Source organism: Streptomyces sp. NPDC107500 (assembly GCF_055582785.1).
In genome coordinates this window covers 57,672-172,577 of record NZ_JBVJPF010000009.1, presented here as the reverse complement: position 1 = coordinate 172,577, position 114,906 = coordinate 57,672, and the positions used below count along the sequence as shown (strand labels likewise).

Here is a 114,906-nt window from a genome sequence, read left to right as displayed (position 1 = left end):
GGCGGGCTGCGGGAGTTCGCGGCCGACTTCCGGGCCGCGGCGCGCCGCGGGTGGCTCGTGGGCGCCGGCGGGTGGGCCGCCCTGGCGGTGGTGTGGGTGGACGTGCGAGCGGTCCGGGACGGACTGCCGGGCGGCGCCTTCGTGGGCGCCCTCGGGGTCATGGCCCTCATCGGCGCGGCCGTCGCGGGACTGCGCGCGGCGGCGGCCTGGCACCCGGGTGCCTCTTGGCGTTCGCTGCTCGCCGCTGCCGCCCGGCGCACCGTGCTCGACCCCGCCGGTTCCTTCCTCCTCGTGGGCGGACTGGCCCTCGTGGTCTGCTCCGCCTGGTTCAGCGCACCGCTGGGGGTCGTCGTCCTGGGTGCGGTGACGGCGGCTGCCGTCGCCGTGGAGAAGCGCCACCGGCGCCGCTGACGGGCCCGTTCCGACTGCGGTGCCCGCGCGTAGCTCTGTCTGTCATGCGCATGCCAGTCACGGGGTCGCAGGAGCCCTGCCGCAAGAGACCTGTCACCAGAGCCATGTCACAAGAGCCCTGTCACGAGAAAGGAAGGCCATGTCCCGCATCCCCCGCAGGTCCCTCCTCAAGGCGGCCGCCGTCGCCGGCGCCGCCGCCCAGTTCAGCTGGGCGCTGGGCACGAAGAACGCGCAGGCCGCGGTGGCCGACGACAGCCCCGTCACGCTGACCTGGCTGGAGGACGGTGGCCTCGGCGCCGCCCCCGGCTCCACCGTCGGCGTCCCCTGGCCCCGGGGCACCTTCCGGGCGGACCAGTCCTTCGCGGTCACGGACGCGGACGGCAAGGACGTACCCGTACAGTCCTGGCCGCTCGCCCAGTGGCCGGACGGCTCCCTGAAGTGGACCGCGCACGCCGTCGGTTCGGGCACCGGCAGACTCACCCTGGCCGCCGGTACGCCCGCGGCACCCACCCGGAAGATCACCGTCGACCGGCGCGGCTCCACCATCGACATATCGACCGGCGTCATCACCGCGCGGATCGGCACCTCGGGGTCGACGCTCGTCAAGTCGGTGGTCCGCGGCTCCACCGAGATCGCCAGGAACGGCCGCCTCGTCGTGCTGCGCCGGCCCGAGATCGAGGACGACGAGCAGGGCACGGTCAGGTCCGAACGCTTCGACGGCGCGATCCACGAGGTGAAGGTGGAACAGGACGGCCCCGTCCGCGCCGTGGTCCGCGTCGACGGCGAGCACCGCAAGGGACGCCGCGGCCTGCTGCCCTTCTCCGTCCGCCTCTACTTCTACGCGGGCGCCGACTCCTTCCGCATGGTGCACACCATCACGTTCGACGGGAAGCAGGAGCCCGGGAAGGCGAACGGCGACTTCGTCCGGGGCCTCGGCGTCCGCTTCACCGTCCCGATGCGCGACGAGTCCTACGACCGCCACATCCGCCTCGGCGGCGAGGGCACCGGCCTGCTGCGCGAGGCCGTCAAGGGCATCACCGGACTGCGCCGCGACCCCGGGGCGGCCGTACAGGCGGCGCAGTTCGCCGGTGAGAAGCTGCCCGACCCCGCCACCTGGGACCAGCGCGTCACCACCCGGCTCCAGTACATCCCCGAGTGGGGCGACCACACCCTCTCCCAGCTCTCCGCCGACGGCTTCACCGTCCGCAAGCGCACCGGGAAGGGCCACGGCTGGATCGGCGCCGGAGGCGGACGGCGCGCCTCCGGCTTCGGCTATGTCGGCGGCGTGAGCGGCGGCCTCTCCTTCGGCCTGCGCGACTTCTGGGAGAAGCACCCCGCCCAGCTCGACATCCGCGACGCCCGGACCGACGCGGCCGAGGTCACCCTCTGGCTCTGGTCACCCGAGGCCCAGCCCATGGACCTGCGCTTCTACCACGACGGCATGGGCCAGGACAGCTACGCCGAACAGCTCGAAGGGCTCAACATCACCTACGAGGACTACGAACCCGGCTTCGGTACCCCGTACGGCATCGCCCGCACCAGCGAGCTGATGTTCTGGGCCAACGCCGCCACCCCGAGCGCGGACACCCTCGCCGGACAGGTCCGGGCCGTGCGGACTCCGCCGCAGCTCGCCGCCCCGCCCGCACAGCTCATCAGGTCCAGGGTCTTCGGTCCCGGCCTCTACTCCGAACCCGACCGCTCCACGCCCGCCAAGGCCGGGATCGAGGACCACCTCGACTTCCTCTTCGCCTACTACAAGGACCAGGTGGAGCAGCGCCGCTGGTACGGCTTCTGGGACTACGGCGACGTCATGCACTCCTACGACACCGCCCGCCACCAGTGGCGCTACGACGTGGGCGGCTACGCCTGGGACAACTCCGAACTCTCCCCGGACCTATGGCTCTGGTACGCCTACCTCCGCTCCGGCCGGGCCGACATCTTCCGCTTCGCCGAGGCCATGACCCGGCACACCGGCGAGGTCGACGTCTACCACCTGGGCGAATGGGCCGGCCTCGGCACCCGGCACGGCGTCCAGCACTACGCGGACAGCGCCAAGCAGCAACGCATCGCGAACACCACCTACCGCCGCTTCTACTACTTCCTCACCGCCGACGAACGCGTCGGCGACCTCATGCACGCCAACGTGGACTCCGACGAGACCTTCCTCGCCCTCGACCCGCTGCGAAAGATCCGCACCGAGCCGTACACACCCGACCGGCACGCCCTGTCGATCGGCTTCGGCACCGACTGGAGCGGCCTGGCGTCGGCCTGGCTGACCGAGTGGGAACGCAGGGGACCCAAGTGGGAGAAGGCCCGGGACCGCGTCCTGTCCACCATGGAGACCATCGCCGCCCAGCCCAACGGCTTCGTCCAGGGCAGCGGCCTGTACGACCTGGACACCGGGAGGTTCGCCGTCGCCGACACGCCGAAGGTCGAGGTCTCCCACCTGTCGGCCGTCTTCGGCCTGGGCGAAATCTGCGCGGAGCTGATCGACCTCGTCGACATGCCCGCGTTCCACGAGGCGTACTACGACTACTGCCGTTACTTCAACGCCTCCAAGGCCGAACAAGCGGCCCGGTACGGCAAGGACTTCGGCAGCCTCATCCTCTTCCAGGGCCACTCGCGCCTCGACGCCTACGCGGCCGTGCGGACCGGCGACGAGAAGCTCGCCACGCGCGCGTGGGCCAAGTTCTACGACTCCGACGGCTACAAGGAGTCGGCGCCCTGGACGACGGAGAAGCTGACCGGCCCCGTCACCCTGGTGCCGGGCAGCGAGGCCAGCTGGGTGTCCACCAACGACACCGCCCTCTACGGCCTCGCCGCCATCGAGAACCTGGCGCTCATCGGCGACAGGATGCCCTAGACGGCACGTGACGCGGGCGGGTACGGGCACACTCCACAGGTGGACTGGAACCAGTACCGATTCCGCAGCCTGTGGGCCCTGCCCGCGCCCGCCCCGGACGTCTACCGCGCGCTGGAACGGATCGAGGACTACCCCCGCTGGTGGCCGCAGGTGCGCGAGGTCACCCGGCTCGACGACACCAGCGGACTCCTCCGCTTCCGCTCCCTGCTCCCGTACGACCTCACCGCGACCCTGTACGAGGGCCACCGCGACCCGGCGGCCGGGGTCCTGGAGGTCGCGATGCGCGGCGACATGGAGGGGTGGGCGCGCTGGACGGTCACCCCGCGCGGCTCCGGCACCCTCGCCCGCTACGACCAGGAGGTCGAAGTGCACAAGCCGCTGCTGCGCCGGCTCGCCGTGCCGGGAAGGCCGCTGTTCCGGGCCAACCACCGGCTGATGATGCGGGCGGGGCGGCGCGGCCTCGCCGCCTACCTGGAAGCCGGTCGGCAAGCGGTTTGATGGAAGCGCGCCGGGCCCTGTATTGTTCGGTGCGTTCCCGGGCGATTAGCTCAGTGGGAGAGCGCTTCGTTCACACCGAAGAGGTCACTGGTTCGAACCCAGTATCGCCCACCCGGGAAGAGCCGGTCCGTCACCCGACGGACCGGCTTCTTCGTGTGCCGACGCGCGCGTCCGGGCTCACGCCGCCGCGGGCAGGTCCGGCCGCAGTGGCCAGGCCGGGTCCACCGGCTCCTCGCTGCCGTTGAGCGCGAACCACGCCTGAAGTCCCCGCGCCTGCCCCGCGTGCCACACCGCCTGGAGCGTGTGCAGCTCGGCGGGGGACAGGCGCTCCAGCCGGCCCGGGAAGCGCCGCCCCACCGCCCGCACCACCTCCAGCGAGGCCTGCGCGTCGGCCGCCGCGTCGTGCGCCTCCGCCAGCTCGACGCCGTAGTGCGCGCACAGGTCGGTGAGGGTGCGGCGGCCCTTGCGGTACCGGTCCAGGTGCTTGTCGAGCACCCTCGGGTCCAGCACGTGCAGCGACGTCCGCTCCAGCCAGCGGCCCAGGGACGAGGCGCGGTGGCGGCGCAACTCGCGGTCCAGCAGCGTGAGATCGAACGGCGCGTTCATCACCACCAGCGGACGCCCGGCGCGGGCCTGCTCGGCCAGCGCCTCCGCCATCTCGTACATCACCGGCGCCGGCCAGCGGCCGTGGCGCTGCAGATGCTCGTCGGTCAGCCCGTGCACCGCCGTCGCCGACTCCGGCACCGGCACGCCCGGGTTCACCAGCCACCGGGTGACGCGCGGCCGGAGCCCGGGCGCGTCCTGGACGACGAGCGCCGCCGACACTATCCGGTCGGTCTCGACGTCCACACCCGTCGTCTCCGTGTCGAAGGCGGCCAGCGGCCCCTCGAACCAGCTCGCCATAGGGCACTCAACTCCTCGTCCACACACACCGGCTGACGCGCCGTCCTCTGTCCCGGTTCGGTGATACCCGGGCTGTTTGCGACGTACGCCGGAAGGACACAACAGGATTACGGGTCCTCGCAGTTCAGCGGCCCGCGACACGGACACACCAGTTCTGGAAGGCTGTTGGTCATGGCCATCGCGCAGCCCGAACGGGGCGGGCTGCTGCCGGAGCGCACCGCGCCCACCCGCGGCTCCCTCGCCACCACCGCCTGCATGGAGACCCTGCAGGTCGGCTACCTCCACGCGGTCGCCGCCGCCGCGGGCTGCTCGCTCTCGCAGCCCTTCCCGGACAACGGCATCGACTGGCACGTCAGCCACAGCGCCCCCGGGCACACGGTCGACGACGAGGTCACCATCAAGGTGCAGCTCAAGGCGACGTACCAGATTCCGCCGCAGCCGCCCGGCCGCTTCTTCTCCTTCACGCTGGACAACGACCACCTGGCGAAGCTCGCCCGCACCCCGGTCTCCGTGCACAAGATCCTGGTCGTGATGATCGTCCCCCGGTCCAGGGACCAGTGGCTGCGGGCCGGCCACGACCGGCTCGACCTCAGGCACTGCTGCTACTGGACCAACCTCGCCGGACACCCGGTCACCGGCCGGCGGCGCACCACCGTGCGGATACCGACCGCGCGGGTCTTCGACGACCGGGCGCTGTGCGAGATCATGACGCGGGTCGGTACGGGAGGGAAACCATGACGCACCGCCCGACCGGCGAACCCTTGCGCGCCGTACGGCCGCACCCCGCCGGCGACGACACCGACTGGGACGGCGGCCGCCCGCCGGAGTCCGCCGCCGTCGACCCGGCCGTCCTGACCGCGCTGCTCCACCGGCACGGCTGGCAGCGGCGCGGCGGCGCCCCCGGCCGCTACGGCCGCTGGACACCACCCGGCCCGGCGGCCGGAGCCACCAGCCTGCTGGTGCCCGTCAGCCGCGCCTTCCCCGACAGCGAGGACCTGCTGGGCGAGGCGCTGCTCGCCCTGTCCCGCAGCGCCACCCCCGCCGCCCGCGAGATCCTCGTCTCACTCGCCGTCCCCAGCGACGAGATCCGCTGGGCACGCGACGTGCCGACCGGACCCGGCGACACCGCCTCCTGGACCGCCGAGGAACAGCTGCGCGCCGCCGCCCGCCGGATGCTGCTCGCCGGAGCGCTCGCCACACGCGCGCGTGCGGGCTACTTCGGCGCCCGGCACCGGCGCACCGCCGCCACCGCCCTGGAGAACGTGCTGGTCGGCACGGCCCCGGGCGGTCGCCGACTCACCGCGTTCGTGCCCGTCACCACCGGCCGCCCGCTCGCCGTAACCCTCCACCAGGCCCTGTACGCCGCGCGTGAGGCCGTCGACTACCGGCGGGCCACCGGCGGCATGGAAGCCTTCGACGCCGCCGTCGGGGCCGGCGTCAGCCACGAGCTGACCGAGGCGCTGGTCGCCCTGGTCCGTGGCACCCAGGGAGCCAGGATCGCCGTCGACTGGGCGCCCGCCGCGGGCGTCCCCGAGGGCTGCGGCGCCCTCGCCGAACCCGTCGAGTTCTCGCCCGGCGACCTGCCCGCCCTGCGCGAGGCCGCCGCCCGCTACCTGCGCGCGGAGCCCTCCGTGCCGGTGCGGATCACCGGCACCGTCGTCCGCATGCGCCGTTCCGGACCGCGCGGCACGGGCACCGTACGGCTGCGGGTGCTGGCCGGCGCCGAGGTGCCGCACGTGCGGATCACCCTGGACGAGGACGCCTACCGGATCGCGGGCCACGCCCACCTCGTCGGACTGCCGGTGCGGGTGCTGGGGCGGCTGGAGAGCCGGGGCGGCTTCCGCCGGCTCACCGGGGCCTGCGAGATCGCCCCGGTGCAGGTCGACGACGCGGAGCGGGACCGGCTGCTCAAGGCGGTCCAGGAACACGTGGAGGTGGCGGCCTTCTTCGAGGAGACCTGCGGCGGTGACGGCGAGGAAGGGGGCGAGGCCGCAGAGGACTACGACGCGGGGTGAGGGCCGCCTGCCGGGAATGATTTCGCGGTGCACGGGTCCGGGTCGGTACGATCGCCCTCATGCGTGCGCTCCGGTATGGCGCCGCGGCCCCACTTCAGTCAGGAGAGACCGGTGTCAGACGTCCGTGTGATCATCCAACGCGATTCCGAGCGGGAAGAACGCGTGGTGACGACGGGCACTACGGCCGCCGAGCTCTTCGCCGGCGAGCGCTCGATCGTCGCGGCGCGGGTGGCCGGTGAGCTCAAGGACCTCGCCTACGAGGTCGGCGACGGCGAGACCGTCGAGGGCGTCGAGATCTCCTCCGAGGACGGCCTGAACATCCTGCGCCACTCCGCCGCGCACGTCATGGCGCAAGCCGTGCAGGAGCTGTTCCCCGAGGCCAAGCTGGGCATCGGCCCGCCGGTCAAGGACGGCTTCTACTACGACTTCGACGTCGAGAAGCCCTTCCACCCCGATGACCTCAAGGCCATCGAGAAGAAGATGCAGGAGATCCAGAAGCGCGGCCAGCGCTTCTCGCGCCGCGTGGTGAGCGACGACGAGGCCCGCGAGGAGCTCGCCGACGAGCCGTACAAGCTGGAGCTGATCGGCCTCAAGGGCTCCGCGTCGCACGACGACGGCGCGGACGTCGAGGTCGGCGCCGGCGAGCTGACGATCTACGACAACCTGGACGCCAAGACCGGCGAGCTGTGCTGGAAGGACCTCTGCCGAGGCCCCCACCTGCCCACCACCCGCAACATCCCGGCGTTCAAGCTGATGCGCAACGCCGCCGCCTACTGGCGCGGCAGCGAGAAGAACCCGATGCTCCAGCGCATCTACGGCACCGCCTGGCCGACCAAGGACGAGCTGAAGGCGCACCTGGAGTTCCTCGCCGAGGCCGAGAAGCGCGACCACCGCAAGCTCGGCAGCGAGCTGGACCTCTTCTCCATCCCGGAGCAGATCGGCTCCGGCCTCGCCGTCTTCCACCCCAAGGGCGGCATCATCCGCCGGGTCATGGAGGACTACTCGCGCCGCCGCCACGAGGAGGAGGGCTACGAGTTCGTCTACACCCCGCACGCGACCAAGGGGAAGCTCTTCGAGACCTCGGGCCACCTGGACTGGTACGCCGACGGCATGTACCCGCCCATGCAGCTCGACGAGGGCGTGGACTACTACCTCAAGCCCATGAACTGCCCGATGCACAACCTGATCTTCGACGCGCGCGGGCGCTCCTACCGTGAGCTGCCGCTGCGCCTGTTCGAGTTCGGCACCGTGTACCGGTACGAGAAGTCGGGCGTCGTGCACGGCCTGACCCGGGCCCGCGGCTTCACCCAGGACGACGCGCACATCTACTGCACGCGTGAGCAGATGTCGGAGGAGCTCGACAAGACGCTCACCTTCGTGCTCGGCCTGCTGCGCGACTACGGCCTGACCGACTTCTACCTGGAGCTGTCCACCAAGGACCCGGAGAAGTTCGTCGGCTCCGACGAGGCGTGGGAAGAGGCCACCGAGACGCTGCGGCAGGTCGCCGAGAAGCAGGGGCTGCCCCTGGTCCCGGACCCGGGTGGCGCCGCCTTCTACGGACCGAAGATCTCCGTGCAGACCAAGGACGCCATCGGCCGCACCTGGCAGATGTCGACCATCCAGCTCGACTTCAACCTGCCGGAGCGCTTCGACCTGGAGTACACGGCCGCGGACGGCACCAAGACCCGTCCGGTCATGATCCACCGCGCGCTGTTCGGCTCGATCGAGCGGTTCTTCGCGGTGCTCCTGGAGCACTACGCGGGCGCCTTCCCGGCGTGGCTCGCCCCGGTCCAGGCGGTCGGCATCCCGATCGGCGACGCGCACGTCGAGCACCTGGAGAAGTTCGCCGCGGCGGCCCGCAGGCAGGGCCTGCGCGTCGAGGTCGACACCTCCTCCGACCGGATGCAGAAGAAGATCCGCAACGCCCAGAAGCAGAAGGTGCCCTTCATGGTCATCGCGGGCGACGAGGACATGGCGAACGACGCGGTCTCCTTCCGCTACCGCGACGGCTCCCAGGAGAACGGCATCCCCGTCGACGAGGCCATCGCGAAGATCGCGAAGGTGGTCGAGGAGCGGGTGCAGGTCTGATCGCGGGCTTGCTGGGCCAGGCCCCCGGGATCTCCCGGGGGCCTTTCCCTGCCGCCGTACACGACGCCATATGCTGCACGCATGACGAGTGAGCCGGAGCAGCAGCTGGGAGTGGGGACGCAGGACGCGTTCCAGCGTCTGTGGACGCCCCACCGGATGGCCTACATCCAGGGCGAGAACAAGCCGAGCGGCCCGGGCGCCCACGACGGCTGCCCCTTCTGCTCGATCCCGGCCAAATCCGACGAGGACGGGCTGGTCGTCCGCCGCGGTGAGCACGTGTACGCGGTGCTCAACCTGTACCCGTACAACGGCGGTCATCTGATGACCGTGCCCTACCGCCACGTCGCCGACTACACGGACCTGACCGACGTGGAGACCGCGGAACTCGCCGCGCTGACCAAGCAGGCGATGACGGCGCTGCGCACCGCGTCCGGCGCCCACGGCTTCAACATCGGCATGAACCAGGGCACGGTGGCCGGCGCGGGCATCGCCGCCCACCTCCACCAGCACATCGTGCCCCGCTGGGGCGGCGACACCAACTTCATGCCGGTGGTCGGCCACACGAAGGTGCTGCCGCAGTTGCTGGGAGACACCCGCAAGATGCTGGCGGAGGCCTGGCCCTCCGCCTAGCACCCGCCGACGGCACCTACGCGTTGTAGAGGTCGGCCTTCCCGGGCGTCGCGTCCTGCACGGCCGTGCTCAGGAACGCCGACCGCATGCCGAACTTCTCCGTGTCCACGCCGTTCTCCTCCAGCACCTTGATCGACGCCGCGTGCACCACCCGCAGCACCGGCGCCGCCGCGCGCAGCGCGTCGTCGGCCATGAAGCGGTGCCGCCACGGCTGGTCCGCCCACGCGTGCCGCAGCCCGAACGGCTCCGGCAGCCCGATCGTGCCGCCGAGCCAGTTCAGCAGCGGCGGATACCAGGTCAGCGGTGCGCGGACGGCGAGGCGGACCACCTCGCCCGCGGTGACCAGCGGGAGCATCACCTTGCGCGTCTCCCACGGCTTGAACGACTTGGCGACCTCCTTCGAGGGCGCCTCGGGCTTGCTGGTGAACAGCGGGTTCACCGGGCCGAGCGCATGGCCGGTGACCTCGATGCGCAGCGTCTCGTGCAGCACGGTCACCGTGATCAGCATGGTGATGACCAACTGGCCGTCCCACAGCGTCCACTGCACACCCAGGTAGTGCCGGTCTCCGGCACCGAACTGCTGCTTGTTGCAGATCTCCTGTATCGCGTGCGTCTTGACCTGGTACGCCTCGACGTCCGTGCCCTCCGGACGGGACACCGCCTTCGCGTTCTCCCCGATCGGCGTGACCACCCAGTGCCGTATGGACGGCTTGGTGAAACCGCCGGTGTTCAGCGGACCGCGTTCCAGCATGCGCAGCTGGTCGTGGATGGACTTCACGACGTCCCAGCTGCGGAAGGGGTGGATCTCGCGCGCCGGGTCGGCCGGTGCCAGGTCCTCGGCGAGGTGCCAGCCACCCCAGCGCGTGCCCATGCCGAGTATGCCCTTGGGACCGGCGTAGAAGACGGAGTTGGACTGCTGCTCGGCGCCGAGCTTGGCCAGGGACTGGCGCAGCTGTTCGGCAGAGGTCTCGTTCGGGTTGCTGGGGACCGCCTCGGGCACCTTGGCGCCGACGCCGCTACCCGACAGGAGGCTGTCCCAGCGCTCGCGGAGGTCCCTCGCGGTGCCCTCGCAGATCCGCTTCGCCCAGAACCAGCCCACGACCGGCAGGACCACCGCCGCGCGTGCGTACCAGGCCCAGAAACCGGTGAAGGGCATCTTCAACAGGAACAGCACGGCCAGCGCGGCGATCGCGAGCAGCACCGCGGTGCCCAGCGCACCGGCCTGCTTGTTCTCCGACTTGGCGACGGTGGTGCGGATCTGGAAGCCCAGCAGCCAGATCAGCATCCCGGGCAGGAAGAGCACACCGCACAGCAGGATGACCATGGAGAGCCGGGCGTCGCGTGCCCTGCGGATGCCGTTGGCCGCCAGGCAGTGCTCGACGACCACCTGCGGCTCCGCCCCGAAGGACTGGATGAGCGGCTTGCGGCCGCTGCCCAGCATGCGGTCGGCCACCGCGCGGGAGAAGGCCTCGCCGAGGTTGGGCCGGAAGATCGTGGCCCAGGACCGGCCCGCGTTGAGGGTCGTCTGGTGCCACTCGTTGTCGGCCTTCTTGATGTCCGCCAACTCGCTGTCCCGGTAGGCGGCCGACGCCAGCGCGAAGGTGGCCGTCTGGCCACCGTCGTCCGTGCGCGGCACCTGCGGTCCGAAGAAGTCCGCGTAACCGCCGTCAACGGCCATTCCCGCCCCCGATCGCCACCACTGTCGCTCCTGCGGCCTTCCCGACTTCCGTGCCCCGCACACCTGTTGATCTGGTCATCAGCGTATCCGCAGCCGGCGGCACGCGTCACCGGACGCCGGAAGGCGCCCCCACGCGCGCGGGTCGGGCCGCCGGGCGCGCCGTCGCGCGCGGGGTGGAGCGCCGCCGGCGCGGGCGTTCCCGCGCCGGGCGGCCGGGCGCCGCTACGACGCCGCGCGCACCTCCTCGGGCAGGCGGTCGGCGACCTGCTGCGGCATCGGTTCGTGGCGCGCGTAGCGGCGGTCGAAGCGCGCGGTGCCGTGCGAGAGGGAGCGCAGGTCGACCGCGTAGCGGCCGATCTCGATCTCGGGCACCTCGGCCCGGATCAGGGTCCGGCCCCCGCTCGTCTGCTCGGTGCCGAGCACCTTGCCGCGCCGCCCCGACAGGTCGCTCATCACCGCGCCCACGTAGTCGTCGCCGACCAGGACGCTCACCTCGGCCACCGGCTCCAGCAGATGGATCCGGGCCTGCGCCGCGGCCTCCCGCAGCGCCAGCGCGCCGGCCGTCTGGAAGGCGGCGTCGGAGGAGTCCACCGAGTGCGCCTTGCCGTCCAGCAGCGTGACCCGCACGTCGATCAGCGGATGGCCCGCCGCGACGCCCTTGGCGGCCTGCGCGCGCACGCCCTTCTCGACGGACGGGATGAACTGCCGGGGCACGGCGCCGCCGACCACCTTGTCCACGAACTCGACGCCCGAGCCGTTCGGCAGGGGCTCCACCTCGATCTCGCAGATGGCGTACTGCCCGTGCCCGCCGGACTGCTTCACGTGCCGCCCGCGCCCGCCCGCACGGTCCCCGAACGTCTCCCGCAGGGACACCCGGTGGGGTACGACGTCCACCTGGACGCCGTAGCGGCTGCGCAGCCGCTCCAGGGCCACGTCGGCGTGCGCCTCGCCCAGGCACCACAGGACCACCTGGTGCGTGTCCTGGTTGTGCTCCAGGCGCATCGTCGGGTCCTCGGCGACCAGCCGCGCCAGCCCCTGGGACAGCTTGTCCTCGTCGGGCTTGCTGTGCGCCTGGATGGCGAGCGGCAGCAGCGGATCGGGCATCTCCCAGGGAGCCATCAGCAGCGGGTCCTCCTTGGCCGAGAGCGTGTCCCCGGTCTCCGCGCGGCTCAGCTTGGCCACGCACGCCAGGTCGCCCGCGATCACGTGCGAGACCGGCCGCTGCTGCTTGCCGAACGGCGTCGACAGGGCGCCGATCCGCTCGTCGACGTCGTGGTCCTCGTGGCCGCGGTCGGCCAGCCCGTGCCCGGAGACGTGCACCGTCTGGTCGGCGCGCAGGGTGCCGGAGAACACCCGGACCATCGAGATCCGGCCGACGTACGGGTCGGACGAGGTCTTGACGACCTCCGCGACCAGCGACTCCCCGGGATCGCACATCCGCAGCTCGCGCCCGGCGCCCTCGGGTGTGGTCACCCGGGGTGCCGCCCGCTCCAGCGGCGTCGGAAAGCCACGGGTGACCAGGTCCAGCAGCTCGACCGTGCCCAGTCCCTGCCGGGCGCCCTCCGCCGCGGGAGCCGCGGCCAGCACCGGGAAGAACACGCCGCGCGCGACGGCCCGCTCCAGGTCCTCGATGAGCGTCTTGACGTCGACCTGCTCACCGCCGAGATAGCGCTCCATGAGGGTCTCGTCCTCGCTCTCCGAGATGATCCCCTCGATCAGCATGGAGCGGGCCTCGTCGATCACCGGCAGCTCCGCCTCGCCCGGCTCGGACGCCACGCGCTCGCCCGACGCGTAGTCGAACAGTTTCCGCGACAGCAGGCCGATGAGCCCGGTCACGGGCGCGTGCCCGTCGGGCGCCGGGGTTCCCCGCAGCGGCAGGTACAGCGGCAGCACCGCGTCCGGATCGTCCCCGCCGAAGGCCTCCGCGCAGATCCGCGTCATCTCCTCGAAGTCCGCGCGGGCCGCCTCCAGGTGCGTGATCACGATGGCGCGCGGCATGCCGACGGCGGCGCACTCCTCCCACACCATGCGGGTCGAGCCGTCCACCCCGTCGGAGGCCGAGACGACGAAGAGGGCCGCGTCCGCCGCGCGCAGACCGGCCCTCAGCTCACCGACGAAGTCGGCGTACCCGGGAGTGTCCAAGAGATTGATCTTGATGCCGTCCCATTCGACCGGCACCAGGGAGAGCTGTACGGAGCGCTGCTGCCGGTGCTCCATCTCGTCGTAGTCCGAGACGCAGCCGCCGTCCTCCACGCGGCCCGCCCGGTTCACCGCTCCCGCGGTCAGCGCGAGAGCCTCCACCAAAGTCGTCTTGCCCGATCCGGAGTGGCCGACCAGCACCACATTCCGTACGGATGCGGGATGGTCGGCCGCCGTTGCCCTTCCGGCGGCTCCGGGATGGGTGTGGTGTGCCTTGTCGCCCATGTCCTGCCTCCCGTGCACGGTGAGGTCCCTGTGGGCGCGGACACGCGGGACCGCGTGCACTGGCGGCTCCGGCGACGCCCGCGGTCCTTCGAGCTTTCCACTCCCTTCACGCCGCGTCCATACGAAGGACCCGATCCCACCGCCCACCGGCCGCCGGGACGCGGGGTCCGGGTGCCCGGCCCCCGCCCACGCGCGCGCGTGACTACGATGGGCCAGCCGGTGGCCAGCAGGGGCCGCGGCCACACCGACCGTCGGGAAGGCCATGCTGAACAAGTACGCGCGTGCATTCTTCACGCGTGTCCTCACACCGTTCGCCGCGTTTCTCATCCGCCGGGGCGTCAGCCCGGACACGGTCACGCTCCTCGGCACCGCCGGTGTGGTCGCCGGTGCGCTGGTCTTCTACCCCATGGGTGAGTTCTTCTGGGGCACGGTGGTGATCACGCTCTTCGTCTTCTCGGACCTCGTCGACGGCAACATGGCCCGCCAGCTCGGCCGCTCCAGCCGCTGGGGCGCGTTCCTGGACTCCACCCTGGACCGGGTCGCCGACGGCGCGATCTTCGGCGGGTTCGCCCTCTGGTACGCGGGCGCCGGCGACGACAACATCCTGTGTGCGGTGTCGATCTTCTGCCTGGCCAGCGGCCAGGTGGTGTCCTACACCAAGGCGCGCGGCGAGTCGATCGGCCTGCCGGTCGCCGTCAACGGCCTGGTCGAGCGGGCCGAGCGGCTCGTCGTCTCCCTGGTCGCGGCCGGATTCGCGGGCCTGCACAAGTTCGGTGTCCCGGGCATCCAGTACCTCCTGCCGATCGCCCTGTGGATCGTCGCCGTCGGCAGCCTCGTCACGCTCGTCCAGCGGGTCGTCACGGTCCGCCGGGAGGCCGCCGAGGCCGACGCCGCCGCGCAGGAGAGCCAGGGCACCGAGGCGGCCAAGTGAGCGCACGCGACCGGCTGACCGACGCCCTGTACGGCGCCGGCTGGAGCACCGTCAAGAAGCTGCCCGAACCGGCCGCCGTACGGCTCGGGCGCACCGTCGCGGACCTGGCCTGGAAGCAGCGCGGCGCGGGCGTGCGGCGCCTGGAGGGCAACTACGCGCGCGTGGTGCCGGGCGCGAGCCCGGAACGCCTGGCCGCCCTCTCGCGCGCGGGCATGCGCTCGTACCTGCGCTACTGGATGGAGTCCTTCCGGCTACCGGCATGGAGCCGCGAACGGATCGAGACCGGCTTCACCCCCGAGGACCTGCACCACCTCACCGACGGCATGGACGCCGGACAGGGCGTGATACTCGCCCTGCCGCACCTGGCCAACTGGGACCTCGCGGGCGCCTGGGTCACCACGAAACTGGGCATCCCCTTCACCACGGTCGCCGAGCGGCTCAAGCCGGAGACCCTGTACGACCGGTTCGTCGCCTACCGCGAGTCCCTCGGCATGGAGGTGCTCCCGCACAGCGGCGGCACGGCGTTCGGCACCCTGGCCAGGCGGCTGCGCGACGGCGGCCTGGTCTGCCTGGTCGCCGACCGCGACCTGTCCGCCTCCGGCGTGGAGGTCGACTTCTTCGGCGAGACGGCCCGCATGCCGGCCGGACCCGCCCTGCTCGCCCAGCAGACCGGCGCGCGGCTGCTGCCGGTGACCCTCTGGTACGACGACTCACCGGTCATGCGCGGCCGGGTGCACCCGCCGGTCGCGGTCCCGGAGTCAGGCACCCGGGCCGAGAAGACGTCTGCCATGACACAGGCGCTGGCCGACGCCTTCGCCACGGGGATCGCCGACCACCCGGAGGACTGGCACATGCTTCAGCGCCTGTGGCTGAAGGACCTCGATCCCGCCAAGGCGCCCGCGGCGGCCGACAGACGGGGCGACTCGTGAGGATCGGCATCGTCTGCCCGTACTCCTGGGACGTGCCCGGCGGCGTCCAGTTCCACATCCGGGACCTCGCCGAGTACTTCGTCCGCCTGGGCCACGAGGTGTCCGTCCTCGCCCCCGCGGACGACGACACGCCCCTGCCCCCGTACGTCGTCTCCGCCGGGCGCGCCGTGCCGGTGCCGTACAACGGCTCGGTGGCCCGGCTGAACTTCGGCTTCCTCTCGGCCGCCCGGGTGCGGCGCTGGCTGCACGACGGCGCCTTCGACGTCATCCACATCCACGAACCGACCTCGCCCTCGCTGGGCCTGCTCACCTGCTGGGCGGCGCAGGGCCCGATCGTGGCCACCTTCCACACGTCCAACCCGCGCTCCCGCGCGATGATCGCCGCGTACTCCATCCTCCAGGCCGCCCTGGAGAAGATCAGCGCCCGGATCGCGGTGAGCGAGTACGCCCGCCGCACCCTCGTCGAGCACCTCGGCGGGGACGCGGTCGTCATCCCCAACGGCGTCGACGTCGACTTCTTCGCCCGCGCCGAGCCCAAGTCCGAGTGGCAGGGGGAGACGATCGGCTTCATGGGGCGCATCGACGAACCCCGCAAGGGGCTGCCGGTGCTGATGCGGGCCCTGCCGAAGATCCTCGCCGCCCGTCCGCAGACCCGGCTGCTGGTCGCCGGGCGCGGCGACGAGGAGGAGGCCGTCGAGAGCCTGCCGAAGGAACTGCGCTCCCGGGTGGAGTTCCTCGGCATGGTCAGCGACGAGGACAAGGCCCGCTTCCTGCGCAGCGTCGACCTGTACGTGGCGCCCAACACCGGCGGCGAGAGCTTCGGCATCATCCTCGTCGAGGCCATGTCGGCCGGCGCCCCCGTCCTCGCCTCCGACCTGGACGCCTTCGCCCAGGTCCTCGACCGGGGAGCCGCGGGCGAGCTGTTCCCCAACGAGGACGCCGACGCGCTGGCCGACGCCGCGGTGCGGCTGCTCGCCGACCCGGAGCGCCGCGCCGAGCTGCGGGAGCGGGGCAGCGCCCACGTACGGCGCTTCGACTGGTCCACGGTCGGCGCGGACATCCTCTCCGTCTACGAGACGGTGACGGCGGGCGCCGCGGCCGTGGCGGCCGACGACCGGGCGACCGGGCTCAGGGCGCGCTTCGGGCTGGCCCGGGACTGACCGGCCGGCCTCACAGATAGGGTTGCGGCCCGTGACCGCAACCCTGATCTGGATCCTGGTCGTCCTCGTCGCCGTCGGCCTCTATCTCAGCTGGACGGCCGGACGGCTGGACCGGCTGCACGCCCGGATCGACGCCGCCCGCGCCGCCCTCGACGCGCAGTTGCTGCGCAGAGCCTCCGTCGCCCAGGAACTCGCCACCTCGGGCGTGCTCGACCCGGCCGCCTCCATGGTGCTGTACGAGGCCACCCACGCCGCCCGGCAGGCCGAGGAGGAGCTGCGGGAGGTGGCCGAGAGCGAGCTGAGCCAGGCCCTGCGGGCCGTCTTCGCCGATCCGCCGCAGGTCGACGCGTTGCGCGAGGCACCCGGGGGAGAGGAGGCGGCCCACGAGCTGGCCGAGGCCGTACGGCGGGTACCGATGGCGCGGCGCTTCCACAACGACGCGGTGGGCGCGGCCCGCCGGCTGCGTGAGCACCGCAAGGTCCGCTGGTTCCGCCTCGCGGGCCACGCCCCCTTCCCGCTCGCCTTCGAGATGGACGACGAGCCGCCGGCGGCCCTGGTGGACCGGGCCGCCTGAGCCGTCGCCGCCGGCCCGCCTCCGTGGCCGCCCGTGTCAAAACGATCCACCGGCTTCCCATTGGCCCTTGCTGTGGCCTGGCCCCCTCGCGTTTCCTCGTTGCTGCACAAACCCCCTTCCCCTCAGCGAGGTACCCGTGTCCAGCACGCTCTCCGAAAACCAGGCCCCCGAGACCGGCACCGCGCGCGTGAAGCGCGGCATGGCCGAGCAGCTCAAGGGCGGCGTGATCATGGACGTCGTCACGCCGGAGCAGGCGAAGATCGCCGAGGACGCGGGCGCCGTCGCGGTCATGGCCCTGGAGCGGGTCCCGGCCGACATCCGCAAGGACGGCGGCGTGGCCCGGATGTCCGACCCGGACATGATCGAGGGCATCATCGGCGCGGTCTCCATCCCCGTGATGGCGAAGTCCCGCATCGGCCACTTCGTCGAGGCCCAGGTCCTCCAGTCCCTCGGCGTCGACTACATCGACGAGTCCGAGGTCCTCACCCCGGCCGACGAGGTCAACCACAGCGACAAGTTCGCCTTCACCACCCCGTTCGTCTGCGGCGCCACCAACCTCGGCGAGGCCCTGCGCCGCATCGCCGAGGGCGCCGCGATGATCCGCTCCAAGGGCGAGGCCGGCACCGGCAACGTCGTCGAGGCCGTCCGCCACCTGCGCCAGATCAAGAACGAGATCGCCCGTCTGCGCGGCTTCGACAACAACGAGCTGTACGCCGCCGCCAAGGACCTGCGCGCCCCGTACGAGCTGGTCAAGGAGGTCTCCGAGCTGGGCCGCCTCCCCGTGGTGCTCTTCTCCGCGGGCGGCGTCGCCACCCCGGCCGACGCCGCGCTGATGCGCCAGCTCGGCGCCGAGGGCGTCTTCGTCGGCTCCGGCATCTTCAAGTCCGGCGACCCGGCCAAGCGCGCCGCCGCCATCGTGAAGGCGACCACCTTCTACGACGACCCGAAGATCATCGCGGACGCGTCCCGCAACCTCGGCGAGGCCATGGTCGGCATCAACTGCGACACCCTCCCCGAGACCGAGCGCTACGCCAACCGCGGCTGGTAAGGCACCCGATCACATGAACGACACCCCCGTCATCGGCGTCCTGGCCCTCCAGGGCGACGTACGGGAGCACCTCGTGGCCCTGGCCGCGGCCGACGCCGTGGCCAGGCCGGTCAGACGCCCCGAGGAGCTCGCCGAGGTGGACGGCCTGGTCATCCCGGGCGGCGAGTCCACCACCATCTCGAAGCTGGCCGTCCTCTTCGGAGTGATGGAGCCCCTCCGCGCGCGCGTGCGGGACGGTCTGCCCGTCTACGGCACCTGCGCCGGAATGATCATGCTGGCCGACAAGATCCTCGACCCGCGCTCCGGGCAGGAGACGGTCGGCGGCATCGACATGATCGTGCGCCGCAACGCCTTCGGCCGCCAGAACGAGTCCTTCGAGGCGGCCGTCGACCTCAAGGGCGTCCCGGGCGACCCCGTGGAGGGCGTCTTCATCCGCGCCCCCTGGGTGGAGTCCGTCGGCGCCACGGCCGAGGTGCTCGCCGAGCACGAGGGCCACATCGTCGCCGTCCGCCAGGGCAACGCGCTGGCGACGTCCTTCCACCCGGAGCTGACCGGCGACCACCGTGTGCACCGCCTCTTCGCCGACATGGTGCGCGCAAACCGGGAGGCGGAGTCCTTGTAGGATTCCCCGGGTACCTCCCAGGCTCCTCAAGCGCTGGGGGAGTTCGTACAAAGACGGGTTACGCGAAGGAGACAGGCAGATGTCCGGCCACTCTAAATGGGCTACGACGAAGCACAAGAAGGCCGTGATCGACGCCAAGCGCGGCAAGCTCTTCGCGAAGCTCATCAAGAACATCGAGGTCGCGGCCCGCATGGGCGGCGTCGACATCGAGGGCAACCCGACCCTGTACGACGCCATCCAGAAGGCGAAGAAGCAGTCGGTGCCCAACAAGAACATCGACTCCGCGGTCAAGCGCGGCGGCGGCCTGGAGGCCGGCGGCGCCGACTACGAGACGATCATGTACGAGGGCTACGGGCCGAACGGCGTCGCGGTGCTCATCGAGTGCCTCACCGACAACCGCAACCGCGCCGCCTCCGACGTCCGCGTCGCCATGACCCGCAACGGCGGCTCCATGGCCGACCCGGGCTCCGTGTCGTACCTGTTCAACCGCAAGGGCGTCGTGATCGTCCCCAAGGGCGAACTGGCTGAGGACGACGTCCTCGCCGCCGTCCTGGAGGCGGGCGCCGAGGAGGTCAACGACCTCGGCGAGTCCTTCGAGGTGCTCAGCGAGGCCACCGACCTGGTCGCGGTCCGCACCGCCCTCCAGGACGCCGGCATCGACTACGAGTCCGCCGACGCCAACTTCGTCCCCACCATGCAGGTGGAGCTGGACGAGGACGGCGCCCGGAAGATCTTCCGGCTCATCGACGCCCTGGAGGACAGCGACGACGTGCAGAACGTCTTCGCCAACTTCGACGTGAGCGACGAGGTCATGGAGAAGGTCGACGCGTAACGCGCCCCAGCTCAGCGGGCCGACGGGGACACACCCCGTCGGCCCGTCGCTTTGTCGGTGGCACCCGATAGCCTGCACAAACAGGTGATCGAGGAGAGGGGGGCGGGCATGCGCGTCCTGGGGGTGGACCCGGGGCTGACCCGCTGCGGGGTCGGCGTCGTGGAGGGAGTCGCGGGCCGGCCGCTCACCATGATCGGCGTCGGCGTCGTCCGCACCCGCGCGGACGACGAGCTGGGCCACCGGCTGGTCGCCGTCGAGCAGGGCATCGAGCAGTGGCTGGACGAGCACCGGCCGGACCGCGTCGCCGTGGAGCGCGTCTTCAGCCAGCACAACGTACGCACCGTCATGGGCACCGCCCAGGCCAGCGCCGTCGCGATCCTCTGCGCCTCCCGCCGCGGCATCCCCGTCGCCCTGCACACCCCCAGCGAGGTCAAGGCCGCCGTCACCGGCAGCGGCCGGGCGGACAAGGCACAGGTCGGCGCCATGGTCACCCGGCTGCTACGGCTCTCCGCGCCCCCGAAGCCCGCCGACGCCGCCGACGCCCTCGCGCTCGCCATCTGCCACATCTGGCGCGCCCCCGCGCAGAACCGGCTCCAGCAGGCCGTCGCCCTGCACACCTCCCGGGGCCCGGCCGGCCCCCGGAGCCCGCACACCCCTCACCCGTCGAAAGGCACCACGGCATGATCGCCTTCGTCAGCGGCACCGTCGCCGCCCTCGCCCCGGACGCCGCGGTGGTGGAGGTCGGCGGCGTCGGCATGGCCGTCCAGTGCACGCCGAACACCCTCTCCACCCTCCGTCTCGGCAAGCCCGCCAAACTCGCCACCTCCCTCGTCGTCCGCGAGGACTCGCTCACGCTGTACGGCTTCGCCGACGACGACGAGCGCCAGGTCTTCGAGCTGCTCCAGACGGCCAGCGGCGTCGGCCCCCGCCTGGCCCAGGCGATGCTCGCCGTGCACAGCCCCGACGCCCTGCGCAGAGCCGTCTCCACCGGCGACGAGAAGGCGCTCACCGCCGTCCCCGGCATCGGCAAGAAGGGCGCGCAGAAGCTGCTCCTGGAGCTGAGGGACCGACTCGGCGAGCCCGTCGGCGCCCCCGCCGTCGGCGCCCCGGTCACCACCGGCTGGCGCGACCAGCTGCACGCCGCCCTGATCGGGCTCGGCTACGCGACCCGCGAGGCCGACGAGGCCGTGTCCGCCGTGGCCCCGCAGGCCGAGGCCGCCGGGGGCACGCCCCAGGTGGGGCAACTGCTGAAGGCGGCCCTCCAGACCCTGAACCGCGCCCGCTGAACCGCCACCACCGACCCCCGAGGCACACCACATGAACTGGGACGACCCGACCGACCCGTCCGACGCCCCCGAAGGACTCGTCGGCTCCGCCGAGGAGCGGCTGGTGGGCTCCGTCGCCGACGGCGAGGACCAGGCGGTGGAGGCCGCCCTGCGCCCCAAGGACCTGGGCGAGTTCATCGGCCAGGAGAAGGTCCGCGTCCAGCTCGACCTCGTGCTGCGGGCCGCACGCGCGCGCGGCGCCACCGCGGACCACGTGCTCCTCTCCGGCGCCCCCGGCCTCGGCAAGACCACCCTCTCGATGATCATCGCGGCCGAGATGGGCGCCCCCATCCGCATCACCTCCGGCCCCGCCATCCAGCACGCCGGCGACCTCGCCGCGATCCTCTCCTCGCTACAGGAGGGCGAGGTCCTCTTCCTCGACGAGATCCACCGCATGTCGCGGCCGGCCGAGGAGATGCTCTACATGGCGATGGAGGACTTCCGCGTCGACGTGATCGTCGGCAAGGGGCCCGGCGCCACCGCCATCCCCCTGGAGCTGCCCCCCTTCACCCTGGTCGGCGCCACCACACGCGCGGGACTGCTGCCGCCGCCACTGCGCGACCGCTTCGGCTTCACCGCCCACATGGAGTTCTACGGACCGGGCGAACTGGAACGCGTGATCCACCGCTCGGCCGGCCTGCTCGACGTGGAGATCGATCCGGCGGGCGCCGCCGAGATCGCCGGCCGCTCCCGCGGCACCCCCCGGATCGCCAACCGCCTGCTGCGCCGGGTGCGCGACTACGCGCAGGTCAGGGCCGACGGCCTGATCACCCGCGAGATCGCTTCGGCCGCCCTGGCGGTCTACGAGGTCGACGAGCGGGGCCTGGACCGGCTCGACCGCGGTGTCCTGGAGGCCCTGCTCAAGCTGTTCGGCGGCGGTCCGGTGGGCCTGTCCACGCTCGCCGTCGCCGTGGGGGAGGAGCGTGAGACAGTGGAAGAGGTCGCCGAACCCTTTCTCGTGAGGGAAGGTCTCCTCGCCCGCACCCCACGCGGGCGGGTCGCGACGCCGGCGGCCTGGGCGCATCTGGGGCTCACCCCGCCCGGTGCGCAGACCACCGGAAACGGACAACAGGACTTGTTCGGGACGTGACGTCCCCGTCACGACGAGGACATTCGCCCGAGCAGGAACCCCAGTGCCATGCTGAGCGTTGTTCCATGCGCGCGGACTCGCTTAGACTCCGCCGATGCCGCCCTTGTCGGCGGCGTACACACCCCCAACCATCAGGCCGCTCACCATCGCGGTCGTGTGAAGGAAGTACCGACCCGTGAGTCTCGTGACCCTCCTCCCGTTCATCGTGCTCATCGGGGCCATGTTCCTGATGACCCGGTCGGCGAAGAAGAAGCAGCAGCAGGCCGCCAACATGCGGAACGAGATGCAGCCCGGATCCGGTGTCCGCACCATCGGGGGCATGTACGCCACGGTCAAGGAGGTCAACGACGACACCGTCCTCCTCGACGCCGGTCCGGGTGTCGACCTGCTCTTCGCCAAGAACAGCATCGGTGCCGTCCTGACCGACGACGAGTACAACCGCATCGTCCACGGCATCGAGCACGACCTGAAGTCGGACGCCGACGTCGTCCCGGACGACGCCTCCTCCCTCACCGAGTCCGACGCCGCCAGCGACGCCGCCTCCGACGACCAGCCCGTCGACCTCGGCAAGAAGGACGCGGACGACGAGCCGGCCGGCGAGCGGACGGCCGACGCCGCGCCCGCCGAGGCGAAGGCCGACGAGCAGGCGAAGAAGTCCGACGGCGGTTCCGAGGCGAAGTAAGCCGTGCCCCGGGGTGCGAGGGGACGTCCTGGACGTCCCCTCGCACCCCGTGTGACGCGTGGCTCGCACGGATCCGGACACCATGTGATGGCCGCGGGTGACGCCTCCCCGGCGCGAAGCGGCCCGAGAGGGAGTACGCAAAGGTGGTAGCACCTAAAAAGGGAAAGAATGCGAGCGCTCCGAGTAAGCCCGGGCGCTCGCTGGCCCTGATTCTGATCGCCATCGTGGCGCTCACCGGAGGCATGTTCGCCACCGGACACACGACTCCGCGTCTCGGTATCGACCTGGCCGGCGGCACCAGCATCACACTCCGGGCGGTCCCGGAAGCGGGCCAGGAGTCCGCGATCAACAAGACCAACATGGACACCGCGGTCGACATCATGGAGCGCCGTGTCAATGGTCTGGGTGTCTCCGAGTCCGAGGTCCAGACCCAGGGTGACCGGAACATCATCGTCAACATCCCCAAGGGGACGAACTCCGAGGAAGCCCGCCAGCAGGTCGGCACCACCGCCAAGCTGTACTTCCGCCCGGTCGTAGCCACGGAGCTCTCCGGTGCCAACGCGACCGGCAGCCCGTCCCCGAGCGCCACCGGCGACCCCTCGGACAAGGCGAGCGACAAGGCCACCGACAAGGCCACCGACGGACAGGACAAGGCGACCGACGAGGGCGGCGCGAGCTCCACGCCCTCCGACTCCGCCTCCGCGAGCGCCACCGGCCAGGGCCGTGCCGCCTCCGACGCCCTGAAGGCCGACCCGAGCCCGTCCGCCAAGGCCTCCGACGGCGCCTCCCCGTCCCCGAGCGGCAGCGCCGCCGGCGACGCCAAGCTCCAGCAGCAGTACGCGGCGCTGGACTGCACGAAGGCGGCCGACCGCGCCAAGGCCGGTGACGGCTCCAAGCCCGGCGACTCGATGGTGGCCTGCGGCCAGAACTCGCAGGGCCAGTGGCAGAAGTACGTCCTCGGCCCCGCGTCGGTCGACGGCACCGACATCGACAAGTCCGAGGCCGTCCTCAACACCCAGACCGGCGCCGGCTGGACCGTGACCATGAAGTTCACGGACAAGGGCGGCAAGAAGTTCGCCGACATCACCGGCCAGCTGGCGAAGAACCAGTCCCCGCAGAACCAGTTCGCCATCGTCCTGGACAACGAGGTCGTCTCCGACCCGTACGTCAGCCAGGCGCTCACCGGCGGCAGCGCGGAGATCTCCGGCAACTTCGACCAGGACGAGGCCCAGGGCCTCGCCAACATGCTGTCCTACGGCGCCCTGCCGCTGACCTTCAAGGAGGACAGCGTCACCACCGTCACCGCCGCGCTCGGCGGTGAGCAGCTCAAGGCGGGCCTGATCGCGGGCGCCATCGGCCTCGCGCTGGTCGTCCTCTACCTGCTGGTCTACTACCGCGGGCTGTCCTTCATCGCCGTCACCTCGCTGCTGGTCTCCGCGGGTCTGACGTACGTGATCATGTCGCTGCTCGGCCCGACCATCGGCTTCGCGCTGAACCTGCCCGCCGTCTGTGGGGCCATCGTCGCCATCGGCATCACGGCGGACTCGTTCATCGTGTACTTCGAACGCGTCCGCGACGAGATCCGGGAGGGCCGCACCCTGCGTCCGGCCGTCGAGCGGGCCTGGCCGCGCGCCCGGCGCACCATCCTGGTCTCCGACTTCGTGTCGTTCCTCGCCGCCGCGGTGCTCTTCATCGTCACCGTCGGCAAGGTGCAGGGCTTCGCGTTCACGCTGGGTCTGACCACCCTGCTCGACGTGGTCGTGGTGTTCCTCTTCACCAAGCCGCTGCTCACGCTGATGGCCCGCCGCAAGTTCTTCGCGAGCGGTCACAAGTGGTCCGGCCTCGACCCGAAGAGCCTGGGCGCCAAGCCGCCGCTGCGCCGCACCCGCCGTACGTCCCGTCCCGCCGGCCCCGTCGACCCGAAGGAGGCGTGAGATGGGAAAGCTCGGCAACCTCGGCGCCCGACTGCACCACGGCGAGGTCGGCTACGACTTCGTCAAGAACCGCAAGCTCTGGTACGGCATCTCGATCCTCATCACCATCACGGCCATCGTCGGCCTGGCGGTGCGCGGCCTGCACATGGGCATCGAGTTCCAGGGCGGCGCGGTCTTCACCACCCCGAAGAACATGAGCGCCTCGGTCTCCCAGGCGGAGACCTACGCGGAGGACGCCTCCGGGCACGACGCGATCGTCCAGAAGCTGGGCGACGGCAGCCTCCGCATCCAGATCGCGGGCACCGACACCGGGGCGTCGGACCAGATCAAGCAGCAGCTCTCCAAGGACCTGGACGTCCCCGCGGAGAAGATCAACGCCGACCTGGTCGGCCCCAGCTGGGGTGACCAGATCGCGAACAAGGCCTGGCAGGGCCTCGGGATCTTCATGGTCCTGGTGGTGATCTATCTGGCGATCGCCTTCGAGTGGCGCATGGCCCTCGCCGCGTTCGTCGCACTGATCCACGACATCACCATCACCGTCGGGATCTACGCCCTCGTCGGCTTCGAGGTCACACCGGGCACGGTGATCGGTCTGCTGACCATTCTCGGTTACTCGCTCTACGACACCGTCGTCGTCTTCGACAGTCTCAAGGAACAGACGAGGGACATCACCAAGCAGACCCGCTGGACCTACGGCGAGATCGCCAACCGCTCGATCAACAGCACCCTGGTCCGCTCCATCAACACCACGGTGGTCGCGCTGCTGCCGGTGGGCGGTCTGCTGTTCATCGGCGGCGGTGTGCTCGGCGCCGGCATGCTCAACGACATCTCGCTGTCGCTGTTCGTCGGTCTCGCCGCGGGCGCCTACTCGTCGATCTTCATCGCCACGCCGCTCGTCGCCGACCTCAAGGAGGCCGAGCCGCAGATGAAGGCCCTCAAGAAGCGGGTCCTGGCCAAGCGCGCCCAGGCCGCGGCCAAGGGCGAGCCGGCGCAGTCCGAGGACGACGGGGAGTCCTACGCGGACGAGGAACCCGAAGACGCGGCCGCCGCGGTCGTGGGCCCCCGCAACCAGCCCGCCACCCGCGGCCGGGGCCGCGGCCGTCCCTCGGGGAAGCGCCGATGACCGGCACGACCGACGTCACGGAGCTGCTGCTCAGCCGCATCCGGGACGTGGCCGACTACCCGGAGCCGGGTGTGGTGTTCAAGGACATCACCCCACTCCTGGCCGACCCCGCGGCCTTCACGGCCCTGACCGACGCGCTCGCCGAGGTCGCCCGGGAGACCGGCGCCACCAAGGTCGTCGGCCTGGAGGCCCGGGGCTTCATCCTGGGCGCCCCGGTGGCCCTGCGGGCGGGCCTCGGCTTCATCCCCGTACGCAAGGCGGGCAAGCTCCCCGGAGCCACCCTCGGCCAGGCGTACGACCTGGAGTACGGCTCCGCCGAGATCGAGGTGCACGCCGAGGACCTGGACGCGGGCGACCGCGTGCTGGTCGTCGACGACGTCCTCGCCACCGGCGGCACCGCCGAGGCCTCCCTGGAGCTGATCCGCCGGGCCGGCGCCCAGGTCGCCGGCCTCGCCGTCCTGATGGAGCTGGGCTTTCTCGGCGGCCGGGCCCGCCTGGAGGCGGCCCTGGCGGGGGCGCCGCTGAAGGCGCTGCTCACCGTCTGACCGCGCACACCGCGCACCTGAGGCGGGCCCGGAGGAATCCGGTGCCCGCCTCAGGCGTTTCCCGAGTTGACGGCCCTCACATTGGCCTGAAGGCGATCCCCGGGGGCAGGATCGCTACCATGGGATCTCCGGAGCCTGACCGGGGGACCCGGATCGCGCACGAGGAGTCCTCTTGCCAGACGAGGCCCAGCCACTGACCGCCGCAAAGCCCGAGTCCGCCTCGGCGTCCGCGGCGAAGCCCGCGCCCAGCGCGCCCCAGGCGAAGAACGACACGCGTGGGCCGATCAGGCACGCCTCGTCCGGGCCGGTCGACAAGCCCGCCGAGCAGCAGCCGCACCCCAAGCCGCTGCCGCCCGAGCGCCCGCAGAACGCGCCGGTGGTACGCGCCCCCGCGGGCCAGCCCGCCCGCTCCGGCTCCTCCAACCGCGTCCGCGCCCGCCTGGCCCGGCTCGGCGTCCAGCGCGCCAACCCGTACAACCCGGTCCTGGAGCCCCTGCTGCGGATAGTGCGCGGCAACGACCCCAAGATCGAGACGGCCACCCTGCGCCAGATCGAGCGGGCCTACCAGGTCGCCGAACGCTGGCACCGGGGGCAGAAGCGCAAGAGCGGCGACCCGTACATCACGCACCCGCTCGCCGTCACCACCATCCTCGCCGAGCTGGGCATGGACCCGGCCACGCTGATGGCCGGGCTGCTGCACGACACCGTCGAGGACACCGAGTACGGCCTGGAGGACCTGCGCCGCGACTTCGGCGACGTGGTCACCCTGCTCGTCGACGGCGTCACCAAGCTGGACAAGGTCAAGTTCGGCGAGGCCGCCCAGGCCGAGACCGTGCGCAAGATGGTCGTCGCCATGGCCAAGGACCCGCGCGTCCTGGTCATCAAGCTCGCCGACCGCCTGCACAACATGCGCACCATGCGCTACCTCAAGCGCGAGAAGCAGGAGAAGAAGGCGCGCGAGACCCTGGAGATCTACGCGCCGCTCGCCCACCGGCTGGGCATGAACACCATCAAGTGGGAGCTGGAGGACCTCGCCTTCGCGATCCTCTACCCCAAGATGTACGACGAGATCGTCCGCCTGGTCGCCGAGCGCGCCCCCAAGCGCGACGAGTACCTCGCCGTCGTCACCGACGAGGTCCAGCAGGACCTGCGCGCGGCCCGCATCAAGGCGACCGTCACCGGCCGCCCCAAGCACTACTACAGCGTCTACCAGAAGATGATCGTCCGCGGCCGTGACTTCGCGGAGATCTACGACCTGGTGGGCATCCGCGTCCTGGTGGACACCGTCCGCGACTGCTACGCGGCGCTGGGCACGGTCCACGCCCGCTGGAACCCGGTTCCGGGGCGGTTCAAGGACTACATCGCGATGCCCAAGTTCAACATGTACCAGTCGCTGCACACGACGGTCATCGGGCCCGGCGGCAAGCCCGTCGAGCTGCAGATCCGCACCTTCGACATGCACCGCCGCGCGGAGTACGGCATCGCCGCGCACTGGAAGTACAAGCAGGAGGCCGTCGCAGGCGCCTCCAAGGTGCGCAGCGACGCGCCCAAGTCGTCCGGCAAGGGCAAGGACGACCACCTCAACGACATGGCGTGGCTGCGCCAGCTCCTCGACTGGCAGAAGGAGACCGAGGACCCGGGCGAGTTCCTGGAGTCCCTGCGCTTCGACCTCTCCCGCAACGAGGTCTTCGTCTTCACCCCCAAGGGCGACGTCATAGCGCTCCCGGCGAGCGCCACCCCCGTCGACTTCGCCTACGCCGTCCACACCGAGGTCGGCCACCGCACCATAGGGGCACGGGTCAACGGCCGGCTCGTCCCGCTGGAGTCCACCCTGGACAACGGCGACCTGGTGGAGGTCTTCACCTCCAAGGCGGCCGGCGCGGGCCCCTCCCGGGACTGGCTCGGCTTCGTGAAGTCGCCGCGCGCCCGCAACAAGATCCGCGCCTGGTTCTCCAAGGAGCGGCGCGACGAGGCGATCGAGCAGGGCAAGGACGCCATCGTCCGCGCCATGCGCAAGCAGAACCTGCCGATCCAGCGCATCCTGACCGGCGACTCCCTGGTCACCCTCGCCCACGAGATGCGCTACTCGGACATCTCCGCGCTGTACGCGGCGATCGGCGAGGGCCACGTCTCCGCGCAGAACATCGTGCAGAAGCTCGTCCAGGCGCTCGGCGGCGAGGAAGCCGCGACCGAGGAGATCGACGAGTCGATCCCGCCGGCCCACGGTCGCGGCCGCAAGCGCCGGACCAGCGCCGACCCGGGCGTCGTCGTCAAGGGCGTCGAGGACGTGTGGGTCAAACTGGCCCGCTGCTGTACGCCCGTCCCCGGCGACCCCATCATCGGCTTCGTCACCCGGGGCAGCGGCGTCTCGGTCCACCGCAGCGACTGTGTGAACGTGGACTCGCTCTCCCGCGAGCCCGAGCGCATCCTCGAGGTCGAGTGGGCGCCCACCCAGTCCTCCGTCTTCCTGGTCGCCATCCAGGTCGAGGCCCTGGACCGCTCCCGGCTGCTGTCGGACGTCACACGCGTGCTGTCCGACCAGCACGTCAACATCCTCTCCGCGGCCGTCCAGACCTCCCGCGACCGGGTGGCCACCTCCCGCTTCACCTTCGAGATGGGCGACCCGAAGCACCTCGGGCACGTCCTGAAGGCCGTACGCGGCGTGGAGGGCGTCTACGACGTGTACAGGGTGACGTCGGCGCGCAGGCCGTCCTAGCGGCCCGCACGGGCCCCCAGGACCCGTACGACACATGCGAGAGGGGCTCCCGTACGCACCGTACGGGAGCCCCTCTCGTCTGCGCGGGTGTCAGCCGCCGAACTCGTGCAGGCCCTTCAGAGCCTGGTCCAGCAGCGCCTGCCGGCCCTCCAGCTCGCGCTCCAGCTTGTCGGCCTTGGCGTTGTTGCCCTGGGCACGCGCCTGGTCGATCTGGGAGCGCAGCTTGTCGACGGCGGCCTGAAGCTGTCCGGTCAGCCCCTCGGCACGCGCGCGTGCCTCCGGGTTGGTCCGGCGCCACTCGGTCTCCTCGGCATCCTGGAGCGCCCGCTCGACCGCGTGCATCCGCCCCTCGACCTTCGGGCGGGCGTCGCGCGGGACGTGGCCGATGGCCTCCCAGCGCTCGTTGACCGAGCGGAACGCGGCCCGGGCCGACTTCAGGTCCTTGACCGGGAGGAGCTTCTCGGCCTCCTCGACCAGCTCCTCCTTGAGCTTCAGGTTCTCCGCCTGCTCGGCGTCCCGCTCGGCGAAGACCGAGCCGCGGGCGGCGAAGAACACGTCCTGGGCGCCGCGGAAGCGGTTCCACAGGTCGTCCTCGTGCTCGCGCTGGGCGCGGCCGGCGGCCTTCCACTCGGACATGAGGTCGCGGTAGCGCGCGGCCGTCGGCCCCCAGTCCGTGGAGTTCGACAGCGCCTCGGCCTCGGAGACCAGCCGTTCCTTGGTCTGCCGGGCCTCCTCGCGCTGCGCGTCGAGCTGCGCGAAGTGCTGCTTGCGGCGCTTGGAGAACGCCGAGCGCGCGTGCGAGAAGCGGTGCCACAGCTCGTCGTCGGACTTGCGGTCCAGGCGCGGCAGGCCCTTCCAGGTGTCCACCAGGGCGCGCAGCCGTTCACCGGCCACCCGCCACTGGTCGGAGCGCGCCAGCTCCTCCGCCTCGACGACCAGCGCCTCCTTGGCGCCGCGCGCCTCGTCGGACTGCTTGGCCCGCTGGGCCTTGCGCTCCTCGCGCCGTGTCTCCACGAGGCCGACGAGCTTGTCCAGCCGGGCCCGCAGCGCGTCCAGGTCGCCGACCGCGTGGTGCGCGTCCACCTGCTCGCGCAGGTGGTCGACGGCGGTCTGGGCGTCCTTCGCCGACAGGTCGGTGGTCTTCACCCGCTTTTCGAGGAGGCCGATCTCGACAACCAGGCCTTCGTACTTGCGTTCGAAATAGGCCAGCGCCTCCTCGGGGGAGCCCGCCTGCCAGGATCCGACGACCTGCTCGCCGTCGGCCGTACGCACGTACACGGTGCCCGTCTCGTCGACGCGGCCCCACGGGTCGCTGCTCACAGCGCCTCCTCCACATGATGCCGACGGAGGGATTCGCTTCCCCCGGGCATCGTCCACAGTTTCGTCACGGCCAAGATAGGCGACCGGCGGGTGGCCTGTCCGCATCCCGCGCGACCGAACTTTCGCTGATGAGGGTCAGGATTTCGAGACGGTGGCCTTGTCGATCACGACCGTCGCGTTGGGCGCTCCGTCACCCGCGCCGGTGCTCTCGCCGGCCGCCGCGATCTTCTTGAGCACGGTCATGCCGTCCTCGGAGATCGTGCCGAACGGCGTGTAGCTGGGCGGCAGCGGGCTGTCCTGGTACACGAGGAAGAACTGGCTGCCGCCGGAGTTCGGCTGCCCGGTGTTCGCCATCGCGATCGTGCCCGCCGGGTACGTGTTCTTCTTCAGGCTCTTGTCCTTCAGGTTCTCGTCCGGGATGTTGTAGCCCGGACCGCCGTTGCCCTGCCCCGTCGGGTCGCCGCACTGGAGCACGAAGATCCCGTTGGTGGTGAGCCGGTGGCACGGTGTGTGGTCGAAGAACCCCTTGGCCGCAAGGAAGTTGAACGAGTTGACGGTGTGCGGCGCCGCCGACGTCTTCAGGTCGATCCCTATGTCACCGCAGGTCGTCGACAGTTTCATCGCGTACTTCGCCGACTTGTCGATGGTCATCGCAGGTTCCTTCTTCCAGGTCTGCGTCTTGACCTTGCCCTCGGCGGGCTTGTCGCACGGGTCCTCGGCCTTCTTGCTCGCCGAAGGGCTCGGCGTGACCTCCGCGTTGGCGTTCGTCTTGTCGTCGTCGTCCTTGAGGACCACTCCGGTCGTGTACAGCGCGACGCTGCCGATCAGAATCACGCCGAGCACCGACGCGATCGCCGCGTTGCGGGTGCGCGCCTTGCGCCGCGCGGAGGTACGTCGCTGCTGCTGCCGCAAGAACTTCTCCCGGGCGAGCTGACGCCGCCGCTGCTCCTGGCTGACCACCGGTTTCTCTCCTCATGCGTCTTCGTGTGCCGACCGGTACGCGTGGGTGCGATGAGCCGACCGTGGGCGTGTAGCCCCGTACCGTATATGGGTTCGCTGGGGAAACGGCACCGCCGGTAGGCTCTGACCATGGGCGCGGCCCGTTCGCAAGCCCACCCGTACCGACACAAACGAAGGACGATCGTGCTCATTGCCGGGTTCCCCGCCGGGGCCTGGGGGACGAACTGTTATCTCGTCGCCCCCGCCGCCGGTGAGGAGTGCGTGATCATCGACCCGGGCCATCAGGCGGCCCCCGGAGTCGAGGAAGCGATCAAGAAGCATCGGCTCAAGCCAGTCGCCGTCGTCCTCACCCACGGCCACATCGACCACGTCGCCTCGGTCGTCCCGGTGTGCGGCGCGCACGACGTGCCCGCCTGGATCCACCCCGAGGACCGGTACATGATGAGCGACCCCGAGAAGGGCATCGGCCGCACCATCGGCATGCCGCTCATGGGCGAGCTGACGGTCGGGGAGCCGGACGACGTCAAGGAGCTGACCGACGGCGCCAGGCTGGAACTGGCGGGCCTGGAGCTGACCGTCGCGCACGCGCCGGGCCATACGAAGGGGTCGGTGACCTTCGGCCTGCCCGAGTCGGCGGACATCCCGCCGGTCATGTTCTCGGGAGACCTGCTGTTCGCCGGCTCCATCGGACGCACCGACTTCCCCGGTGGCTCCATGGACGACATGCTCGAGTCGCTGGCCCGCGTGGTCCTGCCGCTCGACGACGCCACCGTGGTGCTGCCCGGTCACAACGACTACACGACCATCGGCCAGGAGCGCGCCACCAACCCGTATCTGCGGCAGGTGGCGGCCGGCCACAGCGCGCCCGGCGCGCCCCGACGAGGAATGTGACGAGATACCTCCCGTGAGCACCTTCAAGGCCCCCAAGGGCACGTACGACCTGCTGCCCCCCGAATCCGCGAAGTTCCTGGCGGTCCGCGAGGCGATCGCGGCCCCGCTGCGCAACTCCGGCTACGGCTACATCGAGACGCCCGGCTTCGAGAACGTCGAGCTGTTCGCGCGCGGTGTCGGCGAGTCCACCGACATCGTGACCAAGGAGATGTACGTCTTCGAGACCAAGGGCGGCGACCGGCTCGCCCTGCGCCCGGAGACGACCGCCCCCGTGCTGCGCGCGGTCCTGGAGGCCAACCTGCACAAGGCGGGCAACCTCCCGGTCAAGGTCTGGTACTCGGGCTCGCAGTACCGCTACGAGCGCCCCCAGAAGGGCCGTTACCGCCACTTCTCCCAGGTCGGCGCCGAGGCGATCGGTGCCGAGGACCCGGCCCTGGACGCCGAGCTGATCATCCTGGCCGACCAGTCGTACCGCGCGCTGGGCCTGCGGAACTTCCGCATCCTGCTCAACAGCCTGGGCGACCAGGAGTGCCGCCCCGTCTACCGGTCAGCGCTCCAGGACTTCCTGCGCGGCCTCGACCTGGACGAGGACACCCTGCGCCGGGCCGAGATCAACCCGCTGCGCGTGCTGGACGACAAGCGCCCCGACGTCCAGAAGCAGCTCACCGACGCCCCGCTGCTGCGCGACTACCTGTGCGACGCCTGCAAGGCGTACCACGAGGAGGTGCGCGACCTGATCACGGCGGCGGGCGTCGTCTTCGAGGACGACCCGAAGCTGGTGCGCGGCCTGGACTACTACACGCGCACCACGTTCGAGTTCGTCCACGACGGCCTCGGCTCCCAGTCCGCGGTGGGCGGCGGCGGACGGTACGACGGACTCTCCGAGATGATCGGCGGCCCGTCCCTGCCGTCCGTGGGCTGGGCCCTCGGCGTCGACCGCACCGTCCTCGCCCTGGAGGCGGAGGGCATCGAACTGGACATCCCGTCCGCCACCTCCGTCTACGCGGTGCCGCTCGGCGAGGAGGCCCGCCGGATCCTCTTCGCCAAGGTCACCGAGCTGCGCAAGAACGGCGTGGCCGCCGACTTCTCCTACGGCGGCAAGGGCCTCAAGGCCGCGATGAAGGCGGCCAACCGCTCGGGCGCCCGCTACGCCCTCGTCCTCGGCGAGCGCGACCTGGCCGACGGCGTCGTCCAGCTCAAGGACATGGAGTCCGGCGAGCAGACCGCGATCGGCGTCAACGAGATCGTGGCCGAGCTGGAGTCCAGGCTCGGCTAGCGCGCCGGTACGTCCGGTCCCCCCAGGGGCGCGCGTGTTCGTCCGCGCGTGCCCCTAGGGAACGGGTGTTGGCCGGAACGGGCCGCTCCGGGGTGATCGCCGGACCGTTCATATGTTCATCGAACAGTGCCCCTACAGGGTGGTGCGGCACAATGGCCCTGCCCGAAGCAGGTCCGACTCACCAGTGACGGAATCGGCGTGATGAGCAAGACGACAGTGAAGGACGTCTCCACCGTGGCGGAGCCCGCGCCGGAACCCGCATCCGGAACACCGCGCACCGAGGGCGGCAGCCGCGCCTTCGCGCTGCTGCTGGTGATCACCGGCGCGGCCGGACTGCTCGCCGCGTGGGTCATCACGCTCGACAAGTTCAAGCTGCTCGAGGCCAAGGTCGCCGGCACGACCTTCACCCCCGGGTGCAGCCTCAACCCCGTCGTCTCCTGCGGCAGCGTCATGGAGAGCGACCAGGCGGCCGTCTTCGGCTTCCCCAACCCGATGCTGGGCCTGGTGACCTACGGCATCGTCGTCGCCGTCGGCGTGAGCCTGCTCGCCCGCGCCCGCTTCCCGCGCTGGTACTGGCTCACCTTCAACGCCGGCACGCTCTTCGGCGTGGGCTTCTGCACCTGGCTGCAGTTCCAGTCCCTGTACCGGATCAACGCGCTGTGCCTGTGGTGCTGCCTCGCCTGGGTCGCCACGATCCTGATGTTCTGGTACGTGACGTCCTTCAACGTCCGCAAGGGCTTCCTGCCCGCGCCGAGCTGGCTGCGCGGCTTCTTCGGCGAGTTCACCTGGGTCCTCCCGGTGCTGCACGTCGGCATCATCGGCATGATGATCCTGACGCGCTGGTGGGACTTCTGGACCAGCTGACCTGCCCCGGCGCGTTGTCAGCGCCGTGCTGGGCTCTCTGGGGGGCGACCCCCAGACCCCCGGTAGGGTTCAGGGCGTGGAGCCCGACCTGTTCACCGCCGCAGCCGAAGAACGCCAGGAGAAGGACCCGACCGGCAGCCCCCTCGCCGTGCGGATGCGTCCGCGCACCCTCGACGAGGTCGTCGGCCAGCAGCACCTGCTCAAGCCCGGATCCCCCTTGCGCCGCCTGGTCGGCGAGGGCGGCTCCGGCCCCGCCGGCCCCTCCTCCGTCATCCTCTGGGGCCCGCCGGGCACCGGCAAGACCACCCTGGCGTACGTCGTCTCCAAGGCCACCAACAAGCGCTTCGTGGAGCTGTCCGCGATCACCGCGGGCGTCAAGGAGGTCCGCGCGGTCATCGACGGCGCCCGCCGCGCGGTCGGCGGGTACGGCAAGGAGACCGTCCTCTTCCTCGACGAGATCCACCGCTTCAGCAAGGCCCAGCAGGACTCCCTGCTCCCGGCCGTCGAGAACCGCTGGGTCACCCTGATCGCCGCCACCACCGAGAACCCGTACTTCTCGGTGATCTCCCCGCTGCTCTCCCGCTCCCTGCTGCTCACCCTGGAGCCCCTCACCGACGACGACGTGCGGGGCCTGATCCGCCGCGCGCTGACCGACGAGCGCGGCCTCAAGGAGGCGGTGGGGCTGCCCGAGGACACCGAGGAGCACCTCCTGCGCATCGCGGGCGGCGACGCCCGCCGGGCCCTGACCGCCCTGGAGGCTGCCGCCGGGGCCGCGCTCGACAAGGGCGAGTCCGAGGTCGCCCTGACCACCCTGGAGGAGACGGTCGACCGGGCCGCGGTGAAGTACGACCGCGACGGCGACCAGCACTACGACGTCGCCAGCGCCCTGATCAAGTCCATCCGCGGCTCCGACGTGGACGCCGCGCTGCACTACCTGGCCCGGATGATCGAGGCCGGCGAGGACCCCCGCTTCATCGCCCGGCGCCTGATGATCTCCGCCAGCGAGGACATCGGCCTGGCCGACCCGAACGCACTGCCGGTCGCCGTCGCCGCCGCCCAGGCCGTCGCCATGATCGGCTTCCCGGAGGCCGCCCTCACCCTGAGCCACGCCACCATCGCCCTGGCCCTCGCCCCCAAGTCCAACGCCGCGACCACCGCCATCGGCGCCGCCCTGGACGACGTACGCAAGGGGCACGCCGGACCGGTCCCCGCGCACCTGCGGGACAGCCACTACAAGGGCGCGGGCAAGCTCGGCCACGGGCAGGGGTACGTGTATCCGCACGACCTGCCGGAGGGCATCGCCGCCCAGCAGTACGCCCCGGACGAGCTGAAGGACCGGACCTACTACGAGCCCACCCGGCACGGTGCCGAGGCCCGCTACGCGGACGCCGTGGAGTGGACCCGAGGACACCTCGGTCGCAAGCGGTCCTGAGCAGCCTGTAGAATCACCCGAAGCGCTGAGTCCCGTGCCGTCAGAACGGGACAACCAGCCGGAACCCTTCTGGGTTCCAGGAGCGTCGCGCACCGTCGATAGGTGTCGCGGGCAGCCCACCACCACCCGGAGTCCCGGGAGCGGCCGGTGGGCCACTCGCGTGCTGCACGTATGTGCCCAGACCAGGGAGCGGCTGCCCGACAGGTCCCGCGAGGGACCCGACGGGTTTCCCCGGCTGCGGATTGCGACCTCCCTCAACCCTGACAAGCCGGAAAACCAGGAAAGAGACACAGACAGTGGCGAACCAGTCCCGCCCCAAGGTCAAGAAGTCGCGTGCCCTCGGCATCGCGCTGACCCCGAAGGCCGTCAAGTACTTCGAGGCCCGCCCCTACCCGCCGGGTGAGCACGGCCGCGGCCGCAAGCAGAACTCGGACTACAAGGTCCGTCTGCTCGAGAAGCAGCGTCTGCGCGCGCAGTACGACCTCAGCGAGCGCCAGCTCGTCCGCGCCTACGAGCGTGCCTCCAAGACCAACATGAAGACCGGCGAGGCCCTGGTCATCGAGCTCGAGCGCCGTCTCGACGCGCTGGTCCTGCGTTCGGGCATCGCCCGCACGATCTACCAGGCCCGCCAGATGGTCGTCCACGGCCACATCCAGGTCAACGGCCAGAAGGTCGACAAGCCGTCCTTCCGCGTCCGCCCGGACGACGTCGTGCAGGTGCGCGACCGCTCCAAGGAGAAGACGCTCTTCACCATCGCCCGCGAGGGTGGCTTCGCCCCCGACGGCGAGACCCCGCGCTACCTCCAGGTGAACCTCAAGGCCCTGGCGTTCCGCCTGGACCGCGAGCCGAACCGCAAGGAGATCCCGGTGATCTGCGACGAGCAGCTCGTCGTCGAGTACTACGCCCGCTGATCCCAGCCCCGGCGCAGCACCACCAGCGGTACCTCAGCCCGCCGTCTCCCCACCCCTACGGGTGGGCGGGGCGGCGGGCTTCGCCGTCCGCGCGCCCGGCGCGGTCCGCCGCCCCGCCCCGCGCGGCGCCGGCAGCGAGGCCCGCCGCCCCGGGCCTGCGCAGCGCCCGCGACACCGCCTCCGGGCGGCCGAGCAGCGCCCCGTGCCCCACGCACTCCTCGTACCGCTCGTCGCCCAACTGCTCCCGGGCGGCCGCCTCGCACAGCTCGTGCGGCGCGTTGTAGTGCGCCGAGCCGAACAACCGCAGCCCCACCGAAGGCCACATCCGGCCCGCGGCGCCCTGGAGCACCGCGGCCTCCGCCGGGTCGCCCTCCGCCACCGTGACCAGCGCCAGCAGCTCCACCGCCAGCACCGAGCCCAGCTGGTCCCGGAAACCGTGGGCGCCGCTCAGGCAGTCCGCCAGCAGCTCACGGGCGCGCATCGGGTCGCCCTCGCTCCAGGCCGCGTACGCCAGCACGTACAGGGCGTAGCCCCGGGCCCAGCGCTCACCGTGGTCCTCGCACACCCGGCGCACGTCCTCGCACAGGCGCACCGCGTCCGGCAGATCGCCCTGGAACGCCCGGGTCATCGCCAGCTCCACCTGTCCCATCAGGACGTTGCTGTTGAGTTCGCCGATCTCCTGGTAGCGCTCCAGCGCCGAGCGCAACAGCCGCTCCGCGCGCGGCATGTCGTCCGTCACCAGCGCCAGACAACCGGTGCGGTGCTCCGCGTACGCCACCGCCGTGGGATTCGCCGACCGCTCCGCCTCCTCGCGGCACTCCTGGAGCGCCGCCAGCGCGGGCACCGTGTCGCCCTGGAGGATCGCCACGTAGGCGAGCACCCACAGCGCCTTCAGCCGGGACTGCTCGCCCGCCGTGGGCTCCGCGTCGAGCCGCACCGCCTGCTCCAGCCAGCGCCGGCCCTCCGACAGCCGCCCGCAGCCCACCCAGTGGAACCACAGGGCACCGGCCAGGTACTGGCCCAGGTGCGCCGCGTCCGGCTCGGTCAGACAGTGCTCCAGGGCGCTGCGCAGATTCGGCAGCTCCGCGTCCACCCGCGCGGCGACCTCGCCCTGGCGCGGCGAGAACCACTCCAGCTCGCACCAGGTCGCCAGGCCCACGTACCAGTCCCGGTGCCGCCGCCGCAGCCGGGCCGCGTCGCCCATCGCCTCCAGCCAGTCGGCGCCGTACGCCCGGACCGTGTCGAGCATCCGGTAGCGCACCCCCGCCGGGGTCTCCTCGCGGGCCAGCAAGGACTGCGCGAGCAGCGCCGAGAGCACGTCGAGGACGTCCCCGGCGGGCAGCCCGTCGCCGCTGCACACGTACTCGGCGGCCTCCAGGTCGAACGGCCCGGTGAACACCGACAGACGCGCCCACAGCAGGCGCTCCTGAGGCGTGCACAGCTCATGGCTCCAGCCGATCGCCGTGCGCAGCGTCCGGTGCCGGGGGAGCGCGCTGCGGTCGCCGCCGGTCAGCAGCCGGAAGCGGTCGTCCAGCCGTTGCAGCACCTGTCCCGGCGACAGCGCGCCGAGCCGCCCCGCCGCCAGCTCGATCGCCAGCGGGATCCCGTCCAGGCGCCGGCACAGCTCGCGCATCTCGCCCCGGTCCCCGTGGTCACCGCCCTCCGGCCGGCGCGGCACGCTCCGCTGCCTGGCCCGTACCGTCAGCAGTTCCAGCGCCTCCTCGGGGCCCAGCGGCGCCAGCGGGACCAGCAGCTCCCCGGCCACGCCCAGCGGCCGGCGTCCCACCGCCAGCACGCGCAGCCCCGGGGCGCGGCCCAGCAGGTCGGTCACCAGCCCGGCACAGGCGTCGACCACGTGCTCGACCCCGTCCAGGAGCAGCAGCAGGTCCCGTTCGGCGAGGTGTGTGAACAGGGTCTCGCGCGGCAGCCTGGTCGTGTGGTCGGTCAGGCCCAGCGCCTCCACGACCGCGTAGTCGACGAACTCCGCGTCCCGCACCGGCGCCAGCTCCACCCGCCACACCCCGTCCCGGGGCGCGCGCCCGGCGCCCGCCCGCGCGGCCAGCCGTGACTTGCCGACACCGCCGGCGCCGGTGACGGTCACCAGCCGCCCGGCGTCCAGCGCCCGGCCAAGCTGCGCGAGCTCTCTCCCTCTCCCCACGAAACTGTCGAGTTCCAGCGGGAGGTTGCCGTGCGGGACGCCGTCGCGCCGATGGTCTCGCATAAAACACGGAGCGTACTGAACCGTATTCACTCCGTACAATCGCTTCACACAACTCGACCGGATCGCGCCGCGCGCGAACGGAATCGGGTACGGAGCGCCGCGTGCGGCGCGATAGGCTCGGTGCGCGACTTTCCCGATGTTCAGGTACGTCTCTAGGGAGCGGGTGCACACAGTGTCCGGTGGCGAGGTGGCCGGGATCCTGGTGGCGGTCTTCTGGGCGATCCTGGTCTCCTTCCTCGCCGTCGCGCTGGCGAGGCTGGCCCAGACGCTCAGGGCGACCACCAAGCTGGTGGCGGACGTGACCGACCAGGCCGTTCCGTTGCTGTCCGACGCCTCGTCGGCGGTGCGCTCCGCGCAGACCCAGATCGACCGGGTCGACGCGATCGCCTCCGACGTCCAGGAGGTCACGTCCAACGCCTCCGCGCTGTCCACCACCGTGGCCTCCACCTTCGGCGGTCCGCTGGTCAAGGTCGCGGCGTTCGGATACGGCGTGCGCCGGGCACTCGGCGGTCGCAAGGACGACCTGCCCGCCGGGCCGGCCAGGGAACGGCGTACCGTGATCGTGGGCCGTACGATTCCGGCCGCGCGGCGGACGAAGCGGAAGAAGGACTGATCCAGCGATGTTCCGCCGTACCTTCTGGTTCGGCACCGGCATGGCCGCCGGTGTCTGGGCCACCACCAAGGTCAACCGGAAGCTCAAGCAGCTGACCCCCGACAGCATCGCCGCGACCGCGGCCAACAAGGCGCTCGACGCGGGCACCCGGCTCAAGGACCGCGCGGTCGGCTTCGCCCTCGACGTCCGCGACAACATGGCCCAGCGGGAGGCCGAACTGGACGACGCGCTCGGGCTGAACGCCCCCGTCGACCGCGAACTCCCCGCACCCCGGCGCCGCGACGCCATCGAGAACAACCCGACGTACGTCGACAGGACGACGTACTCGTACAACCGGAATGAGGACCACTGATGGAGTCGGCCGAGATTCGTCGCCGCTGGTTGAGCTTCTTCGAGGAGCGCGGTCACACCGTCGTCCCTTCGGCGTCGCTCATCGCGGACGACCCGACTCTGCTCCTCGTCCCGGCCGGCATGGTGCCGTTCAAGCCCTACTTCCTGGGTGAGGTCAAGCCGCCCTTCGACCGCGCCACGAGCGTGCAGAAGTGCGTGCGGACGCCCGACATCGAAGAGGTCGGCAAGACCACGCGCCACGGCACGTTCTTCCAGATGTGCGGCAACTTCTCCTTCGGCGACTACTTCAAGGAAGGCGCCATCAAGTACGCCTGGGAGCTGCTCACCAGCCCCCAGGACAAGGGCGGTTACGGCCTCGACCCCGAGCGCCTGTGGATCACCGTCTACAAGGACGACGACGAGGCCGAGCGTATCTGGCACGACGTCGTGGGCGTGCCCGCCGAGCGCATCCAGCGCCTCGGCAAGAAGGACAACTACTGGTCCATGGGCGTCCCCGGCCCCTGCGGCCCCTGCTCCGAGATCAACTACGACCGCGGCCCCGAGTTCGGCGTCGAGGGCGGCCCCGCCGTCAACGACGAGCGGTACGTGGAGATCTGGAACCTCGTCTTCATGCAGTACGAGCGGGGCGAGGGGATCGGCAAGGAGGAGTTCGAGATCCTCGGCGAGCTGCCGAGCAAGAACATCGACACGGGCCTCGGCCTGGAGCGCCTCGCCATGATTCTGCAGGGCGTGCAGAACATGTACGAGATCGACACCTCCATGGCGGTCATCAACAAGGCCACCGAACTGACCGGCGTGGCCTACGGCGACGCCCACGCCTCGGACGTCTCCCTGCGCGTGGTCACCGACCACATGCGCACCTCCGTGATGCTCATCGGCGACGGCGTCACCCCCGGCAACGAGGGCCGCGGCTACGTGCTGCGCCGCATCATGCGCCGCGCCATCCGCAACATGCGGCTCCTCGGCGCCACCGGCCCGGTCGTCCAGGACCTGATCGACGTCGTGATCGGCATGATGGGGCAGCAGTACCCCGAGCTGGTCACCGACCGGGAGCGGATCGAGAAGGTCGCGCTCGCCGAGGAGAACGCCTTCCTCAAGACGCTGAAGGCCGGCACCAACATCCTCGACACCGCCGTCAGCGACACCAAGGCCGGCGGCGGCACGGTGCTCGCCGGCGACAAGGCCTTCCTGCTCCACGACACCTGGGGCTTCCCGATCGACCTCACCCTGGAGATGGCCGCCGAGCAGGGCCTCTCCGTGGACGAGGACGGCTTCCGCCGCCTGATGAAGGAGCAGCGGGAGCGCGCCAAGGCCGACGCCCAGGCCAAGAAGACCGGGCACGCCGGCGCCGGCGCCTACCGCGCGATCGCCGACCAGGCCGGAGCCACCGACTTCGTCGGCTACAGCCACACCGAGAGCGAGTCCACGATCGTCGGCATCCTCGTCGACGGCGCCTCCTCCCCGGCCGCCACCGAGGGCGACGAGGTCGAGATCGTGCTGGACCGCACCCCGTTCTACGCGGAGGGCGGCGGCCAGATCGGCGACACCGGCCGGATCCGCGTCGACACCGGGGCCGTGATCGAGGTCCGGGACTGCCAGAAGCCGGTCCCGGGCGTGTACGTCCACAAGGGCGTCGTCCAGGTCGGCGAGGTCACCGTCGGTGCCAAGGCCCACGCCTCCATCGACGACCGGCGCCGCCACGCGATCGCGCGCGCCCACTCGGCCACCCACCTCACGCACCAGGCCCTGCGCGACGCCCTCGGCCCGACGGCCGCCCAGGCCGGTTCCGAGAACCAGCCCGGCCGCTTCCGCTTCGACTTCGGCTCGCCCTCCGCCGTGCCGACGGCCGTGATGACCGACGTCGAGCAGAAGATCAACGAGGTGCTCGCGCGCGATCTCGACGTGCAGGCCGAGGTCATGGGCATCGACGAGGCCAAGAAGCAGGGCGCCATGGCCGAGTTCGGCGAGAAGTACGGCGAGCGGGTGCGGGTCGTCACCATCGGCGACTTCTCCAAGGAGCTGTGCGGCGGCACCCACGTGCACAACACCGCCCAGCTCGGCCTGGTCAAGCTGCTCGGCGAGTCGTCCATCGGCTCGGGCGTGCGCCGCATCGAGGCCCTGGTCGGCGTGGACGCCTACAACTTCCTCGCCCGGGAGCACACGGTCGTCGCCCAGCTCCAGGAGCTGATCAAGGGCCGTCCGGAGGAACTGCCGGAGAAGGTCTCCGCGATGCTCGGCAAGCTCAAGGACGCCGAGAAGGAGATCGAGAAGTTCCGCGCGGAGAAGGTCCTCCAGGCCGCCGCCGGACTCGCCGAGTCCGCCAAGGACGTGCGCGGCGTGGCCCTGGTGACCGGGCAGGTCCCGGACGGCACCACCGCCGACGACCTGCGCAAGCTGGTCCTCGACGTGCGCGGCCGCATCCAGGGCGGCCGGGCCGCGGTCGTGGCCCTGTTCACGACGGTCAACGGCAAGCCGCTGACGGTCATCGCCACCAACGACGCCGCCCGCGAGCGCGGCCTCAAGGCGGGCGACCTGGTGCGCACCGCCGCCAAGACCCTCGGCGGCGGCGGTGGCGGCAAGCCGGACGTCGCCCAGGGCGGCGGCCAGAACGCGGCCGCCATCGGCGACGCCGTGGACGCCGTGGAGCGCCTCGTGGCGGACACCGCCAAGTGAGCGGTCCGGAGCACCCTCGGGCGGGGGACCAGGCGGAGGGCCCGGCGATGCGCCGCGGCCGCCGCCTGGCCGTCGACGTCGGGGACGCCCGGATCGGGGTCGCCTCCTGCGACCCCGACGGGATCCTCGCCACACCGGTGGAGACCGTCCCCGGACGCGACGTGCCCGCCGCGCACCGCAGACTCAGGCTGCTGGTGGAGGAGTACGAGCCGATCGAGGTCGTCGTCGGGCTCCCGCGCTCCCTCAAGGGGGGCGAGGGCCCGGCCGCGGCCAAGGTGCGGCGCTTCGCGCAGGAGCTGGCCCAGGGCATCGCGCCGGTGCCGGTCAGGCTCGTCGACGAGCGCATGACCACGGTGACCGCCACCCAGGGGCTGCGCGCCTCGGGCGTGAGGTCCAAGAAGGGCCGCTCCGTCATCGACCAGGCCGCCGCTGTGATCATCCTCCAGCAGGCGCTGGAATCCGAACGGGTGTCAGGCAGGCCACCCGGCGAGGGCGTCGAAGTGGTCATCTGATCGCGATACGGTAACGTTCCGCGCGATGCGGAGGCATTCGAACAGCCACCGCACAGCAAGAGGCGGAACGGAAGCAGGCCCTCCTACACAGGCCCCGCCCCCCGTCCCCTCGCGGCTCTAGGGGATCGATGACTGACTATGGCCGGGGCCCAGGCTCCGAACCGTGGCATCCGGAGGACCCGTTGTACGGGGACGGCGGATGGGGAGGACAGCAGGCCCACCCGGGCGGGCAGTCCCCCTACGGCGGCCAGCCACAGTATCCGGAGCAGCAGCACGCCCAGCAGCAGTACGCCGACTGGAGCGACGGCGGCCAGTCCGCGTACGGCAACCAGCCCCAGTACGACGAGTACGGGCGGCAGCACCCCGAGCCGCAGTACGACCAGTACGGTCAGCCGCAGTACGACCAGCGGCAGTATGACCAGCAGCAGTACGACCAGCAGCAGTACGACCAGCAGCAGTACGGCCAGCAGTACGCGCCCCAGGCGCACCCCCAGCAGGGATACGACAACGGCAACTGGGACACCGGCGCGCATCCCCACGCGCAGTACCCCGGCGACCCGTCTGACCCCTACGGACGGCAGCCCGCCGGCTACCCGGCCGAACAGCCCGACTTCTACGGCACCCCGGAGGCGTACCCGCCGCCGGAGCCGCCCGGCCGCCGGCGCACCGAGCCCGAGCCGCAGCGCACCGACTGGGACCCCGGACCCGACGAGGGCGAACACGCGTTCTTCGCCGGCCGGGACGCCGACAGCGACGACGACCCGGCGGACGACGGCCGCGAGGACCGCAGGGGCCGTGGCGGCAAGCCGAAGAAACGTCGCAGCGGATGTGCCTGCCTGGTGGTCTGCCTGGTGCTGGGCGGCGGCGTGGCGGGCGTCAGCTATTTCGGCTACCAGTTCTACCAGGACCGTTTCGGCGCCGCCCCGAACTTCGCGGGCGACGGCAACGGCGAGGAAGTCACCGTCACCATCCCCAAGGGCGCGGGCGGCTCCACCATTGGCCAGGAGCTGAAGAAGCAGGGCGTGGTGAAGAGCGTCGACGCCTTCATCGCCGCCCAGCAGAGCAACCCCCGGGGCAAGAGCATCCAGGACGGCGTGTACACGCTGCAGAAGGAGATGTCCGCCGAGAGCGCGGTCGAACTCCTGCTCAGCCCCGGCAGCCGCAGCAACCTGATCATCGCCGAGGGCAGGCGCAACGTCGACGTCTACAAGACGATCGACAAGCGCCTCGGAGTGAAGGAAGGCACCACCGCCAAGGTCGCCAAGACCGAGGCGGACAGCCTGGGCCTGCCCGACTGGGCGCTGAACCACAAGAACGTCAAGGACCCCCTGGAGGGCTTCCTCTACCCGTCCAGCTACTCGGCGGCCAAGGGCCAGAAGCCCGAGGACGTGCTGAAGCAGATGGTGTCCCGGGCCAACGAGCAGTACCAGCGGATCGGCCTGGAGGAGAAGGCGGAGGGCCTGGGCCTCAAGAATCCGTGGGAGCTGCTCACGGTCGCGAGCCTCTTGCAGGCGGAGGGCAAGACCCACGACGACTTCCGCAAGATGTCCGAGGTCATCTACAACCGGCTCAAGCCCACCAACACCGAGACGAACCAGAAGCTCCAGTTCGACTCGTCCTTCAACTACCTCAAGGGCCAGAGCAACATCAACATCAGCGAGTCCGAGATCAACAGCAACACGGACCCGTACAACACCTACACCAACAAGGGCCTGCCGCCCGGACCCATCGGCAACCCGGGCGAAGAGGCTCTGCAAGCCGCGCTGAACCCCACGAAGGACGGCTGGATCTACTTCGTGGCCACGGACGGCGTGGCCAAGACCGAGTTCGCCAAGACGCACGACGAGTTCTTGAAGCTGAAGGAAAAGTTCGATGCCAGCTCCGGCAACTGACCGTCGCCGGGCCGCCGTTCTCGGCTCCCCGATCGCCCACTCGCTCTCCCCGGTACTGCACCGCGCCGCCTACGCGGAGCTGGGGCTGGCGGACTGGACGTACGAGAGCTTCGACGTCGACGAGGCGGCGCTGCCCGGCTTCCTCGAGGAGCTGGGGCCCGAGTGGGCGGGGCTGTCGCTGACGATGCCGCTCAAGCGGGCGGTGATCCCGCTGCTCGACGGCATCAGCGAGACGGCGGCCTCCGTGGACGCGGTCAACACCGTCGTCCTCACCGACGACGGCCGCAGGACCGGCGACAACACCGACATCCCCGGCATGGTCGCCGCCCTGCGCGAGCACGGCATCGAGAAGGTCGAGACCGCGGCGGTCCTCGGCGCCGGCGCCACAGCGTCCTCCGCGCTCGCCGCACTGGCCAGGATCTGCACCGGCGAGATCACCGTCTACGTCCGCAGCGCGGCGCGCGCCGCCGAGATGCGCGGCTGGGCGGGACGCCTCGACGTCGGTGTGCGCATCGCTGACTGGGCGGACGCCGAGGAGGCGCTGCGTGCCCCGCTGGTCGTGGCCACCACCCCGGCCGGGACCACCGACGCCCTCGCCGGTGCGGTCCCGGAGATGCCGGGCACCCTCTTCGACGTGCTCTACGACCCCTGGCCCACGGCCCTGGCCGCTCGCTGGTCGCTGTCCGGCGGCGCCGTCGTCAGCGGCCTCGACCTGCTCGTCCACCAGGCGGTCCTCCAGGTGGAGCAGATGACGGGCCGCGCCCCCGCCCCCCTCGCCGCCATGCGAAAAGCGGGAGAACGCGCGCTCGCCGGCCGTTAGGATCCCTCCGGTTCCGCAGGGGGCGGAACGGGAGGGGGAGAACGAACCATGGACACCGGTGTGCCGCTGGCCTCCGTCAAGACCCAGATCTTCGAAGCCGTACTGGGCTTCCTGCCCGACTGGGTGCAGATCACGGTGCTCGCGCTGGTCGTGCTCGCCGTCGTCGCGAGCTGGGTGGTCAAGCTCAAGCGCAGGATCGACCGCCGCCGCGCGCCGAACCCAGGGCACCCCGTCACCGCGCCGGCACCGTACGCCCAGGGCAGCGGCGCCGACCACCTGGGACCGTACGCGCCGCCGCGGCGGCAGAGCGGCGCCGACTTCCTCGGCTCCTACGCCCCGGCGCGGGGGCAGGGGGACGGCCCCGCCTGACCGGCCCCCCGTCCGGTCCATGGACCGGCGGGCGGTCCGGAGCGCCGGACGTGGGAGGATCGAAGGTGGCGGACCGGGGCCGCGCACCCGGTCGAGCCGTCGCCGTACGCGGAGAAGACGTGTACGCAGGCATACCGGGGCGCGAGCACTGAGGAGCACCGTTGAGCAGGTTGCGCTGGCTGACCGCGGGGGAGTCCCACGGTCCCGCACTCGTGGCGACGCTGGAGGGACTGCCCGCCGGCGTGCCGATCACCACGGACATGGTCGCGGACCATCTGGCGAGGCGTCGGCTCGGCTACGGACGCGGTGCCCGGATGAAGTTCGAGCGCGACGAGGTCACCTTCCTCGGCGGCGTCCGGCACGGCCTGACGATGGGTTCCCCGGTCGCCGTGATGGTGGGCAACACCGAGTGGCCCAAGTGGGAGCAGGTCATGGCGGCCGACCCGGTCGACCCGGAGGTGCTGGCCGGCCTGGCGCGCAACGCCCCGCTGACCCGGCCCCGCCCCGGCCACGCCGACCTCGCGGGCATGCAGAAGTACGGCTTCGACGAGGCCCGCCCGATCCTGGAGCGTGCCTCCGCGCGGGAGACGGCCGCCCGCGTGGCGCTCGGCGCCGTGGCGCGGTCGTACCTCAAGGAGACGACCGGCGTCGAGATCGTCAGCCACGTCGTCGAGCTGGCCGCGGCGAAGGCACCCCAGGGTGTGTACCCGACGCCGGCCGACGTCGAGAAGCTGGACGCCGACCCGGTGCGCTGCCTGGACGCGGACGCCTCGAAGGCGATGGTCGCCGAGATCGACCAGGCCCACAAGGACGGCGACACCCTCGGCGGCGTCGTCGAGATCCTCGCCTACGGCGTGCCGGTGGGCCTCGGCTCCCACGTCCACTGGGACCGCAAGCTCGACGCCCGGCTCGCGGGCGCGCTCATGGGCATCCAGGCGATCAAGGGCGTCGAGATCGGCGACGGCTTCGAGCTGGCCCGCGTGCCCGGTTCCCAGGCCCACGACGAGATCGTGAACACGCCCGAGGGCCTCCGCCGCGTCTCCGGCCGCTCCGGCGGCACCGAGGGCGGCCTCACCACCGGTGAGCTGCTGCGGGTGCGCGCCGCGATGAAGCCGATCGCGACCGTGCCGCGCGCCCTGAAGACCGTGGACGTGACCACCGGCGAGGCCACCCAGGCGCACCACCAGCGCTCCGACGTGTCCGCCGTGCCCGCCGCCGGAATCGTCGCCGAGGCCATGGTGGCCCTGGTGCTCGCGGACGCCGTCGCGGAGAAGTTCGGCGGCGACTCGGTCGCCGAGACCCGCCGCAACGTGACCTCGTACCTCGACGCCCTGGCCATCCGATGAGCGGGGCCCCGCTGGTCGTCCTCGTCGGCCCGATGGGCGTGGGCAAGTCCACCGTCGGACATCTGCTGGCCGAGCGGCTCGGCGTGGGCTACCGGGACACCGACGAGGACATCGTCTCCGCCCAGGGGCGCAGCATCGCCGAGATCTTCGTGGACGAGGGCGAGCCCGTCTTCCGGGAGCTGGAGAAGAACGCCGTGCGTACGGCGCTCACCGGGCACGACGGCGTGCTCGCGCTCGGCGGCGGCGCGATCATGGACGCGGACACGCGTGCCCTGCTCGCCGGGCAGCGGGTCGTCTACCTCTCCATGGCCGTGGACGAGGCCGTCAAACGGACCGGCCTGAACGCCGCGCGTCCCCTGCTGGCGGTCAACCCGCGCAAGCAGTGGCGCGAACTGATGGAGGCCCGCCGGCACCTCTACGAGGAGGCGGCCACGGTGGTCGTGGCCACCGACGGCCGCACCCCGGAGGAAGTCACCCAAGCCGCGCTGGACGCACTGGAGTTGAAGGAAGCATGAGCGAGGCAGTCACCCGGATCCGGATCGACGGCACCGCCGGGTCCGACCCCTACGAGGTCCTGGTGGGCCGTCAGCTCCTCGGCGAGCTGGGCGGCCTGATCGGCGACCGCGCCATGCGGGTCGCGGTGATCCACCCCGAGGCGCTGGCCGAGACCGGTGACGCCCTGCGCGCCGACCTCGCCGACCAGGGCTACGAGGCGATCGCCATCCAGGTGCCCAACGCCGAGGAGGCCAAGACCGCGGAGGTCGCCGCCTACTGCTGGAAGGCGCTCGGCCAGTCCGGGTTCACCCGCACCGACGTCATCATCGGTGTCGGCGGCGGCGCCAGCACCGACCTCGCCGGGTTCGTGGCCGCGACCTGGCTGCGCGGGGTGCGCTGGATCGCCGTCCCCACCACCGTGCTGGCCATGGTGGACGCGGCCGTCGGCGGCAAGACCGGCATCAACACCGCCGAGGGCAAGAACCTCGTCGGCTCCTTCCACCCGCCGGCCGGCGTCCTGTGCGACCTGGCCGCCCTGGACTCGCTGCCGGTCAACGACTACGTCTCCGGGCTGGCCGAGGTCATCAAGGCCGGCTTCATCGCCGACCCGGTGATCCTGGACCTGATCGAGTCCGACCCGCAGGCCGCGCGCACCCCGGCCGGACCGCACACCGCCGAGCTGATCGTGCGGTCCATCAAGGTCAAGGCCGAGGTCGTCTCCTCCGACCTGAAGGAGGCCGGCCTCCGGGAGATCCTCAACTACGGTCACACCCTCGGCCACGCCATCGAGAAGAACGAGCGCTACAAGTGGCGGCACGGCGCCGCCGTCGCGGTCGGCATGCACTTCGCCGCCGAACTGGGGCGCCTCGCGGGCCGCCTGGACGACGCCACCGCCGACCGGCACCGCACCATCCTCGAAGCGGTCGGCCTGCCGCTGCACTACCGCCACGACCAGTGGCCCAAGCTCGTCGAGAACATGAGGGTCGACAAAAAGTCGCGCGGTGACCTGCTCCGCTTCATCGTCCTGAACGGACTCGCCAAGCCCACCGTCCTGGAGGGCCCCGACCCGGCCGTCCTGCTCGCCGCCTACGGCGAGGTGGGCGAGTAGTACCCCGGTGCACCATCCGTCCGATTCACCTCCCGCGACGGGCACTTAGTGCCGCCCCCGGCCGTTCACCAAAGGACGGCCGGGGGCGGTACCGTTCGGTAGCACGCGGGGCCCCCGTCCCGCTGTCAGCGCTCATCACCTGTACGAGACGGAGTGGCACCGGATGCAGCACCCCGTGGGTTCGCCGCTGCCGCCGCCCCACCAGCCGGGGCACGGACCGGCCGCCGGCTGGTCCCCGGCCGCACACCACCCGGGTCCGCACCAGGGACCCGCCCCCGTGCCCCCGCCTCACGCGCCGGAGTACCCGATGCGGGCCCCCGGCCCCGCGGCCCCGCCGCAGACGGCGGTGCCGCAACCGGCACCCGGCCCGGCACCGGGTGCCCACCAGCCGGCCCCCGCCCCGCCCGTGCCGGACACCACCGGCCATGTACGGCTGCCGCCCGGCGGACCCGTCGCCGTGCCCAGCGTGCCCCCCGCGACGGCCGCCGCACCCGACTCCACCACGACCACCCTGGCGGTACTGCTCATCGGTCCCGCCGGAGCCGGCAAGACCAGCGTCGCCAAGTACTGGGCGGACCACCGCCGGGTCCCCACCGCGCACATCAGCCTCGACGACGTCCGCGAATGGGTCCGCTCCGGCTTCGCCGACCCCCAGACCGGGTGGAACGAGCACTCGGAGGCGCAGTACCGCCTCGCCCGCCGCACCTGCGGCTTCTCCGCGCGCAACTTCCTCGCCAACGGCATCTCCTGCATCCTCGACGACGCGGTCTTCCCGGACCGTCCGGTCGTCGGCCTCGGCGGCTGGAAGCGGCACGTCGGGCCCGGCCTGCTCCCGGTCGTCCTGCTGCCGGGCCTGGACGTCGTCCTGGAACGCAACGCCGAACGCCGCGGCAACAGGCGCCTCACCGACGAGGAGGTCGCCCGCATCCACGGCCGCATGGCCGGCTGGTACGGCTCCGGCCTCCCCATCATCGACAACTCCCAACTCGACGTCCCCGAAACCGCCCAGGTCCTGAACGAGGTCCTCTCCCGCTCGATAGCGAGCCCGCCGAGCTGGTAGCGCCCCGAAGGGGCGCGGGGAACGGCGCGAGAAGCCCCACCGGCCCGCAGCCGCCCCACGACGGCACCCCCGACCCGGTAGGCGCACCAAGGACACACCCCCGCATCCCCACTCGGCCTCTCCCAGGCGGCGCCCCCGCGGCGGAGCCCATACGCTCGGGGCATGTCAGAGGTGTACGCGGCCCGCCGGACGCGCCTACGGGAACGCTGCAACGCGGGCGGCAGCGCGGCGGCGCTCGTCTCCCGGCCCGCCAACGTGCGCTATCTCGCGGGCGCCGCCCCGCACGGCGCCGTGCTGCTCCTCGGCAAGACCGAGGACGTGCTGGTCTGCTCCGGACCGCTGGACGACCGGCCGGCCCAGGCCAGGCCCGACGAGTCGCTCCCGGTACGGGCGCTGCCGGGACCCGGCGGTGACGCCGCCGTCGCGGCGACTGGCTTCGCCGCGGCCCAGGGCGCCGAGTCCCTCGCCACCGAGGACCACCACCTCACCGTCGTCCGGCACCGCGCCATGCGCTCCGTCGCACCCCGGCTGCGCCTGACCGACCTGGGCCAGGCGGTCGAGCAGCTCCGGGTGGTCAAGGACGAGGAGGAGATCTCCTGCCTGCGCATCGGCGCCGAGATCGCCGACCAGGCCCTCGGGGAACTCCTGGAGTCCATCCTGGTCGGCCGCACCGAGCGGCATCTCGCCCTGGAGCTGGAGCGCCGCCTGGTCGACCACGGCGCCGACGGCCCCGCCTTCCCCACCTCCGTGGGCACCGGCCCCAACTCGGGGCGCCGCGGCCACCGCCCCACCGACCGGCGCGTGGAGGAGGGCGACTTCCTCTCGGTCTGCCTGGGCGCGACCTACCGCGGCTACCGCTGCGAGATCGGTCGTACGTTCGTCATCGGCACCTCGCCGGCCGACTGGCAGATCGAGCTGTACGACCTCGTCTTCTCCGCCCAGCGGGCCGGACGGGAGGCGCTCGCACCCGGTGCCGCCTGCCGTGACGTGGACCGGGCCGCCCGCCAGGCGCTGGACTCGGCGGGGTACGGTGAGCACCTCCCGGCGCTCACCGGGCACGGCGTCGGACTCGAAATCGACGAGGACCCGCAGTTGGCTCCTGCGGCCATGGGTAAACTGGACGCTTGTGTGCCGGTCACCGTCGAACCGGGGGTCCACCTCCCGGGCCGGGGCGGGGTCCGGATCGATGACACGCTCGTCGTGCGCCCCGAGGCGGACGGCGGACCCGAGCTACTCACCATCACGACCAAGGAGCTGCTCGCGCTCTAGCCTCGCGCTCGTGCGTACGCTCCGGGGTCGTCCACGTCAGTCCAGTCCAGGAGATTCCGCAACCGTGGCTTCCACGAACGACCTCAAGAACGGCATGGTGCTCAAGCTCGAAGGCGGCCAGCTCTGGTCCGTCGTCGAGTTCCAGCACGTCAAGCCCGGCAAGGGCCCGGCCTTCGTGCGCACCAAGCTCAAGAACGTGCTTTCCGGCAAGGTCGTCGACAAGACCTTCAACGCCGGCGTCAAGGTCGAGACGGCCACTGTCGACAAGCGTGACATGCAGTTCTCGTACATGGACGGCGACTACTTCGTCTTCATGGACATGGAGACCTACGACCAGCTGCACGTCGACCGCAAGGCCGTCGGCGACGCCGCCAACTTCCTCATCGAGGGCTTCGAGGCGACCGTCGCGCAGCACGAGGGCGAGGTGCTCTTCGTCGAGCTGCCCGCCGCCGTCGAGCTGACCATCCAGGAGACCGAGCCGGGCGTCCAGGGCGACCGCTCCACCGGCGGCACCAAGCCCGCCATCCTGGAGACCGGTCACCAGATCAACGTCCCGCTCTTCATCACCACCGGTGAGAAGATCAAGGTCGACACCCGCTCCAGCGACTACCTCGGCCGGGTGAACAGCTAACCGTGGCTGCTCGCAACACGGCCCGCAAGCGCGCCTTCCAGATCCTCTTCGAGGGTGATCAGCGCGGCGCCGACGTCCTGACGGTGCTCGCCGACTGGGTCCGGCACTCCCGGTCCGACACCCGGCAGCCGCCGGTGAGCGAGTACACGATGGAGCTGGTCGAGGGCTACGCCGCCCACGCCGAGCGCATCGACGAGCTGATCGCGCAGTACGCGGTCGGCTGGACGCTCGACCGGATGCCCGTCGTCGACCGCAACATCCTGCGCCTGGGCGCGTACGAACTCGTCTGGGTCGACGCGACTCCGGACGCGGTCGTCCTGGACGAGATGGTGCAGCTGGCGAAGGAGTTCTCCACGGACGACTCGCCCGCGTTCGTGAACGGCCTGCTCGGCCGGCTGAAGGATCTGAAGCCCTCGCTGCGTCGTGACTCCGCAGGTGGCGCGTAGGACCCCTGGGTGTGCTGAGCTCCCGGACGTGACAAAGCCGCCGGGGTGGCCGGAACCAATCGGTTCCGGCCACCCCGGCGGCACGTTTCTGCTGCGGAGTGCGGGGCTCAGAGCTCGTCGTGGGACGCCACCGCGCGGCGCGCGTCCGCGTCCAGGACGCCCCAGCTGATCAGCTGCTCGGTCAGGACCGAGGGCGACTGGTCGTAGATGACGGCGAGTGTACGCAGGTCGTCCTGGCGGATCGAGAGCACCTTGCCGTTGTAGTCACCGCGCTGCGACTGGATGGTCGCCGCGTAACGCTGGAGGGGGCCCGCCTTCTCGGCCGGCACCGTGGCCAGCCGCTCCAGGTCCAGGACCAGCTTCGGCGGCGGCTCGGCGGCACCGCCCGGGGTGGTGCCCGGCAGCAGCTCCTGCACGGGAACGCCGTAGAAGTCCGCCAACTCGGCGAGGCGCTGCACGGTCACGGCACGGTCGCCGCGCTCGTACGAACCGACCACGACGGCCTTCCAGCGGCCCTGGGACTTCTCCTCGACACCGTGGAGGGAAAGGCCCTGCTGGGTGCGGATGGCCCGGAGCTTGGCCCCGAGCTGTTTGGCGTATTCGCTGGACATATGGCTCCCCGGACAAGGTGTCGACGCGGCAGGCTCTGTCTGCCGGCTCGCGCGGCTGGTAACTCACTGTGAGGTTACGCAGCGTTACTCTCCTGCGTCAAGCCGAATGGGCCGCACCGACTCTTCCGTGGTATCCGCCATCCATTGCTCCGAGCGGGTGACACGGATGCGGCAGAAGAGTGACATGGGGGTGTCGGGGGCGCCGCCAGTGCGGTCGTGTGTGCCTGCTACCGTAGGTGGCGCATATCCGACGTCCTTTAAGATCCGTCCCGTGAGGCGGAGAAGGGGGTCCGTTTCCCATGGACAAGCAGGACACGCAGGACGCACGACCCGTCCTGGAGGGGCCCGACATCGCACGGGTCCTGACCCGCATCGCCCACGAGATCGTCGAGCGCGCCAAGGGCGCCGACGACGTGGTGCTCCTCGGCATCCCGACCAGAGGCGTCTTCCTCGCCCGGCGGCTGGCCGACAAGCTGGAGCAGATCACCGAACGCAAGATGCCGGTCGGCTCGCTCGACATCACCATGTACCGCGACGACCTGCGCATGCACCCGCCGCGCGCCCTGGCCCGCACCGAGATCCCCGGTGACGGCATCGACGGCCGCCTGGTCGTCCTCGTCGACGACGTGCTCTTCTCCGGCCGCACCATCCGGGCCGCCCTCGACGCGCTGGGCGACATCGGCCGCCCGCGCGCGGTGCAGCTCGCGGTCCTCGTCGACCGGGGCCACCGCGAACTGCCCATCCGCGCCGACTACGTCGGCAAGAACCTCCCGACGTCGCTGCGGGAGACGGTCAAGGTCCAGCTTGCCGAGGAGGACGGTCGGGACACCGTGCTGCTCGGTGCCAAGCCGGCCGCCCCGGGCGCCCACCCCTAGCGCCGCGCGTACGCACCCAGCCGTGCCGTACGCCCCGTCGGCGCGCCCCCGCGCGTGCCGGGCCGCCCGAATTATCCCGCTCTTCCGCATGACTCGCCCTACGGAGCCTGACAGATGCAGCGTCATCTCATCTCGGCCGCCGACCTCACCCGCGACGACGCCGTCCTGATCCTCGACACCGCCGAGGAGATGGCCCGGGTCGCGGACCGGCCGATCAAGAAACTGCCGACCCTGCGCGGCCGTACCGTCGTCAACCTCTTCTTCGAGGACTCCACCCGGACCCGGATCTCCTTCGAGGCCGCCGAGAAGCGCCTGTCCGCGGACGTCATCAACTTCACCGCCAAGGGATCCAGCGTCTCCAAGGGCGAGTCCCTCAAGGACACCGCCCAGACCCTGGAGGCCATGGGCGTCGACGCGGTCGTCATCCGGCACGGCGCCTCCGGCGCCCCGTACCGGCTGGCCACCTCCGGGTGGATCGACGCGGCCGTGGTCAACGCCGGCGACGGCACCCACCAGCACCCCACCCAGGCCCTCCTCGACGCCTTCACGATGCGCCGCCGCCTGGTCGGCCGCGACGCCGGACTCGGCAAGGACCTGAACGGCCGCCGGATCACCCTGGTCGGCGACATCCTGCACAGCAGGGTCGCCCGCTCCAACGTCGACCTGCTGCACACCCTCGGCGCCGAGGTCACCCTTGTCGCCCCGCCGACCCTGCTGCCGGTCGGCGTCGAGACCTGGCCCTGCGAGGTCTCCTACGACCTCGACTCGACGCTCCCCAAGTCCGACGCGGTGATGCTGCTGCGCGTGCAGCGCGAGCGCATGAACGCCGCCTTCTTCCCGACCGAGCGCGAGTACTCCCGCCGCTACGGCCTCGACGGCGAACGCATGGCGAAGATGCCCGACCACGCCATCGTGATGCACCCCGGCCCGATGGTCCGCGGCATGGAGATCACCGCCGAGGTCGCCGACTCCGACCGCTGCACCGTCGTCGAGCAGGTCACCAACGGCGTCTCCATCCGGATGGCCGTCCTGTACCTGCTGCTCGGCGGCAACGAGCCCGCCGTCACCCACGCCCGCACCACCGAGGAGAAGTAAGACACATGAGCAAGATCCTTATCCGTGGTGCGAAGGTGCTCGGCGGCGAGCCGCAGGACGTGCTGATCGACGGCGCGACCATCGCCGAGGTCGGTACCGGACTGTCCGCCGACGGCGCCGAGGTCGTCGAGGCGGGCGGCAAGGTGCTGCTGCCGGGTCTGGTCGACCTCCACACCCACCTGCGCGAACCCGGCCGCGAGGACTCCGAGACCGTCCTCACCGGCACCCGCGCGGCCGCGAGCGGCGGCTACACCAACGTCTTCGCCATGGCCAACACCTTCCCCGTCGCCGACACCGCCGGCGTCGTCGAGCAGGTCTGGCGGCTCGGCCAGGAATCCGGCTACTGCGACGTGCAGCCCATCGGCGCCGTGACCGTCGGCCTGGAGGGCGCCAAGCTCGCCGAGCTGGGCGCCATGCACGAGTCCGCGGCCGGCGTCACCGTCTTCTCCGACGACGGCAAGTGCGTCCACGACGCCGTGATCATGCGCCGCGCGCTGGAGTACGTGAAGGCCTTCAACGGCGTCGTCGCCCAGCACGCCCAGGAGCCCCGCCTCACCGAGGGCGCCCAGATGAACGAGGGCGTCGTCTCCGCCGAGCTGGGCCTCGGCGGCTGGCCGGCGGTGGCCGAGGAGTCGGTCATCGCGCGGGACGTGCTGCTCGCCGAGCACGTCGGCTCCCGCGTCCACATCTGCCACCTGTCGACCGCCGGGTCCGTCGAGATCGTCCGCTGGGCCAAGTCCCGCGGCATCGACGTCACCGCCGAGGTCACCCCGCACCACCTGCTCCTCACCGACGAGCTGGTCCGGTCGTACAACCCGGTCTACAAGGTGAACCCGCCGCTGCGCACCGAGCGTGACGTCCTGGCGCTGCGCGAGGCGCTCGCCGACGGCACGATCGACATCGTCGCCACCGACCACGCCCCGCACCCGCACGAGGACAAGGACTGCGAGTGGGCCGCAGCCGCCATGGGGATGGTGGGCCTGGAGACCGCGCTGTCGGTGGTCCAGGAGACCATGGTGGACACGGGCCTGCTGGACTGGGCCGGCGTCGCCGACCGGATGTCCGTCAAGCCCGCGCAGATCGGACAGGCCACCGGACACGGCCGTCCCGTCTCGGCTGGTGAGCCCGCCAACCTCACCCTCGTCGACACGGAATACCGTGGCCAGGTGGACCCCGCGGGCTTCGCCTCGCGCAGCCGCAACACCCCGTACGAGGGTCGTGAGCTGCCGGGCCGTGTGACGCACACGTGGCTGCGGGGCAAGGCCACGCTCGTCGACGGGAAGCTCACGTGACACCTGTAATCCTGCTGGCCGCCGAGAAGGAATCGGCGGAAGTGACCGACTGGGCCGCCCGCGTCGGCTGGGTCGTCGGCCTCGGACTGTTCGTCGCGCTCGTCTACTGGCTGATGCGCGAGGGCTGGAAGTGGCGCGGCACCCTCCAGGGCGACCTGCCCGAACTGCCCAGCGCGCCCGACGACCCCGGTCCGGCGAGACTGGTACTGAGCGGCCGCTACCACGGCTCCACCACCGCCGGGCAGTGGCTGGACCGCATCGTGGCGCACGGCCTGGGCACCCGCAGCCGGGTCGAGCTCACCCTGACGGACGCGGGACTGGACGTCGTACGCCCCGGCGCGGCCGACTTCTTCGTCCCCGTCGCCGCACTGCGCGAGGCCCGGCTCGACAAGGGCATCGCGGGCAAGGTCCTCACCGAGGGCGGCCTGCTCGTCGTCACCTGGGCGCACGGCGACAAGCTGATCGACTCCGGCTTCCGCTCCGACCACGCGGCCGAGCACAACGAGTGGGTCGAAACACTGAACGACATGATCAACAAGACGGAAACGGAAGGCGCACGATGACGACCTCCACCAGGGGAGTTGACAGGACTCCCGCCGTACTCGTCCTGGAGGACGGCCGGACCTTCCGCGGCCGCGCCTACGGGGCCGTGGGGGCCACCTTCGGCGAAGCCGTGTTCTCCACCGGCATGACCGGCTACCAGGAGACCCTCACCGACCCGTCGTACCACCGCCAGGTCGTCGTCATGACCGCCCCGCACGTCGGGAACACCGGGGTCAACGACGAGGACATGGAGTCCAGGAAGATCTGGGTCGCCGGCTACGTCGTCCGCGACCCCGCGCGCGTGCCCTCGAACTGGCGCTCCACCCGCTCCCTCGACGAGGAGCTGGCCGCCCAGGGCGTCGTCGGCATCTCCGGCATCGACACCCGCGCCCTCACCCGCCACCTGCGCGAGCGCGGCGCCATGCGGGTCGGCATCTTCTCCGGCCACGCGCTGCCCGACGAGGGCACCATGCTCGCCGAGGTCCGTCAGGCCCCCGAGATGAGCGGCGCCGACCTCTCCGCCGAGGTCGCCACCACCGAGGCGTACGTCGTCCCGGCGATCGGCGAGAAGAAGTACACCGTCGCCGCCATCGACCTCGGGATCAAGGGCATGACCCCGCACCGCATGGCCGAGCGGGGCATCGAGGTGCACGTGCTGCCCGCCACGGCCACCGTCGAGGACGTCTACGCCGTCAACCCGGACGGCGTCTTCTTCTCCAACGGCCCCGGCGACCCGGCCACCGCCGACCACCCGGTCTCCGTCATGCGGGGCGTCCTGGAGCGCGGCACGCCGCTCTTCGGCATCTGCTTCGGCAACCAGATCCTGGGCCGCGCGCTCGGCTTCGGCACCTTCAAGCTGAAGTACGGCCACCGCGGCATCAACCAGCCGGTGCAGGACCGTACGACCGGCAAGGTCGAGGTCACCGCGCACAACCACGGCTTCGCCGTAGACGCCCCGCTCGACCGGGTCTCCGACACCCCCTACGGCCGCGCCGAGGTCTCCCACGTCTGCCTGAACGACAACGTGGTGGAGGGCCTCCAGCTCCTCGACCGGCCGGCCTTCAGCGTCCAGTACCACCCCGAGGCCGCCGCCGGCCCGCACGACGCCGCCTACCTGTTCGACCGCTTCACGTCTTTGATGAGCACAGCTTTGATGGAGGGCCAGCGTGCCTAAGCGCACCGATATCCAGTCCGTCCTGGTCATCGGCTCCGGCCCGATCGTCATCGGCCAGGCCGCCGAGTTCGACTACTCAGGCACCCAGGCGTGCCGCGTGCTCAAGGCCGAGGGCCTGCGCGTCATCCTGGTGAACTCCAACCCCGCGACGATCATGACCGACCCGGAGATCGCCGACGCCACCTACGTCGAGCCGATCACCCCCGAGTTCGTCGAGAAGATCATCGCCAAGGAGCGCCCCGACGCGCTCCTGCCGACGCTCGGCGGCCAGACCGCCCTCAACACCGCGATCTCCATGCACGACCAGGGCGTGCTGGAGAAGTACGGCGTCGAACTGATCGGCGCCAACGTCGAGGCGATCAACAAGGGCGAGGACCGCGACCTCTTCAAGGGCGTCGTCGAGGAGGTCCGCAAGAAGATCGGGCACGGCGAGTCCGCCCGCTCCTACATCTGCCACTCCATGGACGACGTCCTCAAGGGCGTCGACGCGCTCGGCGGCTACCCGGTCGTCGTCCGCCCCTCCTTCACCATGGGCGGCGCCGGCTCCGGCTTCGCCCACGACGAGGAGGAACTGCGCCGCATCGCCGGACAGGGCCTCACCCTCTCGCCGACCACCGAGGTGCTCCTGGAGGAGTCCATCCTCGGCTGGAAGGAGTACGAGCTGGAGCTGATGCGCGACAAGCACGACAACGTGGTGGTCGTCTGCTCCATCGAGAACTTCGACCCCATGGGCGTGCACACCGGCGACTCGATCACCGTCGCGCCCGCGATGACCCTGACCGACCGCGAGTACCAGGTGCTGCGCGACGTCGGCATCGCGATCATCCGCGAGGTCGGCGTCGACACCGGCGGCTGCAACATCCAGTTCGCGGTGAACCCCGAGGACGGTCGCGTGATCGTCATCGAGATGAACCCGCGCGTGTCGCGCTCCTCGGCGCTCGCCTCCAAGGCGACCGGCTTCCCGATCGCCAAGATCGCCGCCAAGCTGGCCGTCGGCTACACGCTCGACGAGATCCCGAACGACATCACGCGCGAGACCCCGGCCTCCTTCGAGCCGACCCTCGACTACGTGGTCGTCAAGGCCCCGCGCTTCGCCTTCGAGAAGTTCCCGCAGGCCGACTCCACCCTCACCACCACCATGAAGTCGGTCGGCGAGGCCATGGCCATCGGCCGCAACTTCACCGAGGCCTTCCAGAAGGCCCTGCGCTCGCTGGAGAAGAAGGGCAGCCAGTTCACCTTCGTCGGCGAGACGGGCGACAAGGCCGAGCTGCTGCGCGAGGCCGTCCGGCCCACCGACGGCCGCATCAACCTGGTCATGCAGGCCATCCGCGCGGGCGCCACGCCCGAGGAGGTCTTCGAGTACACGAAGATCGACCCCTGGTTCGTCGACCAGCTCTTCCTGATCAAGGAGACCGCCGACGAGCTGGCCGCGGCGCCCGAGCTGACCGCCGACCTGCTCGCCGAGGCCAAGCGGCACGGCTTCTCCGACCAGCAGGTCGGCGAGATCCGCGGCCTGCGCGAGGACGTCGTCCGCGAGGTCCGGCACGCGCTCGGCATCCGCCCGGTCTACAAGACGGTCGACACCTGCGCCGCCGAGTTCGCCGCGAAGACGCCGTACTTCTACTCCTCCTACGACGAGGAGACCGAGGTCGCGCCGCGCGAGAAGCCGGCCGTCATCATCCTGGGCTCCGGCCCGAACCGCATCGGCCAGGGCATCGAGTTCGACTACTCCTGCGTCCACGCCTCCTTCGCGCTCAGCGACGCCGGGTACGAGACCGTGATGGTCAACTGCAACCCGGAGACCGTCTCCACCGACTACGACACCTCCGACCGGCTGTACTTCGAGCCGCTCACCCTGGAGGACGTCCTGGAGATCGTCCACGCGGAGCAGCAGGCCGGCCCGGTCGCCGGTGTCGTCGTCCAGCTCGGCGGTCAGACCCCGCTCGGCCTGTCGCAGGCGCTCAAGGACAACGGCGTGCCGGTCGTCGGCACCTCGCCCGAGGCCATCCACGCAGCCGAGGACCGCGGCGCCTTCGGCCGGGTCCTCGCGGAGGCGGGCCTGCCCGCCCCCAAGCACGGCACCGCCACCACCTTCGCCGAGGCCAAGGGCATCGCCGACGAGATCGGCTACCCCGTCCTGGTGCGGCCCTCCTACGTCCTCGGCGGACGCGGCATGGAGATCGTCTACGACGAGACCCGCCTGGAGGCGTACATCGCCGAGTCGACCGAGATCAGCCCCTCCCGGCCGGTCCTCGTCGACCGGTTCCTGGACGACGCGATCGAGATCGACGTCGACGCGCTGTACGACGGCGAGGAGCTGTACCTCGGCGGCGTCATGGAGCACATCGAGGAGGCCGGCATCCACTCCGGCGACTCGGCGTGCGCCCTGCCCCCGATCACGCTCGGCGGCTTCGACATCAAGCGGCTGCGGGCCTCCACCGAGGGCATCGCCAAGGGCGTCGGCGTGCGCGGCCTGATCAACATCCAGTTCGCCCTGGCCGGGGACATCCTGTACGTCCTGGAGGCCAACCCGCGCGCGTCCCGCACGGTCCCCTTCACCTCGAAGGCGACCGCGGTGCCGCTGGCCAAGGCCGCCGCCCGCATCTCGCTGGGCGCGACCATCGCCGAGCTGCGCGCCGAGGGCCTGCTCCCGGCCACCGGCGACGGCGGCGAGCTGCCGCTGGACGCGCCGATCTCCGTCAAGGAGGCCGTGATGCCGTGGTCCCGCTTCCGGGACATCCACGGCCGCGGCGTCGACACCGTCCTCGGCCCGGAGATGCGCTCCACCGGCGAGGTCATGGGCATCGACTCGGTCTTCGGCACGGCCTACGCCAAGTCGCAGGCCGGCGCGTACGGCCCGCTGCCCACGAAGGGGCGTGCCTTCATCTCGGTCGCCAACCGGGACAAGCGCTCGATGATCTTCCCGGCCCGCGAGCTGGTCGCCCACGGCTTCGAGCTGATGGCCACCTCCGGCACCGCCGAGGTCCTCAAGCGCAACGGCATCAACGCCACGGTGGTCCGCAAGCAGTCCGAGGGCCCCGGCCCCAACGGCGAGAAGACCATCGTCCAGCTCATCCACGACGGCGCCGTCGACCTCATCGTCAACACCCCGTACGGCACCGGCGGCCGCCTCGACGGCTACGACATCCGTACGGCCGCCGTGGCCCGCTCCGTGCCCTGCCTGACCACCGTCCAGGCACTGGCGGCGGCGGTCCAGGGCATCGACGCCCTCAACCACGGAGACGTGGGAGTGCGCTCGCTCCAGGAACACGCGGAATTCCTGACCGCGGCCCGCGACTAGCGGCCCGAAGAGGGGGACACCGGAAACGGTGTCCCCCTCTTCATGAGCCGGCCCTCTCCTTCATGAGCCACCGCCCCCAGAGGCGTCACGAGGACACATGTACACGATCTTCTTCAAGCTCTTCTTCTCCCGCATGGACCCGGAGCAGGCCCACCACCTGGCCTTCCGCTGGATCCGGCTGGCCGCACGCGTCCCCGTGCTGCGCACCTTCGCCGCCGCCGCGCTCGCGCCCCGCCACAAGGAACTGCGCACCGAGGCCCTGGGCCTGCGCATGCACGGACCCTTCGGGCTCGCCGCCGGGTTCGACAAGAACGCCGTCGCCGTCGACGGCATGGCGATGCTCGGCTTCGACCACGTCGAGATCGGCACCGTGACCGGGGAGCCGCAGCCCGGCAACCCCAAGAAGCGGCTGTTCCGGCTGGTGGGCGACCGGGCGCTGATCAACCGGATGGGCTTCAACAACGACGGCTCGCTGGCCGTGGCCGCCCGCCTGGCCTCCCGCACGCCCGTCTTCCCGACGGTCGTCGGCGTCAACATCGGCAAGACCAAGGCCGTCCCGGAGGAGGAGGCGGTCGGCGACTACGTGAAGTCCGCCGAACGGCTCGCCCCGCACGCCGACTACCTGGTCGTCAACGTCTCCTCCCCGAACACGCCCGGGCTGCGCAACCTCCAGGCCACCGAGGCGCTGCGTCCGCTCCTGACGGCGGTCCGCGAGGCCGCCGACCGCGCCGTCACCGCACGGCGCGTCCCGCTCCTGGTGAAGATCGCGCCGGACCTCGCCGACGAGGACGTGGACGCCGTCGCCGACCTGGCCGTGGAGCTGGGCCTGGACGGCATCATCGCCACCAACACCACCATCGCGCGCGAGGGCCTGGGCCTGACCTCCTCACCCGTCCTCGTGCGGGAGACCGGCGGCCTGTCCGGCGCGCCCCTCAAGGCGCGCTCCCTGGAGGTCCTGCGCCGCCTGTACGGGCGCGTGGGCGACCGGATCACCCTGGTGGGCGTCGGCGGCGTGGAGAACGCCGAGGACGCCTGGCAGCGCATCCTGGCCGGGGCCACGCTGGTCCAGGGCTACAGCGCGTTCATCTACGAGGGCCCGTTCTGGGGCCGTGCCATCCACAAGGGGCTCGCCGCGCGGCTGCGGCAGAGCCCCTACGCCACCCTCGCCGACGCGGTCGGCGCCGACGTGAGGAAGCCCCGATGACCCGCACGACGGTACTCGAGCCCTTCGGCGCCCGGCTGCGCCGCGCGATGGACGAGCGCGGCCCGCTGTGCGTCGGCATCGACCCGCACGCCTCCCTGCTCGCCGAGTGGGGGCTGGGCGACGACGTGACCGGTCTGGAGCGCTTCAGCCGCACCGTGGTCGAGGCGACGGCGGACCGGGTGGCCGTGCTCAAGCCGCAGAGCGCCTTCTTCGAGCGCTTCGGTTCGCGCGGCGTCGCCGTCCTGGAGAAGTCCGTCGAGGAGGCGCGTGCGGCCGGGGCCCTGGTGGTCATGGACGCCAAGCGCGGCGACATCGGCTCGACCATGGCGGCCTACGCGGAGTCCTTCCTGCACAAGGACGCGCCGCTGTTCTCGGACGCGCTGACGGTCTCGCCCTACCTCGGCTACGGCTCGCTGAGGCCGGCCGTCGACCTGGCGCGCGAGAGCGGTGCCGGTCTGTTCGTGCTGGCGCTGACCTCGAACCCGGAGGGCGGCGAGGTCCAGCACGCGGTCCGGTCCGACGGGCGCAGCGTGGGGGCGACGATGCTCGCGCACCTCGCCGCCGAGAACGCGGGGGAGGAGCCCCTCGGCTCCTTCGGGGCGGTGGTCGGCGCCACCCTCGGCGACCTGTCGGCGTACGACCTGGACGTCAACGGCCCGCTCCTCGCGCCCGGCATCGGCGCCCAGGGAGCGACCCCGGCGGACCTGCCGCGCGTGTTCGGCGCGGCGGTGCGCAACGTGGTGCCGAATGTCAGCAGGGGTGTGCTTCGTCACGGTCCGGACGCATCCGCCCTGCGCACGGCCGTGGAGCGCTTCACCGACGAGGTGAGAGCCGCTCTGGCGGCGGCCTAGGACGCCGAGACCTTGGATACATCCTCAAATCCGAGGCATTATGTCCCTAATGTCCGGCCTCACGGAGGCTGACCAGGACTTTTCCGCTGTTCTCGCTGACTCTGGCGGACTTGACCGCTAGTCTCCGTCGAGAGTCGGCGGGCAAGCGTGTTGCTCGTGGCTCGCCAGGTGTGGGGCGACTAGGTTCCTCACCGGTCCGTATCCGACAGTTCGACATCCGAGGTGACGTAGGCGTGGCTCTTCCGCCCCTTACCCCTGAACAGCGCGCAGCCGCGCTCGAAAAGGCCGCCGCGGCTCGCCGGGAGCGGGCCGAGGTCAAGAATCGACTCAAGCACTCCGGCGCCTCCCTCCACGAGGTCATCAAGCAGGGTCAGGAGAACGACGTCATCGGCAAGATGAAGGTCTCCGCCCTCCTCGAGTCCCTGCCGGGCGTGGGCAAGGTCCGCGCCAAGCAGATCATGGAGCGTCTGGGCATCTCCGAGAGCCGCCGCGTGCGCGGTCTCGGGTCCAACCAGATCGCCTCCCTGGAGCGTGAGTTCGGCAGCACCGGCAGCTGAGTCCGGACCACTCCGGGATTGCTGGAATAATCGCTGGCATGGCTGCAACACCCCGGGGGACGTCCCCCGTACCCCCGGACGCACGTCCGCGGCTGACCGTGCTCTCCGGCCCCTCGGGGGTCGGCAAGAGCACGGTCGTCGCCCATATGCGCAAGGAACACCCCGAGGTATGGCTGTCGGTCTCGGCGACGACCCGCCGGCCCCGCCCGGGCGAGCAGCACGGTGTCCACTACTTCTTCGTCACCGACGAGGAGATGGACAAGCTGATCGCCAACGGGGAGCTGCTGGAGTGGGCCGAGTTCGCCGGCAACCGCTACGGCACGCCGCGCGCTGCGGTACTGGAGCGCCTGGAGGCCGGTGAGCCGGTGCTCCTGGAGATCGACCTCCAGGGCGCACGGCAGGTCCGCGCCTCCATGCCCGAGGCCCAGCTGGTGTTCCTGGCCCCGCCCTCCTGGGAGGAGCTGGTGCGCCGGCTCACCGGGCGCGGCACCGAACCGCCGGACGTGATCGAGCGCCGCCTCGACACGGCCAAGGTCGAACTGGCGGCCGAGCCGGAGTTCGACCAGACGCTGGTCAACACCTCCGTCGAGGACGTGGCGCGCGAGCTGCTAGCCTTGACGAACGTCGTGTGATCGTTACTGGTCACCCTGACTGAATCTTTCCCATCCATCGGAAGGTAGAGCGTGTCCTCTTCCATCTCCGCGCCCGAGGGCATCATCAACCCGCCGATCGACGAGCTCCTCGAGGCCACGGACTCGAAGTACAGCCTCGTGATCTACGCGGCCAAGCGTGCCCGCCAGATCAACGCGTACTACTCGCAGCTCGGTGAGGGTCTCCTCGAGTACGTCGGTCCGCTCGTCGACACCCACGTGCACGAGAAGCCGCTCTCGATCGCCCTGCGCGAGATCAACGCGGGGCTGCTGACCTCCGAGGCCATCGAGGGTCCGGCGCAGTAGTACCGGCGACATCGGCGGTAGTATTTTCAGCCTGAAGCTGACTTTTCCACAGGCCCGGCAGCCCGACTGTCGGGCCTGTGGTGTGTCATGGGTCGTAAGCGTTATCCGAGTCGGGGAGAGACGGTGGACAAGCCCAAGGTCGTTCTGGGGGTCAGTGGCGGCATCGCCGCGTACAAGGCCTGTGAGCTGCTGCGCAGGTTCACGGAGTCGGGACACGAGGTCCGGGTCGTCCCCACCGCCTCCGCCCTGCACTTCGTCGGCGCCGCCACGTGGTCCGCCCTGTCCGGAAACCCCGTGTCGACCGAGGTGTGGGACGACGTCCACGAGGTCCCGCACGTGCGCATCGGCCAGCACGCCGACCTGGTCGTCGTCGCGCCCGCCACCGCCGACATGCTGGCCAAGGCGGCCCACGGCCTCGCCGACGACCTCCTCACCAACACCCTCCTGACGGCCCGCTGCCCGGTCGTCTTCGCCCCCGCCATGCACACCGAGATGTGGGAGCACCCGGCCACCCAGGAGAACGTGGCGACACTGCGCCGCCGCGGCGCCGTCGTCGTCGAACCGGCCGTCGGCCGCCTTACCGGCGTCGACACCGGCAAGGGGCGGCTGCCCGACCCCGGCGAGATCTTCGAGGTCTGCCGCCGGGTACTGGCCCGGGGCGCGCGGGAGCCGGACCTCGCCGGACGGCACGTCGTGGTCAGCGCCGGCGGCACCCGGGAGCCCCTCGACCCGGTCCGGTTCCTGGGCAACCGCTCCTCCGGCAAGCAGGGCTACGCCCTCGCCCGCACCGCCGCCGCGCGCGGGGCCCGCGTCACCCTGCTCTCGGCGAACCCGTCGCTCCCGGACCCGGCCGGCGTGGACGTGGTCCCGGTGGGCACCGCTGTGGAGCTGCGCGAGGCGGTGCTGCGGGCCGCCGCGGACGCGGACGCCGTCGTCATGGCCGCGGCGGTCGCCGACTTCCGCCCGGCCTCCTACGCCACCGGAAAGATCAAGAAGAAGGACGGCCAGGAACCGGAGCCGATCGCGCTGGTGCGGAATCCGGACATCCTCGCCGAGGTCTCCGGCAGCCGGGGCCGCCCGGGCCAGGTGGTCGTCGGCTTCGCCGCCGAGACCGACGACGTCCTCGCCAACGGTCGGGCGAAGCTGAAACGCAAGGGCTGCGACCTTCTCGTGGTCAACGAGGTGGGGGAGCGCAAGACCTTCGGCGCGGAGGAGAACGAGGCCGTCGTCCTCGGCGCCGACGGCAGCGAGACCCTCGTCCCGCACGGCCCCAAGGAGGACCTGGCCGAAACGGTGTGGGACCTCGTGGCCGAGCGACTCGCCTGAATGAGCCATTCGGCCGGGCGGTCCGCGCGAACCCCGCCCATTCGAGCGTGGCGGCCCTGGCCAAGGCCGCCTCGTTCTGGGCAGAATGCCCGTGCCGCAGGTCACAGCCCTTCCGAGAGCTGAGACGGGTGAGTCCGCGGCCGAGCGTGACCGATAAACTGTTCCTTGGACGTCGCCGGGTGCAGCTCCCCGTGCCGTCCGCCAATGATCAGCCAGCAGCCGCTGCAACCCCAGGGAGCGTTGTGTCCCGTCGCCTGTTCACCTCGGAGTCCGTGACCGAAGGTCACCCCGACAAGATCGCTGACCAGATCAGCGACACCATTCTCGACGCGCTTCTGCGCGAGGACCCGACCTCTCGGGTCGCCGTCGAAACCCTGATCACCACCGGTCTGGTGCACGTGGCCGGAGAGGTCACCACCAAGGCCTACGCGGACATCGCCACCCTCGTCCGCGGCAAGATCCTGGAGATCGGCTACGACTCCTCGAAGAAGGGCTTCGACGGCGCGTCCTGCGGCGTCTCGGTCTCGATCGGCGCCCAGTCCCCGGACATCGCGCAGGGCGTCGACACGGCCTACGAGAACCGGGTCGAGGGCGACGAGGACGAGCTGGACCGGCAGGGCGCCGGCGACCAGGGCCTGATGTTCGGCTACGCGTCCGACGAGACGCCGACCCTCATGCCGCTGCCCGTCTTCCTGGCGCACCGCCTCTCCAAGCGCCTCTCCGAGGTCCGCAAGAACGGGACCATCCCGTACCTGCGCCCCGACGGCAAGACCCAGGTCACCATCGAGTACGACGGCGACAAGGCCGTCCGCCTCGACACCGTCGTGGTCTCCTCCCAGCACGCCAGCGACATCGACCTGGAGTCGCTGCTCGCTCCCGACATCAAGGAGTTCGTCGTCGAGCCGGAGCTGAAGGCGCTCCTCGACGACGGCATCAAGCTGGACACGGAGAACTACCGGCTCCTGGTCAACCCCACCGGCCGCTTCGAGATCGGCGGCCCGATGGGCGACGCCGGCCTCACCGGCCGCAAGATCATCATCGACACGTACGGCGGCATGGCCCGCCACGGCGGCGGCGCCTTCTCCGGCAAGGACCCGTCCAAGGTCGACCGCTCCGCCGCCTACGCCATGCGCTGGGTCGCCAAGAACGTCGTCGCCGCGGGCCTCGCCGCCCGCTGCGAGGTCCAGGTGGCCTACGCCATCGGCAAGGCCGAGCCGGTGGGCCTCTTCGTGGAGACCTTCGGCACCGCCAAGATCGACCCCGAGAAGATCGAGAAGGCGATCGACGAGGTCTTCGACCTCCGTCCCGCCGCGATCATCCGCGACCTCGACCTGCTCCGCCCGATCTACGCCCAGACCGCGGCGTACGGCCACTTCGGCCGTGAGCTGGCGGACTTCACCTGGGAGCGCACCGACCGCGTGGACGCGCTGCGCAAGGCGGCGGGGCTCTAGGACGCCCGGAGCGCCACGCCAGCAGGCGCGGACGCCTCCTTCGCACGTCACGAGGCCCGGTGTCCCGACGGGGGCGCCGGGCCCCGGCGCGTTCCGGGGCGGCGTCGGGCCGGTACCGGGACGGTGTGATCACGGGCGCCCACGGTTGTCAGTGGCCTTTGCGAGAATGCAGGCGTGAGCAGCGAGAACGGACCGGCGGAGGGCGGCGCGCAGGACGCGCCGCCCGAGCAGCTCGCGCTCATCCGGGAGACCGTGCGCCGGGCGAAGACGCCCCGGGCCAAGCCGCGGACCTGGCGCGGAGCCGCGCTCGCCGGGGAGCTGCCGATCGCCAGGGTGCTCGTCGACAAGGGCGTGCTCCACCTCGACCGGTACTTCGACTACGCGGTGCCCGAGGAGCTCGACGCCGACGCCCAGCCCGGTGTGCGGGTGCGGGTGCGCTTCGGGGCCGGGCGGCACCGGGTGCGGGATGGGCGGCGCGAGGGCGGCGGGCTCATCGACGGCTTCCTCATCGAGCGGCGCGCCGAGTCCGACTACTCGGGGCCCCTCGCGGCGCTGGCCCAGGTCGTCTCGCCCGAGCGGATCCTCGACGAGGAGCTGCTGGGACTCGTGCGCGCCGTCGCCGACCGGTACGCGGGCAGCCTCGCCGACGTGCTCCAGCTCGCCGTACCCCCGCGCAACGCGCGCGCCGAGAAGCGTGCCTCGCCGGACCCGCTGCCCCCACCGCCGGCGCCGGAGCCGGGGTCCTGGGCGCGGTACGAGGCGGGGGAGGCGTTCGTCGCGGCGCTCGCCTCGGGGAGCGCGCCCCGCGCGGTGTGGAACGCGCTGCCCGGCCCCGAGTGGAGCGAGGAGCTGGCGCGGGCGGTGGCGGCCACGCTGGCCTCCGGCCGGGGCGCACTCGTCGTCCTGCCGGACGGGCGGGCGGTCGCCCGCGTCGACGCCGCCCTCACCGGCCTGCTGGGCGAGGGGCGGCACGCGGTGCTCACCGCCGACGCCGGACCCGAGAAGCGGTACGCGCAGTGGCTCGCGGTGCGCCGGGGCGCCGTACGGGCCGTCATCGGGACCCGCGCGGCCATGTTCGCGCCGGTGCGCGACCTCGGGCTGGTCGCCCTCTGGGACGACGGCGACGACAGCCACAGCGAGCCGCACGCCCCACAGCCGCACGCGCGGGAGGTGCTGCTGCTGCGCGCCGCCCAGGACCGGTGCGCCTTCCTGCTGGGCGGCTGGAGCTGCACCGTGGAGGCCGCCCAGCTCGTGGAGACCGGCTGGGCCCGGCCACTGGTCGCCGCCCGGGACCAGGTGCGGGCCGCCGCCCCGCTGGTGCGCACCGTGGGCGACGGCGACCTGGCCCGGGACGAGGCGGCCCGCGCCGCGCGGCTGCCGACCCTCGCCTGGCAGGTCGTCAGGGACGGACTGCGGCACGGACCGGTGCTGGTGCAGGTGCCGCGGCGGGGCTACGTGCCGCGGATGGCGTGCGCCGCGTGCCGGACGCCCGCGCGGTGCCGGCACTGCGCGGGGCCGCTGGAGGGGCAGGAGTCCGGATCCGCGCTGCGGTGCGGCTGGTGCGGGCGCGAGGAGAGCGGCTGGCACTGCCCGGAGTGCGGCGCCTTCCGGCTGCGCGCGCAGGTGGTGGGGGCGCGGCGCACCGCCGAGGAACTGGGGCGGGCCTTCCCCGCGGTTCCCGTGCGTACCTCCGGACGCGAGCATGTGCTGGACACCGTGGCGCAGGCCCCCGCGCTGGTCGTCAGCACCCCGGGCGCCGAACCCGTCGCCGAGGGCGGCTACGCGGCGGCGTTGCTGCTCGACGGCTGGGCGATGCTCGGGCGGCCCGACCTGCGCGCCGGTGAGGACGCGCTGCGCCGCTGGCTGGCCGCCGCCGCGCTGGTGCGCCCGCAGAGCGCCGGCGGCACCGTCGTCGCCGTCGCCGAGCCGACCCTCAGGCCCGTGCAGGCGCTGGTGCGCTGGGACCCCGTCGGTCACGCGGTGCGGGAGCTGGCCGAGCGGGCCGAGCTGGGCTTTCCGCCGGTGTCCAGGATGGCGGCCGTGGCCGGGCCGCCGGACGCGGTGGCCGGTTTCCTGGGTGCCGCGGAGCTGCCGCCCGAGGCCGAGGTGCTGGGCCCGGTGCCGCTGCCGGTCACCTCGGCGGGGCGTCCGCGCCGGGTGGGGGCCCCACCGCCCGGGGAGCACTGGGAGCGGGCGCTGATCCGGGTGCCGCCGGGGCGCGGGGCGGCGCTGGCCGGTGCGCTGAAGGTCGCCCAGGCGGCACGGACGGCACGGGGGAGCGACGCGGCCGTGTGGGTGCGGATCGATCCGCCGGACATCGGCTGAGGGGCGCGGGCCGCCCCCGCGGGAGCGGGTGCCGAAACGGCCGACCGCCCTCCCGAAGGATCCGGGAGGGCGGTCGGGCGGTGCCGTCAGCCGTTGCGCGGGCCGGGGAAAGCCGTCGGCCGGACCTCGTCGCGCCAGGCCGGGCTGCTCGCCGTCGGCTGGGTCGGCATCGAGCGGGCGGCCGGGACCGTGGGCACCGCGGGGAGGACGGGGCCCACGTTGACCGGTCGGGTGCCCGTCGGCTCCGGGGTGTGCTCGGGAGCCTCGGCGGCGGCCACCGGCTGGGCGGCGGCGCGGCGGGAGCCGTAGCGGCGGTGCACCGCCTGCTTGGTGACGCCGAGTGCGGAGCCCACCGCGTCCCACGAGAAGCCGAGCGAGCGGTCGAAGTCCACGGCGGCGGTGACCAGGGTCTCGACGCTGTCCCGCAGTTCCTGGGCGAGCCGGACCGTCGGGGCGGGGGCGCGTCCGTAGACGACGAAGCCCGTGGAGGGGCCGGAGCGGCGCGGGCGGTAGACGTTGCCCAGCTGGGCGGTGAGGGTGCGCAGTGCGTCCACCTGCCGGCGGACCCGCTCGATGTCCCGCACCAGCAAGTGCAGGCTGGCCCGAGCCTGGGCGTCGTGGGTTGCGTGGTCGGCCATGAACAAGCCTCTCGAACCGGCGTTGAAAGGAATCGGGCCGCGCGGGCGGCCCGGTGTGGTCAACTCTTCCTTGACCAACGCGTGGGGGCTCCGCGGGTCACGGGCTGGGGGCGTGGGGGCATATGCGTGCGCCGTCGGGGGCAGGTTTGCGCCTCGGCCTTCGGCCCTCGGCTTCCATGACCCACCCGCGCACCACCCGTTTCCAGTCCGTTGGGTGGTTGACCTCTGCCGTCGTGGTGGCTCGCCGTCGGCGGTCTTCCGTTTCGTGCGGGCTCGTAGACTGGTGTGCTGCTCGTCAACGCCCCCGCCCGAGAGGCCCGTCCCACCCATGAAGCTCGTCTTCGCCGGTACCCCCGAGGTCGCCGTTCCCGCTCTGGACGCCCTGATCGCCTCCGGGCGTCACGAGGTGGCCGCCGTCGTCACGCGGCCCGACGCTCCGGCCGGGCGGGGGCGCCGGATGGTCGCCTCGCCCGTGGCCGAGCGGGCCGAGGAGGCGGGCATCGAGGTGCTCAAGCCCGCGAGGCCGCGCGACCCCGAGTTCCTGGACCGGCTGCGCGCGATCGCGCCCGACTGCTGCCCCGTCGTCGCCTACGGAGCCCTGCTGCCCCGGGTCGCCCTCGACGTGCCCGCCCGCGGCTGGGTCAACCTGCACTTCTCGCTGCTGCCCGCCTGGCGCGGGGCCGCGCCCGTGCAGCACGCGCTGATGGCGGGCGACGAGATCACCGGAGCGTCCACCTTCCTGATCGAGGAGGGCCTGGACTCCGGCCCCGTCTACGGGACGGTCACCGAGACCGTGCGGTCCACCGACACCAGCGGCGACCTGCTGACCCGGCTCGCGTTCGCCGGCGCCGGGCTGCTCGCGGCCACCATGGACGGCATCGAGGACGGCACCCTGGACGCCGTGCCGCAGCCGGCCGACGGTGTCACCCTCGCTCCGAAGATCACCGTCGAGGACGCCCGGATCGACTGGGCCGCCCCGGCACTGCGCGTGGACCGGGTGGTGCGCGGGTGCACCCCGGCGCCCGGTGCGTGGACCACCTTCCGCGGCGAGCGGCTCAAGCTCGTGCAGGCGGTCCCGCTCCCCGGCCGGAACGACCTCGCCCCGGGGCAGCTCGCCCCCGGCAAGAACAACGTGTACGTCGGCACCGGCTCGTACGCCGTCGAGCTGCTGTGGGTGCAGGCGCAGGGCAAGAAGCCGATGCGGGCCGCGGACTGGGCGCGGGGGGCGCGGATCACCGAGGGCGAGCTGCTGGGCGACTGACCACCGCCGCACCACCGTTCCCCGGCCCGTCGTAGGCTGGACAGCGCACTTCATCACACACCCGGAGCACCTTTTCGTGAGCGAGCAGCCTCGTCGTCCCCGCAAGCCCGGCAAGCCGTACCGCAGGCCGCAGAAGGACCCCGTCCGCCTGCTCGCCTTCGAGGCGCTCAGGGCGGTGGACGAGCGGGACGCCTACGCCAACCTGGTGCTGCCGCCGCTGCTGCGCAAGGCGCGGGAGAAGGAGGGCCCCGAGAAGTTCGACGCCCGGGACGCCGCCCTCGCGACCGAGCTGGTGTACGGGACGCTGCGCCGGCAGGGGACGTACGACGCGATCATCGCCGACTGCGTCGACCGGCCGCTGCGGGAGGTCGACCCGCCCGTCCTGGACGTGCTGAGCCTCGGCGTGCACCAGCTCCTGGGCACCCGGATCCCCAGCCACGCCGCCGTCTCCGCCTCCGTGGAGCTGGCGCGGGTGGTGCTCGGCGACGGGCGCGCCAAGTTCGTCAACGCCGTGCTGCGCAAGGTGGCGCGGGACGACCTCGACGGCTGGCTGGAGCGGGTCGCGCCGCCCTACGACGAGGATCCCGAGGACCACCTCGCCGTCGTGCACTCGCACCCCCGCTGGGTGGTCTCCGCGCTCTGGGACTCGCTCGGCGGCGGCCGGGCCGGCATCGAGGACCTGCTGGCCGCCGACAACGAGCGGCCCGAGGTGACCCTCGTCGCCCGCCCCGGCCGTGCCACGACCGACGAGCTGCTCGCCGAGGAGGCCGCCGTGCCGGGCCGCTGGTCGCCGTACGCGGTGCGGCTCAGCGAGGGCGGTGAGCCGGGGGCCGTCGAGGCCGTGCGCGAGGGCCGCGCGGGTGTGCAGGACGAGGGCAGCCAGCTGGTCGCCCTCGCCCTCGCGGGCGCGCCCCTGGAAGGCCCCGACCGGCGCTGGCTGGACGGGTGCGCCGGTCCCGGCGGCAAGGCCGCGCTGCTCGGCGCCCTGGCCGCCGAACGCGGCGCCTTCCTGCTCGCCTCGGAGAAGCAGCCGCACCGCGCGGGACTGGTGGCCAAGGCGCTGGACGGGAACCCGGGGCCGTACCAGGTGATCGCCGCCGACGGGACCCGTCCGGCGTGGCGGCCCGGCACCTTCGACCGCGTCCTGGTCGACGTGCCCTGCACCGGCCTGGGCGCCCTCCGCCGTCGCCCCGAGGCGCGCTGGCGGCGCCGGCCCGAGGACCTGGAGGGCTTCGCCCCGCTCCAGCGCGGCCTGCTGCGCAATGCCCTGGACGCCGTACGGGTCGGCGGCGTGGTCGCGTACGCGACCTGCTCACCCCACCTCGCCGAGACCCGCGCGGTCGTCTCGGACGTCCTCAAGCAGCACCCCGGCACCGACCTCCTCGACGCCCGCCCCCTCCTCCCGGACGTCCCCAACCTCGGCGAGGGCCCCGACGTCCAGCTCTGGCCCCATCTCCACGGCACGGACGCGATGTACCTGGCCCTGATCCGCAGAACCGCGTAACGAGCCTCGCCGAACGCGCCCCGTCAGGGGCGCGGGGAACTGCGCGAGCAACCACATCCCACCCGCACCCGACGAACAACCCCACCCACCCGGCCCCCGGAGGGCATGGCAGGCTTGGGGCCATGGCCGCGCAGATCAACCCCAGCATCCTCTCCGCCGACTTCGCCCGCCTCGCGGACGAGGCCGAGGCGGTCGCCGGAGCCGACTGGCTCCACGTCGACGTCATGGACAACCACTTCGTCCCGAACCTCACACTCGGCGTGCCGGTCGTGGAGTCGCTGGCCAAGGCCACCGAGACCCCCCTGGACTGCCACCTGATGATCGACGCCCCCGACCGCTGGGCGCCGCAGTACGTGGAGGCCGGCGCCGGTTCCGTCACCTTCCACGTCGAGGCGGCCGCCGCGCCGGTACGGCTGGCCCGGGAGATCCGCGCCAAGGGCGCCCGCGCGTCCATGGCGCTGAAGCCCGCGACGCCGATCGAGCCGTACGAGGACCTGCTCCCCGAACTCGACATGCTGCTGGTCATGACGGTTGAACCGGGCTTCGGCGGGCAGACGTTCCTCGACATCATGCTCCCGAAGATCCGGCGCACCCGTGAGCTGATCAAGAAGCATGGTCTGGAGCTGTGGCTCCAGGTCGACGGCGGTGTCTCGGCGTCGACGATCGAGCGGTGCGCCGACGCCGGCGCGGACGTCTTCGTCGCGGGTTCCGCCGTCTACGGGGCATCCGACCCGGCCGAGGCGGTACGTGCACTGCGCACGCAGGCCGAGTCGGCGACCGCCGGGGCGTCCTGGTCCTGCGACCACTGAGGAACAGAACGTGAACGGCTCCCATCAGGGCTGATCAAGTGCGTCGAATCTGCAAGGATGAACGGCGTATCCAGAGTGTGAACAGCAGTGAGGAGATCGCCGTGTCGGGTATGTCGGCGGGCCGTTCAGCCATGCGGATGGGACCCGCTGAGCTGGTCCAGGCGGCGGCCATGGCCCGCCGCTTCTACCTCGAGGGCAAGTCCAAGATCCAGATCGCGGAGGAGTTCGGCGTCAGCCGCTTCAAGGTGGCCAGGGTCCTGGAGACCGCCCTTGAGCGAGACCTTGTACGAATCGAGATCCGGGTGCCGGCCGAGCTGGACGCCGAGCGCTCGGACGCGCTGCGGGCCCGCTACGGGCTCAGGCACGCCGTCGTGGTGGAGTCCCCGGCCGACGCCGAGGAGACACCCGACCCCGAGAACCTGGGTGAGGTGGCCGCCGACCTGCTCGGCGAGCTGGTCACCGAGGGCGACGTGCTGGGCCTGGCCTGGGGACGGTCCACCATCCACATGGCGGCGGCGCTCGACCGGCTGCCGCCGTGCACGGTGGTGCAGCTGACGGGCGTGTACGACGCCGGGACCGCCGAACGCGGCTCGGTCGAGGCCGTGCGGCGCGCCGCGCAGGTGTCCGGCGGCGACGCGCACCCCATCTACGCGCCGATGCTCCTGCCGGACGCGGCCACCGCCCAGGCGCTGCGCCACCAGACCGGGATCGCCCGGGCCTTCGAGTACTTCGACAAGGTCACGGTCGCCTGCGTCTCCATCGGCTCCTGGGAGCCGGGCATCTCGACGGTGCACGACATGCTCAGCGACGAGGAGCGCGCGCACTACGCCTCGCTCGGGGTCGCCGCCGAGATGTCCGCGCACCTCTTCGACGCCGAGGGGCGCAGGGTCGGGCGGGACCTGGGGGAGCGGTGCATCACGGTCAAGGCCGACCAGCTCCGCCGCATCCCCGAGGTCGTGGCGATCGCGGGCGGGCAGCGCAAGGCGGCGGCCATCGACGCGGTGCTGCGCTCCGGGCTGGTCACCAGCCTGGTGACGGACACGTCGGCCGCCGACCACCTGATGACCCTGGGCTCGGCACCGAAGTCGACGCTCAACCGGGCGGACCCGGACGGGGTCTGACGGGGGCTCAGGACGGGACGGACGATCAGAACGGGAGAGGGCGCGACATGACCGAGGATCCCGCGGGGCGGCTCGTGGTCACGCTGGACCTCGACGGGGTCACGGACAAGGCGGGCCTGATGGAGCGCTGCGCCCGTGACCTGGCCCTGCCCGACTGGTTCGGCCGGAACTGGGACGCGCTCGCCGACTCCCTCTCCGACCCGTCCGTCTGGCCGCCGGAGGCCCAGGAGCGGGGGCTGGTCCTCCTGGTGCGCGGCTGGCGGGCGTACGCCGAGACGCGGCCGGACGAGTGGACCGTGGCCGAGGAGGTCTTCGCCGAGGCCACCGACCGCGGGCCGGGGCTCTTCGTCACGCTCGGCCCTGGAGGTTCCTCCAAGGAGGCTCCTGACCAGCCTGGATGATCTGCCCGGGGGTTGCCGGCGCCGGGCCGTGGGAGAATGAAGTACGTGCTCTTTCCCCCTGGCTGACCTGTCCGGGGGCCACCTCTGATCGACTGGGATGTGCAGCACGTGCGTTTCCTGAATGACATCCAGCCCTCGTACGACCTGACGTACGACGACGTTTTCATGGTGCCGAGCCGTTCCGCCGTGGGCTCCCGGCAGGGCGTGGACCTCGGCTCCCCGGACGGCACGGGCACCACCATCCCGCTGGTCGTCGCCAACATGACCGCCATCGCCGGACGCCGGATGGCGGAGACGGTCGCCCGGCGCGGCGGCCTCGTGGTCATCCCGCAGGACATCCCGATCGAGGTCGTCACCGAGGTCGTCTCCTGGGTGAAGAGCCGCCACCACGTCCTGGACACCCCGATCGTGCTGGCCCCGCACCAGACCGTGGCCGACGCGCTGGCCCTGCTGCCCAAGCGCGCGCACAACGCGGGCGTCGTCGTCGACGGTGACCACAAGCCCGTCGGCGTGGTCACCGACACCGACCTGACCGGCGTGGACCGCTTCACCCAGCTCGAAGAGGTCATGTCCAAGGACCTGATCCTCATCGACGCGGACATGGACCCGCGCGAGGCCTTCAACACCCTCGACGCCGCCAACCGGCGCTACGCCCCGGCCGTCGACAAGGACGGCCGCCTCGCCGGCATCCTCACCCGCCGGGGCGCCCTGCGCGCCACGCTGTACACCCCCGCGACGGACGCGAACGGCAGGCTCCGCGTCGCCGCCGCGGTCGGCATCAACGGGGACGTCGCGGGCAAGGCCAAGCAGCTCCTCGACGCAGGCGTGGACACCCTCGTCATCGACACCGCCCACGGGCACCAGGAGTCGATGATCAGCGCCGTCAAGGTGGTCCGCGACCTCGACCCGCGGGTTCCGATCGTCGCGGGCAACATCGTCTCCGCCGAGGGCGTGCGCGACCTGATCGAGGCCGGCGCCGACATCGTCAAGGTCGGCGTCGGACCGGGTGCCATGTGCACCACCCGCATGATGACCGGCGTCGGCCGGCCGCAGTTCTCCGCCGTCCTGGAGTGCGCCGCCGAGGCGAAGAAGTACGGCAAGCACGTCTGGGCCGACGGCGGCATCCGGCACCCGCGCGACGTGGCCATGGCCCTCGCGGCCGGCGCCTCCAACGTGATGGTCGGGTCCTGGTTCGCGGGCACCTACGAGTCCCCGGGCGACCTCCAGCACGACGCCAACGGCCGTGCCTACAAGGAGTCGTTCGGCATGGCCTCCGCCCGCGCGGTGCGCAACCGCACCTCCGAGGAGTCGGCGTACGACCGGGCCCGCAAGGGGCTGTTCGAGGAGGGCATCTCCACCTCCCGCATGTTCCTCGACCCGGCCCGCCCCGGCGTCGAGGACCTGATCGACTCGATCATCGCGGGCGTCCGCTCGTCCTGCACCTACGCCGGTGCCGGCTCGCTGGAGGAGTTCGCCGAGAAGGCCATCGTCGGCATCCAGAGCGCCGCGGGATACGCCGAGGGCAAGCCGCTGCACGCCAGCTGGGGCTGAGCACCGGCTCGCGTCCGAGAAGCGTCAGGGCGGCTTGACGTCAAGCCGCCCTGACGTGACGCTGGACGCATGACGACACCGCGGAGCATCGAGCCGCAGCACACCCTGCTGACCGCCGTGGCCCGCCTCGACGAGCTGCGCGTCCGCGAGTCCCTCGCGGGGGCGGGCAGCGACGCGGAAGCCCTCGACCGTCCCCAGCTCCTGGAACTGCTCGCGCTGAGCGAGGTGGTGGCCCGCAAGGCCGCCTACGGGCGTCAGCTCACCGTGCGGGCCGCCCGCGAGGCCGGCGCCTCCTGGTCGCAGATCGGGGCCGCCCTCGGCACCAGCAAGCAGGCCGCCTGGGAGGCGCACACGCGCTGGATCGACGCCCAGGAGGCCGCCCGCGACCGGCCCGGCGAGATCGGCCTCGACGCGGCGGAGGTGGCCGAGGCGCGGGCCGTCGCGGGCGATCCCGACAGCCACTGACCAGGGACGATCCACCCTCCGCCGGACCCGCCGCGCAACGGCTCACGGCCCTCGCGCAACGAACACGCGCCAGGCCCCGGCGAACGCAACGATCGTGCTGGGACACGCAAGGTTGCTGCATTACCCGGGCCGCGCCCCGCTCGTAGTGTTCTGCGCTGTACGTGGCGTGGCGGGGACCCCGCTCGACGGGTTCCCGTTCGTTCGGCACGAGCGCGCCCGCCGGTCCCCGCCGCTCCCAGGCCCCGCCCCGAGCCCGTCCGCTCACCGCGGCGGCGCCGACCGGAAGCGACAAAGGAGTCAACGCGTGCTCGACCAAGGCGCACCCCCGCACCACGGCGCAACGGCCGCCCCATCGTCCCCGGGCCTGGCCGCGCGCCTCGTGCGCCGCAAGCCCGTCGAACGGCTCGTCGCCGAGGGCGGCCAGGGCGAGGGCGGCAGCCTCCGCCGCTCCCTCGGCCTCTGGCAGCTCACGATGATCAGCATCGGCGCCACCCTCGGCACCGGCATCTTCGTCGTCCTCGGCGAGGCCGTCCCCAAGGCCGGTCCCGCCGTCACGCTCTCCTTCGTCATCGCCGGCCTCACGGCGCTCTTCTCGGCCCTGTCCTACGCCGAACTGGCCGGCACCATCCCGGTCGCCGGATCCTCGTACTCGTACGCCTACGCCACGATGGGCGAGCTGGTCGCCTGGATCTGCGGCTGGTGCCTGGTCCTGGAGTACGGCGTGTCGGTGGCCGCCGTCGCCGTCGGCTGGGGCGAGTACCTGAACGAGCTGCTCGACGGCACCATCGGCGTCACCCTCCCCGCCGTCCTGTCGGCACCACCCGGAGACGGCGGCATCTTCAACCTGCCCGCGCTGATCGTCGTCCTGCTCGCCATGACGTTCCTGCTGGGCGGCGCCCGCGAGTCCGCCCGGGCCAACACGATCATGGTCGTCGTCAAGATCGCGGCCCTGGTGCTGTTCTGCGCGATCGGCGTCCAGGGCTTCCGCTCCGGCAACTACGAGCACTTCATGCCGCTCGGCATGGCCGGGGTCAGCGCGGCCGGCGCGACGCTCTTCTTCTCCTACATCGGCTTCGACGCCGCCTCCACCGCCGGTGAGGAGGCGAAGAACGCCCAGCGCGACCTGCCCCGCGCGATCATGCTCTCGCTGATCATCGTCACGGTGCTGTACGTCCTCGTCGCGGCCGTCGCCGTCGGCGCGAAGCCCTGGCGTAACTTCACCGACTCCGAGGCGTCCCTCGCCCAGATCATGACCGACGTCACCGGACAGAGCTTCTGGGGCACCCTGCTGGCCTTCTGCGCGGTCGTCGCCATCGCCAGCGTCGTCCTGACCGTGCTCTACGGGCAGACCCGCGTCCTGTTCGCCATGTCCCGCGACGGTCTGGTGCCCAAGGTCTTCTCCAAGGTCCACCCGAAGACCGGCGCGCCCCGCGCCAACACGGTGATCGTCTCCCTGTTCTGCGGCGTGCTGGCCGCCGCCATCCCGCTCGGGCAGCTCGCCGACGCCACCAGCATCGGCACCCTCTTCGCCTTCGCCCTGGTCAACGTGGCCGTCGTGGTGCTGCGCCGGACCCGTCCGGAGATGCCCCGCACCTTCCGGGTACCGCTGTCGCCGGTGCTGCCCGCCCTGGGCTTCGGCTTCTGCGTCTGGATGATGGGCAGCCTGTCCACCGTCACCTGGGTGGTCTTCGGTGTCTGGATGGCGGTGGGGCTCGTGTTCTACTTCGTGTACGGCCACCGCCGCTCCCGACTCGCCTCGCCGGACCCGTCAGAGGCCCGGACGCACCAGAAGTGAAGTGAACCGCCCGCAGTGCTGAACGAACTCGACGAACGCATCGTGCACGCCCTCGCCGAGGACGCCCGCCGCTCCTACGCGGACATCGGGCAGTCGGTCGGTCTGTCCGCGCCCGCCGTGAAACGGCGCGTGGACCGGCTGCGCGCCACCGGGGCCATCACCGGCTTCACCGTACGGGTCGACCCCGCCGCGCTCGGCTGGGAGACCGAGGGGTTCGTCGAGATCCACTGCCGGCGCAACACCTCGCCGGAGACCATCCAGCGGGGCCTGGAGCGCTACCAGGAGGTCGTGGCCGCGTCCACCGTCACCGGGGACGCGGACGCGGTCGCCCAGGTCTTCGCCTCCGACATGCGGCACTTCGAACGGGTCCTGGAGCGGATCGCCGGGGAGCCGTTCGTGGAGCGGACCAAGTCCGTGCTGGTGCTCTCGCCGCTGCTGCGGCGCTTCTCGTCGGGGTCGCCCACGTAATCGGTGGGCAGGAGGCCCGGCGCCGTCTAGCATCGGTGGCATGACCTGGCGACATTGATCCACCAGTAGGGCCTCCTCCCGAGGGCCGCCCCGGACGCCGTACCTCCGGTGTCCGATCCGCCCCCTCGGGAAGGCCTCATGACTCTCTCACCCGGGCGTGCCCCCGCCACCGCCGGTACCCGGCGGCTGACGCGCACGCTGTACGCCTCCGCGTTCTGCGACGAGTTCGTCCTGCTCTACCCGGTGTACGCGCTGCTGTTCAGCGACACCGGTCTGTCCGTCTGGCAGATCTCCTCCCTGTTCGCCCTGTGGTCGCTGACCGGCGTCCTGCTGGAGGTGCCGTCCGGCGCCTGGGCCGACGCCGTCTCCCGGCGGCTGCTCCTGGTCCTCGGCCCGCTGCTCACCGCCGCCGGCTTCGCCCTGTGGGTGCTGGTGCCCTCCTACGGCGCCTTCGCGCTCGGCTTCGTGCTGTGGGGGGCCGGCGGGGCCCTCGGCTCCGGCGCGCAGGAGGCGCTGGTCTACGACGAGCTGGACCGGGCCGGCGCGGCCGACCGGTACGCCGTGGTCATGGGCCGGGCGCGGGCCATCGGCATCGCGGCGACGATGGCCGCGATGGGTCTGGCCGGTCCGGTGTTCGCCTGGGGCGGCTACGACGCGGTCGGCGCGGCCAGCGTGCTGATCTGCCTCGTCGGCGCCGCCGTGGCGACGCGCTTCCCCGAGCACCGCGAACCGTCCGTCGGCGGCCCGGGGTGGGCCGCGACCCTGCGCGCCGGACTCGTCGACGCCCGCACCGACCGCTCGGTGCGCGGTGCGCTGCTGCTGGTCCCGGCCGTGACCGCGGTGTGGGGCGCGCTCGACGAGTACACGCCGCTGCTGGCGCTGGACACCGGAGTCGCGGAGGAGACCGTTCCGTGGCTGCTGCTGGTGATCTGGGCCGGAGCCACCGGAGGCAGCCTGCTCGCCGGCGCCGCCGACCGCCTGACCGCCACCGGGTTCGCCGCCCTGCTCGCCGGTTCCGCGCTCGCCATGGCGGTGGGCGCCGCCGCGGGCACCCCGGCCGCCCTGGTCCTGGTCGGGCTCGCCTTCGGCGGCTTCCAGCTGGCGACCGTGCTCGCCGACGCGCGTCTCCAGCGGCGGATCGACGACACCGGCCGGGCCACCCTGACCTCGGTCGCGGGCCTCGGCACCGAGCTGGGCACCCTCGCCACCTACGGCGCCTACGCGGTGGCTTCCTCGGCGACCGGGCACGGCACCGCGTTCGCCCTGGCCGCGGTGCCGTACCTGCTGACGGCGCTGGCGCTGGCCACCGTCGCGCGGGTTACAGCCTCGGCCGCCAGGGCACGACCGTGAAGTCGCCGCTGCCCTTCTTCACCTTCTCGAAGGGTGCCGACCCGACGCACTTGGGCGGATCCCCGCCTTCCACGGGGCTGCCCGTCGCCGCCCAGCTGTAGCCGAGCCGGTCGCGGCGGCCGAGGTCGTGGACCGTGACGCCGACCCGCCTGCCCTCGGCTCCCGGCAGGTCGGAGTCGGTGATGACGCCGGAGACGACGGCCACGTCGCCGCCGGTCAGGAGGCAGTCGACGGTTGCCTTCGCCCTGGCGCCGGCGCCGTCGAGGTAGTGGCTGAACTCGAACGTCCCGGTGGCCTTCAGCGGGTTGTCGTCGTGTTCCGCCGCGAGGTGGGCGTCGAAGGTGAAGGTGATGTCGTCGCCCGCCGACCGGTGGAGCTTGGCGCTGCCGGTCAGCGCGGCGGCCTCCCGCGGGGGCGGCCCCTGCGGGGTGCCCTCGTGCGGCCCGGACGCGACCGCGGCGCCGGTGGTGAGGGCGGTGAGCAACAGGGCGGCGCAGAGCGCGGCGGTCGTCGTACGGCTTCGTTTCACGGCGGTCCCCTCGGTGGGCGGATGGCGGCGGACTTGAACGCCCACCACTGTCCCGTCGCCGCACCCCCGCCACATCGCCCCCGGGGCGGGACCGCCCTCCGCCGCGCGGCGGGGAGCATCCGTCCGGGATGCCACCCGAGGAGGAGCGGGCGCCCCGGCCGTCGCCCCGCCGGGCGTGGGCGGGCGCCCGTTCCCGCCCCGCCGGCGGCCGCGCACAACGAATCTCCGCGCCGCGCCCGACGCACGCAACGAACCGCTCTGCGGTGCGCAACAGGTCCGTCTTGTCCGGCCGAGTCCGCCGACCGTACCGTCTATCTGGCCCCCCGACCCCCTCCCACCGGTGAGGAACACGCATGCGCACCGCCCTGCTCCAGAGCTCCGGCCGGCCCGGCTCCACCGCCGAGAACCTCAAGGTCCTCGACGAGGCCGCCGGCCGGGCCGCGGCCGCGGGTGCCGGGCTGCTCGTCACCTCGGAGCTGTTCCTGACCGGGTACGCGATCGGCGACGACATCGGCGTCCTCGCCGAGCCCGCCGACGGAGACTCGGCCGACGCCGTCGCGGAGACCGCCGGGCGCCACGGCCTCGCGATCGCGTACGGCTACCCCGAGCGGGAGGGCGAGCGGGTCTTCAACTCCGTCCAGCTGATCTCCGCCGACGGCACCCGCCTGGCCAACTACCGCAAGACCCACCTCTTCGGCTGCTTCGAGCGCGACCACTTCACCCCCGGCGAGCAGCCGGTCGTGCAGGCGCGGCTCGACGGCGTCACCGTCGGCCTGATGATCTGCTACGACGTGGAGTTCCCGGAGAACGTCCGCGCCCACGCCCTGGCCGGCACCGACCTGCTGCTCGTGCCGACCGCGCAGATGCACCCGTTCCAGTTCGTCGCCGAGTCGGTCGTGCCGGTGCGCGCCTTCGAGAACCAGATGTACGTGGCGTACGTCAACCGGGCCGGTCAGGAGGGGGAGTTCGAGTTCGTCGGCCTCTCCACCCTCGCCGGCCCCGACGGCACCGCCCGCGCGCGGGCCGGCCGCGCCGAGGAACTGGTCCTCGGCGACGTGGACCCGGCCCTCCTCGCCGCGTCCCGCGAGCACAACCCGTACCTGGCGGACCGCCGCCCCGGTCTCTACGGGTCCCTCGCCTGAACCCCCACCGCCACCCCCTCCGTTCCACCCGTGCAAGGAGTCCGCACCCCATGACGTCCACCGTGCCCAACGCCGTCGAGCACGCAGACGAGCAGCAGCCGCCGATCACCATGTTCGGTCCGGACTTCCCGTACGCGTACGACGACTTCCTCGCCCACCCGGCGGGACTCGGCCAGATACCGGCGACCGAGCACGGCGCCGAGGTCGCGGTCGTCGGCGGCGGACTGTCCGGCATCGTGGCCGCCTACGAGCTGATGAAGATGGGCCTCAAGCCCGTCGTCTACGAGGCCGACAAGATCGGCGGCCGGCTGCGCACCGTGGGCTTCGACGGCTGCGACGAGTCCCTGACCGCCGAGATGGGCGCGATGCGCTTCCCGCCGTCCTCCACCGCCCTCCAGCACTACATCGACCTGGTGGGGCTCCGGACCAGTCCCTTCCCCAACCCGCTCGCCGAGGCGACGCCCTCCACCGTCGTGGACCTCAAGGGCGAGTCGCACTACGCCGAGACGCTCGACGACCTCCCGCAGGTCTACCGGGACGTGGCCGACGCCTGGGCGAAGTGCCTCGAAGAGGGCGCCGACTTCTCCGACATGAACCGCGCCCTGCGCGAGCGCGACGTCCCGCGCATCCGCGAGATCTGGTCCCGGCTGGTCGAGAAGTTCGACAACCAGACCTTCTACGGCTTCCTCTGCGACTCCGACGCCTTCAAGTCCTTCCGGCACCGGGAGATCTTCGGCCAGGTCGGCTTCGGCACCGGCGGCTGGGACACCGACTTCCCCAACTCCATCCTGGAGATCCTGCGCGTCGTCTACACCGAGGCCGACGACCACCACCGCGGCATCGTCGGCGGTTCCCAGCAGCTGCCGACGCGCCTGTGGGAGCGCGAGCCGGAGAAGATCGTCCACTGGCCGCACGGCACCTCGCTGAAGTCCCTGCACGCGGACGGCGAGCCGCGCCCGGCCGTGACCCGGCTGAACCGCACCGCGGGCAACCGGATCACGGTGACGGACGCCGACGGCGACATCCGCACGTACCGGGCGGCGATCTTCACCGCCCAGTCCTGGATGCTGCTGTCCAAGATCGCCTGCGACGACTCGCTCTTCCCGATCGACCACTGGACGGCGATCGAGCGGACCCACTACATGGAGTCGTCCAAGCTCTTCGTCCCCGTAGACCGCCCCTTCTGGCTGGACAAGGACGAGGACACCGGCCGGGACGTCATGTCGATGACGCTCACCGACCGCATGACCCGCGGCACCTACCTCCTGGACGACGGCCCGGACAGGCCCGCCGTCATCTGCCTCTCCTACACCTGGTGCGACGACAGCCTGAAGTGGCTGCCGCTGTCCGCGAACGAGCGGATGGAGGTCATGCTGAAGTCACTCGGCGAGATCTACCCGAAGGTCGACATCCGGAAGCACGTCATCGGCAACCCGGTGACGGTCTCCTGGGAGAACGAGCCCTACTTCATGGGCGCGTTCAAGGCCAACCTCCCCGGCCACTACCGCTACCAGCGCCGCCTGTTCACGCACTTCATGCAGGAGGAGCTGCCCGAGGACAAGCGCGGCATCTTCCTCGCCGGCGACGACATCTCCTGGACGGCCGGCTGGGCCGAGGGCGCGGTCCAGACGGCGCTGAACGCCGTCTGGGGCGTCATGCACCACTTCGGCGGGGAGACCGACGCGACCAACCCGGGCCCGGGCGACGTGTACGAGGAGATCGCGCCGGTGCGGCTGCCCGAGGACTGATCCCCCGGGCGGTCCCGGACGGGTCCGCTCAGACGCCGGCCGCCCGGGCCTTCTCGTACACCTGGGCGGCGACGTCCTTCAGCTCCTCGGCGTCCCGCAGGGTGCTCTGGAGGTCGAGCAGGACCTCGTCGAGGCCGAGGTCGCTGTACTCGGCGAGGTCCGCCACGATCTGGTCGACGCTGCCGTGGAACGGGCGGCGCTCGGCGCTGTCGTCGGTCGCGGGGGAGTAGCGGGCGTTGACCCGCAGCGAGGTCCGGATCGGCGCGGTGCGTCCGCGCTCGTCGGCCAGCTCGCGCAGCCGCCGCCACTGCGCGGCCACCGCGTCGGCGCCGACGCCGGTGGGCAGCCAGCCGTCGGCGTGGTCGACCAGGCGGCGCCGGGCCCGGCCGCTGCCGGCGGCCAGCAGGATGGGGATCGGCCGGGCGGGCTTGGGCCCGACCACGGCCGACGCGATCCTGGTGACGTGACCGTCGTAGACCACCGGGTCCGGGCCCCAGACGGCCCGGCACACCCCGATCAGCTCGTCCAGGGCGGCACCGCGCTCGGCGAACGGCCGCACGGAGGCCGCCGCGTACTCGTCGTGGGACCAGCCGGTGCCGAAGCCCGCGACCACCCGGCCGCCGCTGGCCGCGTCCAGTGTGGCGAGCGTCCTGGCCAGCTGGAACGGCACGTGCAGCGGGGCCACCAGGACGCTGGAGCCCAGCTCCGCCCGTTCGGTGGCCGCCGCGGCGAGGGCCAGGGTGACCAGCGGTTCCGCCACGTTGCGGTACTCGTCGGGCCAGGGCAGGCCCTCGATGCCGTACAGCCCCTGGGTGGCGGGTTCGGGGAACAGGGCCCGTTCGAAGACCCAGAGGCTGTCGTAACCCGTTCGTTCCGCCGCGCGGGCGACGTCGGGGACGTCCTTGCCGATGTCGTACTGGCGCATCTGGGGGAGGCCGAGTCCGAGCCGGATCGTCATGCCTGGGTGCTCCTTCGCAGTCGGGGTGCGATGTCGCGCATGCTTGCAACGTACAACGAACGGGCCGCGGTTGCCCCGCTCGCACCGGCGGCGGCCGGATTCAGTCCGGCAGCGGGGTCAGCAGCATGCGTCCGGCGAAGCCCACGGCCGCGTCCAGCCGTTCGGTGAACTCCCCGGCGACGTCCGGCAGCCGGCGCAGCGCCCACAGCGCGCGGGCCGCCGCCCAGGTCGCGTCGCGGGCACGGTCCAGACTCCAGGAACCGAGCAGATGCGTCAGCGGGTCGGCGATCTGGAGGAGGTCGGGGCCCGGCATCAGCTCGTCGCGCACGCGCTCCTCCAGCGAGACGAGGAGATCGCCCACGCGGTCGAACTCGTCCTCCAGGTCGGCGGGTTCGCAGCCGAGCGTACGGCAGGTGTCCACCACGGCCAGCGCCAGATCGTGACCGATGTGCGCGTTGATGCCCGCCAGCGCGAACTGCACCGGGCGTACGCCGGGATGGCGGCGGAACTGGAACACGGGCCGCCAGCACGCGGGCGGACGGCGGTCCTGAGCCGCCGCGTCCACGGCGTCCAGGAACCGCTCCGCGAACCGCACGTCCAGCGCGATCGCCGCCCGGGCGTCCGTGAACCGGCCGCTGTCGATGTGCCGGTCGACCTCCTCCGTGACGGCGAGGTAGACGCGGTTGAAGACCGCCACCCCGTCCCGGCCGGGCAGCGCCGCGTCGAGGGCGCGCATCCGGGTCAGCACCGAGTCCACCGTCCGGACGGCCGTCGGTACTTGCTCGCAGTGGGCCATGGCGGCAGCGTCGCAGCTTTAGGGTGACGGCAGTGCCGGCGGGCCCGGCGCTTCCCCAGAACGGGGGAACGCGCCCGCCGCGCGGGGGAGGGGGAACCGTACGTGTCAGGCCATCGTGCCCGGCGCCGGGCCGCCCGCGGGGTGGAGCGCGGACGCGCCGCCCGGCGCGGCGCGATGGCCGGACTGGCGTCCGTCGTGGTCGCGGTGGGCGCCGCGACCGGCATGCTGACCGCGCTCGGCGACGACGGTGGCGGCGGTGCGGAGGAGGCCCGCCCGGCCGTGACGCGGACGCCGTGGCCGAAGCCCCCGCCCGCCGTGCCGTCGCCCTCGGAATCGGCCTCGGCGCCGGTCTCCGCCTCGCCCCCGGTGCGGAAGGCGAGCGGTGCGCCCTCCCCGGCGCGGACGGCCCGGACGGCGCCGTCCCGTACGGCCGAGCCCGCCACCCTGCTCTACCGGCACCCCGAGTCCCAGGTCCTGGACTGGGTCCGGACCCACCCCGGCGATCCGCGCCGGGACGTCATCGCGTCCCGCGTCGCCGGCCACCCGGCCGCCGTCTGGTTCGCGGACTACACGCCCGCCACCCTCACCTCCCGGGTCAGCGCCGTCACCTCCGGGGGCGCCGCCCGGGGCCGGGTGCCGGTCGTCGTGCCGTACGCGATACCCGACCGCGACTGCGGCGGCCACTCCCAGGGCGGGGCGCCGGATCTGGACGCCTACGACGACTGGATCGACCGGTTCGCGGCCGGGCTCGGCTCCCGCGAGGTCATCGTGATCCTGGAGCCCGACTCGGTCGCGCAGGCCGACTGCCTGTCCGCGGGGGAGCGGGCCGACCGCTTCGCCTCCCTGGCCCGGGCCGGGCGGGTGCTGAAGGACGCCAATCCCGCCGCCCGGGTCTACTTCGACGCGGGCCACTCGGGCTGGCACGCGCCCGCCCGGCAGGCGGCGTGGCTGAAACAGGCCGGCGCCGCCTCGCCCGACTCCTCCGACGGCGTCTTCAGCAACGTCTCCAACTTCCACGCCACCGCCGACGAGGTCGCCCACGACCGCGCCGTCCTCGACGCCCTCGGCGGCCCGCCGAGCCTCGGCGCGGTCATCGACACCAGCCGCAACGGCAACGGCGCGCCGTCCGACGGCGAGTGGTGCGACCCGGCCGGCCGCAGCCTCGGGCGCGCGCCGACCCTGCACACCGGCATGGGACGCGTCGACGCCTACCTGTGGGTCAAGCTGCCCGGCGAGTCCGACGGCTGCCGGGGGAAGCCGGGCACCTTCACACCGTCGTACGCCTACGACCTGGCGCGCTGAGCGCCCGGATCGTCGCCCCCGCCCTTCTCGTCGTACGAGGACGTCCCCTCGTCGAGCAGCGGCTGCTGCGTCTTGAGATGGGCCGGGGCGAACGCCCGCAGCGCGTGGTAGCCGGTGATGACGACCAGGGTGCCGAGCGCGATGCCGCTGAGCGAGAAGGTGTCGGTGAACTCCATGCTGACGTTGCCGACGCCGATGATGATGCCCGCGGCGGCCGGCACCAGGTTGAGCGGGTTGCGCAGGTCCACCTTGGCGTTGACCCAGATCTGGGCGCCGAGCAGGCCGATCATGCCGTAGAGGATGACGGTGATGCCGCCGAGGACACCGCCCGGGATGGCCGCCACGACCGCGCCGAACTTCGGGCAGATGCCGAAGAGGAGGGCGAATCCCGCGGCGGCCCAGTAGGCGGCCGTCGAATAGACCCGGGTCGCGGCCATCACGCCGATGTTCTCGGAGTACGTGGTGTTGGGCGGGCCGCCCACCGCGGTGGACAGCATCGAGCCGACGCCGTCCGCGGAGATCGCCGTGCCCAGCTTGTCGTCGAGCGGGTCGCCCGTCATCTCGCCGACCGCCTTGACGTGCCCGGCGTTCTCCGCGACCAGCGCGATGACGACCGGCAGGGCGACCAGGATCGCCGACCACTCGAAGCTCGGCCCGTGGAAGGACGGCAGGCCGATCCAGTCGGCCTGGCCCACGGCGGACAGGTCGAGGCGCCAGTGGTCGGTGACCTTGCCGCTGCCGTCCACCGAGTGGATCTTCCCGAAGGCCAGGTCGAGCACCCAGGACAGGAGGTAGCCGAAGACCAGCCCCAGGAAGATCGCGATCCGGGACCAGAAACCGCGCAGGCAGACCACGGCCAGACCGGTGAACAGCATCACCAGCAACGCCGTCCACTGGTCCTGCGGCCAGTAGGTGGACGCGGTGACCGGAGCCAGGTTGAAGCCGATCAGCATCACCACCGCACCGGTGACGATCGGCGGCATCGCGGCGTGGATGATCCGCGCCCCGAAGCGCTGCACGGCGAGACCCACCAGGAACAGCGCGGCGCCGACCACCAGGACCGCGCCGGTCACCGTGGCGCTGGTGCCGCCCTGCGCCCGGATGACCGCGGCGACGCCGACGAAGGAGAGAGAGCAGCCCAGGTAGCTGGGTACCCGGCCGCGGGTGGCGAGCAGGAAGATGACGGTCGCCACGCCCGACATCATGATCGCCAGGTTGGGGTCCAGGCCCATCAGGACCGGAGCCACGAAGGACGCCCCGAACATGGCCACCACGTGCTGGGCGCCGAGCCCGGCCGTGCGGGGCCACGAGAGCCGTTCGTCCGGGCGGACCACCGCTCCGGGGGCGGGGGTCTTCCCGTCCCCGTGCAGCTTCCAGCGCACGCCGAGGTCCATGGTGAGGTTTCGCTTTCTCTGTACGTGAGGACGGTCCGGACCATTGTCAGGGACACCGGCCCCGCTCACGTCCCACCCCCCCCGGCTGACCAGCGCCTTCCCGGTGGCCGTCGCCCGGCGGACCGGCCCCGGGGCGGCGCTCCTCAGGTCTGCCGGTCGGGCACGCCCGCGTTCGACGGGCTGATCTTCGGGCGGTCCCGGTCCCCGACGCGCAGCACCTTCGCGAACACGACGAGGCAGCAGGCCAGCACGGTCACCAGACCGAACGACACCACCAGGCTGGTCGCCTGGGCCAGCCCGCCGATCGCGCTCGGGGCGACCAGCCCCGAGGTGTACGTGATGGTGGCGACGCCCGCGATGGCCAGGCTCGGGTTGGACCCGGCCCGGCCGGCCGCGGCGAAGCACAGCGGGACGACCACGGCGATGCCGAGGCCCATCAGCGCGAAACCGGTCATCGCCACCGCCGGACGGCCCCCCACGACGACGAGCAGACCGCCGAGCGTGGCCAGCACGCCGCTCACCCGCACCACCCGCACCGCGCCGTACCGGTCCACCACCTTGTCGCCGGCCAGCCGGGCCAGCGCCATGGTGAGCGTGAACCCGGTCGTGCAGGCCGCCGCCAGCCCGGCCGAGGTCTCCAGCTCGTCCCGCAGATAGACCGCCGACCAGTCCAGGCTCGCCCCCTCCGCGAACACCGCGCAGAACCCGACCGCGCCGATCAGCAGCGCCGACCTGGGCGGCAGCGCGAACCGCGGGGGCGGTTCCTCGTCCTCGGCGGGCTGGAGATCCAGCACCCACGTGCAGGCGACCAGGCCCGTCACGGTCAGCACCGCGGCGGCCAGCACGTGGTGCAGCCGGGCGTCCGCGCCCAGGTGGGCGGCGAGCGTGCCGGCGGCCGATCCGATCAGCGCGCCCGCGCTCCACATGCCGTGCAGGCTGGACATGATCGACCGGTCGAGCCGGTTCTCCGTCTCGACGCCGAGCGCGTTCATCGCCACGTCCGACATGCCCGCCGTGGCGCCGTAGACGAACAGGGCGAGGCACAGGGTGAGCAGGTTCGGGGCGAGGGAGGGCAGCACCAGCGCCAGCGTCCACAGCGCCAGCAGACCGCGCAGCGCGGTGCGGGCGCCGAAGCGGTGGCTGACGCTGCCCGCCAGCGGCATCGCGACGGACGCGCCGAGCGCCGGGAACGCCAGGGCCAGCCCCAACTGGCCCGCGCTCACCCCGGCGTGGTCCTGGATCCACGGCACGCGGGTCGCGAAGGAGCCGGTGACGGCGCCGTGCACGGCGAACACGGCCGCCACGGCATACCGGGACCGCATCACCTCGCGTTGCCCGTAGGTCACTCTGCTCATGGTCCACCCCTCCGTCTCCGTTGCCGCGCGAGCCGCCGGCCGCGGCGTAAACTATCAGGGACCCTGCCTGATAGATAGTGGAATACCGGCGCGCGCCCCAGCGCCGCCGATCTGGAAGGATCCCGGCATGCCCGCATCCCCGAGCACCGCCCGGGCCATCAACGACCGGCTCGCCCTCGACCTGCTCCAGCGACAGGGCCCGTTGACGGCAGGGCAGTTGAAGCAGCTGACCGGCCTGTCCCGGCCCACCGTGGCCGACCTCGTCGAACGCCTCACCGCCTCCGGGCTGATCGAGGTGGCGGGGGAGTCGGGCGAGCAGCGCCGGGGTCCGAACGCCAGGCTCTACGGAATCGTCGCCGGACGGGCCCACCTCGCCGCCCTCGACGTCCGCACCGAGGGCGTCGCCGTGCTCGTCTCCGACCTGGTCGGCCGGGTGCTCGCCGAGGCGTCCGCGCCGATCGACGACGACTCGGGCACCGGGCCCGCGGTGGAGCAGGCGGTGGGCCTGGTCGAGCGCGCGGCGAAGGAGGCCGGCGCCGACCGGCTGCACACCGTCGGCATCGGCGCGCCCGGCCTGATCGACCCGGCCAGCGGTGAACTCCGCGACTCCAGCGGCCTGCCCGCGTGGCACCGCCGGCTGACCACCGCGCTCCAGGAGAAGTTCCCCGAGGCGCGGGTCGGCGTCGAGAACGAGACCAACCTCGCCGCCCTGGCCGAGCAGCGCGACGGCGCGGCCCGGGACCGGGACACCTTCGTGCTCCTGTGGCTCGGCCTCGGCATCGGCGCCGCCGTCGTCCTCGACGGCACGCTGCGCCGGGGCGTCTCCGGCGGTGCCGGCGAGATCGGCTTCATGCCGGTGCCGGGCACGTCGGGGCTGCCGTCCGCCACCGACTGCGACGGCGGCTTCCACTCCGTCGCCGGGGCGGCGGCGGTGACCGCCCTCGCCGCGGAGCACGGCCTCACCGCGGCCCCGGCCGGTCCCGAGCCGTACGCGGCCGCCCTGGTCCGGGAGGCGGTGCGCGGCTCCGCCCCGGGCGCCGAACCCTTCCTGGACGCGCTCGCCGACCGGATCGTCCTCGGGGCCGCCGCCGTCGTCTCCGTCCTCGACCCCGGCTGCCTGGTGCTGGCCGGCGAGATCGGCCGGGCGGGCGCCGACGCCCTGGCCACCCGCGTCCAGGACCGCCTCACCCGGATGTCACCCCTCGCCACCGAGGTGCGCCCCAGCACCCTGGGCGGCGGCGCCGTCCTGCGCGGCGCGCTGCTCACCGCCCGCGACCGGGCCCAGGACGACCTGTTCGCCCCGCCGGAGCGGTAGCCCCGCGGAGGCGTCCGCCCCTCACCGTTTCCGCGAGCCGCCGGCGCGCGGTCAGGGTGCCGGCCGTCGCGCCTCCGCGTCCGCGCCGCCGAAGGCCGACCCGTCCGCCGCCAGCCACAGCAGGACCGCGGGCAGCAGGACCGCCGCTCCCAGCAGCGCCATGAAACCCGCGGCGCTCGCCGCGGACAGGGGCTCCAGGTGCCGGGCGTGGAACAGGAGATGGGCGACGGAGTTCACCAGGTAGGCCACCAGCGCGGTCAGCACCAGACGCCGCTCCATCGCCGCCACCGCCGCACACAGCACCACGGCGAGCGCGAGGCTCGTGCCGCCGAAGTCCTGGAGCAGATGCTCGTTGTAGGGCGGCAGGTGCGACACCCAGGGCCACTTCCAGAACAGCTCGGGCAGCAGCACGATCCACAGCCCCAGCACCACCTGCGTACCGGCCAGCAGACCGAGACCCGCCCGCAGCCAAGCGCGTTGGCTCATCCGCGCCGCCCGTCCTCCCCGCCGCCGAACCGTGCCGCCAGATACTCCTCGAACGTGCCCGTGCCGACCGCCCGCCCGGGCGCCAGGTGCCCGCCCTCGCGGAACGCCCGGTAAGTCTTCCCCGCCAGCGGCACCTTCACCACGGCCCGCCTGCGTCCCGTCGCGCGCAGATACGCGCGGGCCAGCGACTCGAACGTCCGCACCTCGGGGCCGCCCATGTCGTCCACCCGTCCGGCGGGCGCGCCGGCGGCCAGTGCGGCGAGCCGGCCGGCCACCTCCGCCACCTCGACCGGCTGGTCGCGGATCCCGGCCGGCAGCGGCAGGACGGGCGCCTTGGCCAGCGCCTGGAGCACCTGCGCGACCAGGTCGTGGAACTGGGTCGCCCGCAGCACGGTCCAGCCGAGCCCCGACTCCTCGACCATCCGCTCGACGGCGAGCTTGGACCGGTAGTAGCCGTAGGGCACCCGGTCCACGCCGACGATCGAGATGTAGACCAGATGGGCCACCCCGGCCCGCCGCGCCGCCGCGACGAGGTTCGAGGCCGCCCGTTCGTCACCACCGCGCGGTGAGGTCGCGCAGTGCACGACCGTCTCCACTCCGCCGAGCGCCGCGTCCAGTCCGCCACCGTTCTCGCGCAGGTCGACGGCGTACGGCGGGCTGTGCCGGCTCAGCACCCGCACCTCGTGCCCGTCCGTGCGCAGCCGTTCGGTGACGAGCCGGCCGAGGGTGCCGGTGCCGCCGGTCACCAGGATGTCGGTCATGCTGCTCAGCCCCTGTCGGACGCGCGGGGCTCCCGGGTGGAGCGCCCTGTCGTCACGTCCAGTGTGTCGAGGCCGGTCCCGCTCCGCAGGTCACCGACTGGGTGGCCCGGCGGCGGGCAAGGGCCGTCGTCACCGCCGCCGGGCCGGTTCTGGCCGGGGGTCAGCAGGCCCCCAGGTCCTGCCAGACGCCCCATTCACCGGTGGTGCCGGGCTCCTCGCCCTTGGTCCACCACTTGGACTTCCACGTGTGCCCCTGGTGGGACACCGTGGTGCCGCCGCCGTACGCCGTGGCCGTGTCCCAGGCCGGGGCGGCGCACTCCGTCGGGCCGGGCGACCCGGAGCCGGTGGGGGAGGGCGTGGGTGTCGGCGTCGGGCTCGGGGAACCGGGGTCGACCACGGTCGTGCCCCGGGCGAGGTCACCCGCCAGGGCGTACGACTTCCCGCCGAAGGCCACCGTCCAGTTCGACGGCGTCGACACCGGCAGGTAGTACACGAGGTCCACCGTCGTGGAGGCCCCCGGCGCCAGCGACTGCCAGGCGGGCAGCTTCAGCGAGGCCCGGTGGTAGTCGCCCTTGAGTCCGCCCACGTTGGCGCCGGTGTGGTCGCTGCGGACCACCGAAGTGCCCCAGCCGGACTGGTCCTTGGCGTTGCCGGGCGCGGACGTGCCGTAGTCGAACCGGAACTCCGTGCCGCCGGGCAGCGCCGTGTCCGAGTTGTTGGTGATCTTCAGCTTGGGGCTGATCGGGTAGTTGGAGTCGCCCAGCGGGAACTGGCCGAACTCCACGTCCACGTCCAGCGCCTCGGACGGCATCTCGGTGGTGGCGCGCCGGGCGCCGTACGGAGCGGCCGCCTTGAACGTGTCGTACATCGTGTCGGTGAGCGTCGAACCCGGCACGTACTGTCCCTCGGCCGCGTCCCAGGCGTAGTCCCCGGCCAGTTCCCAGATCATCGTGCCGCCGATGCCGCGGTCGGCCACGTACTCCGCCTTGGCCCGCACCGACTGCTCGTCCTCCGTGGACAGGAAGACCTTCTTCTCGGCGTTCCACAGCCAGGGCGCGACCAGTGTGGCGTCGTACTTGCGGGTGTACGTCCCGGTCAGCCGGGTGCCGGCGGGGAAGCCGTAGTCGGTGACGTAGTCGCCGACGATGCCCTTCTCCAGGTTCTTGGCGTGCCACATGGGGTTGGAACCCGCGGGCGACTCCTCGCCGTCGGTGTCCAGGTCGTGCCACAGGTTGTCGATGCCGACCGCGCCGTCACCGCACTTGGTCAGGCCGGATCCGGCCGGGCAGTCCGTGGCGGGGGCCCGGCCCCAGAGCCCGTCGGTGCCGCCGGTGACGTTCTTGAAGCCGCGCGTGTAGTACGGCAGCCCGATGTTGATGCGGCCCGCGGGCATCGAGCCGCGGAAGTAGTGGTAGGCCCAGTCGGTGTTGAGGTAGCCGATGCCGCCGTACTGGGAGGTCGAGTAGACGCCCGCGGCGGCGAGTTCCGCGTCCTTGCCGTCGTCGAAGAGCGAGGCGTTGGGGCCGACGTACTCGTTCCAGGCGCCGTGCAGGTCGTACGACATGATGTTGACGTAGTCGAGGTACTTCTGGACCTGGAAGGTCTCCATGCCGCGGAGCAAGTACCCGGAGGACGGAGCGGCGACGGAAAGCAGGTAGTGCCGGCCGTCCGCGGCACCCGCGCGGTCGAGTTTCTCGCGCAGTGTCTTCATCAGCGCCGCGTAGCCCTTGACCAGCCCGGCCCGGCGGCCGTTGGCGAAGGACCAGTCCAGCGGGTTGCCCGCGTCCTTCATCGTCGTCGGGTACTCGTAGTCGATGTCGACGCCGTTGAAGCCGTACTTCCGTACGAAGTCGACCGCCGAGTCCGCGAAGGTGTCGATGCCGGCCTGGTTGACCGAGCCGTCCGCGTGGGTGGCCATCGAGTAGAAGCCGCCCGAGTCCACGCGCGAGCCGTCGTCCGCGAAGTAGCCGCCCGTCTCGGCCCAGCCGCCCACCGAGATCATCGTCTTGACGTCGGGGTGCTGCTTCTTGAACTTGTTGAGCAGGTTGAAGTGGCCCTTGTAGGGGAGGTCCGGGTCCATCTCGGCGCCCGCGACCCCGGGCCAGGTCATGCCGGTGGCCGGGTTCTTCGCGCCGTCCGAGCCCACGGAGAGCCGGTTGCCGCCGTCGACGTGCGCGAAGGCGTAGTTGATGTGGGTGATCTTGTCCCACGGGATGTCCGAGGCCAGATACGCAGGCTTGCCGTCCTTGCCGGTGCGCCAGCTCGTGAAGTAGCCGATCACCCGGCGGGGGTGGTCCGCGCCCATCTTCTCCCGGCCGGCGGAGTCGTAGACCGAGCAGTACGGGACGTCGGTGCCGGGGGTCTCGTAGAGCCCGTCCGGGCGACAGGTCTCCTGGTCGGCGGCTTGCGAGGCGGTCGCCGGGAGTCCGGCGAGGAAGAGTCCGGTGATGGCGGCGGCAGCGGCGAGGAGCGCGGGTCTCGCTCGGCGGCGGGATCCGGAACGTGAGGGGGAAGGCACAGTCGGTTCCTCTCCACGGAAGTTGCGCAGACAGTAGAGAGGACTAGACCAGAGCGTCAATAGGTATGGACCAATTGAAAAGCCCGGTGCGGGCAGGTCAGTTGAGGGGGTACGGGGCGGTCGAGCCCCGGTCGGGAAGCGCTCTGTGAGCCACCCCACACACTCCGTCCGCATGGACGGCGATCAGGCGTGGCACACTGGCTCTGTACCAGAAGCAGCGCACTCCGGGGTCGGTGAAAGTCCGAACCGGCGGTTACAGTCCGCGACCCGGTCGCCTCCAGCGACCGGTTGACCAGGTGAAATTCCTGGACCGACGGTTAAAGTCCGGATGGGAGGCAGTGCGCGGCGGGCGGGCATTCGTGCGCGCCGCCGATCTCTGGGCTCGCCCGTCACGGGTGGGCCCGTCCGGCGTCGCCCCAGGTGTCCTCGCTCGCGGTCTCTGTCGTTCTCGACAGCCCCGGAGTCCGTGCCCGAAGAGGCAGGAGGACCCGGGAAGTGTTCACCGGAATCGTCGAAGAGCTGGGCGAGATCACCGCCGTCGAGACCCTCGACGACGCCTGTCGCTTCCGTCTGCGCGGCCCCGTGGTCACCGAGGGGGCCCGGCACGGAGACTCCATCGCCGTCAACGGCGTCTGCCTCACCGTCGTCGACCACGAGGGCGACGAGTTCACCGCCGACGTGATGGCCGAGACCCTGAACCGCTCCAGCCTGGGCGTCCTCACCACCGGCTCCCGCGTCAATCTGGAGCGCCCCACCGCGGTCGGCGCCCGCCTCGGCGGCCACATCGTGCAGGGCCACGTCGACGGCACCGGCGAGATCCTGGAGCGCAAGCCCTCCGAGCACTGGGAGCTGGTGAAGATCTCCCTGCCCGCGGACCTCGCCCGCTACGTCGTGGAGAAGGGCTCCATCACCGTCGACGGCATCAGCCTCACCGTCGTCGACGCCGGACCCGACTTCTTCACCGTCAGCCTCATCCCCACCACGCTCGCCCTGACCACGCTGGGCCTCAAGCAGCCCGGCGACCCGGTCAACCTCGAAGTGGACGTCATCGCCAAGTACGTCGAGCGGCTGCTGGGCGCCCAGGGAGGCACCCGGTGAACTGGCTCAACTCCGAGGCGTTCACGCTCTTCGACCAGCACATCAAGTGGTCCGACATGATCGGCAACGTGATCGGTCTGCTCGGCCTCGCGCTCGGCTGGCGGCGCTCCATCTGGACCTGGCCCGTGCAGTTCGTCTCCGGACTCGTCCTCTTCACCGCCTTCGCCACCGCCCACCTCTCCGGCAGCGCCGGCAAGCAGATCGTCGTCATGGCGGTCGCCGCCTGGGGCTTCTGGCAGTGGAACCGCGGCCGGCGGCAGAACCAGGACGGCTCCATCGCCGTCCGGTTCGCCACCTGGCGCGAGCGCGGCGTCCTGGCCGCCGCGGCCGCCGCCGGCACCCTCGCGGTGGGCGGCCTGTTCACCGCCTTCCCGACCCTGTCCTGGGACCCCTGGCCGGACGCCTACATCTTCGTCGGCACCGTCGTCGCGATGTACGCCCAGGCGCGCGGCATGGTCGAGTTCTGGTTCGCCTGGCTGCTGGTCGACCTGGTCGGCGTCCCGCTGAACTTCGCCAACGGCTTCGCCTTCTCCGGCTTCGTCTACGTCCTCTACGGCGCGCTCGTCCTGTGGGGCCTGCGCGACTGGTGGCTGCGCTCCCGCACCGCGGCGCGGCCCGTCCCGGAAGGAGCGCCCGCATGAGCACCGCACCCCTCCTCTACAGCCCCGACGGCATCGACGACCTCTCCCTCGACCCGGTCGAGCGGGCCGTCGCCGACATCGCCGCCGGACGCCCGGTCGTCGTCGTCGACGACGAGAGCCGCGAGAACGAGGGCGACCTCGTCATCGCCGCCGAGAAGGCGACCGAGGAGATCGTCGCCTTCATGATGAGCGAGTGCCGCGGCCTGATCTGCGCCCCCATGGAGGGCGACGAACTGGACCGGCTCCGGCTCCCGCAGATGGTCGACGACAACACCGAGTCGATGAAGACCGCCTTCACCGTCTCCGTCGACGCCACCGCCGCCCACGGCGTGAGCACCGGCATCTCGGCCTCCGACCGCGCCACCACCCTCCAGCTCCTCGCGAGCGGCACCGCCGAACCCACCGACCTGGTCCGCCCCGGCCACATCTTCCCGCTGCGCGCCCGCTCCGGCGGCGTCCTCGTCCGCGACGGCCACACCGAGGCCGCCGTCGACCTGGCCCGCCTCGCGGGGCTGCGCCCGGCCGGCGCCATCGTCGAGATCGCCGGCGAGGACGGGCGGATGCTGCGGCTGCCCGAGCTGATCCCGTTCGCCCGCAAGCACGGTCTGACGATCATCTCCATCGAGGACCTCATCGCCTACCGCCGCAGCGCGGAACCGACCGTCCGCCGCGAGGCCGAGGTCCACCTCCCCACCCGGCACGGCGAGTTCACGGCGTACGGCTACCGCTCCACCGTCGACGGCGTCGAGCACGTCGCCCTCGTGCACGGCGAGATCGGCGACGGGAAGGACGTTCTCGTCCGCATCCACTCCGAGTGCCTCACCGGCGACGTCTTCGGCTCCCAGCGCTGTGACTGCGGCCCCCAGCTCGACGCCTCCCTGGACCGCATCCAGGCCGAGGGCCGGGGCGTGGTCGTCTATCTGCGCGGCCACGAGGGGCGCGGCATCGGCCTGATGTCCAAGCTGCGCGCCTACGAACTCCAGGAGCGCGGCCGGGACACCCTCGACGCCAACCTGGAACTGGGCCTGCCCGCCGACGCCCGCGACTACGGCGCCGGCGCCCAGATCCTCCAGGACCTCGGCGTACGCTCCGTCCGCCTGATGACCAACAACCCGGACAAGAGCGACGCCCTCGTCCGGCACGGCATCGACGTCACCGGCCGCGAGCCGATGCCCGTCCAGGCCGGCGAGCACAACCTCCGGTACCTGCGCACCAAGCGGGACCGGATGGGACACGACCTGCCCTGGCTGGACACGAAGCCCGTGTCCACCTGCGGCAACCAGTAAGCAAGCAGCAACGCGAGGAGTGACGTGAGCGGCAAGGGTGCACCGGAACTGTCCGTACGCAACGTGGGGGACCTGCGGGTCGCCGTCGTCGCGGCACAGTGGCACGACCAGGTGATGGACGGACTGGTGGACGGCGCCCTGCGCGCCCTGCACGACCTCGGCATCGACGAGCCGACCCTGCTCAGGGTCCCCGGCAGCTTCGAGCTCCCGGTGGTCGCCAAGGTCCTCGCGGGCCGCGGCTACGACGCGGTCGTCGCCCTCGGCGTCGTCATCCGCGGCGGCACCCCCCACTTCGACTACGTGTGCCAGGGCGTCACCCAGGGCCTGGTCCAGGTCTCCGTGGAGACCGGCGTCCCCGTCGGCTTCGGCGTCCTCACGTGCGACACCGAGGAGCAGGCCCTGGACCGCGCCGGACTGGAGGGTTCCAGCGAGGACAAGGGACACGAGGCGGTGACCGCGGCCGTCGCCACGGCGGCCACCCTCCGCTCAGTATCCGAACCGTGGCGCTAGCCCCGCCGGCACTACGCGTAAAGTGGGCGCCACCATGTCCAATAAGACGTTCGAGGAGCTCTTCACCGAGCTCCAGCACAAGGCCGCAAACGGCGACCCCGCCACCTCCCGCACCGCCGAGCTGGTGGGCAAGGGGGTCCATGCCATCGGCAAGAAGGTCGTCGAAGAGGCCGCCGAGGTCTGGATGGCCGCCGAGTACGAGGGCAAGGACGCGGCGGCCGAGGAGATCTCGCAGCTGCTGTACCACGTCCAGGTGATGATGGTCGCCCGCGGCATCTCCCTGGACGACGTCTACGCCCACCTGTAAGCCGAGCACATTCCCCGCCCCACTCCACGCAAAGGAAGCCGACCTCATGCTGCGCATCGCCGTCCCCAACAAGGGTTCCCTCTCCGGCCCTGCGGCGGACATGCTGCATGAGGCCGGCTACCAGCAGCGCCGCGAGTCCAAGGAACTGCGCGTCGTCGACCCGACCAACGAGGTCGAGTTCTTCTACCTCCGGCCCCGCGACATCGCGATCTACGTCTCCTCCGGCAAGCTGGACATCGGCATCACCGGCCGGGACCTGCTGATCGACTCCGGCGCCGACGCGGAGGAGATCCTGCCCCTCGGCTTCGCCCGCTCCACCTTCCGCTTCGCCGGAAAGCCGGGCGCGGCAGGCGGCATCGAGGACCTCAAGGGCCGCACCGTCGCCACCTCCTACGAGGGCATCGTCGCCGCCCACCTGGCCGACCGGGGCATCGACGCCTCCGTCGTCCACCTCGACGGCGCCGTCGAGACCGCCATCGAACTCGGCGTCGCCGAGGTCATCGCCGACGTCGTGGAGACCGGCACCTCGCTGCGCAACGCGGGTCTGGAGGTCTTCGGCGAGCCCATCATGAAGTCCGAGGCCGTCGTGATCCGCCGCGCGGGCGCCGAGCCCGACGAGGCCACCGAGCCCAAGGTCCAGCAGTTCCTGCGCCGCCTCCAGGGCGTCCTGGTCGCCCGGACCTACGTGATGATGGACTACGACTGCCGGGTGGAGCAGCTGGAGAAGGCCGTCGCGCTCACCCCCGGCCTCGAATCCCCCACGGTCTCCCCGCTGCACAACGAGGGCTGGGTCGCCGTCCGCGCCATGGTCCCCGCCAAGGAGGCCCAGCGGATCATGGACGACCTGTACGAGATCGGCGCCCGGGCCATCCTGACCACGGCCATCCACGCCTGCCGTCTCTGAGCCCGCCCGGAGCGACGCCATGCCCGACACCACGCCGGACCTGCCCGCCCTGCCCGTCACCTTCCGGCCGGGCCGCACCCGCGCCGTCCTGATCGTCCTCGCCGTCGCTACCTTCGCGACCATCACGGCGGTCGGGTCGCTGCTCGGCGGCCTCGGAGCGGGGGAGCGCCTCAGCTTCGTGCTGACCGCCCTCCTGCTGGCCGGCGGACTGCTCCTGATGGCCCGCCCCCGGGTCGACGCCGACCCGGAGGGCGTCACGGTCGTCAACCTGACCACCAGGCGGCGCCTGGCCTGGCCCGAGATCCTCCGGGTCAACCTCCGCCACGGCGACCCCTGGGTCTTCCTCGACCTCAGCGACGGCACCAGCCTGCCCGCGCTCGGCATCCAGCCGGGCATCGCCAAGCAGCGCGCCATCGCCGACGCCCGCGCCCTGCGCGCCCTCGTGGAGGCCCGGTCCGGCGCCCAACCCGATCCGACGCGTGACTGACACCGCGCCGCGAGCCCTGCCGCGGGCGCCCTTTTCCTGATTAATCTGGGAACGACAGACGCGCCCACCGCGTCTTCGCCCCTGCCGCTCCGCCCGGTGCGCAGGGGGTTCCTGCTACCCGAGGAGTGACTCCCTCCGGCGATGGACGGACCGTCCTGCAGTACTTGCGCCGCCCCCTGCTGTGACACCGCACAGGCGGCGGCATCATGACCACCCCCCTGCTGCTCCTGGCAGCCGCGTTCCTGCTCATCCTCGCCAACGGCTTCTTCGTCGCCGCCGAGTTCGGCCTCGTCACCGTCGAACGGCCGGACGCCGAACAGGCCGCCGCCGACGGTGACCGGCGGGCCCACCGGGTCGTCGAATCCCTCAAGGAGCTGTCCTTCCAGCTCTCCGGCACCCAGCTCGGCATCACCATCACCTCCCTGGTCGTCGGCATGCTCGCCGAACCGGCGCTCGCCCAGCTCCTGGACGGCCCGTTCACGGCCGCAGGCGTCCCCGACAGCGCCGTTCCCGGCGTGTCGGTCGTCGTCGGCATGCTGCTGGCCTCGGCGGTGCAGATGGTGATCGGAGAGCTGGTGCCCAAGAACTGGGCGGTCTCCAGGCCCCTCCAGGTCGCGCGCTTCGTCGCCGGCCCGCAGCACGCCTTCGCCCGGCTCTTCCACCCCGTGATCGCGGCCCTGAACTCCGTGGCCAACCGCCTGGTCCGCGCCCTCGGCATCGAGCCCGCCGAAGAGCTGGCCTCCGCCCGCACCCCCGGCGAACTGGTCTCCCTGGCCCGGCACTCCGCCCGCGCCGGCGCGCTGGAACAGGGCACCGCCGACCTCTTCGTGCGGACCCTGTCCCTGGGCGACCTGACCGCCCAGCACGTCATGACCCCGCGGGTGAAGGTCAGCGCCCTGCACTCCTCGGCCACCGCCCAGGACGTGGTCAACCTGACCCGCGCCACCGGCCTGTCCCGCTTCCCCGTCTACCGGGAGAGGATCGACGAGATCGTCGGCATGGTGCACCTCAAGGACGCGCTCGCCGTCCCCGCCCACGACCGGCTGCGCGTCCTGACCGGCCGGATCGCCCGTCCGGCGCTGCTCGTCCCCGAGACGCTGCCCGTCCGGCCCCTCCTCGCCCGCCTGCGCAGCGAGCAGCCCATCGCGGTCGTGGTCGACGAGTACGGCGGCACGGCCGGCGTCGTCACGCTGGAGGACATCGTCGAGGAGATCGTCGGCGAGGTCCGCGACGAGCACGACGGCCTGGACGCGCCCGAACTGGCCCCCGCCCCGCCGGAGGACGGCCGCCCCGCCTGGGACGTCGACGGCAGCTGCCGCGTCGACGCCCTGCTCCGCGTCGGTCTCGAAGCGCCCGACGGCCCGTACGAGACCGTGGCCGGGCTCGTCGCCGACCTGCTCGGCCGCATCCCCGCCGTCGGCGACCGCGCGGAACTGCCCGGCTGGCGGCTCTCCGTCCGCCAGGTCGGCCACTACCGCGCCGAACGGATACGGCTGGTGCGCACGGCGCCGGTCCCGGTGCCGGAGGCCGCCCGATGAGCGTCCTGCAACTCCTCTTCGCCGCGCTGCTCGTGCTCGCCAACGGCTTCTTCGTCGGCGCCGAGTTCGCACTGGTCTCGGTGCGCCGCAGCCAGATCGAACCACTCGGCACCGCCCGCGCCCGCCAGGTGCTGTACGGGCTGGAGCGGCTGCCGCGGATGATGGCCGCCGCCCAGTTCGGGATCACCGTCTGCTCACTGACGCTCGGCGCCGTCGCCGAACCGACCGTCGCGCATCTGCTGGAGCCCGCCTTCGCGTGGATCCACCTGCCGCACGGCATGATCCACCCGCTCGGCTACGTCATCGCGCTGGCCGCCGTGGTCTTCTGCCACCTCGTCATCGGCGAGATGGTCCCGAAGAACCTCGCGATGGCCGCCCCCGAGAAGGCCGCGCTGTGGCTCAGCCCCGGCCTGGTCGCCTTCGCCCGCCTCTGCGGACCGGTCACCGTCGCACTCGGCGCCTGCGCGCGGGTCGTCCTGCGGCTGTTCCGCGTCGAGCCGAAGGACGAGGTCGAGGCCGTCTTCACCAGCGAGCAGCTCAACCGCCTGGTGGAGGACGCCGGCCAGGCCGGCCTGCTCGACCCGGAGGAGCAGGAACGCCTGGAGGACGCCCTGGAACTGGGCTCCCGCCCGGTCACCGACGTACTCCTCAAGAGGGAGTCCCTGGTGACGGTCAGTCCCTCGGTCACCCCGGCCCGGATCGTCGCGCTCACCGCCCGCACCGGGTACTCGCGCTTCCCGGTCGCCGCCGGACAGGGCGCCTTCATGGGGTACCTGCACGTCAAGGACGTCCTCGACCTGGAGGAGTCCGAGCGGGCCGTGCCCCAGCACCTCTGGCGCCCGATGACCACGCTCCGCCCCGAACTGCCCCTCGACGAGGCCCTCACGGTGATGCGCCGCGCGGCCACCCACCTGGCCCAGGTGACGGACGCCTCCGGCCGGGTGCTGGGGGTGGTCGCCCTGGAGGACGTGCTGGAGCTGCTGGTGGGGGAGGTCAGGGACCCGGCCCACCGGGTGGTGACGCCGCAGCTCACCCGGTCGGCGGATCCTGCGGCCCCCGCCCCGACAGCACCTCCCCATACGCCTGCATCAAGTCCGGCAGCCGCAACGTAGCCAGGTCGTCCCGGGACAGCTCGCCGGGATAGACCGACAACCGCAGATCCCGGTAGGCGCAGCTCTTCTCGTACAGCGTCCGCAGGAACCGCCCGTTGCCCAACTCGTCGATCCACCCCTGGTCGACCACGTGCCCGGCGATCGACCGCAGCTCGTCCAGTGCCTCCTCGTCCCACCCGTCCCCGTTCTCGGCCGCGAGCACCTCACCGATCGAGGTCAGCTCCAGCGGCCGGTACGAGGGGAAGTCGACCCGGGAGGTGAAGCGGGAGGACAGCCCCGGGTTGGCGGCGAGCAGCCGGTCCATGCCCTCCGGGTAGCCGGCCAGGATCACCACCAGGTGGTCGCGGTTGTCCTCGGCGCGCTTCAGCAGCACCTGGAGCGCCTCGTCGCCGTACGCGTCGCCCTTGCCGTAGCCGGAGTTGGACAGGGAGTACGCCTCGTCGACGAAGAGGACGCCGCCGAGCGCGGAGTCGATCAGTTCGTTGGCCTTCACGGCGGTCTGGCCGAGGTACTCGCCGACCAGGTCGGCCCGCTGCGCCTCCACCAGGTGGTCGCCGCCGAGCAGGCCGAGGGCGTAGAAGACGCGGCCCAGGATGCGGGCCACGGTGGTCTTGCCGGTGCCGGAGGGGCCGGAGAAGACGAAGTGACGTTTGGGCGGCTGGACCGGCAGGCCCTGCCCGGCGCGCAGCCGCGCCATGTTCAGCTGCGCGGACAGCGCCTTGACCTGACGCTTCACCGGCTCCAGTCCCACCATGCGCTCCAGCTCGGCGAGCGCCTCCTCCAGCAACGCGGGGTCGGTGGGCCCGGTCGGCAGGGCCGGGTCGGCCCCGTCGGCCTTGTGGCGCACCGGCGGCCCGCTCAGCGCGGACAGCGGTCCGCCCGGCGGGGACCCGGGCGCGGAGACCTTGACGTCGCGCTCCTCGGTGCCGAAGAGCGGGTCAAGACCGTCCAGGCCGTCCACGCCCGCACCGGCTCCCGCGAGGCCCGCGAGGTCGGCGGCGTCGTCGTAGCCGTCGCTCTCGTCGATCGCCGCCAGCCGGGCCGAGGTGTCCATGAACGCCGGGTCGACGCGGTGCACGGCCCGGTACAGGGGGAGGGCCGCGGCGCTGCGGCCGGTGCCCTCGTGGGCCCGCGCCAGCCAGTAGCGCAGCTCCTTGCGCTGGGGCTGCTCGCTGCGGCACCGCATCAGGGCGGCCGACAGCAGCGGCTCGGCCTGGCCGAACATCTCCAGGCGGACCCGGGCCATGCCGCTGAAGAGGCCGGCCTCGATGCCCAGCAGGGGATCGCCGAGCAGGGGGTCGGTGTGCCGGACGAGCTGCTCCCAGTCCTTGACGAGGTAGGCGCGGCAGGCGTGCAGGAAGCGGACCTGGGAGTCGGTGTCGACCGGCGGCAGCCCGGCCAGCGCCCGGTCCAGTTCCGGGACGTGGCGGCCGTCCAGCCAGTGGGAGGCGTGCGCGAGCAGCAGGTCGCGCGGGTTCTCCAGCACGGGCTGCACCCACCAGCCCAGCCAGTACCAGGAGTTGAGGGTGCGACGGTGGCGGGCGCGCTGCTCGCCGAAGCGCTCCCGGTTGCGGAACATCCGCAGCAGGGCGTTCGTGGTGTCGACGCGCAGGGCGTGCAGTCCCAGCCAGCCGTCGGCCATGGTGGGGTCGATGCGTACCGCGGTCCGGAACTCCTCCTCCGCCTGCGGGTAGGCCCCCATGGTGTAGGCGTCCACGCCGCGCAGCCAGGCGAGGTCGGCCGGGGCCTGCGGGCCCCGCGTGCCGAAGTCCATCCCGTCCCCCACGTACCGTGCCCCCGTCGGTATGCCGCCGAGCCGTCGCCCGTCGGCCGCCTCGGTCAACGGCTGCACCGAGGACCGGAGTTGCAGGTGCGCGCGGCAACCGCCCGTAGGTCGCACCGAGGGCATCGTACCCGCGGCGCCCGGTCCTCCGAAGAGTGCGGGGAGCCGTCGTTCCGCGAGGTGGGAGTGGCTGGAACAGGCGACCGGATGGTGACCGAGGGTGAGCGTCCGGCGTCACGGAGCACCCGGAAAACGGGCTCAGGCAGAACGAAGCCCCCGATCACGGGGGAACAACCGGGGGCTTCGCGTCTGTCGGCGGCTTCGAACTACCGCACATTCAGAACGTAAGACCTGTACGGCCCCTGGGTCAAGCGGAGTTGAGGTCCGTCCGCGGGTTGCCGGGGCGCGATCTTCACGAGTTCAGCACATTGCCGACGGTCCGTCACCCTGCGTGAAAAAGTGGGGTCCGGAAGTGGTCCCCGCCGGCCCCGGCAGCACCTCGTACCCCTCCTCCCTCTGCCGTACCAGGCAGTGCGCGAAGGGGCGCGAGGGGTCGTCCGCGAGGTGACGGCGCTCCGCCGGGACCCATCCGTCCCAGAACTCCCGCTGTTCCGCTCCGTCGCGCGCCCGGCCGCGGGCCCACGCCTCCTCGGCGGGCAGGTCCATCCAGAACAGCAGCGCCAGGTGCGGGCGCAGCGCCCGGCGGCCCGCGCCGACCCCCTCGACCAGTACCACCGGCGCGGGCGGCAGCGAACGCGCCGCCCCGAAGCGCCGGGACCGCCAGTCGTAGGGGGTGTAGTGCGCGGTGTCCCCGTGCCGCAGCGGCTCGATCACCTGGCCGAGCAGCCGATCGGTCCAGTCGAACAGTTCGTCGTGACTGGCGATGTCGTCGAGGCGCAGCACCGGTGCGCCGCCCAGTCCGGCCGCCAGCCGCCCGGCGAACGTGGACTTCCCGGAACCGGCGTGCCCGTCGACGCCGATCAGGCGCACGGGCCCGCAGGAGGGCGGAAGCCGGCGGAGCCGGGCGGCGAGGTCGTGGATGACGGATCCTGTGCGGCGCGAGGGGACGGACACGGTTCGCCCCGCACTCTAACCGCGCCCCCGACCCGTCCCCACCTCGCCGTTCTCGCCACAGGTCGACACCAATGTTCGTGGCGTGGCGTGCGCGGAAGTGCTGGCAGGAGCGGGCGCCTGCGGTCATAGTGGGCGCACGACCGTGCAACGGACCCGCCCGACTCGGACACCTGGGGGTCTCCCGCCCATGAGCAGAGCCGAACAGCCGTCCCGCAGAGCCGTCCTGGCCGCGGCAGTCGCCGCGGCCGCCGTGGTCGGTGGCGCGGTCCCGGCCGCCGCCGAGGCCGCCGCGTCCGGCGCCGGCGGTGGCGACGGGGACACCGGCCGCGCCCCCGCCCGCCGGGTCGACTACCGCGCCTGGACGACGTACAGCGACTGGCGGCGCGGTACCACCCGGGGAGCCCGGGTCGCGGCGGGTTCCCGGCCCGGCGTGACGATCGGCACCCCGGCCGGCACCACCGACTACACCGACCCGCACACCGGCACCACCGCCGCCTGGGAGTACGCCACCTGGACCTCGCCGGTCCACCGGCTCACCGTGCCCTCGACGGAGGCCATCGCCTCCTGGAACGCGCACACCCCGAGCGGCACCTGGATCCAGGTCGAGCTGCGGGGCACCTACTCCGACGGCACGGACACGCCCTGGTACGTGATGGGCCGCTGGACCGCGGGCGACGGTGACCAGGACATCCGCCGCACCTCGGTCGACGACCAGGGCGACGGCAGGAGCAGTGTCTGGACGGACACCTTCGCGGTCGACGACGCGTCCTCGGACCTCCGCCTGGCCTCCTACCGGCTCCGGCTCACCCTGTACCGCCGCCCCGGCACCCGGAGCGCGCCCACCGTCTGGCGGGTCGGCGCGATGGGCTCCGACGTCCCCGACCGCTTCACCGTCCCGGCCTCCGCGCCCGGCCTCGCCCGGGAACTGCGCGTCCCGCGCTACTCGCAGGAGATCCACAAGGGCCAGTACCCCGAGTACGACAACGGCGGCGAGGCCTGGTGCAGCCCCACCTCCTCGCAGATGATCATCGAGTACTGGGGCGGCAGGCTCACCGAGGACCAGCTCTCCTGGGTCGACCCCTCCTACGCCGACCCGCAGGTCTGCCACGCGGCCCGGTACACGTACGACAACCAGTACTCCGGCTGCGGCAACTGGCCGTTCAACGCCGCCTACGCGGCCACCTTCAAGGGCCTCCAGGGCGTGGTGACCCGCCTCGGCTCCCTCACCGACCTGGAGACGCTGATCGCGGCCGGTATCCCGGCCATAACGTCCCAGTCGTTCCTGGAGAAGGAGCTGACCGGGGCGGGGTACGGCACCTCGGGCCACCTGATGACCGTGATCGGCTTCACCGCCGACGGGGACGTGATCGCCAACGACCCCGCCTCCGACGACAACGAGGCGGTGCGGCGCGTCTACAAGCGGCGCGAGTGGGAGAACATCTGGCTGCGGACCAAGCGGTACAACGCCGACGGCAAGGTCGTCTCCGGCACCGGCGGCGTCTGCTACCTGTACTTCCCGGCCCAGCCGAGCGCGCGCCAGCGCGGGGCGCTCGCGGCGGTGGGCGTGCGCTGACGCCGCTCGAAGGCCCCGGCGGCGTCCGCCGCCGGGGCCTTCGCTGTGACCAAGGTCTCCGGCGCAAAAGCCGCCGTCGGTGGCAAGGTGGACAGGAGCGCGGGGGGAGTCCACCGAACGCCCGAGATCAGTGAGAAGCCATGACCGCACACACCGCCACCGCCGCCCGTGTCCGTACCGGCGGCCCCAAGGACGACGGTCCGAAGATCCTCGAGCACGTCATGGGCTGGACCCTCGTCGTGGTGGTCGCGATGCTCGTGGTTCAGCTGGGGCTGCTGTGACGTGACCGGCGTGTGACCTGGCCCACGACCCGACCTGCCATACTGCGGATGTCCCGCCGCCCGTAGGAGACCAGGGTCGAAATTGAATATCAGTCAACAGCGTGCCGACGCCCGTCCCCGGGCGCGCGGCACCGAGCGGTCGCTGGCCCGTCGCGCCGAACTCATCGCCATCGGGCGGAGGTTGTTCGCGGACACGTCCTACGACGCGCTCTCGATGGACGACATCGCCCGCCAGGCGCATGTCGCCAAAGGGCTGATCTACTACTACTTCCAGTCCAAGCGGGGCTACTACCTGGCGATCATCCAGGACTCCGTCGCCGACCTGGTCACCACCGCCGCCCGGGGCACCGAACTGCCGCAGGTGGACCGCGTGCAGCGCACCATCGACGGCTACCTGCGCTACGCCGAGCACAACCAGGCCGCCTACCGGACCATCGTCAGCGGCGGGGTCGGCTTCGACACCGAGGTGCACGCCATCCGGGACGGGGTGCGCGAGGCCATCGTCGCCACCATCGCGGAGGGGGCCTACGGCCGCTCCGACATCGGGCCGCTGGCCCGCATGGGCCTGCTCGCCTGGGTGTGCAGCGTCGAGGGCGCCACCCTCGACTGGATCGGCCGGCCCGAACTGCTCCGCGAGACCATGCGCGAACTGCTGGTCAAGTCGCTCGGCGGCACCCTGCGCGCCATCGAGGAACTGGACCCCGCCTGCCCGGCACCCGAACCCGCCCGCCGCGACACCTGACGAAGGGGCGGAGGCCCGAGCCGGCCTCCGCCCCCGCCCCCGTGCGCCGGGTGGTTCAGTCGATCGCCTTGATCAGCTCACCGTTCGCGGTGTCACCGCTCAGCTCCCAGAAGAACGTCCCGCCCAGACTCTGCTCGTTCTTGTACGACATCTTGGTCGCGATGGTCTGCGGGGTGTCGTAACTCCACCAGTCGCTGCCGCACTTGGCGTACGCGGTGCCCGCCACCGTGCCGGTCGCCGGGCAACTGGTCTTCAGCACCTTGTAGTCCTCGATGCCGTTCTCGTACGTGCCCTTCGCCGGGCCGGTCGCGGTGCCGCCGGGCTCCGACTGGGTGACACCGGTCCAGCCGCGGCCGTAGAAGCCGATGCCGAGCAGCAGCTTCGAGGCCGGAACGCCGAGGCCCTTGAGCTTCGCGATGGTCGCCGAGGAGTGGTAGTCCGCCTTGGGGATGCCGGAGTACGAGGTCAGCGGCGAGTGCGGCGCGGTCGGTCCGGTGGCGTCCCAGGCGCCGAAGAAGTCGTACGTCATCGGGTTGTACCAGTCGACGTACTGGGCGGCGCCCGCGTAGTCCGCCGCGTCGATCTTGCCGCCCGCCGTCGCGTCGGCCGTGATCGCCGCGGTCACCAGGTAGTCCTGGCCGAACTTGGCGCGCAACGCGCTCATCAGCTTCGGGAACGCGTCCCGGCCGCTCTCGTCGCAGCTCAGGCCGCAGGCGCCCGGGTACTCCCAGTCGATGTCGATGCCGTCGAAGACATCGGCCCACTTGGAGTTCTCGACCAGGTCGTAGCAGGACTGGGCGAAGGCGGCCGGGTCCTTGGCGGCCTCGGTGAACCCGCCGGACCAGGTCCAGCCGCCGAAGGACCAGAGGATCTTGAGGTCGGGGTGCTTCTGCTTCAGCTTCAGCAACTGGTTGAAGTTGCCCCGCAGCGGCTGGTCCCAGGTGTCGGCGGTCCCGTCGACGGACTCGGCCGCGGTGTACGCGCGGTCGGTCGCCGCGTAGGCGTCGCCCATCGCGCACTTGCCGCCGGTGACGTTGCCGAACGCGTAGTTGATGTGGGTCAGTTCGGCGCCGGAGCCGGAGGTCTCGACGTTCTTGACGTAGTACTTCCGGTCGTAGGTGCCCCATTCGGTGAAGTAGCCGACGACCTTGGAACCGGCCGCGGCCTGCGTGGCGGGCGCCTGCGGGGGAGGCGTGGCCGTGGCCGTGCCGGCGCCGGCCAGCAGTCCCGCGCCGAGGGCGACGGAACACAGGGCGGAGAAGAGCGCCCGCAGGGAGCGGGCGCGGGGGAGGTGCGGGACGTGCATCGGGTGTCTCCTCGTGGGGGGAAGAGGGAAACGCGCGCCGATTGGCATGAACGCGGTAACGCGTTCGGGCCGTCACCGTAGAAGGACTAGACCAGTGGGGTCAATGGTGCGGACCATTTTCCGTCTGGAGGGCCTAATTCCGGCCCTTCGTGGCGGGCCGGACCCTTTCTTGAAGTAAGCGGTCGTTAACTGGTGACTCCATGCGTCCAATCGGGCATACTCACAGCGCACAGCCGCTGGTCAGCCGCTTCCGCGACCCGGGAGTGCGAGCATCGGCCAGGCCCGAACGACCCGGCGGAACCGCCTCCATCCAAGGCGCACGTCCGCCGATGCGCCCGACAGGGAGGAGAGCGTCGCCATGCCCGACCGCGCCCCGCAGCCGGTGGACCGGCAACTGCCCACGGACGAGGCACGGGATCTGATCTCACTCGTCCGCGACATCGCGCAGCGTGAGATCGCCCCGAGCGCGGCCGAGGAGGAGGACGCCGGACGCTTTCCGCGCGAGGTCTTCGCCCTGCTCTCCGACTCCGGCCTGCTCGGCCTGCCCTACGACGCCCAGTTCGGCGGCGGCGAGCAGCCCTATGAGGTGTACCTCCAGGTCCTGGAGGAGCTGGCCGCGGCCCGCCTCACCGTCGGCCTCGGCGTCAGCGTGCACACCCTGGCCTGCTACGCGCTGGCCGCCTACGGCACCAAGGAGCAGCAGGCCGACCACCTGCCCGCGATGCTCGGCGGCGGTCTGGTGGGCGCCTACTGCCTCTCCGAGCCCGCCTCCGGCTCCGACGCCGCCTCGCTGCGCACCAAGGCCGTGCGCGAGGGCGACGACTGGGTGATCGACGGCACCAAGGCCTGGATCACCCACGGCGGCATCGCGGACTTCTACACCGTCATGGCGCGCACCGGCGAGGACGGGCCGCGCGGCATCACGGCCTTCCTGGTGCCCGGCGACGCCGAGGGGCTGAGCGCGGCGGTGCCGGAGAAGAAGATGGGGCTCAAGGGCTCACCCACCGCGCAGATCCACCTCGACGGCGTGCGGGTCGCGGACGACCGCCGGCTCGGTGACGAGGGGCAGGGCTTCGCGATCGCGCTGTCGGCGCTCGACTCGGGGCGGCTCGGCATCGCCGCCTGCGCGGTCGGAGTGGCCCAGGCGGCGCTGGACGAAGCGGTGTCCTACGCGGCCGAGCGGCGCCAGTTCGGCAAGCCGATCTCCGACTTCCAGGGGCTGCGCTTCATGCTGGCCGACATGGCGACCCGGATCGAGGCGGGACGTGCCCTGTACCTGACGGCGGCGCGACTGCGCGACGCCGGACGCCCGTTCGCCAAGCAGGCGGCCATGGCCAAGCTGTACTGCACCGACGCGGCGATGCAGGTGACCACCGACGCCGTGCAGGTCCTCGGCGGGTACGGCTACACCGCGGACTTCCCGGCCGAGCGGTACATGCGCGAGGCGAAGGTGCTCCAGATCGTCGAGGGCACCAACCAGATCCAGCGCATGGTCATCGCCCGTCACCTCGCGGGTCCCGAAGGACGCTGAAGTCACCGGTGACGGTGAAGCCGCCGGCGACGGTGAAGCCACCGGTGACGCGGGAGTCGCCGGTGGCGAGGGCGTCGGCGGTGGTCAGGGCGTCGGCGCCGGTGAAGAAGTCGCCCAGTCCGCGCGGGGGTTCCGCGAGCCTGATCCACTCCGGGTCGTGCCGCCCGGGCAGGGTGCGGCCGCCGTCGGCCCAGGTCCGCATCAGCTCGCGGTAGATGGGTGGGTCCGGGATCTGCGGGGCCGGCGGAACCGGTCCGGCGGGCGCCGGGACGAACACGCGGCGCCGACTCCCGGTCGCCGAGTACGTGTGGGTCATACCCGGGCAACGCGGCGAAGTGGGGACAGGTCACCGGCGGGCGCAATCGAGCGTGAGTTCGCGGGTGTCCACCGCCGTCGCGCGGTTGCCGTCGCGCCCCGACGTGTCGTCTGCCCACCGACGCCGACCCGCGCCACGGCGTCCTGCGAGCCGTGGCGCGGCTGTGCCGACCGCATCGGGCGGCGTCCCCCGAACGGGGACGGCCGGATGCCTCAGGCCGCCTCGCTCCGCATCGTCGGCATCCGCATCGGGCGCGAGCCCGGGCCGCCGACGTGGGAGAAGGGCTGGGTCCGCCAGTCGAGGCCCCGGGGGAGCGTCAACAGCAGGGCGGTGTCCTGCTCGTGGGGCCGGAACGACTCGTCCGCGGGGCGGGCCTCGGTGGCCCTGCGGCCGGTGCCGGCGCAGACCGTGAGCCCGAACGGATTCCACGGAGAGGCGCAGAGCGCGTGCTCGGGCAGCTCCCGCTCGTCGGCCAGCAGCGCGATGGGCTGGGCGCAGTCCGGGCAGATCACCCGGTACATCTCGAAGGTGTCGTAGGCGTCGAGGTCCTCGTCGTCGAAGGCGTCGGGTTCGACGCCCTCCGATACCGGCTCGACGACCGGCTGCTGCCGCTTGGGCGCGGTACGACCAGGGCGCTTAAGACTCTGCATGGGATTCTCCCCCTCGGGCTGGGCCGTGACGGCACTGCGGCCTCGACCACAGCAAGCACTTCCCGTCCACCACGCGGGGTAATCACGCGAACATCACGGAGGCCGTCCGAGAGGTGTGGTCTTCGTCACATGCCCGGCGCAGGTGCCCCGTCCGGCGGATTTGTCCCCGCCCCGAACGCGGCCGACGCCCCGTCACATCACGAACCGGACATGCGCCGGACCGCTCAGGTATCCGAGGAGATCAACCGCACTGTAGGTTCTTGCGCCATGGAGGAGCTGGACCGACAGATCGTGCAGCTGCTCGTCAAGGACGGGCGGATGAGCTACACCGACCTGGGCAAGGCCACGGGCCTGTCCACGTCGGCCGTGCACCAGCGGGTGCGGAGGCTGGAACAGCGCGGCGTCATCCGCGGATACGCCGCGGTCGTCGACCCCGAGGCCGTCGGGCTGCCGATGACCGCCTTCATCTCGGTGAAACCCTTCGACCCCAGCGCCCCCGACGACATCGCGGACCGCCTGGCCGGCGTCCCCGAGATCGAGGCCTGCCACAGCGTCGCGGGCGACGAGAACTACATCCTCAAGGTCCGCGTCTCCACGCCGCACCAACTGGAGGAGCTGCTCGCCCGGGTGCGCTCCCTGGCCGGCGTCTCGACCCGGACCACCGTGGTGCTCTCCACGCCGTACGAGGCCCGCCCGCCACGCGTCTGACTCCGGGCCGCCCCGGCTCGCCCGCGTGGCCGCCCCGGCTGCCGGGCGGCCCCCGTGAGGGGCGAGACTGGTGCCCATGAGTGAGACCACCACCCCGTCCTCGACCGTCCTGCTGCGCCGCGGCGAGGTCCACAGTCCCGCCGACCCCTTCGCCACGGCCATGGTCGTCGAGCGCGGCCAGGTCGCCTGGGTCGGCTCCGAGGGCGCCGCGGACGCCTTCGCGGACGGCGTGGACGAGGTGGTCGACCTGGACGGCGCCCTCGTCACCCCGGCGTTCACCGACGCACATGTGCACACCACAGCGACGGGTCTCGCCCTCACCGGTCTCGACCTCTCCGATGCCCCCACCCGGGAGGCCGCTCTCACCCTCGTGAGCGACTTCGCCGCCGCCCGCCCGGACGACCGCGTGCTCCTCGGACACGGCTGGGACGCCGCCCGCTGGCCCGACGGCGTACCGCCGACCCGCGCCGAACTGGACCGGGCCACCGGCGGCCGGCCCCTCTATCTCAGCCGAATCGACGTCCACTCGGCCGTCGTCACCACCGCCCTGCTCGATCTGACCCCCGGCCGGGTCGCCCGCGTGGACGGACCGCTCACCGGCGACGACCACCACGCCGTACGCGCCGCGGCGCTCGGCGCCGTCACCCCGGCCCAGCGCGCCGCGGCCCAGCGCGCCGCCCTCGCGCACGCCGCCTCCCTCGGCATCGGAACCGTTCACGAATGCGCAGGCCCGGAGATCTCCTCCGAGGACGACTTCACCGGCCTGCTGCGCCTGTCGGCCGAGGAGGCGGGCCCGCGGGTCATCGGCTACTGGGCCGAGCAGGACGTCGACAGGGCGCGCGAACTGGGCGCGGTCGGGGCGGCCGGCGACCTCTTCGTCGACGGCTCCCTCGGCTCGCACACCGCGTGCCTGCACCAGCCGTACGCCGACGCCGCCCACACCGGCACCGCCCACCTGGACGCCGCCGCGGTCGCCGCGCACGTCGTCGCCTGCACCGAGGCCGGCCTCCAGGCGGGCTTCCACGCCATCGGCGACGCCGCCGTGGCCACCGTGGTGGAAGGGGTCCGCGCCGCCGCCGACAAGGTCGGCCTCGCCCGCCTGCGCGCCGCCCGCCACCGCGTCGAGCACGCCGAGATGCTGACGCCCGAGACCGTCGCCGCCTTCGCCGAACTGGGCCTCACCGCCTCCGTCCAGCCCGCCTTCGACGCCCTCTGGGGCGGCGAGGACGGCATGTACGCCCGGCGGCTCGGAGCGGAGCGGGCCCGTACGCTCAACCCCTTCGCGGCCCTGCTGCGCGCCGGGGTCCCGCTCGCCTTCGGCTCCGACAGCCCGGTCACCCCCCTCGACCC

General features: G+C 72.1%; 104 protein-coding genes, 1 tRNA gene, 1 pseudogene and 1 riboswitch (2 of these 107 running past the window's edge). Of the genes and pseudogenes, 85 read left to right on the top strand and 21 right to left on the bottom strand.

Annotated elements, in window-relative coordinates; all coding sequences use genetic code 11:
• From ACZ67M_RS32690 to ACZ67M_RS32675, 4 genes are all read left to right on the top strand, one after another.
• Positions 1-411 carry the 3' portion of a hypothetical protein gene (locus tag ACZ67M_RS32690; RefSeq protein ID WP_469853846.1) on the top strand. It extends 201 nt beyond the left edge of the window, so only the last 411 of its 612 coding nucleotides appear in the window; its start codon lies beyond the left edge, outside the window; its stop codon occupies positions 409-411.
• A 139-nt stretch (positions 412-550) separates the two neighbouring features.
• Positions 551-3,274 (top strand): exo-rhamnogalacturonan lyase family protein, encoded by a 2,724-nt coding sequence (locus ACZ67M_RS32685; RefSeq protein ID WP_469853845.1) that lies wholly within the window; start codon positions 551-553, stop codon positions 3,272-3,274.
• A 39-nt stretch (positions 3,275-3,313) separates the two neighbouring features.
• Entirely contained in the window at positions 3,314-3,772 is a 459-nt protein-coding gene (locus tag ACZ67M_RS32680) for an SRPBCC family protein (protein WP_382808281.1), read from the top strand.
• A gap of 39 nt (positions 3,773-3,811) precedes the next feature.
• Positions 3,812-3,883 (top strand) — tRNA-Val (locus ACZ67M_RS32675).
• Between the two features lie 66 nt (positions 3,884-3,949).
• Here ACZ67M_RS32675 and ACZ67M_RS32670 read toward each other — a convergent pair.
• Positions 3,950-4,675, bottom strand: coding sequence for a 3'-5' exonuclease (locus tag ACZ67M_RS32670; protein ID WP_361360842.1), 726 nt, complete (start codon positions 4,673-4,675; stop codon positions 3,950-3,952).
• A gap of 171 nt (positions 4,676-4,846) precedes the next feature.
• On the opposite strand from ACZ67M_RS32670, the gene ACZ67M_RS32665 reads away from it, so the two are divergent.
• The 4 genes from ACZ67M_RS32665 (at position 4,847) to ACZ67M_RS32650 (ending at position 9,408) form a co-directional block, all read left to right on the top strand.
• Entirely contained in the window at positions 4,847-5,413 is a 567-nt protein-coding gene (locus ACZ67M_RS32665) for a DUF4365 domain-containing protein (RefSeq protein WP_234958314.1), read from the top strand.
• Positions 5,410-6,690, top strand: coding sequence for a hypothetical protein (locus tag ACZ67M_RS32660; protein WP_469853844.1), 1,281 nt, complete (start codon positions 5,410-5,412; stop codon positions 6,688-6,690). Before ACZ67M_RS32665 ends, ACZ67M_RS32660 begins: the two co-directional genes overlap by 4 nt.
• A gap of 111 nt (positions 6,691-6,801) precedes the next feature.
• Positions 6,802-8,778 carry a threonine--tRNA ligase gene (gene thrS / locus ACZ67M_RS32655; protein WP_122617216.1) on the top strand — a complete coding sequence of 659 codons (1,977 nt, stop codon included), beginning with the start codon at positions 6,802-6,804 and terminating at the stop codon, positions 8,776-8,778.
• Positions 8,779-8,859: 81 nt separating this feature from the next.
• Complete coding sequence (locus ACZ67M_RS32650; RefSeq protein ID WP_469853843.1) at positions 8,860-9,408, top strand: HIT family protein; 549 nt, start codon at positions 8,860-8,862, stop codon at positions 9,406-9,408.
• Positions 9,409-9,424: 16 nt separating this feature from the next.
• On the opposite strand, the gene ACZ67M_RS32645 is transcribed toward ACZ67M_RS32650, so the two are convergent.
• A complete protein-coding gene (locus ACZ67M_RS32645; protein ID WP_361360846.1) occupies positions 9,425-11,086 on the bottom strand; it encodes a hypothetical protein in 1,662 nt (553 codons plus the stop codon).
• 222 nt (positions 11,087-11,308) lie between these two features.
• On the bottom strand, positions 11,309-13,510 hold the full coding sequence (locus tag ACZ67M_RS32640) for an elongation factor G-like protein EF-G2 (RefSeq protein WP_385797028.1): 2,202 nt from the start codon (positions 13,508-13,510) through the stop codon (positions 11,309-11,311).
• Positions 13,511-13,772: 262 nt separating this feature from the next.
• On the opposite strand from ACZ67M_RS32640, the gene pgsA reads away from it, so the two are divergent.
• From pgsA to relA, 15 genes are all read left to right on the top strand, one after another.
• Positions 13,773-14,441, top strand: coding sequence for a phosphatidylinositol phosphate synthase (gene pgsA, locus ACZ67M_RS32635; protein ID WP_125490917.1), 669 nt, complete (start codon positions 13,773-13,775; stop codon positions 14,439-14,441).
• Positions 14,438-15,370, top strand: coding sequence for a phosphatidylinositol mannoside acyltransferase (locus tag ACZ67M_RS32630; RefSeq protein WP_469853842.1), 933 nt, complete (start codon positions 14,438-14,440; stop codon positions 15,368-15,370). Before pgsA ends, ACZ67M_RS32630 begins: the two co-directional genes overlap by 4 nt.
• Positions 15,367-16,530, top strand: a complete 1,164-nt coding sequence (locus ACZ67M_RS32625; RefSeq protein WP_469853841.1) for a glycosyltransferase family 4 protein — start codon at positions 15,367-15,369, stop codon at positions 16,528-16,530. Before ACZ67M_RS32630 ends, ACZ67M_RS32625 begins: the two co-directional genes overlap by 4 nt.
• A gap of 31 nt (positions 16,531-16,561) precedes the next feature.
• Entirely contained in the window at positions 16,562-17,104 is a 543-nt protein-coding gene (locus ACZ67M_RS32620) for a hypothetical protein (RefSeq protein ID WP_125490920.1), read from the top strand.
• A 136-nt stretch (positions 17,105-17,240) separates the two neighbouring features.
• Positions 17,241-18,152, top strand: a complete 912-nt coding sequence (gene pdxS, locus ACZ67M_RS32615) for a pyridoxal 5'-phosphate synthase lyase subunit PdxS (protein ID WP_064726933.1) — start codon at positions 17,241-17,243, stop codon at positions 18,150-18,152.
• A gap of 13 nt (positions 18,153-18,165) precedes the next feature.
• Complete coding sequence (pdxT, locus tag ACZ67M_RS32610; protein WP_122617210.1) at positions 18,166-18,774, top strand: pyridoxal 5'-phosphate synthase glutaminase subunit PdxT; 609 nt, start codon at positions 18,166-18,168, stop codon at positions 18,772-18,774.
• Between the two features lie 79 nt (positions 18,775-18,853).
• Entirely contained in the window at positions 18,854-19,606 is a 753-nt protein-coding gene (locus tag ACZ67M_RS32605) for a YebC/PmpR family DNA-binding transcriptional regulator (protein ID WP_361360856.1), read from the top strand.
• A 108-nt stretch (positions 19,607-19,714) separates the two neighbouring features.
• Complete coding sequence (gene ruvC, locus ACZ67M_RS32600) at positions 19,715-20,290, top strand: crossover junction endodeoxyribonuclease RuvC (protein WP_361360858.1); 576 nt, start codon at positions 19,715-19,717, stop codon at positions 20,288-20,290.
• Positions 20,287-20,892: a Holliday junction branch migration protein RuvA gene (gene ruvA / locus ACZ67M_RS32595; protein ID WP_361360860.1), complete on the top strand. Its 606-nt coding sequence runs from the start codon at positions 20,287-20,289 to the stop codon at positions 20,890-20,892. The genes ruvC and ruvA overlap by 4 nt, the downstream gene beginning before the upstream one ends.
• Before the next feature lie 31 nt (positions 20,893-20,923).
• A complete protein-coding gene (gene ruvB, locus ACZ67M_RS32590; protein ID WP_392014276.1) occupies positions 20,924-22,021 on the top strand; it encodes a Holliday junction branch migration DNA helicase RuvB in 1,098 nt (365 codons plus the stop codon).
• 175 nt (positions 22,022-22,196) lie between these two features.
• Entirely contained in the window at positions 22,197-22,703 is a 507-nt protein-coding gene (gene yajC, locus ACZ67M_RS32585) for a preprotein translocase subunit YajC (RefSeq protein ID WP_361360864.1), read from the top strand.
• A 143-nt stretch (positions 22,704-22,846) separates the two neighbouring features.
• Complete coding sequence (gene secD / locus ACZ67M_RS32580) at positions 22,847-24,637, top strand: protein translocase subunit SecD (protein ID WP_469853840.1); 1,791 nt, start codon at positions 22,847-22,849, stop codon at positions 24,635-24,637.
• Between the two features lies 1 nt (position 24,638).
• Entirely contained in the window at positions 24,639-25,760 is a 1,122-nt protein-coding gene (secF, locus tag ACZ67M_RS32575) for a protein translocase subunit SecF (RefSeq protein WP_467321041.1), read from the top strand.
• Positions 25,757-26,305: an adenine phosphoribosyltransferase gene (locus ACZ67M_RS32570; protein WP_361360870.1), complete on the top strand. Its 549-nt coding sequence runs from the start codon at positions 25,757-25,759 to the stop codon at positions 26,303-26,305. The genes secF and ACZ67M_RS32570 overlap by 4 nt, the downstream gene beginning before the upstream one ends.
• A gap of 172 nt (positions 26,306-26,477) precedes the next feature.
• Entirely contained in the window at positions 26,478-29,021 is a 2,544-nt protein-coding gene (gene relA, locus ACZ67M_RS32565) for a GTP pyrophosphokinase (RefSeq protein WP_125490927.1), read from the top strand.
• A 90-nt stretch (positions 29,022-29,111) separates the two neighbouring features.
• Here the strand turns inward: relA and ACZ67M_RS32560 are convergent, their stop codons facing one another.
• Together ACZ67M_RS32560 and ACZ67M_RS32555 are read right to left on the bottom strand one after the other, a co-directional pair.
• Complete coding sequence (locus tag ACZ67M_RS32560; protein ID WP_361360874.1) at positions 29,112-30,341, bottom strand: DUF349 domain-containing protein; 1,230 nt, start codon at positions 30,339-30,341, stop codon at positions 29,112-29,114.
• Between the two features lie 135 nt (positions 30,342-30,476).
• Positions 30,477-31,301 carry a peptidylprolyl isomerase gene (locus ACZ67M_RS32555; RefSeq protein ID WP_392014286.1) on the bottom strand — a complete coding sequence of 275 codons (825 nt, stop codon included), beginning with the start codon at positions 31,299-31,301 and terminating at the stop codon, positions 30,477-30,479.
• Between the two features lie 183 nt (positions 31,302-31,484).
• On the opposite strand from ACZ67M_RS32555, the gene ACZ67M_RS32550 reads away from it, so the two are divergent.
• The 5 genes from ACZ67M_RS32550 (at position 31,485) to rpsD (ending at position 36,675) form a co-directional block, all read left to right on the top strand.
• Complete coding sequence (locus tag ACZ67M_RS32550) at positions 31,485-32,192, top strand: MBL fold metallo-hydrolase (RefSeq protein WP_392104081.1); 708 nt, start codon at positions 31,485-31,487, stop codon at positions 32,190-32,192.
• A gap of 13 nt (positions 32,193-32,205) precedes the next feature.
• Positions 32,206-33,468 (top strand): histidine--tRNA ligase, encoded by a 1,263-nt coding sequence (gene hisS / locus ACZ67M_RS32545; RefSeq protein WP_467321044.1) that lies wholly within the window; start codon positions 32,206-32,208, stop codon positions 33,466-33,468.
• Positions 33,469-33,669: 201 nt separating this feature from the next.
• Positions 33,670-34,332, top strand: a complete 663-nt coding sequence (locus ACZ67M_RS32540) for a vitamin K epoxide reductase family protein (RefSeq protein ID WP_307010547.1) — start codon at positions 33,670-33,672, stop codon at positions 34,330-34,332.
• A 76-nt stretch (positions 34,333-34,408) separates the two neighbouring features.
• The gene (locus ACZ67M_RS32535) at positions 34,409-35,764 is read left to right on the top strand and encodes a replication-associated recombination protein A (RefSeq protein WP_450734349.1); all 1,356 of its coding nucleotides are present in this window, start codon (positions 34,409-34,411) and stop codon (positions 35,762-35,764) included.
• Positions 35,765-36,060: 296 nt separating this feature from the next.
• On the top strand, positions 36,061-36,675 hold the full coding sequence (rpsD, locus tag ACZ67M_RS32530) for a 30S ribosomal protein S4 (protein ID WP_007447552.1): 615 nt from the start codon (positions 36,061-36,063) through the stop codon (positions 36,673-36,675).
• 33 nt (positions 36,676-36,708) lie between these two features.
• Here the strand turns inward: rpsD and ACZ67M_RS32525 are convergent.
• A pseudogene (locus ACZ67M_RS32525) lies at positions 36,709-38,896 on the bottom strand (ATP-binding protein).
• 163 nt (positions 38,897-39,059) lie between these two features.
• Here ACZ67M_RS32525 and ACZ67M_RS32520 point away from each other — a divergent pair.
• From ACZ67M_RS32520 to nusB, 14 genes are all read left to right on the top strand, one after another.
• Entirely contained in the window at positions 39,060-39,509 is a 450-nt protein-coding gene (locus ACZ67M_RS32520) for a DUF948 domain-containing protein (protein ID WP_125490934.1), read from the top strand.
• A 7-nt stretch (positions 39,510-39,516) separates the two neighbouring features.
• Positions 39,517-39,861: a hypothetical protein gene (locus ACZ67M_RS32515; RefSeq protein WP_361360885.1), complete on the top strand. Its 345-nt coding sequence runs from the start codon at positions 39,517-39,519 to the stop codon at positions 39,859-39,861.
• On the top strand, positions 39,861-42,533 hold the full coding sequence (gene alaS / locus ACZ67M_RS32510; RefSeq protein WP_469853839.1) for an alanine--tRNA ligase: 2,673 nt from the start codon (positions 39,861-39,863) through the stop codon (positions 42,531-42,533). Before ACZ67M_RS32515 ends, alaS begins: the two co-directional genes overlap by 1 nt.
• Before the next feature lie 47 nt (positions 42,534-42,580).
• Positions 42,581-43,045, top strand: a complete 465-nt coding sequence (gene ruvX / locus ACZ67M_RS32505; protein ID WP_450734401.1) for a Holliday junction resolvase RuvX — start codon at positions 42,581-42,583, stop codon at positions 43,043-43,045.
• Between the two features lie 128 nt (positions 43,046-43,173).
• Positions 43,174-44,937: an endolytic transglycosylase MltG gene (mltG, locus tag ACZ67M_RS32500; RefSeq protein ID WP_469853838.1), complete on the top strand. Its 1,764-nt coding sequence runs from the start codon at positions 43,174-43,176 to the stop codon at positions 44,935-44,937.
• Positions 44,918-45,757 (top strand): shikimate dehydrogenase, encoded by an 840-nt coding sequence (locus ACZ67M_RS32495; protein ID WP_469853837.1) that lies wholly within the window; start codon positions 44,918-44,920, stop codon positions 45,755-45,757. Before mltG ends, ACZ67M_RS32495 begins: the two co-directional genes overlap by 20 nt.
• Positions 45,758-45,805: 48 nt before the next feature.
• Positions 45,806-46,126 (top strand): hypothetical protein, encoded by a 321-nt coding sequence (locus tag ACZ67M_RS32490; RefSeq protein WP_469853836.1) that lies wholly within the window; start codon positions 45,806-45,808, stop codon positions 46,124-46,126.
• Between the two features lie 161 nt (positions 46,127-46,287).
• On the top strand, positions 46,288-47,472 hold the full coding sequence (gene aroC, locus ACZ67M_RS32485; protein WP_392104086.1) for a chorismate synthase: 1,185 nt from the start codon (positions 46,288-46,290) through the stop codon (positions 47,470-47,472).
• Positions 47,469-47,987: a shikimate kinase gene (locus ACZ67M_RS32480; RefSeq protein ID WP_361360899.1), complete on the top strand. Its 519-nt coding sequence runs from the start codon at positions 47,469-47,471 to the stop codon at positions 47,985-47,987. Before aroC ends, ACZ67M_RS32480 begins: the two co-directional genes overlap by 4 nt.
• Positions 47,984-49,075 carry a 3-dehydroquinate synthase gene (gene aroB, locus ACZ67M_RS32475; protein ID WP_469853835.1) on the top strand — a complete coding sequence of 364 codons (1,092 nt, stop codon included), beginning with the start codon at positions 47,984-47,986 and terminating at the stop codon, positions 49,073-49,075. Before ACZ67M_RS32480 ends, aroB begins: the two co-directional genes overlap by 4 nt.
• 163 nt (positions 49,076-49,238) lie before the next feature.
• Positions 49,239-50,135, top strand: coding sequence for a Pro-rich N-terminal domain-containing protein (locus ACZ67M_RS32470; protein WP_385799392.1), 897 nt, complete (start codon positions 49,239-49,241; stop codon positions 50,133-50,135).
• A gap of 162 nt (positions 50,136-50,297) precedes the next feature.
• Positions 50,298-51,404: an aminopeptidase P family protein gene (locus ACZ67M_RS32465; protein ID WP_392014304.1), complete on the top strand. Its 1,107-nt coding sequence runs from the start codon at positions 50,298-50,300 to the stop codon at positions 51,402-51,404.
• A 64-nt stretch (positions 51,405-51,468) separates the two neighbouring features.
• Positions 51,469-52,035, top strand: a complete 567-nt coding sequence (gene efp, locus ACZ67M_RS32460) for an elongation factor P (RefSeq protein ID WP_122617184.1) — start codon at positions 51,469-51,471, stop codon at positions 52,033-52,035.
• A 2-nt stretch (positions 52,036-52,037) separates the two neighbouring features.
• Positions 52,038-52,481 carry a transcription antitermination factor NusB gene (gene nusB, locus ACZ67M_RS32455; protein WP_125493520.1) on the top strand — a complete coding sequence of 148 codons (444 nt, stop codon included), beginning with the start codon at positions 52,038-52,040 and terminating at the stop codon, positions 52,479-52,481.
• A gap of 107 nt (positions 52,482-52,588) precedes the next feature.
• On the opposite strand, the gene bldD is transcribed toward nusB, so the two are convergent.
• Entirely contained in the window at positions 52,589-53,092 is a 504-nt protein-coding gene (gene bldD, locus ACZ67M_RS32450; RefSeq protein ID WP_003977337.1) for a transcriptional regulator BldD, read from the bottom strand.
• Positions 53,093-53,391: 299 nt separating this feature from the next.
• Between bldD and pyrR the strand changes: the two genes are divergently transcribed.
• From pyrR to ACZ67M_RS32380, 14 genes are all read left to right on the top strand, one after another.
• Positions 53,392-53,967: a bifunctional pyr operon transcriptional regulator/uracil phosphoribosyltransferase PyrR gene (pyrR, locus tag ACZ67M_RS32445; RefSeq protein WP_361366566.1), complete on the top strand. Its 576-nt coding sequence runs from the start codon at positions 53,392-53,394 to the stop codon at positions 53,965-53,967.
• A 114-nt stretch (positions 53,968-54,081) separates the two neighbouring features.
• Positions 54,082-55,062, top strand: coding sequence for an aspartate carbamoyltransferase catalytic subunit (locus ACZ67M_RS32440; RefSeq protein WP_125493518.1), 981 nt, complete (start codon positions 54,082-54,084; stop codon positions 55,060-55,062).
• 5 nt (positions 55,063-55,067) lie between these two features.
• On the top strand, positions 55,068-56,354 hold the full coding sequence (locus tag ACZ67M_RS32435; protein WP_361366569.1) for a dihydroorotase: 1,287 nt from the start codon (positions 55,068-55,070) through the stop codon (positions 56,352-56,354).
• A complete protein-coding gene (locus tag ACZ67M_RS32430) occupies positions 56,351-56,917 on the top strand; it encodes a PH-like domain-containing protein (RefSeq protein ID WP_361366572.1) in 567 nt (188 codons plus the stop codon). The genes ACZ67M_RS32435 and ACZ67M_RS32430 overlap by 4 nt, the downstream gene beginning before the upstream one ends.
• Complete coding sequence (carA, locus tag ACZ67M_RS32425; protein ID WP_360887997.1) at positions 56,914-58,071, top strand: glutamine-hydrolyzing carbamoyl-phosphate synthase small subunit; 1,158 nt, start codon at positions 56,914-56,916, stop codon at positions 58,069-58,071. The genes ACZ67M_RS32430 and carA overlap by 4 nt, the downstream gene beginning before the upstream one ends.
• A complete protein-coding gene (gene carB, locus ACZ67M_RS32420) occupies positions 58,064-61,372 on the top strand; it encodes a carbamoyl-phosphate synthase large subunit (RefSeq protein ID WP_469853834.1) in 3,309 nt (1,102 codons plus the stop codon). The genes carA and carB overlap by 8 nt, the downstream gene beginning before the upstream one ends.
• 97 nt (positions 61,373-61,469) lie before the next feature.
• The gene (locus ACZ67M_RS32415; RefSeq protein WP_469853833.1) at positions 61,470-62,576 is read left to right on the top strand and encodes a quinone-dependent dihydroorotate dehydrogenase; all 1,107 of its coding nucleotides are present in this window, start codon (positions 61,470-61,472) and stop codon (positions 62,574-62,576) included.
• The gene (pyrF, locus tag ACZ67M_RS32410) at positions 62,573-63,427 is read left to right on the top strand and encodes an orotidine-5'-phosphate decarboxylase (RefSeq protein WP_469853832.1); all 855 of its coding nucleotides are present in this window, start codon (positions 62,573-62,575) and stop codon (positions 63,425-63,427) included. Before ACZ67M_RS32415 ends, pyrF begins: the two co-directional genes overlap by 4 nt.
• A gap of 233 nt (positions 63,428-63,660) precedes the next feature.
• Positions 63,661-63,984, top strand: coding sequence for an integration host factor (locus ACZ67M_RS32405; protein WP_003977346.1), 324 nt, complete (start codon positions 63,661-63,663; stop codon positions 63,982-63,984).
• A 38-nt stretch (positions 63,985-64,022) separates the two neighbouring features.
• Complete coding sequence (gene gmk / locus ACZ67M_RS32400; RefSeq protein WP_122617174.1) at positions 64,023-64,616, top strand: guanylate kinase; 594 nt, start codon at positions 64,023-64,025, stop codon at positions 64,614-64,616.
• Positions 64,617-64,667: 51 nt separating this feature from the next.
• The gene (gene rpoZ / locus ACZ67M_RS32395; protein WP_003977348.1) at positions 64,668-64,940 is read left to right on the top strand and encodes a DNA-directed RNA polymerase subunit omega; all 273 of its coding nucleotides are present in this window, start codon (positions 64,668-64,670) and stop codon (positions 64,938-64,940) included.
• 123 nt (positions 64,941-65,063) lie between these two features.
• Positions 65,064-66,266, top strand: coding sequence for a bifunctional phosphopantothenoylcysteine decarboxylase/phosphopantothenate--cysteine ligase CoaBC (coaBC, locus tag ACZ67M_RS32390; protein ID WP_469853831.1), 1,203 nt, complete (start codon positions 65,064-65,066; stop codon positions 66,264-66,266).
• A gap of 242 nt (positions 66,267-66,508) precedes the next feature.
• Positions 66,509-67,717, top strand: coding sequence for a methionine adenosyltransferase (metK, locus tag ACZ67M_RS32385; RefSeq protein ID WP_064726893.1), 1,209 nt, complete (start codon positions 66,509-66,511; stop codon positions 67,715-67,717).
• Positions 67,718-67,891: 174 nt separating this feature from the next.
• Positions 67,892-70,042, top strand: coding sequence for a primosomal protein N' (locus ACZ67M_RS32380; RefSeq protein ID WP_469853830.1), 2,151 nt, complete (start codon positions 67,892-67,894; stop codon positions 70,040-70,042).
• Positions 70,043-70,128: 86 nt separating this feature from the next.
• On the opposite strand, the gene ACZ67M_RS32375 is transcribed toward ACZ67M_RS32380, so the two are convergent.
• Positions 70,129-70,680 (bottom strand): hypothetical protein, encoded by a 552-nt coding sequence (locus tag ACZ67M_RS32375; protein ID WP_392014323.1) that lies wholly within the window; start codon positions 70,678-70,680, stop codon positions 70,129-70,131.
• Between the two features lie 328 nt (positions 70,681-71,008).
• Here ACZ67M_RS32375 and fmt point away from each other — a divergent pair, with 328 nt between their 5' ends.
• From fmt to ACZ67M_RS32325, 10 genes are all read left to right on the top strand, one after another.
• A complete protein-coding gene (fmt, locus tag ACZ67M_RS32370) occupies positions 71,009-71,941 on the top strand; it encodes a methionyl-tRNA formyltransferase (protein ID WP_469853829.1) in 933 nt (310 codons plus the stop codon).
• Positions 71,942-72,017: 76 nt separating this feature from the next.
• Positions 72,018-73,445, top strand: a complete 1,428-nt coding sequence (locus tag ACZ67M_RS32365; RefSeq protein WP_361366600.1) for an RsmB/NOP family class I SAM-dependent RNA methyltransferase — start codon at positions 72,018-72,020, stop codon at positions 73,443-73,445.
• 122 nt (positions 73,446-73,567) lie between these two features.
• Positions 73,568-74,254 carry a ribulose-phosphate 3-epimerase gene (rpe, locus tag ACZ67M_RS32360; RefSeq protein ID WP_469853828.1) on the top strand — a complete coding sequence of 229 codons (687 nt, stop codon included), beginning with the start codon at positions 73,568-73,570 and terminating at the stop codon, positions 74,252-74,254.
• 77 nt (positions 74,255-74,331) lie between these two features.
• Positions 74,332-75,375, top strand: coding sequence for a sugar-binding transcriptional regulator (locus tag ACZ67M_RS32355; RefSeq protein ID WP_361366606.1), 1,044 nt, complete (start codon positions 74,332-74,334; stop codon positions 75,373-75,375).
• Positions 75,376-75,422: 47 nt separating this feature from the next.
• Positions 75,423-75,776, top strand: coding sequence for a barstar family protein (locus ACZ67M_RS32350; RefSeq protein WP_361366609.1), 354 nt, complete (start codon positions 75,423-75,425; stop codon positions 75,774-75,776).
• 108 nt (positions 75,777-75,884) lie between these two features.
• Positions 75,885-77,327, top strand: a complete 1,443-nt coding sequence (locus tag ACZ67M_RS32345; RefSeq protein ID WP_469853827.1) for a GuaB1 family IMP dehydrogenase-related protein — start codon at positions 75,885-75,887, stop codon at positions 77,325-77,327.
• Positions 77,328-77,396: 69 nt separating this feature from the next.
• Positions 77,397-77,792: a hypothetical protein gene (locus ACZ67M_RS32340; RefSeq protein ID WP_392239231.1), complete on the top strand. Its 396-nt coding sequence runs from the start codon at positions 77,397-77,399 to the stop codon at positions 77,790-77,792.
• Positions 77,793-78,096: 304 nt separating this feature from the next.
• Complete coding sequence (locus tag ACZ67M_RS32335) at positions 78,097-79,587, top strand: amino acid permease (RefSeq protein WP_469853826.1); 1,491 nt, start codon at positions 78,097-78,099, stop codon at positions 79,585-79,587.
• A 15-nt stretch (positions 79,588-79,602) separates the two neighbouring features.
• A complete protein-coding gene (locus tag ACZ67M_RS32330; RefSeq protein ID WP_125490424.1) occupies positions 79,603-80,055 on the top strand; it encodes an Lrp/AsnC family transcriptional regulator in 453 nt (150 codons plus the stop codon).
• A gap of 138 nt (positions 80,056-80,193) precedes the next feature.
• On the top strand, positions 80,194-81,405 hold the full coding sequence (locus ACZ67M_RS32325; protein WP_469853825.1) for an MFS transporter: 1,212 nt from the start codon (positions 80,194-80,196) through the stop codon (positions 81,403-81,405).
• Here ACZ67M_RS32325 and ACZ67M_RS32320 read toward each other — a convergent pair.
• Positions 81,374-81,934, bottom strand: a complete 561-nt coding sequence (locus ACZ67M_RS32320) for a Repetin (RefSeq protein ID WP_469853824.1) — start codon at positions 81,932-81,934, stop codon at positions 81,374-81,376. The two genes, ACZ67M_RS32325 and ACZ67M_RS32320, sit on opposite strands and share 32 nt — an antisense overlap.
• A 353-nt stretch (positions 81,935-82,287) precedes the next feature.
• On the opposite strand from ACZ67M_RS32320, the gene ACZ67M_RS32315 reads away from it, so the two are divergent.
• Together ACZ67M_RS32315 and ACZ67M_RS32310 are read left to right on the top strand one after the other, a co-directional pair.
• Positions 82,288-83,076, top strand: a complete 789-nt coding sequence (locus tag ACZ67M_RS32315) for a carbon-nitrogen hydrolase family protein (protein ID WP_361366625.1) — start codon at positions 82,288-82,290, stop codon at positions 83,074-83,076.
• 50 nt (positions 83,077-83,126) lie between these two features.
• The gene (locus tag ACZ67M_RS32310) at positions 83,127-84,824 is read left to right on the top strand and encodes a flavin monoamine oxidase family protein (protein WP_361366628.1); all 1,698 of its coding nucleotides are present in this window, start codon (positions 83,127-83,129) and stop codon (positions 84,822-84,824) included.
• Between the two features lie 28 nt (positions 84,825-84,852).
• On the opposite strand, the gene ACZ67M_RS32305 is transcribed toward ACZ67M_RS32310, so the two are convergent.
• On the bottom strand, positions 84,853-85,782 hold the full coding sequence (locus tag ACZ67M_RS32305; RefSeq protein WP_361366631.1) for a TIGR03619 family F420-dependent LLM class oxidoreductase: 930 nt from the start codon (positions 85,780-85,782) through the stop codon (positions 84,853-84,855).
• A 100-nt stretch (positions 85,783-85,882) separates the two neighbouring features.
• Positions 85,883-86,578 (bottom strand): DUF5995 family protein, encoded by a 696-nt coding sequence (locus ACZ67M_RS32300; protein WP_361366634.1) that lies wholly within the window; start codon positions 86,576-86,578, stop codon positions 85,883-85,885.
• A gap of 174 nt (positions 86,579-86,752) precedes the next feature.
• On the opposite strand from ACZ67M_RS32300, the gene ACZ67M_RS32295 reads away from it, so the two are divergent.
• Entirely contained in the window at positions 86,753-87,880 is a 1,128-nt protein-coding gene (locus tag ACZ67M_RS32295) for a glycoside hydrolase family 6 protein (protein ID WP_392239417.1), read from the top strand.
• Here the strand turns inward: ACZ67M_RS32295 and ACZ67M_RS32290 are convergent.
• Both ACZ67M_RS32290 and ACZ67M_RS32285 read right to left on the bottom strand, forming a co-directional pair.
• A complete protein-coding gene (locus ACZ67M_RS32290) occupies positions 87,862-89,274 on the bottom strand; it encodes a uracil-xanthine permease family protein (protein WP_467323379.1) in 1,413 nt (470 codons plus the stop codon). The two genes, ACZ67M_RS32295 and ACZ67M_RS32290, sit on opposite strands and share 19 nt — an antisense overlap.
• Before the next feature lie 143 nt (positions 89,275-89,417).
• Positions 89,418-90,629 (bottom strand): MFS transporter, encoded by a 1,212-nt coding sequence (locus ACZ67M_RS32285; RefSeq protein ID WP_469853823.1) that lies wholly within the window; start codon positions 90,627-90,629, stop codon positions 89,418-89,420.
• Between the two features lie 127 nt (positions 90,630-90,756).
• Between ACZ67M_RS32285 and ACZ67M_RS32280 the strand changes: the two genes are divergently transcribed.
• Positions 90,757-91,944 carry an ROK family transcriptional regulator gene (locus ACZ67M_RS32280; protein ID WP_469853822.1) on the top strand — a complete coding sequence of 396 codons (1,188 nt, stop codon included), beginning with the start codon at positions 90,757-90,759 and terminating at the stop codon, positions 91,942-91,944.
• 51 nt (positions 91,945-91,995) lie between these two features.
• Here the strand turns inward: ACZ67M_RS32280 and ACZ67M_RS32275 are convergent, their stop codons facing one another.
• The 3 genes from ACZ67M_RS32275 to ACZ67M_RS32265 form a co-directional block, all read right to left on the bottom strand.
• Entirely contained in the window at positions 91,996-92,430 is a 435-nt protein-coding gene (locus ACZ67M_RS32275; RefSeq protein ID WP_469853821.1) for a hypothetical protein, read from the bottom strand.
• Entirely contained in the window at positions 92,427-93,191 is a 765-nt protein-coding gene (locus ACZ67M_RS32270) for an SDR family oxidoreductase (RefSeq protein ID WP_392014356.1), read from the bottom strand. Before ACZ67M_RS32270 ends, ACZ67M_RS32275 begins: the two co-directional genes overlap by 4 nt.
• Positions 93,192-93,351: 160 nt before the next feature.
• On the bottom strand, positions 93,352-95,709 hold the full coding sequence (locus ACZ67M_RS32265; protein ID WP_469853820.1) for a chitinase C-terminal domain-containing protein: 2,358 nt from the start codon (positions 95,707-95,709) through the stop codon (positions 93,352-93,354).
• A 215-nt stretch (positions 95,710-95,924) separates the two neighbouring features.
• Positions 95,925-96,055, top strand: a riboswitch (FMN riboswitch).
• A gap of 149 nt (positions 96,056-96,204) precedes the next feature.
• On the opposite strand from ACZ67M_RS32265, the gene ACZ67M_RS32260 reads away from it, so the two are divergent.
• From ACZ67M_RS32260 to ACZ67M_RS32220, 9 genes are all read left to right on the top strand, one after another.
• A complete protein-coding gene (locus tag ACZ67M_RS32260; RefSeq protein ID WP_122617149.1) occupies positions 96,205-96,807 on the top strand; it encodes a riboflavin synthase in 603 nt (200 codons plus the stop codon).
• Entirely contained in the window at positions 96,804-97,448 is a 645-nt protein-coding gene (locus tag ACZ67M_RS32255; RefSeq protein WP_385799436.1) for a nicotinamide mononucleotide transporter family protein, read from the top strand. The genes ACZ67M_RS32260 and ACZ67M_RS32255 overlap by 4 nt, the downstream gene beginning before the upstream one ends.
• Positions 97,445-98,734: a bifunctional 3,4-dihydroxy-2-butanone-4-phosphate synthase/GTP cyclohydrolase II gene (locus ACZ67M_RS32250; RefSeq protein ID WP_361366656.1), complete on the top strand. Its 1,290-nt coding sequence runs from the start codon at positions 97,445-97,447 to the stop codon at positions 98,732-98,734. Before ACZ67M_RS32255 ends, ACZ67M_RS32250 begins: the two co-directional genes overlap by 4 nt.
• Before the next feature lie 24 nt (positions 98,735-98,758).
• On the top strand, positions 98,759-99,244 hold the full coding sequence (ribH, locus tag ACZ67M_RS32245; protein ID WP_161331929.1) for a 6,7-dimethyl-8-ribityllumazine synthase: 486 nt from the start codon (positions 98,759-98,761) through the stop codon (positions 99,242-99,244).
• A gap of 34 nt (positions 99,245-99,278) precedes the next feature.
• Complete coding sequence (locus ACZ67M_RS32240) at positions 99,279-99,551, top strand: phosphoribosyl-ATP diphosphatase (RefSeq protein ID WP_188340061.1); 273 nt, start codon at positions 99,279-99,281, stop codon at positions 99,549-99,551.
• Positions 99,552-99,597: 46 nt separating this feature from the next.
• Complete coding sequence (gene hisG / locus ACZ67M_RS32235; RefSeq protein ID WP_122617145.1) at positions 99,598-100,455, top strand: ATP phosphoribosyltransferase; 858 nt, start codon at positions 99,598-99,600, stop codon at positions 100,453-100,455.
• 19 nt (positions 100,456-100,474) lie between these two features.
• Positions 100,475-100,942: a PH domain-containing protein gene (locus ACZ67M_RS32230; RefSeq protein WP_361366660.1), complete on the top strand. Its 468-nt coding sequence runs from the start codon at positions 100,475-100,477 to the stop codon at positions 100,940-100,942.
• Positions 100,943-101,148: 206 nt separating this feature from the next.
• Positions 101,149-102,480: a hemolysin family protein gene (locus tag ACZ67M_RS32225; RefSeq protein ID WP_392014368.1), complete on the top strand. Its 1,332-nt coding sequence runs from the start codon at positions 101,149-101,151 to the stop codon at positions 102,478-102,480.
• Positions 102,477-103,592, top strand: coding sequence for a hemolysin family protein (locus ACZ67M_RS32220; RefSeq protein WP_469853819.1), 1,116 nt, complete (start codon positions 102,477-102,479; stop codon positions 103,590-103,592). The genes ACZ67M_RS32225 and ACZ67M_RS32220 overlap by 4 nt, the downstream gene beginning before the upstream one ends.
• On the opposite strand, the gene ACZ67M_RS32215 is transcribed toward ACZ67M_RS32220, so the two are convergent.
• Together ACZ67M_RS32215 and ACZ67M_RS32210 are read right to left on the bottom strand one after the other, a co-directional pair.
• Positions 103,510-105,366, bottom strand: coding sequence for an AAA family ATPase (locus ACZ67M_RS32215; protein WP_361366807.1), 1,857 nt, complete (start codon positions 105,364-105,366; stop codon positions 103,510-103,512). The genes ACZ67M_RS32220 and ACZ67M_RS32215 overlap by 83 nt on opposite strands.
• A gap of 429 nt (positions 105,367-105,795) precedes the next feature.
• Positions 105,796-106,449, bottom strand: a complete 654-nt coding sequence (locus ACZ67M_RS32210) for a uridine kinase family protein (RefSeq protein WP_392014371.1) — start codon at positions 106,447-106,449, stop codon at positions 105,796-105,798.
• Positions 106,450-106,636: 187 nt separating this feature from the next.
• Here ACZ67M_RS32210 and ACZ67M_RS32205 point away from each other — a divergent pair, with 187 nt between their 5' ends.
• The 3 genes from ACZ67M_RS32205 (at position 106,637) to ACZ67M_RS32195 (ending at position 109,045) form a co-directional block, all read left to right on the top strand.
• Complete coding sequence (locus tag ACZ67M_RS32205) at positions 106,637-108,022, top strand: peptidase C39 family protein (RefSeq protein WP_469853818.1); 1,386 nt, start codon at positions 106,637-106,639, stop codon at positions 108,020-108,022.
• A gap of 140 nt (positions 108,023-108,162) precedes the next feature.
• Complete coding sequence (locus ACZ67M_RS32200; protein WP_161331921.1) at positions 108,163-108,303, top strand: SCO1431 family membrane protein; 141 nt, start codon at positions 108,163-108,165, stop codon at positions 108,301-108,303.
• Positions 108,304-108,385: 82 nt separating this feature from the next.
• Positions 108,386-109,045 (top strand): TetR/AcrR family transcriptional regulator, encoded by a 660-nt coding sequence (locus ACZ67M_RS32195; protein WP_361366675.1) that lies wholly within the window; start codon positions 108,386-108,388, stop codon positions 109,043-109,045.
• A gap of 55 nt (positions 109,046-109,100) precedes the next feature.
• Here the strand turns inward: ACZ67M_RS32195 and ACZ67M_RS32190 are convergent, their stop codons facing one another.
• Positions 109,101-110,351: a glycoside hydrolase family 18 protein gene (locus ACZ67M_RS32190; RefSeq protein WP_469853817.1), complete on the bottom strand. Its 1,251-nt coding sequence runs from the start codon at positions 110,349-110,351 to the stop codon at positions 109,101-109,103.
• A gap of 358 nt (positions 110,352-110,709) precedes the next feature.
• Between ACZ67M_RS32190 and ACZ67M_RS32185 the strand changes: the two genes are divergently transcribed.
• Entirely contained in the window at positions 110,710-111,882 is a 1,173-nt protein-coding gene (locus ACZ67M_RS32185) for an acyl-CoA dehydrogenase family protein (protein WP_385799451.1), read from the top strand.
• On the opposite strand, the gene ACZ67M_RS32180 is transcribed toward ACZ67M_RS32185, so the two are convergent.
• Both ACZ67M_RS32180 and ACZ67M_RS32175 read right to left on the bottom strand, forming a co-directional pair.
• Positions 111,845-112,159: a hypothetical protein gene (locus tag ACZ67M_RS32180; RefSeq protein ID WP_361366682.1), complete on the bottom strand. Its 315-nt coding sequence runs from the start codon at positions 112,157-112,159 to the stop codon at positions 111,845-111,847. The two genes, ACZ67M_RS32185 and ACZ67M_RS32180, sit on opposite strands and share 38 nt — an antisense overlap.
• A gap of 251 nt (positions 112,160-112,410) precedes the next feature.
• Positions 112,411-112,848 carry a hypothetical protein gene (locus ACZ67M_RS32175; RefSeq protein WP_361366685.1) on the bottom strand — a complete coding sequence of 146 codons (438 nt, stop codon included), beginning with the start codon at positions 112,846-112,848 and terminating at the stop codon, positions 112,411-112,413.
• A 267-nt stretch (positions 112,849-113,115) separates the two neighbouring features.
• Here ACZ67M_RS32175 and ACZ67M_RS32170 point away from each other — a divergent pair, with 267 nt between their 5' ends.
• Together ACZ67M_RS32170 and ACZ67M_RS32165 are read left to right on the top strand one after the other, a co-directional pair.
• Positions 113,116-113,556 carry an Lrp/AsnC family transcriptional regulator gene (locus tag ACZ67M_RS32170; RefSeq protein ID WP_122617133.1) on the top strand — a complete coding sequence of 147 codons (441 nt, stop codon included), beginning with the start codon at positions 113,116-113,118 and terminating at the stop codon, positions 113,554-113,556.
• Between the two features lie 76 nt (positions 113,557-113,632).
• Positions 113,633-114,906, top strand: partial view of an amidohydrolase gene (locus ACZ67M_RS32165; RefSeq protein ID WP_361366688.1) — the 5' portion only. 331 nt of this gene lie beyond the right edge of the window; the window shows 1,274 of its 1,605 coding nt (coding positions 1-1,274); it begins with the start codon at positions 113,633-113,635; its stop codon lies off the right edge, out of view.

Bases quoted from the DNA above. Each gene is read 5' to 3' on its own strand.
- ACZ67M_RS32685 (WP_469853845.1), top strand. From the start codon at position 551: ATGTCCCGCATCCCCCGCAGGTCCCTCCTCAAGGCGGCCGCCGTCGCC.
- ACZ67M_RS32670 (WP_361360842.1), bottom strand. From the start codon at position 4,675: ATGGCGAGCTGGTTCGAGGGGCCGCTGGCCGCCTTCGACACGGAGACG.
- ACZ67M_RS32665 (WP_234958314.1), top strand. From the start codon at position 4,847: ATGGCCATCGCGCAGCCCGAACGGGGCGGGCTGCTGCCGGAGCGCACC.
- ACZ67M_RS32660 (WP_469853844.1), top strand. From the start codon at position 5,410: ATGACGCACCGCCCGACCGGCGAACCCTTGCGCGCCGTACGGCCGCAC.
- ACZ67M_RS32650 (WP_469853843.1), top strand. From the start codon at position 8,860: ATGACGAGTGAGCCGGAGCAGCAGCTGGGAGTGGGGACGCAGGACGCG.
- ACZ67M_RS32645 (WP_361360846.1), bottom strand. From the start codon at position 11,086: ATGGCCGTTGACGGCGGTTACGCGGACTTCTTCGGACCGCAGGTGCCG.
- ACZ67M_RS32640 (WP_385797028.1), bottom strand. From the start codon at position 13,510: ATGGGCGACAAGGCACACCACACCCATCCCGGAGCCGCCGGAAGGGCA.
- pgsA (WP_125490917.1), top strand. From the start codon at position 13,773: ATGCTGAACAAGTACGCGCGTGCATTCTTCACGCGTGTCCTCACACCG.
- pdxT (WP_122617210.1), top strand. From the start codon at position 18,166: ATGAACGACACCCCCGTCATCGGCGTCCTGGCCCTCCAGGGCGACGTA.
- ACZ67M_RS32605 (WP_361360856.1), top strand. From the start codon at position 18,854: ATGTCCGGCCACTCTAAATGGGCTACGACGAAGCACAAGAAGGCCGTG.
- ruvC (WP_361360858.1), top strand. From the start codon at position 19,715: ATGCGCGTCCTGGGGGTGGACCCGGGGCTGACCCGCTGCGGGGTCGGC.
- ruvA (WP_361360860.1), top strand. From the start codon at position 20,287: ATGATCGCCTTCGTCAGCGGCACCGTCGCCGCCCTCGCCCCGGACGCC.
- ruvB (WP_392014276.1), top strand. From the start codon at position 20,924: ATGAACTGGGACGACCCGACCGACCCGTCCGACGCCCCCGAAGGACTC.
- secF (WP_467321041.1), top strand. From the start codon at position 24,639: ATGGGAAAGCTCGGCAACCTCGGCGCCCGACTGCACCACGGCGAGGTC.
- ACZ67M_RS32570 (WP_361360870.1), top strand. From the start codon at position 25,757: ATGACCGGCACGACCGACGTCACGGAGCTGCTGCTCAGCCGCATCCGG.
- ACZ67M_RS32540 (WP_307010547.1), top strand. From the start codon at position 33,670: ATGAGCAAGACGACAGTGAAGGACGTCTCCACCGTGGCGGAGCCCGCG.
- ACZ67M_RS32515 (WP_361360885.1), top strand. From the start codon at position 39,517: ATGTTCCGCCGTACCTTCTGGTTCGGCACCGGCATGGCCGCCGGTGTC.
- alaS (WP_469853839.1), top strand. From the start codon at position 39,861: ATGGAGTCGGCCGAGATTCGTCGCCGCTGGTTGAGCTTCTTCGAGGAG.
- ruvX (WP_450734401.1), top strand. From the start codon at position 42,581: ATGCGCCGCGGCCGCCGCCTGGCCGTCGACGTCGGGGACGCCCGGATC.
- mltG (WP_469853838.1), top strand. From the start codon at position 43,174: ATGACTGACTATGGCCGGGGCCCAGGCTCCGAACCGTGGCATCCGGAG.
- ACZ67M_RS32495 (WP_469853837.1), top strand. From the start codon at position 44,918: ATGCCAGCTCCGGCAACTGACCGTCGCCGGGCCGCCGTTCTCGGCTCC.
- ACZ67M_RS32490 (WP_469853836.1), top strand. From the start codon at position 45,806: ATGGACACCGGTGTGCCGCTGGCCTCCGTCAAGACCCAGATCTTCGAA.
- ACZ67M_RS32480 (WP_361360899.1), top strand. From the start codon at position 47,469: ATGAGCGGGGCCCCGCTGGTCGTCCTCGTCGGCCCGATGGGCGTGGGC.
- aroB (WP_469853835.1), top strand. From the start codon at position 47,984: ATGAGCGAGGCAGTCACCCGGATCCGGATCGACGGCACCGCCGGGTCC.
- ACZ67M_RS32470 (WP_385799392.1), top strand. From the start codon at position 49,239: ATGCAGCACCCCGTGGGTTCGCCGCTGCCGCCGCCCCACCAGCCGGGG.
- ACZ67M_RS32465 (WP_392014304.1), top strand. From the start codon at position 50,298: ATGTCAGAGGTGTACGCGGCCCGCCGGACGCGCCTACGGGAACGCTGC.
- bldD (WP_003977337.1), bottom strand. From the start codon at position 53,092: ATGTCCAGCGAATACGCCAAACAGCTCGGGGCCAAGCTCCGGGCCATC.
- pyrR (WP_361366566.1), top strand. From the start codon at position 53,392: ATGGACAAGCAGGACACGCAGGACGCACGACCCGTCCTGGAGGGGCCC.
- ACZ67M_RS32440 (WP_125493518.1), top strand. From the start codon at position 54,082: ATGCAGCGTCATCTCATCTCGGCCGCCGACCTCACCCGCGACGACGCC.
- ACZ67M_RS32435 (WP_361366569.1), top strand. From the start codon at position 55,068: ATGAGCAAGATCCTTATCCGTGGTGCGAAGGTGCTCGGCGGCGAGCCG.
- carA (WP_360887997.1), top strand. From the start codon at position 56,914: ATGACGACCTCCACCAGGGGAGTTGACAGGACTCCCGCCGTACTCGTC.
- ACZ67M_RS32415 (WP_469853833.1), top strand. From the start codon at position 61,470: ATGTACACGATCTTCTTCAAGCTCTTCTTCTCCCGCATGGACCCGGAG.
- pyrF (WP_469853832.1), top strand. From the start codon at position 62,573: ATGACCCGCACGACGGTACTCGAGCCCTTCGGCGCCCGGCTGCGCCGC.
- gmk (WP_122617174.1), top strand. From the start codon at position 64,023: ATGGCTGCAACACCCCGGGGGACGTCCCCCGTACCCCCGGACGCACGT.
- ACZ67M_RS32375 (WP_392014323.1), bottom strand. From the start codon at position 70,680: ATGGCCGACCACGCAACCCACGACGCCCAGGCTCGGGCCAGCCTGCAC.
- fmt (WP_469853829.1), top strand. From the start codon at position 71,009: ATGAAGCTCGTCTTCGCCGGTACCCCCGAGGTCGCCGTTCCCGCTCTG.
- rpe (WP_469853828.1), top strand. From the start codon at position 73,568: ATGGCCGCGCAGATCAACCCCAGCATCCTCTCCGCCGACTTCGCCCGC.
- ACZ67M_RS32350 (WP_361366609.1), top strand. From the start codon at position 75,423: ATGACCGAGGATCCCGCGGGGCGGCTCGTGGTCACGCTGGACCTCGAC.
- ACZ67M_RS32340 (WP_392239231.1), top strand. From the start codon at position 77,397: ATGACGACACCGCGGAGCATCGAGCCGCAGCACACCCTGCTGACCGCC.
- ACZ67M_RS32325 (WP_469853825.1), top strand. From the start codon at position 80,194: ATGACTCTCTCACCCGGGCGTGCCCCCGCCACCGCCGGTACCCGGCGG.
- ACZ67M_RS32315 (WP_361366625.1), top strand. From the start codon at position 82,288: ATGCGCACCGCCCTGCTCCAGAGCTCCGGCCGGCCCGGCTCCACCGCC.
- ACZ67M_RS32310 (WP_361366628.1), top strand. From the start codon at position 83,127: ATGACGTCCACCGTGCCCAACGCCGTCGAGCACGCAGACGAGCAGCAG.
- ACZ67M_RS32305 (WP_361366631.1), bottom strand. From the start codon at position 85,782: ATGACGATCCGGCTCGGACTCGGCCTCCCCCAGATGCGCCAGTACGAC.
- ACZ67M_RS32300 (WP_361366634.1), bottom strand. From the start codon at position 86,578: ATGGCCCACTGCGAGCAAGTACCGACGGCCGTCCGGACGGTGGACTCG.
- ACZ67M_RS32295 (WP_392239417.1), top strand. From the start codon at position 86,753: ATGGCCGGACTGGCGTCCGTCGTGGTCGCGGTGGGCGCCGCGACCGGC.
- ACZ67M_RS32290 (WP_467323379.1), bottom strand. From the start codon at position 89,274: ATGGACCTCGGCGTGCGCTGGAAGCTGCACGGGGACGGGAAGACCCCC.
- ACZ67M_RS32285 (WP_469853823.1), bottom strand. From the start codon at position 90,629: ATGAGCAGAGTGACCTACGGGCAACGCGAGGTGATGCGGTCCCGGTAT.
- ACZ67M_RS32280 (WP_469853822.1), top strand. From the start codon at position 90,757: ATGCCCGCATCCCCGAGCACCGCCCGGGCCATCAACGACCGGCTCGCC.
- ACZ67M_RS32275 (WP_469853821.1), bottom strand. From the start codon at position 92,430: ATGAGCCAACGCGCTTGGCTGCGGGCGGGTCTCGGTCTGCTGGCCGGT.
- ACZ67M_RS32270 (WP_392014356.1), bottom strand. From the start codon at position 93,191: ATGACCGACATCCTGGTGACCGGCGGCACCGGCACCCTCGGCCGGCTC.
- ACZ67M_RS32250 (WP_361366656.1), top strand. From the start codon at position 97,445: ATGAGCACCGCACCCCTCCTCTACAGCCCCGACGGCATCGACGACCTC.
- ACZ67M_RS32240 (WP_188340061.1), top strand. From the start codon at position 99,279: ATGTCCAATAAGACGTTCGAGGAGCTCTTCACCGAGCTCCAGCACAAG.
- hisG (WP_122617145.1), top strand. From the start codon at position 99,598: ATGCTGCGCATCGCCGTCCCCAACAAGGGTTCCCTCTCCGGCCCTGCG.
- ACZ67M_RS32230 (WP_361366660.1), top strand. From the start codon at position 100,475: ATGCCCGACACCACGCCGGACCTGCCCGCCCTGCCCGTCACCTTCCGG.
- ACZ67M_RS32225 (WP_392014368.1), top strand. From the start codon at position 101,149: ATGACCACCCCCCTGCTGCTCCTGGCAGCCGCGTTCCTGCTCATCCTC.
- ACZ67M_RS32220 (WP_469853819.1), top strand. From the start codon at position 102,477: ATGAGCGTCCTGCAACTCCTCTTCGCCGCGCTGCTCGTGCTCGCCAAC.
- ACZ67M_RS32215 (WP_361366807.1), bottom strand. From the start codon at position 105,366: ATGGACTTCGGCACGCGGGGCCCGCAGGCCCCGGCCGACCTCGCCTGG.
- ACZ67M_RS32205 (WP_469853818.1), top strand. From the start codon at position 106,637: ATGAGCAGAGCCGAACAGCCGTCCCGCAGAGCCGTCCTGGCCGCGGCA.
- ACZ67M_RS32200 (WP_161331921.1), top strand. From the start codon at position 108,163: ATGACCGCACACACCGCCACCGCCGCCCGTGTCCGTACCGGCGGCCCC.
- ACZ67M_RS32190 (WP_469853817.1), bottom strand. From the start codon at position 110,351: ATGCACGTCCCGCACCTCCCCCGCGCCCGCTCCCTGCGGGCGCTCTTC.
- ACZ67M_RS32185 (WP_385799451.1), top strand. From the start codon at position 110,710: ATGCCCGACCGCGCCCCGCAGCCGGTGGACCGGCAACTGCCCACGGAC.
- ACZ67M_RS32175 (WP_361366685.1), bottom strand. From the start codon at position 112,848: ATGCAGAGTCTTAAGCGCCCTGGTCGTACCGCGCCCAAGCGGCAGCAG.
- ACZ67M_RS32170 (WP_122617133.1), top strand. From the start codon at position 113,116: ATGGAGGAGCTGGACCGACAGATCGTGCAGCTGCTCGTCAAGGACGGG.